Raw genomic sequence first — 109,409 nt, 5'->3', positions numbered from 1 at the left:
ATGTGTGTTCGAGTCTCTCAAATTTTCGCAAACCGGTGATGAATCGAAAGAAACATCTTCGGGTTGTGAGGTTAAGCGACTAAGCGTACACGGTGGATGCCCTGGCAGTCAGAGGCGATGAAGGACGTGCTAATCTGCGAAAAGCGCCGGCGAGGTGATATGAACCTTTGACCCGGCGATGTCCGAATGGGGAAACCCAGTGTGTTCCGACACACTATCGTTAACTGAATACATAGGTTAACGAGGCGAACCGGGGGAACTGAAACATCTAAGTACCCCGAGGAAAAGAAATCAACCGAGATTCCCCCAGTAGCGGCGAGCGAACGGGGAGCAGCCCAGAGTCTGAATCAGCTTGTGTGTTAGTGGAAGCGTCTGGAAAGTCGCACGGTACAGGGTGACAGTCCCGTACACGAAAGCACACAGGCTGTGAACTCGAAGAGTAGGGCGGGACACGTGGTATCCTGTCTGAATATGGGGGGACCATCCTCCAAGGCTAAATACTCCTGACTGACCGATAGTGAACCAGTACCGTGAGGGAAAGGCGAAAAGAACCCCGGCGAGGGGAGTGAAAAAGAACCTGAAACCGTGTACGTACAAGCAGTGGGAGCCTCTTTTATGGGGTGACTGCGTACCTTTTGTATAATGGGTCAGCGACTTATATTCTGTAGCAAGGTTAACCGTATAGGGGAGCCGAAGGGAAACCGAGTCTTAACTGGGCGTTAAGTTGCAGGGTATAGACCCGAAACCCGGTGATCTAGCCATGGGCAGGTTGAAGGTTGGGTAACACTAACTGGAGGACCGAACCGACTAATGTTGAAAAATTAGCGGATGACTTGTGGCTGGGGGTGAAAGGCCAATCAAACCGGGAGATAGCTGGTTCTCCCCGAAAGCTATTTAGGTAGCGCCTCGTGAACTCATCTTCGGGGGTAGAGCACTGTTTCGGCTAGGGGGCCATCCCGGCTTACCAACCCGATGCAAACTACGAATACCGAAGAATGTTATCACGGGAGACACACGGCGGGTGCTAACGTCCGTCGTGAAGAGGGAAACAACCCAGACCGCCAGCTAAGGTCCCAAAGTCATGGTTAAGTGGGAAACGATGTGGGAAGGCACAGACAGCCAGGATGTTGGCTTAGAAGCAGCCATCATTTAAAGAAAGCGTAATAGCTCACTGGTCGAGTCGGCCTGCGCGGAAGATGTAACGGGGCTAAACCATGCACCGAAGCTGCGGCAGCGACACTATGTGTTGTTGGGTAGGGGAGCGTTCTGTAAGCCGTTGAAGGTGTCCTGTGAGGGGTGCTGGAGGTATCAGAAGTGCGAATGCTGACATAAGTAACGATAAAGCGGGTGAAAAGCCCGCTCGCCGGAAGACCAAGGGTTCCTGTCCAACGTTAATCGGGGCAGGGTGAGTCGACCCCTAAGGCGAGGCCGAAAGGCGTAGTCGATGGGAAACAGGTTAATATTCCTGTACTTGGTGTTACTGCGAAGGGGGGACGGAGAAGGCTATGTTAGCCGGGCGACGGTTGTCCCGGTTTAAGCATGTAGGCGGAGGTTCCAGGTAAATCCGGTTCCTTATTAACGCTGAGGTGTGATGACGAGGCACTACGGTGCTGAAGTAACAAATGCCCTGCTTCCAGGAAAAGCCTCTAAGCATCAGGTAACATCAAATCGTACCCCAAACCGACACAGGTGGTCAGGTAGAGAATACCAAGGCGCTTGAGAGAACTCGGGTGAAGGAACTAGGCAAAATGGTGCCGTAACTTCGGGAGAAGGCACGCTGATATGTAGGTGAAGCCCCTGCGGGTGGAGCTGAAATCAGTCGAAGATACCAGCTGGCTGCAACTGTTTATTAAAAACACAGCACTGTGCAAACACGAAAGTGGACGTATACGGTGTGACGCCTGCCCGGTGCCGGAAGGTTAATTGATGGGGTTAGCGGTAACGCGAAGCTCTTGATCGAAGCCCCGGTAAACGGCGGCCGTAACTATAACGGTCCTAAGGTAGCGAAATTCCTTGTCGGGTAAGTTCCGACCTGCACGAATGGCGTAATGATGGCCAGGCTGTCTCCACCCGAGACTCAGTGAAATTGAACTCGCTGTGAAGATGCAGTGTACCCGCGGCAAGACGGAAAGACCCCGTGAACCTTTACTATAGCTTGACACTGAACACTGGTCCTTGATGTGTAGGATAGGTGGGAGGCTTTGAAGCGTGGACGCCAGTCTGCGTGGAGCCAACCTTGAAATACCACCCTTTAATGGCTGGTGTTCTAACGTAGACCCGTAATCCGGGTTGCGGACAGTGTCTGGTGGGTAGTTTGACTGGGGCGGTCTCCTCCCAAAGAGTAACGGAGGAGCACGAAGGTTAGCTAATCCTGGTCGGACATCAGGAGGTTAGTGCAATGGCATAAGCTAGCTTGACTGCGAGAGTGACGGCTCGAGCAGGTGCGAAAGCAGGTCATAGTGATCCGGTGGTTCTGAATGGAAGGGCCATCGCTCAACGGATAAAAGGTACTCCGGGGATAACAGGCTGATACCGCCCAAGAGTTCATATCGACGGCGGTGTTTGGCACCTCGATGTCGGCTCATCACATCCTGGGGCTGAAGTAGGTCCCAAGGGTATGGCTGTTCGCCATTTAAAGTGGTACGCGAGCTGGGTTTAGAACGTCGTGAGACAGTTCGGTCCCTATCTGCCGTGGGCGCTGGAGAATTGAGGGGGGCTGCTCCTAGTACGAGAGGACCGGAGTGGACGCATCACTGGTGTTCGGGTTGTCATGCCAATGGCACTGCCCGGTAGCTAAATGCGGAAGAGATAAGTGCTGAAAGCATCTAAGCACGAAACTTGCCCCGAGATGAGTTCTCCCTGAGACTTTAAGTCTCCTGAAGGAACGTTGAAGACTACGACGTTGATAGGTCGGGTGTGTAAGCGCAGCGATGCGTTGAGCTAACCGATACTAATGAACCGTGAGGCTTAACCTTACAACGCCGAAGGTGTTTTGGCGATGAGAGACGATTTTCAGCTGATACAGATAACAGAATTTGCCTGGCGGCTTTAGCGCGGTGGTCCCACCTGACCCCATGCCGAACTCAGAAGTGAAACGCCGTAGCGCCGATGGTAGTGTGGGGTCTCCCCATGCGAGAGTAGGGAACTGCCAGGCATCAATTAAAAGAACCCCGTACCGTATGGTGCGGGGTTTTTTGCTTTGGGTTTTTCCCGCTGCCGGAGAGAGCATCAGACAGCACACCAATTCAAAATAAACGCGGCGATCTCCTCAACGTTATTCAAATCCAGTACCGGTATCTCCAGATCCAGGGCTACGTCACTGGCGACTGCAATTACATGCTCATCGAGCGTCAGCTCGTGAACATCATGCCCGGCATGGCTTCTGAACAGCAGGAGCTTCGCCACCGCGTCATGCTTAAACCCCTCAACCAGCACCAGATCCAGAGTAGAGTGATCCATCCGGCTAACCAGATACATGAGATCCAGCGGCGCTTCATCCGGTGTTTCAGTCATCAATGCCCAGCGCTGATCACTCGCCACCATCGTTTGGGCTGCTCCCGCCTTACGCAGCTCATAGCTGTCTTTTCCCGGCTTATCGACATCCATATTGTGATGCGTATGCTTAATTAATCCGGGGCGAACACCTTTAGCGCAAAGCGCAGGGATCAGTTTTTTCAGCAGCGTCGTTTTCCCGGTACCACTCCAGGCTGAAATGGCCAAAACAGGTATCATTTTTTCTCCTGCATCATCTGCAAATCTTCTGTGGTATTGACGTTTATAAACGCCGACTTCAAATCGCTAAAATCGACGGGATGGCCGCCTGACTGGCGCATAAAAGTCATCACCCTGCGCTCTCCTGCCGTCAGGTACTCCTGTAACGCCGGAACTAACGAACGGTGGATCAACGCAACAGCAGGGTGGTCACGCTCACCGTCATGGGCCCAGACAACGGGTGCGCTACCACGAAGCCGTACCATGCGTTCGACAAGACAAGACGGAATAAACGGGGTATCACACGGACAGAAGATAAACCACTCCCCGTGCGACTGCTGCATAACCGAAAGCATACCGGCCAGCGGCCCGGGGTAATTCTCCTGCGTATCCTCGTAAACGGGATACCCGCTACGCTGATAAACATCTCTATGCCTGTTAGCGCTGATGGCCATTGTCATGACCTGGCCCGCAAGCGTATCAGCGACATGCTGCCAGAGTGGCTTACCGTTAAGGAGCTGAAGACCTTTATCTTTCCCCCCCATTCGGGTTGCCTTGCCACCCGCCAGAACAACGCCGATTATTTGCTGGCCATGATTCATGAATATCGCCTCTTTTATTGTGGGATTGACCCTGCTAACGTGTCACTCTCAATGAAAGGAGCACCACCATGAAATGTAAACGTCTGAATGAAGTCATTGAACTCCTCCAGCCGGCCTGGCAAAAAGAACCAGAGCTTAATCTGATGCAATTTTTACAGAAACTGGCGAAAGAGTCAGGTTTTGACGGCGAACTGACAGACCTTTCTGACGATATCCTGATCTACCATCTCAAAATGCGCGACTCTGCCAAAGACGCTGTTATTCCTGGTATTCAGAAAGATTATGAGGAAGATTTTAAAACCGCGTTGCTGCGTGCACGTGGCGTAATTAAAGAGTAAAAGCTTGTAAGCGGCGGCACCGAAATCGCCACAAGATGATATCCTGAATCATTCGTATAATTTCCGGATGATCGGATGAACGACCAGGCTTTTACTTTCCAGACATTACACCCGGATACCATTATGGATGCGCTGTTTGAACAGGGTATTCGGGTGGATTCCGGGCTAACTCCCTTAAATAGCTACGAAAACCGCGTCTATCAGTTTCAGGACGAGGATCGTCAGCGCTTCGTCGTAAAGTTCTATCGCCCTCAACGTTGGTCCGCAGAACAAATTCAGGAAGAGCACCAGTTTGCTCACGATCTGCTGGATGATGATGTTCCCGTTGCCGCGCCGCTTAAATTTAATAACCAAACGCTGCTCACCCACGAAGGGTTTTACTATGCCGTATTCCCAAGCCTGGGGGGCCGCCAGTTTGAAGCGGATAATATCGATCAGATGGAGTGGGTTGCCCGATATCTGGGACGCATTCACCAGACGGGACGCAAAGAAGACTTTATTGCCCGTCCGACAATCGGTATTCAGGAATACCTGCTTGAACCTCGTCAGGTATTTGAAACCTCGGCGCTAATCCCCAAAGCGCTTAAGGATAATTTCCTCAACGCGACCGATAAACTTATTGATGCGGTGAAAACCTGCTGGCGCGATGATATTTCCGTTCTGCGTCTGCACGGCGATTGTCACGCTGGTAATATTCTCTGGCGTGATGGCCCGCTGTTCGTCGATCTCGATGATGCACGTATGGGGCCTGCGGTTCAGGACCTGTGGATGCTGCTCAATGGCGATAAAGCTGAGCAACGGATGCAGCTTGAAACGATTATTGAGGCCTATGAAGAGTTTAGCCCTTTTAATTCAGACGAAATTGTCCTGATTGAACCTTTACGCGCGATGCGTTTTGTTTATTATCTCGCATGGTTAATCAGGCGTTGGGACGATCCTGCATTTCCCCGTAATTTCCCGTGGCTTACCGGAGAGGATTACTGGCGCAGCCAGATATCCACATTTACTGAGCAGGTTAAGGTTCTTAAGGAGCCCCCTCTGCAATTAACGCCGATGTATTAATTGGACACACCCAGGAGAGAGTTAATCATGAAAAAAATTTGGCTGGCGCTGGCAGGTATGATTCTGGCATTTAGCGCTTCTGCTGCGCAGTTTACCGACGGCAAACAGTATACGACGCTGGAAAAACCAGTCGCTGGCGAGCCACAGGTTCTGGAGTTCTTCTCATTCTATTGCCCACATTGCTATCAGTTCGAGCAGGTGCTGCATGTTTCCGATAACGTGAAGAAAAAGCTGCCAGAAGGCACCAAAATGACCAAGTATCACGTTGAGTTCCTGGGCCCATTGGGTAAAGACCTGACTCAGGCATGGGCGGTAGCTATCGCGCTGGGCGTGGAAGATAAGATCACTGCACCAATGTTTGAAGCAGTCCAGAAAACCCAGACAGTTCAGACGACTGCAGATATCCGTAAAGTCTTCGTGGATGCCGGTGTGAAAGGTGAAGAATACGACGCGGCATGGAACAGCTTTGTGGTGAAATCTCTGGTAGCCCAGCAGGAAAAAGCCGCCGCAGACCTTCAGCTGCAGGGCGTTCCGGCGATGTATGTTAACGGCAAATATCAGCTGAACACGCAGGGCATGGACACCAGCAGCATGGATATCTTCGTACAGCAGTACGCGGATACCGTGAAATATCTGGTCGAGAAGAAGTAAGAGCAATAAAGAAAAAAACGCCGGTCACTGACCGGCGTTTTTGTATGAAGATTTAATCTTTTCTATCTGTTCATCTTTCTCATTCCAGAGCGTATTCAGCCAACGCTGGAAAAGACGTTTGAAATTCTTATCGTTAACGTAATCCCCGTGCAACCCGTCATCAACCGGCACCAGCTCGATGCGTACAACGATCCGCGTCAGCTTGCCGCTGAGCATATCGAAGAAGGGTGTCCTGTCGTTTTCCGGATAGCAGAGCGTGACGTTGAGTAATTTATCGAACTGCGCGCCCAACACGTTAAGCGCCATCGCAATGCCCGCAGCCTTGGGCGGCAGCAGGTGCTGATAAGGAGAGCGAGTTTGTTGACGCTTCTCTTCCGTAAAGCGCGAGCCTTCCACGAAGTTCACAATGGTTGTCGGATGCGCGCGAAATTTTTCGCAGGAACGGCGCGTGGTTTCCACATCTTTACCACGACGCTCCGGATGACGAAGCAAATAGCTGCGCGAATAGCGTTTCATAAACGGCATATCGAGCGCCCAGCAGGCCAGACCGATAAAAGGCACCCAGGCGAGCTGCTGTTTCAGGAAGTATTTGTTCATCGGGATATGTTTGCGGAAAAGCACGCATAACACCACGATGTCTGCCCAGCTGTGGTGGTTGCAGATAAGCAGGTACCAGTTCTTTTTATTGAGGCCTTCAAGCCCTTCCACATCCCACTTCAGGTGTGGGTTCAGGTACAACAGGAACGCCAGTCCTTCACACCAGCAGTACATCATGAAATTACAAAATGCGGATACGGCTCGCCATACCACGGGCACGGGCAGCAGCAACTTAATGATGCCGGCAATAATGATCGGCACAGAACAGGCGACAGTCACCAGAATAGTTAAAATGATGCTTAAAGGTAATGTTATTGCTGCGAGCAATCTCGACATGATGAGCTTTTTCAGATGGTTAGCTGTAAGTGAGCGGCCGGCTATCCGGTGCAGGGCGCTGATTTTATCAGAAATCAGACAAAATAAGGGTGCTTTCATGCCAGGCGTTGCGGGATAACGCCCGGGAGCAGAAGATTTCGCTATAACGGCATGCGGCCCAGGGCTTATATCCACATAGACTAAATTGTCATCAATTGGCCATAAAGATCAAATGAAAGATAATAAATCTATGATATATAGCATCTATTTATTATGAGGTATGTACTTTTAGCGTCTGTTATTCCTGTGACGTAAAAGTATGCACAAACTTATCCACAGATTTATTTTTGCGAGCGATCCTCACGATCGCAAAATCTTTTCCTGTATCTGGCGCTAATAACTGATGTTTTCATCCTTCTGTGGCATCCTTTACGCATAAATTGATTAAAGGCACGGACATTATGGTTCAGATCCCAGAAAACCCTCTTATTCTCGTCGACGGCTCTTCTTACCTGTATCGGGCGTACCATGCGTTTCCTCCTCTGACCAATAGCGCAGGGGAACCTACCGGCGCAATGTACGGCGTGCTAAACATGCTGCGCAGCCTGATCCTTCAGTACCAGCCAACCCATGCGGCAGTGGTGTTTGATGCGAAAGGTAAAACCTTCCGCGACGAGCTTTTTGAGCATTACAAATCTCACCGTCCGCCAATGCCTGACGATCTGCGTGCGCAGATTGAACCGCTGCACGCGATGGTAAAAGCGATGGGCTTGCCGCTGCTGGCCGTCTCTGGGGTCGAAGCCGATGACGTAATAGGTACGCTGGCACGTGAAGCAGAAAAAATGGGTCGTCCGGTACTGATCAGTACAGGGGATAAAGATATGGCGCAGCTGGTAACGCCGGGTATCACCCTGATTAACACCATGACCAACACCATCCTTGGGCCTGAAGAGGTGGTCACAAAATATGGCGTGCCGCCAGAGCTGATTATCGACTTCCTCGCGCTGATGGGCGACTCCTCGGATAACATCCCGGGTGTACCTGGCGTGGGTGAAAAGACCGCCCAGGCTCTGCTTCAGGGATTGGGCGGGCTGGATACGCTATACGCGGAGCCGGACAAAATCGCCGGGCTCTCCTTCCGTGGTGCAAAAACCATGGCCGGAAAGCTGGAAGAGAACAAAGAGGTGGCTTATCTCTCCTATAAGCTGGCAACCATTAAAACCGATGTTGAACTGGAACTGGGTTGTGAGCAGCTGGAAGTGCAGCAGCCTTCCGCAGACGAACTGCTAAGCCTGTTTAAGAAATACGAATTCAAGCGCTGGACCACGGACGTGGAAGCCGGTAAATGGCTGCAGGCAAAAGGGGCCAAACCGGCCGCTAAGCCAAAGGAGACGATTGTCATTGATGCCGAAGAGCTGGCAGAAGAAGAGGCCATCGCGCTCTCTTTCGACAATTACGAAACCCTCCTTGAAGAGTCACAGCTGGTGGCGTGGATTGAGAAACTCAAAAAAGCGCCGTTCTTTGCCTTCGACACGGAAACCGACAGCCTCGATAACATCTCGGCCAATATGGTCGGCCTGTCATTTGCGACGGAGCCGGGAATGGCGGCCTATGTGCCCGTTGCACATGATTACCTCGATGCGCCTGATCAGATCCCGCGTGAGCGTGTGCTGGAGCTGCTGAAGCCGATTCTGGAAGATGACAAGGCGCTTAAGGTCGGGCAAAACCTCAAATATGATCGCGGCATTCTGCAAAACTATGGCATTGAGCTGCGCGGCATTGCGTTCGATACCATGCTGGAATCTTACATTCTCGACAGCGTGGCGGGTCGTCACGATATGGACTCCTTATCCGACCGTTGGCTCAAGCATAAGACCATTACCTTTGAAGAGATTGCCGGAAAAGGTAAAAACCAGCTCACCTTCAATCAGATTGCCCTGGAAGAAGCGGGTCGCTACGCGGCCGAAGACGCCGATGTCACGCTGCAACTGCACCTGAAGATGTGGCCAAAACTGCAGAAGCACGAAGGTCCGCTGAACGTGTTCCAGCACATTGAGATGCCGCTGGTACCTGTGCTCTCGCGCATTGAGCGCAACGGCGTAAAAATTGATCCGACGGTGCTGCATAACCACTCTGGAGAACTGGCGCAGCGGTTGACCGAGCTTGAGCAGAAGGCGCATGAGCTTGCCGGCGAACCGTTTAACCTTTCGTCTCCGAAACAGCTTCAGACCATCCTGTTTGAAAAACAGGGAATTAAGCCGCTGAAGAAAACCCCTGGCGGCGCGCCATCAACGTCTGAAGAAGTGCTTGAGGAACTGGCGCTGGATTACCCGCTGCCAAAAGTGATTCTCCAGTACCGTGGTCTGGCGAAGCTGAAGTCTACCTATACCGATAAACTTCCGCTGATGATCAACCCTAAAACGGGCCGCGTGCATACCTCGTATCATCAGGCTGTGGCGGCGACCGGTCGTCTCTCCTCGACCGATCCAAATCTGCAGAACATCCCGGTACGCAATGAAGAAGGCCGTCGTATCCGTCAGGCGTTTATCGCGCCAGACGACTACCTGATCGTCTCGGCCGACTACTCGCAAATTGAGTTGCGTATTATGGCGCACCTGTCACGCGACAAGGGGCTGCTGACGGCCTTTGCGGAAGGAAAAGATATCCACCGTGCAACGGCGGCTGAAGTCTTTGGGCTGCCGCTGGACAGCGTGACTCACGAGCAACGTCGCAGTGCTAAGGCGATCAACTTCGGTCTGATCTACGGCATGAGCGCCTTTGGCCTTTCGCGCCAGCTCAACATTCCGCGTAAAGAGTCGCAGAAGTATATGGATCTCTACTTCGAGCGTTATCCGGGCGTGCTGGAATATATGGAACGCACCCGTGCGCAGGCGAAGGAGAAAGGCTACGTCGAAACCCTGGATGGCCGTCGCCTTTATCTGCCGGACATCAAATCAAGCAACGCCGCGCGTCGTGCCGGTGCAGAACGTGCTGCCATCAACGCCCCGATGCAGGGGACGGCGGCAGACATTATTAAGCGCGCGATGATTGCGGTTGATGCCTGGCTGGAAAAAGAGAAGCCACGCGTGAAGATGATCATGCAGGTACACGATGAACTGGTATTCGAAGTCCACAAAGATGATCTGGACACCGTGTCGAAGAAGATCCACGAACTGATGGAAAGCAGCATGACGCTTGACGTGCCGTTGCTGGTGGAAGTGGGCAGCGGTGAAAACTGGGATCAAGCTCACTAAGGGTTCTGCCAATAACGCGCTTTTTATGTAAGTTAGCAACATAACAAAGTGCGTTTTGTGACGATCATTAGAATTCCCTATGTAAAGAATGAAAAAAAACTACAAAAAGTGCTTTTTCTACAGCAAAAAAAGGGGTAGAGTTATTCGCGTAGGGTACAGAGGTAAGATGTTCTATCTTTCAGACCTTTTACTTCACGTAATCGGATTTGGCTGAATATTTTAGCCGCCCCAGTCAGTAATGACTGGGGCGTTTTTTATTGCGGCAAAGAAAAATCCAGGCAAAAAAAGCGCGGACATCGCCGCGCTCGGTATTACTCTTCTTCCGCTTCCGTCGCGGGTTCCAGCTCGTTGAACCAGCTATCGAGCTTCTGACGCAGCTTGTCGACACCCTGCTTTTTCAGTGAGGAGAACGGCTCTACCTGTACGTCGCCGTTAAAAGCCAGCACCGCTTCGCGAACCATATTCACCTGCGCTTTACGCGCGCCGCTCGCCAGTTTATCCGCTTTAGTCAGCAGTACCAGCACGGCTATCTCACTTGAGACAGCCCAGTCGATCATCTGCTGATCGAGATCTTTCAGGGGATGGCGGATATCCATCAGCACCACCAGACCTTTCAGGCACTGGCGTTTTTCCAGGTATTCACCCAGCGCACGCTGCCATTTGATCTTCATCTCTTCCGGTACTTGCGCGTAACCATATCCCGGTAAGTCGACCAGGCGTTTGCCTTCTGCCACTTCAAACAGGTTAATCAGCTGAGTACGGCCAGGTGTTTTTGAGGTACGCGCCAGGCTCTTTTGATTGGTCAGCGTATTCAGGGCGCTGGATTTCCCCGCGTTAGAGCGGCCAGCAAAAGCCACTTCAATGCCAGTATCAGAAGGAAGGTGGCGGATATCGGGCGCACTGGTGACAAAATGCGTCTGTTGGTAGTTCCAGGTAGTCACGTGGTCGTCTCCAAAATCGTAATCTGAGGGGGATTATACCTGAATGCCGGCAAAAGACTTTTTTGATTGCACAGTGCCTGTAGGTTAAAACCCTGGCGGTTGTGAGAGATCGGCTATGAATACTATGGGAGATTTCAGAGAATTCGCAGGCGTTAAAAAAGCCAAATTGTTTTAAATCATAAGCTTATTCTCGGGTAATTATCTGAAAATCCGTTTTTGTGCCGTTTCGTTGCTTGTCAGTTTAACTGAACAGGGTAAAGTGTGCGTCAGGGCGAGGAAGCCAACAGGAAACAGACTTAAGGATTAGGGTCAGGAGCGCCAGGAGGCGAAGACGCAGGATTGTCAGGATGACCAACGCCTGGAGGCGTTTTAACAGGAAACGGAACCGTATCACGGATGGTATTAGCCAAGGGATAAACAGGGTTTGTTGTTGGCAAACACGGAATGTCTGACCCGTTAAGGGTTGTGAGTCAGGAAAAAAGGCGACAGATTGCTCTGTCGCCTTTTTTCTTTGCTTGCTTTCTGCTAGATTTCGCCGCAATTCTATACTGAAGAAAACGACTTAAAGATAAAACATCATGAAAAAACCGACCTCCGCTGCGGGCGCTAAACGCCCTGCAAAAGCACACCGCAAAACGCGCGAAGAACTGAACCAGGAATCGCGCGATCGCAAACGCGATAAAAAACATCGCGGTCATGCTGCGGGTAGCCGTGCAAACGGTGGTGATGCTTCTGGCGCTTCTGCGAAAAACAAGCAGCAGAAAGACCCACGTATTGGCAGTAAAACACCTGTTCCACTGGGCGTGACAGACACCCCGGTCACTAAGCAGCACAAACCAAAGAGCGAGAAACCTATGCTTTCACCGCAGGCTGAGCTGGATTTGCTGGAGAACGATGAGCGCCTGGACGCGCTGCTGGAACGTCTTGAAGAGGGGGAAACCCTGACCGCCGAAGAGCAGTCATGGGTTGATGCCAAACTGGACCGCATTGATGAGCTGATGCAGAAGCTGGGTCTGTCTTACGACGATGACGAAGACGAAGAAGAAGACGAAAAGCAGGAAGATATGATGCGTCTTCTGAAGGGTGGAAACTAACATTTGCATCCGGCAGGGACGATAGTCCTGCTAATAACCCTTCCGGTTATATGTTATCTGGTGTGGTTATTCGTTAAACTACGGCGGTTGTCGCGGCGACAGAAGTGGCTGCGCACCCGAGTGATGGCCCGAGATGGGACCAGAACGGGCCGCCGTATGCGAACGCGACACCAACGGAAGGAGTGAGCATGTCTGTACCAACTATCGACTGGGATTTGGCCCTAATCCAGAAATATAACTATTCCGGGCCGCGTTATACGTCATACCCCACCGCGCTGGAGTTCTCCGATAGTTTCGGCGAGGCGGCGTTTCAGCAGGCTGTCGCGCGCTACCCCGAGCGACCGCTGTCGCTCTATGTCCATATTCCGTTCTGCCACAAGCTCTGCTACTTCTGCGGCTGCAATAAAATCGTTACCCGTCAGCAACATAAAGCCGATCAGTATCTGGATGCGCTGGAGCAGGAAATTCTGCACCGTGCCCCGCTGTTTGCCGGCCGTCACGTCAGCCAGCTTCACTGGGGTGGGGGGACGCCAACGTATCTGAATAAAGCGCAGATCAGCCGTTTAATGACGCTCCTGCGCAACAACTTCCGTTTTAACGACGATGCTGAAATCTCGATCGAGGTCGATCCGCGCGAAATTGAGCTGGATGTACTGGATCATTTACGCGCTGAAGGTTTCAATCGCCTGAGCATGGGCGTGCAGGACTTCAACAAAGAGGTGCAGCGGCTGGTGAACCGTGAGCAGGATGAAGAGTTTATCTTTGCCTTACTCAACCACGCCCGCGATATCGGCTTTACGTCGACCAATATCGACCTGATTTACGGCCTGCCTAAGCAAACGCCGGAGAGCTTCGCCTTCACGCTGAAACGCGTGGCCGAACTCAACCCGGACCGCCTGAGCGTCTTTAACTATGCGCATCTGCCGACGCTGTTTGCCGCTCAGCGCAAAATCAAAGATGCCGACCTGCCTTCTGCCCAACAGAAGCTGGATATTCTGCAGGAAACCATCGCCTCGCTGACCGAAGCCGGTTATCAGTTCATCGGGATGGATCACTTTGCTCGTCCGGATGACGAGCTGGCTATTGCCCAGCGCGAAGGCGTACTGCACCGAAATTTCCAGGGCTACACCACCCAGGGCGACACCGATTTGCTGGGGATGGGCGTCTCCGCCATCAGCATGATCGGTGACTGCTACGCGCAGAACCAGAAAGAGCTGAAGCTTTACTATCAGCAGGTAGATGACGCGGGCAACGCGCTGTGGCGCGGTATCGCGTTAACGCGCGATGACTGCATCCGTCGTGATGTGATTAAGGCGCTCATCTGTAACTTCCGTCTTGATTTCAGCGAGGTGGAAACGCAGTGGGAACTGCATTTCAGCGATTACTTTGCTGATGACCTGAAGCTGTTAGCGCCTCTGGCAAAAGATGGGCTGGTGGATGTTTCAGAACGTGCAATTGACGTGACACCCAAAGGGCGCCTGTTGATTCGTAATATCTGCATGTGCTTCGACGCCTATCTGCGTCAGAAAGCGCGTCTGCAGCAGTTCTCACGCGTCATTTAAGACGTGCCAACATATTTGGCCGGGTAAGGCGAAGCCGCTACCCGGCTTTTTTGTTAGCGACTCTCTAGCTAAACAGCCCAACCAGCGCCGCGCACAGCACAGCAGCAACGGCTGTTTGTGGCGTGTGGCTTTCAGCTGCTCCACTTGAGAGCATATTCACTAATGTTTCCAGCATGATGATCACCCTCACTTTCCGGGCACGATCATACAAAAATCATTGATACAGTAAAGCGCAAAATAGCAGCAATTTGCGCTCAATTAATAACCTTTACACAAGGGTAAAGATCACTCCATGCCCAGCTCTTTCAGCTTACGCGTCAGGGTATTACGTCCCCATCCCAGCAGGCGTGCCGCTTCCTGCTTATGGCCCTGTGTATGGCGGAGTGCGGTGGTCAACAGCGTGCGCTCCATCTCGGGCTGGGCTTCAGACAGTAAGTTTTGATGACCGGAACGCAGCGCGCGATCGGCCCACTGCGCCAGCAGTGTCGCCCAGCTGTCCGGCAATGCATGTCCGGTGCTGCTTTCTGGCGCAGTCGCTTCAAACAGTTCAGCCGGTAAATCCTGAATCAGGACTTCCTGTCCGGCGGCCATTACGGTCAACCAGCGACAGGTGTTTTCCAGCTGACGCACGTTGCCCGGCCACGCCAGACGGGTGAGGGCGGCATCGGTTTCCGGGTGCAACTGCTTGGCTTCCACGCCCAGCTCACGGGCAGCGACCTGCAGAAAATGACGCGCCAGGCGGGGAATATCTTCACGGCGTTCACGTAGCGGTGGCAAATGAACGCGGATCACGTTCAGGCGATGGAATAAATCCTCACGGAATTTACCTTCCTGGACGCGCTGCTCCAGATTCTGGTGCGTCGCGGCAATAATGCGTACATCGACCTTCACCGGCGCATAGCCACCTACGCGATAAAACTGTCCGTCGGCCAACACGCGCAGCAAACGGGTCTGGACATCCAGCGGCATATCGCCGATTTCATCCAGGAAGAGTGTTCCACCGTCAGCCTGCTCGAAGCGACCCTGGCGAATGGTATTTGCGCCGGTAAAAGCCCCTTTCTCATGGCCAAACAGTTCAGATTCAATTAAATCCTTCGGGATGGCGGCCATATTCAGGGCGATAAACGGTGCTTTTGCCCGCGGGCTGTGGCGATGTAAGGCATGCGCTACCAGCTCTTTACCGGTTCCCGATTCACCGTTAATCAGTACGCTGATGGACGAGCGTGACAGACGGCCAATGATACGAAACACATCCTGCATGGCTGGCGCTTCGCCAATGATGTCCGTCGTGGGCCCGAAGTCAGGCGTGTGACGAGGTTGCTGCTGCTCCTGGTAGTGGCTGATCGCGCGCTCAACCAGGGCGACCGCTTCGTCGATATCAAACGGTTTGGGCAGGTAATCGAACGCCCCTTGCTGATAGGCGCTCACCGCGGCGTCCAGGTCGGAATGCGCCGTCATTATGATGACCGGAAGCATAGGATGGCGTTGTTTGATCTGCTTTAAAAGCGCCAGTCCGTCCATTCCCGGCATGCGAATATCCGAAAGCAGCACATCCGGCGTTTTGGTGGTGAGTGCGTCGAGCACTTCGCTGCCGCTCTCAAACGTCGTGCAGCTTAATCCTGCCCCTGTGAGCGCGCGTTCAAGCACCCAACGGATGGAGCTATCGTCATCGACTACCCAGACTATCCCTCGTTGCATAAACGTCACCTTTATTTTTTAATCGGCAGGAAAACCGAAAACTCGGTATGTCCCGGCCAACTGGTAAATTCAATTTTTCCAGAGTGTTGATCGATCAAACTACGGGCAATGGATAACCCCAGGCCGGTACCGCCTTCGCGACCGCTGACCATCGGGTAGAACAGGGTGTCCTGAAGATGCGACGGAATACCCGGCCCGTTGTCCTCAACGTCGATGCGGGCAGCCAGACGATAGCGCACGCCGTGCAGTGTGAGCTGGAACGCGGTGCGGGTGCGCAAAATAATTTCGCCCCCTTCCGGCCCCAGCGCCTGCAGGGCATTACGCACAATATTCAGCAAGACCTGCTCAATCTGATCCGGGTCGTGCGCCAGTTCCGGCAGGCTTGGGTCGTAGTCACGGACCAGCGTGACGTTCTCCGGCAGCTCCATCGAGACGAGTTTCACAACCCGCTCAGCCACTTTATGAATACTTTCTGAGACATGCATGCCGGGCTGTTGTGGCCCGAGCAGACGGTCAACCAGGTTACGCAGGCGGTCTGCCTGCTCAATGATGACGTTGGTGTACTCCGCCAGCGCAGGGTCGGGCAGCGCTTTGGTCAGGAGTTGTGCCGCACCGCGTAAGCCACCCAGCGGGTTCTTGATTTCATGCGCCAGGCCTCGCACCAGGTCACGGGCGGCAATTTGCTGGGCATGCTGAAGTTGTTCCTGGCTCAGGCGGCGCTGATTATCCATCGGCGCCATTTCAAGCAGGATCAGCCCTTCAGGAAGCCGTTGTGCGGTAAGCGATAAAATATGTGAGCGCCCGTCGATCACCAGCGTGACTTCGTTATCGGTAAAGCCCTGACCGGCCTGCAGACTTTCCTGCATCAGGCCAATATTCAGCGAGAAATAACTCAATAATTCCGGAAGCGGGGTGCCAAACAGTTTGCGTGAACTCTGGGCGAGCAGCTGCTGCGCCGCCGGGTTGGCGTAATGTACGGCCAGCTCGTCGTCGACCAGCAAAATACTGTTAATCAAAGAATTGAGGATCTGCCCAGCATCGGGCAGCGTGCCAGTTGCCATTCAGCAGTCTCCTGGAGTTGGTTGCACTAATTTAGTGCAGTATAGCTTTTTCGTCGTAAAAAGCGCGTGAGATCAGTTTGTTGGTGGAGAAAAAAGCCCATCCGGAGATGGGCTGAAAGTTTCCACGGCAACAAATAAAAGCTTGTGAGATCGCGCGTAAAAGGGCGCGCGAAACTCATTGAAACTTAAACGCTGTAGTACAGTTCGAACTCAACCGGGTGTGGCGTCATACGCACACGGTCGTTCTCTTCAGTACGCAGGGCGATGTAAGCATCGATAGCGTCGTCAGTGAACACGCCACCCGCAGTCAGGAACTCGCGGTCTGCGTCCAGCGCCTGCAGGGCTTCTTCCAGAGAGCCTGCAACCTGTGGGATCTCTTTCGCTTCTTCTGGCGGCAGGTCGTACAGGTTTTTGTCCATAGCTTCGCCTGGGTGGATCTTGTTCTTGATACCGTCCAGACCCGCCATCAGCAGTGCTGCGAAGCACAGGTATGGGTTAGCAGCTGGATCCGGGAAGCGAACTTCGATACGACGCGCTTTAGGAGACGCCACCACCGGGATACGGATAGAAGCAGAACGGTTACGCGCAGAGTACGCCAGCATTACCGGTGCTTCGTAGCCTGGGACCAGACGCTTGTAGGAGTTAGTGGTTGGGTTCGCCAGGGCGTTGATCGCTTTAGCGTGTTTGATTACGCCGCCAATGTAATACAGAGCCTGCTCAGACAGACCGGCATATTTGTCACCAGAGAACAGGTTGGTTCCGTTCTTGGACAGAGACATGTGGCAGTGCATACCGGAACCGTTATCGCCAAACATTGGTTTTGGCATGAAGGTCGCGGTTTTACCGAAACGGTGCGCAACGTTGTGCACAACGTATTTGTAGATCTGAATTTCGTCTGCTTTTTTGGTCATGGTGTTGAAGCGGGTTGCCACTTCGTTCTGACCCGCAGTCGCCACTTCGTGGTGGTGAGCTTCAACCACCAGGCCCATCTCTTCCATCACCAGACACATGGTGGAACGGATGTCCTGAGCGGAGTCGACCGGAGGAACCGGGAAGTAACCGCCTTTAACGCCAGGACGGTGACCTTTGTTACCACCTTCGTATTTGGTGGAGGAGTTCCATGCACCTTCGATATCGTCGATGGCAACGTGGGAGCCAGAAATAGAGGCACCGAAACGGATGTCATCAAACAGGAAGAATTCTGGCTCTGGCCCGAACAGTACGGTGTCTGCGATACCGGTTGAACGCAGGTACTCTTCAGCGCGTTTCGCGATGGAGCGTGGGTCGCGGTCGTAGCCCTGCAGTGTGCCTGGCTCGAGGATGTCGCAACGGATGATCAGGGTTGGTTCTTCGAAGAACGGATCAATGACCGCAGTGGAAGCGTCAGGCATCAGAACCATGTCAGATTCGTTGATACCTTTCCAGCCGCCAATGGAGGAGCCGTCAAACATTTTGCCTTCTTCAAAGAATTCGGCGTTTACCTGATGAGCAGGAATAGTGACGTGCTGTTCTTTACCTTTGGTATCGGTGAAGCGCAGATCAACAAACTTCACTTCATGTTCGTTCAGCATCGTCAAAACGTGTTCAGCGGACATACTTAACTCTCCAGATTGGTCATTGTCGTCGTGGTAACGAGGTCTTCAATTTCTGTCTTGGGCTGGCTGTGTGCCATTTTTTTGCCGTATTTTTATAAAGCGAAATCTGTGCCAACTTTTAAAACACCCCAAAAAGGCGTTATCATGCGCACCATAGTGCAAAAGTGCTGCACCACAATGGTTATGTTGCACCAGTATAGTGCTTCAGTGTGAACACTGAGCACCATATTGGTGCAATTTTCGTTAAAGTGCCCTTTTTACGCTCCGTGAAAGCGATCACAAAGCATCTCTGCAATACTTGTTTGCGGGGGATGTTTGTGATCCTGTTTTGTAGTGCGATTAATCCGTGTACAATAACGCGCTATTTCTAATGCCTGAGGCAAAGTTGTGATCGAAAATTTGCGTAACATCGCCATCATCGCGCACGTCGACCATGGTAAAACCACCCTGGTTGATAAGCTGCTGCAGCAGTCCGGTACGTTTGATGCTCGTGCCGAAACTCAAGAGCGTGTGATGGACTCCAACGATTTGGAGAAAGAGCGTGGGATTACTATCCTCGCGAAAAACACCGCTATCAAATGGAATGACTACCGTATCAACATCGTTGATACCCCAGGGCACGCCGACTTCGGTGGTGAAGTTGAGCGCGTGATGTCCATGGTGGATTCCGTGCTGCTGGTAGTTGACGCATTTGACGGCCCAATGCCGCAAACGCGCTTCGTGACCAAAAAAGCATTTGCCCATGGCCTGAAACCTATTGTTGTTATCAACAAGGTTGACCGTCCGGGCGCGCGTCCTGACTGGGTTGTTGATCAGGTGTTCGACCTGTTCGTTAACCTCGACGCGACCGACGAGCAGCTGGACTTCCCTATCATTTACGCTTCGGCGCTGAATGGTATCGCGGGTCTGGATCACGAAAATATGGCGGAAGACATGACTCCGCTGTATCAGGCGATTGTCGATCACGTACCGGCTCCGGATGTTGATCTTGATGGTCCGCTGCAGATGCAGATCTCCCAGCTGGACTACAACAACTACGTTGGCGTTATCGGTATCGGCCGCATCAAACGCGGTAAAGTGAAGCCGAACCAGCAGGTTACTATCATCGATAGCGAAGGCAAAACCCGTAACGGTAAAGTGGGCAAAGTGCTGACTCACCTGGGTCTGGAGCGTATCGACAGCGAACTGGCTGAAGCGGGCGACATCATCGCGATTACCGGTCTGGGCGAGCTGAACATCTCTGACACCATCTGCGATCCGCAGAATGTGGAAGCGCTGCCAGCCCTGTCTGTTGATGAACCAACGGTAACCATGTTCTTCAACGTCAACACCTCTCCGTTCTGTGGCAAAGAAGGTAAATTCGTTACCTCTCGTCAGATCCTTGACCGCCTGAACAAAGAGCTGGTGCACAACGTTGCGCTGCGCGTTGAAGAAACTCAGGATGCTGACGCATTCCGCGTTTCTGGTCGTGGTGAGCTGCACCTGTCTGTTCTGATCGAAAACATGCGTCGTGAAGGTTTCGAAATGGCGGTTTCCCGTCCGAAAGTTATCTTCCGCGAAATCGATGGCCGTAAACAAGAGCCGTTCGAGAACGTAACGCTGGACGTTGAAGAGCAGCATCAGGGTTCTGTTATGCAGGCTCTGGGTGAGCGTAAAGGCGACCTGAAAAACATGAATCCAGATGGCAAAGGCCGCGTACGTCTCGACTACGTGATCCCAAGCCGTGGTCTGATCGGTTTCCGTTCAGAGTTCATGACCATGACGTCCGGTACCGGTCTGCTGTACTCCACCTTCAGCCACTACGACGACGTGCGTCCGGGTGAAGTTGGTCAGCGTAACAACGGCGTTCTGATCTCCAACGGTCAGGGTAAAGCGGTTGCGTTTGCGCTGTTCGGTCTGCAGGATCGCGGTAAGCTGTTCCTGGGTCACGGTGCTGAAGTTTATGAAGGCCAGATCATCGGTATTCACAGTCGTTCTAACGACCTGACTGTAAACTGCCTGACCGGTAAGAAACTGACCAACATGCGTGCGTCCGGTACTGACGAAGCAACGGTTCTGGTTCCACCGATCAAGATGACCCTGGAGCAAGCTCTGGAGTTCATCGATGACGACGAACTGGTAGAAGTGACCCCACTGTCTATCCGTATCCGTAAACGTCACCTGACCGAGAACGATCGTAAACGTGCAATGCGCGGTGCGAAAGAAGAGTAATACGGTCAATCCGTAGGCCGGGTAAGCGCATGCGCCACCCGGCACGTAAAAAGCCGCTGAGCGATCAGCGGCTTTTTTTATTATCAGAACGAATACCTTAACCCCAGGCGGATACGGTACTGCTCGCGGTTGTAATCATTCCATCTGTCCAGCCACTGAAGCTCGAGATAGGGCAGCCAGTTTTTATCGATTTTATAGCTAAATTTGTGGGTGATTTCCCAGTGATGGTCTTTGCCATTTTTGCTGTGGTAATCGTTCACGCGCTGGAAAAAATGCGGTTCAAAGGTATAGAAAAACGCATCCGTGACCTTGAAATTCCAGTAGTTAGCGAATTCGTGAGTGTCGTTTTTATCCATCTGGCCGTTGTAGTCCGGCGTATCGTAATTGTTGTGGTTATAGCGATAGCGGAAGGTCAGATTAAACCAGTCGAGAAATTTATAATTGGTATCCAGATAGATAGCGCCTCCGGACCCGGCGCTGCTGTCATTCAGTAAACCGCCAGGCTGAAAGGTGAGTTTATCGGTCGGTCTAAAAAGCGGATACCACCCTTCAATTTCGTTATAGCTGTGCTTAAGCTCGTCCCATTTGCCCACGTTATAGGCGTTAGTGAACATCAGCCCCGCGCCCTTATCGAAGTTATAGCCGGCACGCAGGATCACTTCGTGCAGTTCAGAGGCCGTATTATAGGCTTCGCGCGTTTCGACATAGGCGCCGGCAACTGCCGAGCAGGACACAGACGACACAACCAGTGCAGTAACGATTCTTTTCATAATCAGTCCATGTATGAGGTACAGAAAGGCCCCCCTCCTGTTACACAGGAAGGGAATCAGGGCCGGATTTATTGTTATAAAGTGACTGCTGACGCTTTATTGTTGGTGGTTAACTCAGGGGGTTTTGCGGGTTGTTTTTTCCGTTTTCCAATCTCCTCAATAATAAAGGCGAAGCGTGCTTCGTTGAGTTTATAAAAGAGTCCCATGGTTATCGCGGCAACGATCGCCAGGCCGCACGGCCAGAGAAAAATTAGCTGACGGAGCCCCAGTAGCGTGCCCGTACTCTGCACGGCGTGTGGAATGTAGCCAATCTGCGTCAACATAATGCCCGGCAGGAAACCGGCGAGGGCGGCGGAGATTTTGCGTGAGAAGGTATAACCGGTATAAACCGACCCTTCGGCGCGAATGCCTGTTTTCCACTCGCCATAATCAACGGTATCGGGCACCAGCGCCCAGTTGAGGCTGTTTACGAATGCCGTACCGAAAAAGGCCATGCAGGAAAAGAGCACAAAGAGCAGGGAGCTGGTTCCCCAGAGGAAGTTCATCACGTCGCCCACGGCCCACAGCGTCAGCCCGCCAAGGTAGACCGGCTTCTTGCCGAAGCGCTTAACCGCGCCCGGCACCAGAAACACGCCAACCAGAATGCAGCCCATACTGAAAAAACCCATCCACGACAGCAGATGCAGATCGTTTAGCACGTACTGGGTGTAATAGACCTGAATCGCCAGTTTGATATTAAACGCGGCGAGGGTGCAAAGGTTGGCGATACACAACACCAGCAACGGCGGGTTGCGGAAAATGGCACAGAAGGATTTCAGGATGCCAGGCTTATGATGATCGGGCGTGACCTCCACATAGCGCTCTTTCACACCGCTGTAGCACCACCACATGCAGAACAGACCGCCGGTGACGAACACCAGTGCGGCCACCAGATAGCCGAGAGAGGGCTGGCTGACAAACAGCGCCTGGATTGGCATAAACCCCACGGTGCAGAGCAATAACCCAACCGTTGCGCCGCCCTGACGCCAGGCCGCAAGCTGCGCCCGCTCGTTCGGATTTTTAGTGATGGCGGGAACCATCGCGCCGTAAGAGCAGTTCATCAGGCTATAACAGAGGCCAAACATCATGAAGAGCAGGGTGGCGATAGCGGTTTTCACCGTCAGGCTAAAATCGGTGGCCACAAACTGCGCCGTGGCCACCAGGGCAACCGGCACCGAGGCATAAAGAATAAACGGCCTGAATTTGCCTCTGGCACCGATGTTACGCCGCGAATCCAGCAACACACCGGTCAGCATGTCGGTGAACGCGGTAAAGAACTTCGCCACCAGGAAAATAATGCCGCCATAAAAAGCGGGCATGCCCAGTTCATCAGTATAAAACTTCAGCAGATACAGCGTGCCAATACAGAGCATCAGGTTAGAGCCAAAATCGCCCATCCCGTAGGCGCACTTTTCGCGCAGGCTCAGTTTCAGGGTTAACGGATCACTCTTGTGTGTCATGGTCGATCCTCACAGCGCCCCGCAGGGCGCTCTCTCAAGTCAGTTATGCTGTACGTTTGCGCAGTTCAATTTCTTCCACGATGCGCACATACATCTTCTCGTTGAGGTTGTAGAAACAGCCCATCGCCACGATGGTGATGACGGCCAGCAGACTGGGGTAGATAAATATCAGCTGCCGCAGCCCTTCAACCGTTCCGGCGGATTGCACCACGTTTGGCACATAGCCGATTTGCGTGAGCATGATGCCGGGGAAGAAGCCGGCCAGCGCCTGTGAGACCTTGCGGAAGAAGGTAAAGCCGGTATAGACCGTCCCTTCGGATCGCACGCCGGTGCGCCACTCGCCGTACTCCACGGTATCGGACACCAGCGCCCAGTTGAGGCTGTTCACGAAGGCTGAGCCGAAGAAGGCCAGACAGGAGAACGCCACAAAGCTCACCGAACCACCGCCAAAGAAGTAGTTGAGCAGGTCGCCTGCCACCCAAATCAGCAGCCCGCTGATATAGACCTTTTTCTTGCCGAAGCGACGCACCGCGCCGGGCATCATAAAGACGCCGATAAAAATGCAGCCCATGCTGAAAAAGCCCATGTAGGACAACAGAATAGGGTCGTTCAGCACGTACTGCGTGTAGTAAACCTGAATGGCGAGCTTGACGTTAAAGGCCCCCAGCGTGCACAGGTTGGCGATGCAGAGAATAAACAGCGGTCGGTTACCGGCGATGGCGCGAAACGACTGCAGCAGGCCGGGCTTCTGGGCTGGATTGGCGGGCTGCATTTCAACGTAACGCTCGGTCACGCCCTTATAGCACCACCACATAAAGAACAGCCCGAACAGCGAAAAGAGGGTCGCGGCAAAGATATACCCAAGCTGGTCATTGCCTTCAATCAGGTTCATTACCGGCACAAACCCGACGGTACAGAGCAGCAGGCCAAGCGTGGCGCCGCCCTGACGCTAGGCGGCCAGCGAAGCGCGCTCGTCCGGGTTTTTGGTAATGGCCGGCACCATCGCACCGTAGGAGCAGTTCATCATGCTGAAGAACAGGCCGTAAAGCATGAACAGCACGGTCGCCATCACCGTTTTGCCGGTGATTTCAAACGGCGTGCCGACAAAGTTTGCGATGGCCAGTAACGTCACCGGGAACGCCGCATACAGCACGAACGGGCGGAATTTGCCCTTAGGACCGATCTTGCGTCGGGAATCGAGCATGATACCCGTGCCCATATCGGTGAAGGCGGTGAAGAACTTGGCAATCAGGAAGATGATCCCGCCGTAGGTACCAGGCAGGCCAAGAACGTCGGTGTAGAACTTCAGCAGATACAACGTGCCGATATCCAGAAGGATGTTAGAGCCGAGATCGCCCATCCCGTAGGCGAGTTTCTCTTTAAACGGCAGGCGTAGCGTTGCCGGATCGGAAGCGTGTTGACGCATTATTGTTCTCCATCTGCCCGCAGGTTTCCCCGCGGGCGAGCCTTATCAGATATGACGTAAGGTGCTAAACAGGTCTGCCCATTCGCTTTGCTGGCGATAAAACACCGGCGGTTTGCCGAGCGGAGCGTCAACGGTGATGTCACCGCCCTCATGCGTTTCACCCGTCCAGGCATTCACCCAGGTGTCCTCAGGCAAATAGAGCGTCCAGTCACGACGGCCTTCTTCATGGACCGGTGCCACCAGCAGATCGCGGCCAAACAGATACTGGTATTTCAGCGTGTAGCTGCGCGCATCGTTTTCGTAATGCAGGAACAGCGGACGCATCACCGGCAGGCCGCTTTTCGCGTTCTGCGCAACGGCGGCTTTGATGTAGGGCTTCAGGGTAGTGAAGACGGTCGTCATACGCGCAAAGTGGGCGATGGTTTCGCCGTCGCCATCAAACTGCCAGTTATCGCCAGGGCGGTTGCCCTCGTGGGTACGCATCATCGGTGTGAAGGCGCTGAAGTCGCACCAGCGCAGCAGCAGCTCTTTGCTGCGTTTCATCTCAAACAGCGTGGTATAACCGCCGATGTCGCTGTGATGCAGCCCGTGCCCGGTCATTGCCAGTGAGAGTGCCGCAGGAACCACTGACGCCAGACCGTCGTCCAGGCTCCAGTCGACGTTCTGATCGCCGGCCCACATCATCACCGAGTGTTTCTGGCTGCCGGTATAACCCGCGCGCATAAAGAACAGGATCTCGCCGAGCTTGCCGGTCTCTTCCAGCGCCTCGTAGTTACATTTCGCCCATAGCGCAGGCCAGGCGTTATGCATGATTTCCGCGCTCACGCCGTTGTGCAGGAAGGTATCAGTCGGCAAATATTCACCAAAATCAGCCATCCAGCCGCCACAGCCCAGCGCTATCAGGTTCTTTTTGATGACCTCTTTGTACCAGTCGTAGGCTTCCGAATTCGTCAGGTCGATAACGCCCGCGTAGAACTCGCCGAACTCGACGTGATAGTCCTGACCGTCGGCGTTTTTGGTCAGATAACCGCGTTTCGCCGCCTCTTCACAGAGGTCTCTGTCGCTGGCCACGTAAGGGTTGATATAGGAGAGGAACTGCACGCCCTCCTGCTTCCACTGCGGGATACGTGTATCCAACTGCGGATACAGATCGCTGTTCCACTTCCAGTTCCACATCACGCGTTTGCCAAAGGAGGTCATCCGGATGCCGGACCAGTCCTGCGCCCAGATACCGTTCACCTTCACACCGCCGTTGCGCATGGTGTCGAGCTTTTGCTGGCACACGTCGGTGCCGCCCTGAACGCCCAGCGTTACCCCGTCGTAAACCCAGTCCGGCAGTTCGGGCTGACGGCCCAGTAACCCGGTCAGTTTTTCCAGCAGATCGACATACGTTTGCGCACATTCGAAGCGCAGCGTGGCGTTATCTTCCCAGAAGGCCAGCTCGTGGAACGCCGGCGCGCTGAAGTCGAAATTCATATAACAGCTGTTATCCACGTGGCAGTAGTACTTCTGGGTACTCACAAAGGTGGGTTGCGGGAAGAAGGTCCAGTAGTAATCGCCGCCCGCGTTCTCTTTGCAGTCTGCCTGCCAGGTGACGTAGGTCTGCTTATTACGGCCCACGCCCTGCTCACTGGTCCACAACGGGAACGGCTTGCCGCGCAGGTCGAAGTAGGAGAACTGCTCTCCGCAACCATAGATATGATCCTCGGGCTGGGCCGCCAGCCGCAGCCAGATGCGGTTATGGCAGGTGGCATCATTTTTGAGTTTCAGCTCCAGGCGTCCTTCGGCATCCACACCCACCAGTAGCGTGGCGCTGACGGCGTCACCCCGGGTAAAGCGAATCGCCCAACCCGCATTTTGCGGCGCGACGGTGGCCTCGGTCAGGGCAATTTTTTCGTTGAGTTTGTCTTTGATGCTGAAGTTGCCGCGAAACATCTCGATATCGGCTTCACCTGCGCCGATCCACAGGCACGGGGTGTCGGCGGTGTGGGACAGAATCAGACGATCCTGCCAGCTCAGGGTGAAACCATGTTCACTGCTTTTAAGAATAATATTGTGTAGGGTACGCATAAGATCTCCGTTTTTATTATTTGGCCTGGCTATCCAGTAATCCGGCGGCAACGGCCGGGGCTAACCCTGGCGCCAGCGGTAAGCGAGGGATCACCAGGCAATGCAGCAGATGATAAATATCCTGCTTGCCGTCCCAGACTTTGGTGGTCACTTCGTTATGGATATCCAGCTCCTGCCACCATGAACCGTTCTCGTAGTCGATCAGGTATTTGATGCAGTAATCCCACCATTTCTGATACCAGGCTTCGTACTGCGCCTCGCCGGTGACGGTATAGAGCGCATAGGCCGTTCCCATCGCTTCGACAATCGGCCAGCGCACGCGCTCGCGAACGATGGGCTTACCATCCCAGCCAACGGAATAGACAAAACCGTCGGCACCATCGGGTGCCCAGGCGTCGCGGATTGTGGCGTGGAACAAGCCTTTTGCATCTTCCAGCAGCCATGCGGGTGGTGTTTCAAAACGCGCTTCCAGCGCAGCGCGCAGGTGCAGCATCAGGCGGCTCCACTCGATCCAGTGGCCTGGCGTACCGCCGTAGGCGCGAAAACGGTGAGCGGGGTTATCAATGTTGTAATCGCGGATGGGGTTCCATTGCGTATCGAAATGCTCATTAACCCGGTACTCGCCCTTGCGTGCCACGTCGTGAATGATCACCGAAGCAATGCGCAGGGCGCGGTCGAGCCATTTACGGTCATGCGTCACGTCATACACAATCAGGAAGGCTTCGACAGCGTGCATATTGGCGTTGCCGCCACGGTACTCTTCGGTTTTGCTGAAGGCCTCATCCCAGGATTCCAGGCACATCTGTTCCTGTTCGCTCCAGAAATAACGCTCAATCACCTCGATGGCATCGTCCAGTAACTTGCGAGCCTGTGGATGGCCGGTGGTGACGGCGCTGGCCGCGCCCAGCAAAACAAAGAAGTGCTGATAGCCCTGCTTGGAGGCATCCATAACGCCTTCATCGTTAATACAGGCGTACCAGCCGCCATATTGCGGGTCACGCAGCGGACCATTCAGGGCGTTGATGCCATGCTCCACCAGGGCATATGCGCCGGGACGCCCCATGTTTGCCGCCACGGCATAAACGTGCAGCATACGGGCGGTGATCCACAGATGCGTGCCCATATCGCTGCGCACCTGACCGTTATTGCCCAGCCAGCCAAAGCCGGTCGGCACGGCGGCGTTTTTACCGAAATCGAGAATGCGGTCAGTCTCTTGTTCAAGCCAGCGGTTATGGCTCAGGGTGTTAAACCATTTCATGTTCGGGTCCTTTCTTAACGGCGAGCCATCATTTCGTCGACGATCTCACCCAAACGCTGCAGTTTCGGCACAGAAATATCACGGAGCATCAGTTCCGTGTCCGGCAGGCCAATCACTGATGACCAGACGGCGCGGCCGGCTAAAAAGCCGGATGCACCCGCCTGCATCGCAACACTCACCGCCCTTGGGAACAACTTATCGTCCACGCCGGATGAGAGGATCACCCACGGCATGGCGATGTTCTCGTTCAGTTTTTGCGAGGCAGTCAGCAATTCCTGCTGAGAGCCTTTGCCGAACAGAGGCATCTCCACTTTGTAGAGATCAGCTCCGCTGTCTCCCAGCTCTTTTGCCGCGTCGATAATGGCCTGTTCACGATTAAACGTCGCGCCGCGACGCGGCGGGCGGACTACCGGCTCAATAATGCTGAGCAGTCCATTGTTATGGCACAGCTGATTGAACGCCTTCACCATCTCCAGACGCTGCTGCGGATCTTCGTCGCTACGCCACAGCACCAGTAGCTTCAGCGCTTTGCCGCCATCGCGCCTGACCGCCTGGGCATCAACGTTTTTATCGATGACGACGCTGTCAACGGGGATCCCGTTCCCCGGAATAAATTCGTCTGCTGCCACAATCATCGCGCAGTTTTTGGCAACGGCCTGTTGCTCTACGATCTGCTGGTAGCAAAACTGCTGATCGACAAGAATGGCGGAGGCATACGGCGACAGAATTTTGGCCGCGTTGACCTTAAAGTCGGTGAGATGCTGATCGGTGACCGGCACCGGTGCGCCCGCCGCAGCAAACATCAGGCGCATCGCTTCGCGCTGATCAACGGCCAGCATCGCAAAACCGCCGGAAGGTCGGGTGATATCTTTCAGGGTGTACATCGTCATTCCTCAGTCCTTTCGTATCAGTGTGTTTTTTTCAGCCCGGCGGATGCGCGAACTTGTTCAAGAATGGCTGTCCAGTCTTCGCGCCCGCGTCCGGCGGCCCGCGCCTGGTTGTAGACTTCACGGGAGGCCGCGCCCAGCGGCATCGGGACGTGGAGCTGGTTTGCCACGTCCAGCGCGATCCCCAGATCTTTATGCGCGAGGTCGATCATAAAGGCCGGTGTAAGATCGCCTTTGAGCACCTTGTTAGGCCATGAGGTGGTGAAGTGGCCTTTGCCTGCTGGCGTACCGCTCATAACGCTGAGCGCCACATCGAAAGAGAGGCCGAGGGCTTCACACAGCACGGCGGCTTCAGCGGACAGCGCGTTCAGGGCAATGCTCATGTAGTTGTTAATAAGCTTCACGCGGATGCCCATGCCTGGCCCACCTGCGTTTATCAGTTCATTGCCCATCGCCATCAACACCGGCGTGGCACGTTCAACCTGCTGCGCGGTGCCGCCAGCCAGAAGGAGTAATGTTCCGGCGACGGCATGGTCCGATGTGCGTCCGACAGGCACATCCATCATGCTGAAACCACGTTCAGCCATGTCGCGGATCAGGGCATCGGTCTGTAGTGGGTGAATGGTGGACATATCAATGACCAGCGCTTCGCGGGATAAGCCTTCGCAGACGCCCTGCTCACCAAACAATACTGTGCGAACCAGGTCTCCGTTTGGCAGCATGGTGATGACAAATTCGGCCTCCTTTACTGCCTGTGCAGGCGTGGCTGCAGCCAGGGCTCCACGCGCCACCAGGGCCTGTATCGCCTGCGGGTTTACATCAAAAACGTGAAGCTGGTGGCCCTGTTTAAGCAGATTCGTTGCCATGGGCGCACCCATCTGTCCTAACCCGATAAAGGCAATTGCTGACATGCTTCTCTCCTGTCACATCGTGTCAATTATTGAGCGTTTGTGTTGTCTGTTTTTGATCGTATTTGTAATTTATAGTCAAAAAATTGACAGGGGTCACTTTTTAAACATTTCGTGAAATTAAAATGAGAGCATCAGAAAACGCAGAAGGAATCACCATGACTCGCATCGTTTGTGTCGGCATTACCGTGCTGGATCGCATCTGGTATCTCGATGATTTACCGAAAGAAGGTGGCAAATATGTCGCAAAAGACTATACGGAGGTGGGCGGCGGTCCTGCGGCGACTGCGGCGGTGGCGGCAGCGAAACTGGGGGCTGAGGTGGACTTTATTGGCCGGGTGGGTGATGACGATACCGGCAGAAGACTGCTCGCGGAGCTGGAGTCCCTGGGGGTAAACACGCGCTATACGCGGATGGTGAAAGGAGCCCGTTCATCGCAATCGGCCGTGCTGGTGGATGGCCACGGGGAGCGAGTTATTGCTAACTACCCCAGCCCCGATCTCCCGGCTACGGCGGCATGGCTGCAGGATATCGATTTTTCGCAATGGGATATCGTATTAGCCGACGTGCGCTGGCACGAAGGGGCTAAGCAGGCGTTCACCTTTGCCCGCCAGCAGGGCGTCAGTACGCTGCTTGATGCCGATGTCACCCCGCAGGATATTGCTGAGCTGGTCGCCTTAAGCGATCATGCGGCCTTCTCCGCGCCGGGTCTGCGGCGTTTAAGCCAGCTGGACGATACGGAAAACGCACTGAGAAAAGCACAAACGCTCACAAATGGACATGTCTACGTCACGCAAGGGCGTGAAGGGTGTTACTGGCTGGAGCAGGGCGCGCTTCGTCATCAGCCGGGATTTGCGGTCGACGTGGTGGATACCACAGGTGCAGGGGATGTCTTTCACGGCGCGCTGGCGGTGAGTCTGGCGCAGCAGGGGGATGCAACAGACGCGGTACGTTTCGCGAGTGCGGTTGCGGCACTGAAATGTACCCGGCCCGGCGGACGGGCGGGTATACCTGACTGTGATCAAACCCGCTCTTTTTTGTCACTTTTTGTATAAAATGCGGGGCGTGATGGTTTTCAGAGGACAGCCCATGAGCCTTACCGAACTGACCGGCAACCCGCGGCACGATCAACTGCTTACGTTGATTGCTGACCGCGGCTATATGAACATTGATGAACTGGCGCAACTGCTGGACGTCTCAACGCAAACCGTGCGCCGGGATATCCGCAAGCTGAGTGAGCAGGGGCTGATCACGCGTCATCATGGCGGCGCGGGCAGGGCATCCAGCGTGGTGAACACCGCATTTGAGCAACGTGAAGTCTCCTTGACCGAAGAGAAGCGGGCCATTGCCGAAGCGATTGCCGACTACATTCCTGATGGTTCAACCATCTTCATTACTATCGGGACGACGGTGGAGCACGTTGCCCGGGCGCTGCTCAACCATAATCATCTGCGCATCATCACCAACAGCCTGCGGGTGGCGCATATTCTGTATAAGAACCCGCGCTTTGAAGTGATGGTGCCAGGCGGTACGCTGCGTCCGCATAACGGAGGCATTATCGGGCCTGCGGCGACGGCGTTCGTGTCAGGCTTCCGTGCCGATTACCTGGTGACCAGCGTCGGAGCAATTGAACACGACGGCGCGATGATGGAGTTTGACGTTAATGAAGCCAGCGTGGTGAAAACCATGATGGCCCACGCGCGACATATTTTACTGGCGGCCGATCATACGAAATACCACGCCTCTGCTGCCGTTGAAATTGGTAACGTGTCGCAGGCAACCGCGCTCTTCACCGATGAGCTACCGGGATCTGCGCTGCAAAATCATCTCAAATCCAGCAAGGTAGAAGTCGTTGAGGTGAATTCAGGCGACGAACAGCAGGCAGGCTAACCCTTCTTAATGGCCCGATATCCAGGCTCGGGCCTTTCCTTTCTGTAAGCTGAATCTGGCGCATAGCCAAACCTTATCTTTCCCGCTACAGTTACTTTTCCACGGCGAGCAGGAGATAAAAAATGCTTTATATCTTTGACTTAGGAAATGTAATCGTCGATATCGATTTTAATCGGGTGCTGGGCGCATGGAGCGACTTTAGCCGTGTCCCGCTGGCGACGTTAAAGCAGAGTTTCGCAATGGGCGAGACCTTCCATCAGCACGAGCGCGGCGAAATTAGCGATGAAGAATTTGCTGAACGTCTGTGTCATGAAATGGATGTGCCGTTAAGTTACGAGCAGTTTTCCCATGGCTGGCAGGCAGTGTTCGTCGCGATCCGCCCGGACGTGATCGCCATTATGCATAAACTCCGCGAGCAGGGGCATCGGGTTGTGGTGCTGTCGAATACTAACCGTCTGCATACCACGTTCTGGCCTGACGAGTATCCTGAGGTGCAGGCGGCGGCCGATAAAATCTACCTCTCCCAGGAGATGGGGATGCGTAAACCCGAAGCGCGTATCTATCAGGCGGTTCTGCAGGCGGAAGGATTTACCGCGGCCGATGCGGTCTTTTTCGACGACAATGCCGATAATATAGAGGGAGCTAACCAGTTGGGTATCACGTCAATTCTGGTGACCGGAAAGGAGACGATACCAAACTATTTTGCGAAGCAGTTATGCTAAAAACCGTTCATCAAAAAGCCACGCATCATACTCGTCCGCTCAGGGCGTGGCTGAAACTGCTCTGGCATCGCATTGATGAGGACAACATGACCACGCTGGCGGGTAACCTCGCCTACGTGTCACTGCTCTCGCTTGTGCCGCTGGTGGCCGTCATTTTTGCGCTATTTTCCGCTTTTCCGATGTTTGCAGATGTCAGCCTGCAGCTTCGCCACTTTGTCTTTGCGAATTTTATTCCCGCCACCGGGGACGTCATACAGAACTACATTGAACAGTTTGTCGCTAACTCCAGCAAAATGACGGCGGTCGGGGCGTGTGGCCTGATCGTCACGGCGTTGTTATTGATGTACGCCATAGATAACGCGCTGAATGCCATCTGGCGGAGTAAAAAGGCGCGGCCCAAGGTTTATTCCTTTGCGGTGTACTGGATGATCTTAACGCTGGGGCCCTTGCTGGCCGGTGCGAGTCTGGCTATCAGTTCGTATCTGCTTTCGCTGCGCTGGGCCAGCGATCTCAACGGCGTTATCGATAACCTGTTGCGTATCTTCCCGCTGATTTTATCGTGGCTCTCTTTCTGGCTGCTGTACAGCGTGGTACCGACCACGCGCGTGCCTAACCGCGATGCGGTCGTGGGCGCGCTGGTCGCGGCATTGCTCTTTGAACTGGGCAAAAAAGGGTTTGCCCTTTACATCACCATGTTCCCGTCTTATCAGCTGATTTACGGCGTGCTGGCGGTGATCCCCATTTTATTTGTCTGGGTCTACTGGACCTGGTGTATCGTCTTGCTTGGTGCCGAAATAACTGTCACTCTCGGCGTATACCGCGAACTTAAAAAAGCAGCAGAAGCTGAAAAACAACAAGAAGCAGACCAACCATGATTGCATTGATACAGCGCGTAACCCGTGCCAGCGTCACCGTGGAGGGAGAGGTGACGGGTGAAATTGGCCCAGGACTTTTAGTGTTGTTAGGTGTCGAAAAGGATGATGACGAACAGAAAGCCAACCGCTTATGCGAGCGCGTGCTGGGCTACCGCATTTTCAGCGATGCGGATGGTAAGATGAACCTGAACGTTCAGCAGGCGGGTGGCAGCGTGCTGGTGGTCTCCCAGTTTACGCTGGCGGCCGATACCGAGCGCGGCATGCGCCCGGGTTTCTCTAAAGGTGCCGCACCGGATCGTGCAGAAGCCCTTTACGAGTACTTTGTGGCGCGTTGTCGTCAACAGGACATGAATACGCAAACCGGACGATTCGCTGCAGATATGCAGGTATCGCTGGTGAACGATGGCCCCGTCACATTCTGGCTCCAGGTATGAGCCAACTGGCGGCGTGGCCGCGGGTAACAAGAGAGAGTACAGCTATGTATCACCTTCGAGTACCGCAAACGGAAGAAGAGTTAGAAGCCTATTACCAGTTCCGCTGGGAAATGTTACGCAAGCCATTACATCAGCCAAAAGGGTCTGAGCGCGACGCCTGGGATGCGATGGCTCATCACCAGATGGTGATGGACGAAGAGGGTAACCTCGTCGCCGTTGGGCGTTTGTACATCAATGCCGATAACGAAGCTTCAATCCGCTTTATGGCGGTTCATCCTTCCGTGCAGGATAAAGGCCTCGGCACCTTGATGGCGATGACCCTTGAGTCTGTCGCCCGTCAGGAAGGGGTTAAGCGCGTCACCTGTAGCGCCCGCGAAGACGCCGTCGAATTCTTCGCCAAACTCGGTTTTGTTAACCAGGGGGAAATCACCGCCCCGCAAACCACGCCGATTCGTCACTTTTTGATGATCAAACCCATCGCTACGCTGGACGATATTCTCCATCGAGCTGACTGGTGTGGGCAGCTCCAGCAGGCCTGGTATCAGCACATTCCCCTGAGTGAAAAAATGGGCGTGCGTATTCAGCAGTACACCGGGCAAAAATTCATTACCACCATGCCGGAAATCGGCAATCAGAACCCCCATCACACCCTGTTTGCCGGCAGCCTGTTTTCGCTCGCCACGCTGACCGGCTGGGGGCTTATCTGGCTGATGCTCCGCGAACGCCATCTTGGCGGCACCATTATTCTGGCCGATGCCCATATTCGTTACAGCGCGCCGATCAGTGGTAAGCCGAGCGCCGTTGCCGATCTTGGCGCACTTGGTGGCGATCTCGACCGCCTGGCGCGCGGGCGTAAAGCGCGCGTACAGATGCGCGTTGAGCTGTTCGGCGATGAAACGCCGGGTGCCGTCTTTGAAGGTACCTACATCGTTCTTCCTGCGAAGCCGTTTGGCGCGTTTGAAGAGGGTGGAAACGAAGAAGAGTAGGTTCCGTCGTCCCGGCATGATTGCCGGGTTAATTCCCCGCGCCGATCCGTCTGGCAATATCCCTTAGAAGATCGCGCGCAGACGGGCTGACCCCGCCAAGCTGGAAAAATCCATGGATAACCCCCAGCCACCGCTGAGCCGTACACGTGACGCCTTGCTCAGTCAGGCGCTGATATAGCGCCTCACCTTCGTCGCAAAGCGGATCAAACTCGGCAGTAATGATGTGCACGGGAGGCAGGCCGCTAAAATCCTTCCGCCAGAGCGGGCTCGCTTCAGGATGCTGGCGTTCCGTGTGGGCCAGATAGAGCTCATATCCGCTCAGCAGCGTATCGCGGGTGATGACGTAATCCGTGCCGTTACGGGTATAACTTTCAAAATAGGCCGTGGCATCCAGCATCGGGTAGATAAGAATGAGCTGCGCAGGCTGCCAGAGTCCGGAAGACGTGAGCCGCAGGGCCGTCACCAGTGCCAGATGGCCTCCTGCGCTGTCCCCGCACAGGGTGATACGGTTTTTATCCACGCCAAACATATCCGCGTATTGCCAGACCAGATGTGCGCCTCTTTCTGCATCATCATGGGCGGCAGGGTAGGTATGTTCAGGAGCAAGTCTGTACTGGATCGCAATGACGCGGCAGTTGCCATAAAACGCTAACTGGCGCAGTTGATTATCGTGAGTATCGAAGCCGCCGCTTATGAAGCATCCCCCGTGGTAGTAGATAACGGTCGGCAGCTTTTCAGCAGCATCTGGCGGAGAGAAGACGCGATATGTGATGCCTTCGAGGTTCAGCGTCTCTACGTCAACGCGCGTTTCTGTCTCACCGGCAAGCGCCGTGCTGGCAATATAGCCTGCTCTCCGGTCATCAATACTTTGGCTACGCGCAGAAGGGCGTCCTGCTGCGATGAACGCCTGAACCAGCGTATCAATCCCTTTTTCGAGTGCCATGTGGGTCCCTTTAATCTGTATGAATATACAGTGTTATAACTCAGTTTGTTGTCGAGTGAAACAGGGAAAATGAGGCTGAAAACGATTCTGGAAAGCGGCTCGCAAAAATAAACATGGATATTAAATTTGGCTTTAGTCCTGAATCACGCACGTGTAGTTTGCCTGCACAGTGATGCTGGAAGATATGCGAGAGGAAGGCGAGGATGTTTCAGTCAACCAGATACAGGCCGGGCAAACCAACGTTGCCCGGCACTGTGAGTGGGGATTACTCCCCTTCACCCGGGAACAGGAACGGGTTAATAGAGCTGCGGGCAAAGCCCTCTTGCTCCATTTTGGCGTCCAGAATCAGCGAGGCGAGATCGTCGGCGACGGCTTCGACTTTCGGGTCTTTTTCCTGATAAAGGATCTTCAGGTAGGTACCGCAGTCACCGCAGCTTTCAGCTTTGACCGCCGCGTCTTCATTTTCCAGCGACCAGTAGTTGAGATCGCGCGTCTGTTCGCAGTTGCTGCATTTAATGCGCACCACGTGCCACTCGGTTTCACACAGGTTGCAGTGCAGATAACGCAGCCCCTGAGTGGTACCGATCTGCACCATGCTGGACACCGGCATTGAGCCGCATACCGGGCAGAATTGACGCGCTTCGCCGTATTCGGCGCGGGCTTTACCCGGGATCAGGCTGGCCATTTGCGCCCAGTAAAGCGACAACGCCGCCCAGATGAACGGCGCTTTATCGCTGCTGACCAGGGAGAAATCGGACGCAAACAGCGCGCTCGCCATCTCTTCCAGCTCCTGATCGGAGGCTTTTTCCAGATTCTCAATGACCGCCAGCGCGGTACCGCTCATCTCGGGTTTCAGCTCGGCAATCAGGGAGTGCAGCAGCGTATGCCAGTGCTTATCGCGCGGCAGAACGTGGATATCCAGCGGAGGCTTACCCTGCTCGCTGGCCTCTTTGATGCGCGCGGTCAGGTCAATTTGCAGCGGGTGGTCGTATAGCACCACTTCCTGCGCATGGGCAACCAGCGCGGCAAAACGCAGAAAATCGCCCAGTGGGTTGTTCTCTGCCAGCTCGCGCAGACGCTCTGCGCGGCGGTTATAGAGGTTCTTGAGTCTGGGGAATAACAACGGCGGAATATAATCCGCCGTGCGTTTCTCGCTCGAACCCAGCTCATCTTGCGGGATTATGCGAATACTCATTCAGATGACTTTTCCTGTTTCTGGCGGACCTCTCGGTACCAGCGCGGGTGATGTTTCTTCGCCCACGTACTGGTTACCCAGCCTTCCATCATCGCGGTAATGGTGCCTTTCACCCAAAGGGCGGCGTAAATATGCACCATGATAACCACAATTAACGCCACTGCGGCAAATGAATGCAGCATCAGCGCGAATCGGATCACCGGGATTGAGAAAGCAGGCGCAAAATACGGACGCCAGATGATCACGCCGCTCACCAGCAACAGGACCAGGAAGATAATCGCCGCCCAGAATACGCACTTCTGGCCGAAGTTATAACGCCCGGTATCACCCACTTCCTCGTTGACGACGATCTTACGAATATTCTTCGCCCAAAAGATATCATCCCGATTGATTAGGTTATGGTGCCAGTATCGGAAAAACATGATGATGAACGACGCGAACATGATGACGCCAACAAACGGGTGCAGTATACGCGCCAGCTGTGGTGTCCCCATGATCTGCATCAGCCAGTTGAAGGAGGGGAAGAAGAACCCCAGCCCGCTTATCGCCGCCAGCATGAAGCAGAAGGCGGTGACCCAGTGGTTGATGCGTTCCGGCGCGGTATAGCGCACGATGGTGTCACGTTTTTTCATTTGCGCACCTCGTCTTTCTCTTCATGCAGGTTGTCGTCTTCCTCTTCCGCGCGGTTCGGACCGACACCGACATAGTGGAAGATGCTCGCTGCGAAGGTGGCAGCAAAACCCACCGCTGCCAGTGGTTTCCAGATGCCTTTCCAGAACTTCACGGTCGCGCTGATTTCCGGGTTCTCCGGCAGGCCGTGATACAGATTCGGCTTGTCTGCGTGGTGCAGCACATACATCACGTGCGTGCCGCCCACGCCGGCCGGATCGTACAGGCCTGCGTTGTCGTAGCCACGGGTTTTCAGTTCGCCCACGCGTTCAGCCGCCAGCGTTTTCATATCCTCTTTGGAGCCAAAGTGGATAGCGCCCGTCGGACAGGTTTTCACGCACGCAGGCTCCTGGCCGACGTTTACGCGGTCTACGCACAGCGTGCATTTGTAGACGCGGTTGTCTTCCGGGTTCATGCGAGGGACATCGAACGGGCAGCCCGCTATGCAGTAGCCGCAGCCAATGCACTGCTCGGACTGGAAGTCGACGATACCGTTAGCATACTGAATGATAGCCCCTTCTGACGGACATGCCTTCAGGCAGCCCGGATCCGCACAGTGCATACAGCCGTCTTTGCGGATAAGCCATTCCAGTTTGTCGTTCTGTTCCACTTCCGAGAAACGCATCACCGTCCAGGACTTGGCGGTCAGGTCAGCCGGGTTGTCGTACACCCCGACGTTGTGACCCACTTCATCACGGAGGTCGTTCCACTCAGAACAGGCCACCTGGCAGGCTTTACAGCCGATACAGGTGGTCACATCGATAAGCTTCGCCACTTCCTGCTGGTGGTCCCGCGCCTGAGGCGCGGGCGTGAAACCGTTAGTCGCGGAACGACGGATAATGTCTTGAGATTGATAAGCCATAAGTCGTCTCCGTTACACCTTTTCCACGTTCACGAGGAAGGCCTTAAACTCCGGTGTCTGCGTGTTCGCATCACCGACGAACGGCGTCAGGGTGTTCGCAATGAACCCTTTCTTCGCCACGCCCTCATAACCCCAGTGAATCGGAATACCGATGGTATCCACCTGCTGACCGTGAACGTTCAGCGTGCGAATACGCTTGGTCACCACCGCCTTGGCCTTGATGTAGCCACGGTTAGAAGAGACCTTCACGGTATCGCCATGGGCAATACCGAGCTTGTTCGCCAGCTTCTCGCCGATCTCCACAAACTGTTCCGGCTGCGCGATAGCGTTAAGCAGCGCGTGCTTGGTCCAGTAGTGGAAGTGTTCGGTCAGACGGTAAGTGGTGCCCACATACGGGAACTTGTCTTTTTTACCCAGCGCGTCGAAATCGCCCTTAAAGATGCGGGCTGCCGGGTTAGAGACCACGTTCGGGTGCAGCGGGTTGGTGCCCAGCGGCGTCTCAAACGGCTCGTAGTGTTCCGGGAATGGCCCTTCCGCCATCTTATCGATAGCAAACAGGCGTCCCATCCCTTCAGGCTGCATGATAAACGGCCCGACATCGCTGCCTGGAGGGGCAGTACTGTAGTCCGGAATATCCACACCGCCCCATTTCGCGCCGTCCCATTTCAGCAACTGACGCTTCGGATCCCACGGATTACCCTGCGGGTCAGCGGAAGCACGGTTGTATAGAATGCGGCGGTTCAGCGGCCATGCCCAGGCCCAGCCCAGCGTATTGCCGAGACCTGACGGGTCAGCATTATCGCGGTTGGCCATCTGGTTACCTTTCGGCGTCCAGCTACCGGCAAAGATCCAGCAGCCACTGGCGGTCGTGCCGTCATCACGCAGGTGCGCGAAGGTACTGAGCTGATCGCCTTTCTTCGCCAGCACCGTCCCGGTAGCCGGGTCGATAACATCTGCCAGCGCTTTACCGTTGCTCTCCATCGCCACTTCTTCCGGCGCTGGGTTTTCCGGCGTCGAGTAGTTCCAGGTCATGTTCAGCACCGGTTCCGGGTTCGCACCGCCTTCTGCCGCATACATCTTACGCAGGCGTAAGAAGATACCGGCCAGGATCTCGCCGTCGTTCATGGCGATGCCCGGGGCGTCCGCGCCTTTCCAGTGCCACTGCAGCCAGCGGCCAGAGTTCACGATGGAACCGTTCTCTTCCGCGAAGCAGGTAGAAGGCAGACGGAACACTTCAGTCTGAATCTTCGATGGGTCAACGTCATTCGACTCACCGTGGTTCTGCCAGAAGGTCGACGTCTCGGTGTTGAGTGGGTCAATCGTCACCAGGAACTTCAGTTTCGACAGCGATTCAACCACCTTGTTCTTGTTCGGGAATGAGGCGACCGGGTTAAAGCCCTGGCACAGATAGCCATTCACCTTGCCCTGATGCATCATCTCGAAGTACTGCAGAACGTCGTAACCTTTGTCCCACTTCGGCAGCCAGTCAAAGCCCCAGCTGTTTTCTGCTGTCGCTTTGTCACCGAAGAAGGCTTTCATCATCGAGACGAAGAACTTCGGATAGTTGCCCCAGTAGTTCACCTGACCTTCGAGCAGCGGTTTAGGCGTGCTGGCTGTGAGGTAGGTTTGCAGGTCGGTCTGTTTTTCGCTTGGCAGGTTCATGTAACCTGGCAGGCTTTGAGACAGCAGACCAAGGTCGGTCAGACCCTGAATGTTGGAGTGACCACGCAGGGCGTTCACGCCGCCGCCAGCCATCCCCATGTTGCCGAGCAGCAGCTGAACCATCGCCATGGTACGGATGTTCTGCGCGCCGACAGAGTGTTGGGTCCAGCCGAGCGCGTAGAGGAACGACGCCGTTTTGTCTTTCGCGCTGGTTTCGGCGATAAGCTCGCACACCTTCAGGAAGTCTTCCTTCGGCGTACCACAGATGTTTTCGACAACGTCCGGCGTGTAGCGGGAAACGTGCTCTTTCAGCAGGTTCCACACGCAGCGCGGATGCTGCAGCGTCGTATCACGCTTCGCAAAGCCTTTCTCGTCCAGCTCATAGTTCCAGCTGGTCTTGTCGTATTTGCGTTTTTCGGCGTCATAACCGCTGAACAGTCCATCTTTGAAGTGGTAATCCTCACGCACGATCAGGCTGGCGTTGGTATAGGCTTCGGTGTATTCGCGGTTATATTTTTCGTTGGTCATCAGGTACAGCAATACGCCTGACAGGAAAGTGATGTCAGTACCTGAACGAATAGGGGTGTAGAAATCCGCCACTGACGCAGTACGCGTAAAGCGGGGATCGATCACAATCAGTTTCGCACCGTTGTGGATTTTGGCTTCCATCGCCCAGCGGAACCCGACAGGGTGCGCTTCAGCGGCGTTACCGCCCATCACCACAATAAGGTTGGCGTTCTTGATGTCGACCCAGTGGTTGGTCATCGCACCGCGACCAAATGTTGGAGCAAGACTTGCTACCGTTGGTCCGTGTCAGACACGCGCCTGGTTGTCGACCGCGAGCATACCGAGTGCACGCGTAAATTTCTGGGTTAAATAGCCGGTTTCGTTACTGGAAGCAGACGCACACAGCATCCCGGTGGAGAGCCAGCGGTTGACGGTGACGCCTTCAGCGTTCTTCGCAATAAAGTTGGCATCGCGGTCTTCTTTAATCAGTTTAGCGATGCGGTCAAATGCGTCTTCCCAGCTGATTTGCTGCCATTTATCGGAACCTGGCGCACGATATTCAGGGAATTTCAGGCGGCTTTCGGAGTGGATAAAGTCAACCAGGCCGGCACCTTTCGGGCACAGCGCACCGCGGTTGACCGGATGGTCCGGGTCACCTTCGATATGGAAGATAGACGCTTTGGCGTTTTTAGCACCGTCGCCGAGGCTATACATCAACAGCCCGCAACCGACAGAGCAGTACGTACAGGTATTACGGGTTTCACGGGTGCGCAGCAGTTTATATTGCCGCGTCTCCGCCAGCGCTACACCGGGTGCAAAACCCAGTGCCGCCGCCGTGGTGCCTGCCATACCGCCAGCGCAGATCTTAAAGAACTGCCTTCTGCTGACCTGCATGGGTCACTCCTTGTTTCGACATTGCTTACATATGTAGTTTTGACTTCGCGGTTGAACGGTGACCGCAAAGGAGAAAAATTTGCGTTAATCCCTCAGTTCTACGAGGGATATCATCAGAATACCACAATGTCGGTACGCCTGTTCCAATGGCGTTAATACAAAGTGAACGTATTATCACTGTGTTGATTATAAAGTGTGACACGAGTCACATTATTGCCCCGGCATGTTAAAGGGCTGTATCACCGCCTCGGTTGCGCCTCTCCCAAATGAGTAGGTAAACTTGATGAGGATGGGTGCTGAAAAGTTGATCCATACTATGCGTATGGCCTGCGGTTTGTGATGCAATAGCAGGCTCACCTCCGTGGTTGTTCAGGAATACCGCTGTGTCTAAACAAAACCGTGTTACCCACTCGTCGCCACTCCCTGCCGGTATCGTGGAACTGTCGGTACACAGACCGCCCCACATTACCCACACCACGCCTGATTTTCTGGCGGAGGAAGTGCCCGTTGCTCTGGTTTACAACGGTATTTCCCATGTGGTGATGATGGCCTCGCCGAAAGATCTGGAGCTGTTCGCGATTGGCTTTTCCCTCTCGGAAGGCATCATTGAGCACCCGCAAGAAATTTACGGCATGGATGTGGTGAAGGTCTGCAACGGCCTTGAAGTGCAAATCGAACTCTCAAGCCGCCGGTTTATGGGGCTCAAAGAGCGGCGACGCGCGCTGGCCGGGCGTACCGGATGCGGGGTTTGCGGGGTAGAGCAGCTCAATGATATCGGTAAGCCTGTCGCACCTCTGCCGTTTACCCAGACCTTCAATCTGGCCCATCTCGACCATGCCCTTGAACATCTGAATGACGTGCAACCTGTCGGCCAGCTGAGCGGATGCACGCATGCGGCGGCATGGGTTCTGCCATCGGGCGATATTGCCGGGGGGCATGAGGATGTCGGCCGCCATGTGGCGCTGGATAAACTGATGGGCCGCCGGGCGCGTGAAAGCGAACTCTGGCAGCAGGGGGCGGCACTGGTCTCCAGCCGCGCCAGCTACGAGATGGTGCAAAAATCGGCGATGTGCGGCGTTGAAATCCTTTTTGCCGTATCGGCCGCGACCACGCTGGCGGTGGAAGTAGCGGAGCGCTGTAACCTGACGCTGGTGGGGTTCTGTAAGCCGGGAAGGGCGACGATTTATACCCATCCGCAGCGATTAATAGTTAATCAGTAAATTTGAAAAAGAATAGCAAATCCTTCCGCTTTTAGTTGTTCATGATGAGGTCTACTATTTATCTCATCAAGGCACGGTGCCTTAAACAAACAACTAATTGAAAGGGTTTATATCATGAAAAGCATCAAAACTTTTGTCGCAGTAATCGCTCTGGCTACATCTTTCGGTTCTTTCGCTGCACAGACTGTGACCGCAACCGCCACTACCATTGATGGCGCAGAAGCCAAAATTGCTGCACAGGCTCAGGAAGCGGGCGCGTCATCTTACAAAATTACCCAGGCGTTTACGGGTAACCGCGTACACATGACCGCTGAACTGAACAAATAAGCTGCCACACCGTCGAAAGAGCGCCCCAGGGGCGCTTTTTTTATTGGATACCCGCCAGACGCAGCAATGCAGTCACAACCGCAGCCGCCACGATCACCACAATTAACGGCATTTTTCGCCATGCCAGAAACACTGCAAACGCCACGCCCAGTACGCGCGCCATACCGGCAAAATGCTCACCTTCATAGAAGGTGGTCGCCAGCGCGACGGAAAACAGCAAAACCGTTGCCGCATCTGAAAGCAGAGCCTGAGAGCGGTCTGACAGCGCCAGTCGGTTGCCGAGTTTTGCCCCGCCGAGACGCATTAAATAGGTTCCCACAGAAAGAAGGGCGATACCGAGAATAAAGACCGTCATATTCCCCATTATTTTTTCCTCGCAGCAAGACCGAGTAAAGAGAGCAGAACCGGTAAACCCACCGGGGCAAACGGCACGGCGGCCAGTGACAATGCAGCACCGCTGCAGGCGCGGATCAGGGTGGTGCGATTTTTAAAAGCCGGCACCACTAACGCCAGTAAAATCGCCGGGAATACCGCATCCAGCCCGATGGTTTCAAGGTCCGGCAACAGTTTGCCAACCATGGTGCCCAGCAATGTACCCAGCGGCCAGACGATCGCCACGCCTAAACCGCATAGCCAGTATGCCGCCTTACGCTGTTCGGGCGTTTTTTGCGACAACCCGAACACCACGCTTTCGTCGTTCATAATGTGGCAACCCAGAAAACTCAGGCCACGTTTACCCACCAGTTCACGCACCGTCACTCCAAACGGTACATGACGTGCATTAACCAGTAATCCGGCAGCCGCCGCTGCCAGAGGGTTACCGCCGCTTGCCACAATGCCGATAAACATAAATTCAGAGGCACCCGCCAGCACGGTAATAGAGAGTAAAAACGGGACCCAGACCGGGAAACCGTAGGCCATTGCCAGCGAGCCATAGGACATCCCGACGACGCCTACCGCGAGACACACCAGGATGATTGCTTTTATCGTGTCGCCTTTCAGGGTTGAGAGAGGATGCTTCATACAATTTTAGCCATATCGAACGTATTTCCATTATAATGAACGCATCAGAGCCGTTTTTCAAGACGAACGATTCGTTCGATTTATAGAACAAAGGGGCCGTTTTTATGACGCAGCCAATCAGCGTGATCGCTAAAAGTCTGGTGCGCGAACGCCTGCGAACCGGACTTTCACTGGCGGAAATCGCGCGCCGTGCCGGGATCGCTAAATCCACGCTGTCGCAGCTGGAGTCCGGCAACGGGAATCCCAGCCTGGAGACGCTCTGGTCACTCTGTGTGGCGCTGGACATTCCTTTTGCCCGTTTGCTCGAACCGCAGCAGCCGACCACTCAGGTGATCCGCCGTGGAGAAGGAACGAAGGTGGTTGCCGGACAGGCTAACTATGAAGCCATTTTGCTGGCGGCGTGCCCGCCGGGCGCGCGTCGTGACATCTACCTGTTACTCACCCAGCCGGGTGCCGACCGCATTTCTCAGCCACATCCGGCAGGCTCAGTGGAGCATATTATTGTGACGCAGGGTAGAGCGCTGGTTGGTCTGATCGATGCGGCGGAAGAGCTTGGCCCGGGGGATTACATTTGCTATCCCGCTGACCAGCCGCATATCTTTAAGGCCCTGGAGCCGGATACGCACGCGCTTCTGGTGGCTGAACAAAATTAACGCAGATACGGAAAATCATGTCGCTTAAAGCCATTGCCAAAGAACTGGGGCTGTCTGTTACCACCGTCAGCCGCGCCCTTAACGGGTATGACGATGTCTCCCGCGAGACGCGCGCCCGCGTCGAAGCGGAGGCTCAGCGCCGTGGCTACCGGCCAAACACCTTCGCGCGTCGCCTGAAGATGGGCAAAATCGACGCCGTGGGTCTGGTTTTTCCGGTGCATCCTGTTCCGCTCAATAACAGCGTCTTTATGGACATGGTCGGCGAAATTAGCCACGAACTGGCGCGACATGAAATCGATCTCCTGCTGATTGCCGATGACGATCTGGCGGACAAGCACAGCTATATGCGTATGGTGCAAAGTCGTCGCGTGGATGCGCTGATTGTGGCGCACACGCTGGATCATGACCCGCGCCTGGAACAGCTTCAGGCCGCCGGTTTTCCCTTTCTCGCGCTCGGGCGCAGCCAGCTGCCGCAGCCCTATGCGTGGTTTGATTTCGACAACTATGCCGGCACGTACAATGCCACCCGCTGGCTGATTGAAAAGGGGCATCGCCGCATCGCCTTGCTGGGTGAAAGCAACAATCAGGCCTTCATCACCCAGCGCCGCCAGGGTTATCTGGATGCGCTACGCGAAGCCGGGTTATCCAGCGAATGGCTGCGCGCCATGCCGCCTTCGCGCCGCGTGGGTTACGCCACGACGAATGAACTTCTCTCCCTGCCGCAGCCCCCCACGGCCATCATTACCGACTGCAACACTCACGGCGACGGCGCGGCCATGGCGCTGGCGCAGCGGGGTCTTCTCTGCGGTGAAAACGCCGTTTCGCTGGTGGTTTACGACGGCTTACCGCAGGACAGCATTGTCGATGTTGATGTGGCGGCGGTTATTCAGTCCACCCGCCAGGGTGTCGGGAAACAGATCGCTGACATGGTGCGTCAGTTGATTAACGGCGACGATATCGCTCAGCTTCAGGTGCTCTGGCAGCCAGAGTTCTTCCCGGGCCAGACGGCCTAAACACAGCAAAATTCCAAAGCCGATCACAGATCCGAAACGTTTTGGTTTGTATCCGAAACGTTTCGGATCAACACTCAGATCATCCCGATGACAGGAGAGGTCTGATGCACGATTCCATTTTTCGACTCGAAAGTAAGGCGGTTGACCTGGTGATAACCACGCACCCGTTCGCCGAAATTCTCTACTGGGGGCCGCACCTTCACCACTTTTCACCGCAAGATGTGGTAAGTCTGGCTCGTCCTGTGGCGAACGGCAGGCTCGACGTTGACGCCCCGGTGACGCTGATGGCGGAGCTGGGACACGGTCTGTTTGGTTCGCCCGGTATTGAAGGGCACCGCCAGGGACTGGACGGGTCGCCTGTCTTTAAAACCACCCATGTGCAGCACGAGGGGCAAACCCTGACCTTAACGGCGGAAGATGAACATGCCGGGTTGCGTCTGACCAGCGAGCTGGCACTGGATGCAAGCGGGGTACTGGTGGTGCGTCACGGTTTAACTAACCTACGGGCGCAGGCGTGGCAGGTTGATCGTTTCGCCGTGACGCTACCGGTCGCTGAACGCGCGCAGGACGTGATGGCGTTCCACGGACGCTGGATCCGTGAGTTCCAGCCGCATCGCGTGAAGCTTGAACACGGCAGCGTTGTGATTGAAAACCGCCGCGGCAGGACCTCTCACGAACACTTCCCGGCGCTGATCGCCGGTACGTCCTCATTTAACGAAATGCACGGCGACGTCTGGGGCGTGCATCTGGGCTGGAGCGGCAACCACCGCCTGCGTGCGGAAGTCAAAACCGACGGACGCCGCTATCTGCAGGCCGAAGCCCTCTACCTGCCGGGAGAAATGGCGATTGAAGAGGGGGAAACGCTCTGGACACCACGTCTGTATGCGAGCTACTCCGCACGGGGTCTGAACGGCATGAGCCAGTCGTTCCACCGGTATCTGCGCGACAACGTTATCCGCTTCCCTGAAAACAAACCGCGCCCGGTACATCTCAATACCTGGGAGGGGATCTACTTCAGCCATGACCCGGCGTACATCATGCGCATGGCCGATGAGGCTGCGGCGCTGGGCGTAGAGCGTTTTATCATCGACGACGGCTGGTTCAAAGGCCGTAACGATGACCACGCGGCGCTGGGTGACTGGTACCTGGACGAGAAAAAATACCCGGACGGGCTGACGCCGGTGATTAACCATGTGAAAAAGCGCGGCATGGAATTTGGTATCTGGATTGAGCCGGAGATGATTAACCCGGACTCAGATCTGTATCGTGCCCATCCCGACTGGGTGCTGGCGCTGCCGGGCTACACCCAGGCTACGGGCCGTCATCAACTGGTGCTCAACCTGAATATTCCGCAGGCTTTTGATTATCTGGTCGAGCGGATGAGCTGGCTGCTGGGCGAACATGCCATCGACTACGTTAAGTGGGATATGAACCGCGAACTGGTACAGCCCGGGCACCACGGCAAAGCCGCCGCGGATGCGCAGACGCGGCAGTTTTATCGTCTGTTAGACGTGCTGGGCGAGCGTTTCCCGCACATTGAATTTGAGTCCTGCTCCTCGGGCGGCGGGCGAATCGACTATGAAGTCCTGACCCGCAGCCACCGCTTCTGGGCCTCTGATAATAACGACGCGCTGGAGCGCAATACCATCCAGCGTGGCATGAGCTACTTCTTCCCGCCGGAAGTGATGGGCGCGCATATCGGTCATCATAAATGTCACGCCACCTTCCGCCAGCACAGCATTGCTTTCCGCGGCCTGACGGCACTGTTTGGCCACATGGGACTGGAGCTTGATCCGCTCACCGTCGATGCTCAGGAGCGTGAAGGCTATCGCCATTACGCTGCGCTGCACAAGCAGTGGCGGGAAGTCATCCATCACGGTACCCAGTGGCGCGTGGATATGCCGGATGCCAGCACGCTGGCGCAGGGTATAGTGAGTGAAGACAAAACGCAGGGGTTGTTTATGGTCAGCCAACTGGCCATGCCGGATTACACGCTCATGATGCCGCTGCGCATGCCGGGGCTCGACGCGCAGGCGCAGTACCGCATCACGCTGCTCGACCACCCCAACATTCGACTCACCGGTGAGGGCGGGCACACCATGCGCAAGCTACCGGCGTGGATGGAAACGTCCCAGACGGCCAGCGGTGAGTGGCTGATGCAGGCGGGGATCGCACTGCCGATTCTGGACCCGGAAACCGCCATTCTGATTGGCGTTGAACGCGTGTAAGGGTGATGGGCCGGGAGACTGGCCCTCCGTTGAGGATAAAAATAATGAACACAACAACCTGTACCCACAAAGACAACCCTAACTTCTGGATCTTCGGGCTGTTCTTCTTTCTCTACTTCTTCATTATGGCCACCTGCTTTCCGTTTCTGCCGATCTGGCTGTCGGATGTCATCGGCCTGAACAAAACCCATACCGGGATCGTATTCTCCTGTATCTCGCTTTCGGCCATCGCCTTCCAGCCCGTGCTTGGGGTCATTTCGGATAAGCTGGGGCTGAAAAAACACCTGCTGTGGATTATCACGGTGCTGCTGTTTCTGTTCGCGCCGTTCTTCCTGTATGTCTTTGCGCCACTGCTGAAAACCAGTATCTGGCTGGGGGCATTGAGCGGCGGTCTGTACATCGGTTTTGTCTTCTCCGCAGGTTCAGGCGCGATTGAGGCCTACATCGAACGCGTGAGCCGTAACAGCGTGTTTGAATACGGCAAGGCGCGCATGTTCGGCTGTCTCGGCTGGGGGCTGTGCGCTTCAACGGGCGGTATTCTGTTTGGCATCGACCCGTCGTATGTCTTCTGGATGGGATCAGCGGCTGCGCTGCTGCTGATGCTGTTGCTGGTGGTTGCGAAACCGAAGCCAAACCAGACTGCGCAGGTGATGAATGCGCTGGGGGCCAACCAGCCGCAGATCACCGCCAGGACGGTCTTTAACCTGTTCCGTCAGCGCAGAATGTGGATGTTCATTCTGTACGTCATCGGTGTGGCCTGCGTGTATGACGTTTTTGACCAGCAGTTTGCCACCTTCTTTAAAACCTTCTTCGCAACGCCGCAGGAGGGAACGCGAGCCTTTGGTTTTGCCACCACGGCGGGGGAAATTTGCAACGCGATCATCATGTTCTGCTCGCCGTGGATCATCAACCGTATCGGCGCGAAGAATACGCTGCTGATTGCCGGGCTGATTATGGCGACGCGCATTATCGGCTCGTCGTTCGCCACCACCGCGGTGGAGGTCATTGCCCTGAAGATGCTGCACGCGCTGGAGGTTCCGTTCCTGCTGGTGGGGGCGTTCAAATACATCACCGGCGTGTTCGATACCCGTCTGTCGGCCACTATCTATCTGATTGGCTTCCAGTTTTCCAAACAGTCGGCGGCGATTTTCCTCTCTGCTTTCGCCGGGAATATGTATGACCGGATCGGTTTCCAGGAGACCTACCTGATGCTGGGCTGTTTTGTACTGGCAATTACGGTGATCTCGGCCTTTACGCTGAGCAGTAAGCAGGAGATTGCGGCGCGGCGCGCTGCGGTGGAGGCAAACTAACGCAGGACGCTGCCGCGGATGCGGCAGCGTTAACGCTTAGGGCAGGTAAAACACCGCTTTTAGTTCGGCACTCACCGGGCTGTTGTCGGGGTTCGAGGGCATTACCTCACCCATGTATTTCCACCAGCGCTGACAAACGTCGGTCTTTGCCACCGCGTTCCAGCGCGCTTCCGATTCAATTTCAACGCTCGCAAACAGCAGGTTACGCGCCTCATCGAGATAGATAGCGTAGTGGTGCGCACCGTGGTCTTTTAGTACCGCCTCCAGCTCTGGCCAGATGGGGTTATGGCGACGCGCGTACTCGTCGTGCGCGTCAGGGTTCACCTGCATCACAAATGCTTTGCGGATCATCATGCCTCCAGCCGCTTTCGCGGGCCGCTATGGGTACAAATCCAGTGCCGACTGCATCGGCGTGACGCCAAAGCGTTTACCGAGTGCTATCAGCTCTTCCCGGGTGATGGTCTGCTTCATGCCGCCCATCGACAGGACCTTCACCAGCACCTCGGCGGACTTCTCGGCGGTATCAATCAGACCAAACGTTTCGTCGAGCGTCGGCCCGCTGCCGAATACCCCGTGGAACGGCCACAGCACCAGGGAGTGTGACTGCATTTCGATGGCGGTGGCCTGGCCGATTTCGTCGGTACCCGGCACCATCCACGGCAGAATGCCGACCCCGTCGGGGAAGACCACCAGACATTCGGTGCTGCCTTCCCACAGCTTCCGCGTGAGGTAATCACTACTGTTTTCCAGCACGTAGGTCAGGGCTATCAGGTTAGTGGCGTGACAGTGCATGATCACCCGGTCTTTGCCGTGGGTTGCCTTGATACGCTCACAGTGAGAGAGGAAGTGCGCCGGGAGTTCAGACGTGGGCACTGCATCGTCCGTCAGCCCCCAGAGGATGTGATAGCCTGCGCCGTCGCTGTCCACTCTCACCACCCCGAGGTTGGCCTGCGGGTCGAGCTGCACGTTACGGAAGAATTTGCCGGAACCGGTGACGATAAACGGCGTACTGGCGAGCTGCGGCATTGGCTGGCTCAGGGCGATATAGCGCGGCTTCTGATGGAACTCGGCGGCGAACGGTTCAATGTCGGCATCATCCAGGCGCAGCGTCAGGTTACCGCCATTGCGCTCGTCCCAACCTTTCAGCCAGGCGTCGGAGGTGGCTTTAATCATGCCCTGGACGAACCAGGCGTTAGTGATGGTCTGCATAGTGTTTCATTCCCGTGATCGCGGTGAGCGTTTCCCTCACCCCGGCCCTCTCACACAGGGAGAGGGGGTAAAAGTGGCCTCTTCCACAGGAAGAGGGTGAGGGCATATTTATCCGCGCTGACTCAGCACGTCTTTCTCATACATCCGCACGTTATCCAGCCACTGACTGCCCGCTGGGGTGTCGTTACGCTGGCAGTACATCTCCCACACCGCCTGCCATGGCAGGGTTTTCTGCTCTTCCAGCAGCACCAGGCGCGCGGTGTAATCGCCGTTCTCTTCCAGCTGCTTCAGGGCGCTGGTGGGCTCCAGCAGCGCACGCAGCAGGGCTTTTTTCATGTTGCGGGTGCCAATCACCCAGGCCGCGATGCGGTTGATGGAGGCATCAAAGAAGTCGAGGCCAATGTGCACGCGGTCAAACAAATCGTGGCGAATGATTTCGCTGGCAATGGCCTGGGTTTCGTCATCCAGCAGTACCACGTGGTCGCTGTCCCAGCGTACGGGACGGCTCACGTGCAGCAGCAGGCGGGGTACGTAGAGCATAGCGGCGGAGATTTTGTCGGAGATCACCTCCGTCGGGTGGAAGTGGCCGGCATCCAGGCACAGCGCGGTCTGGCGGCTGGTGGCGTACCCCATGTAAAACTCGTTCGAGCCCACGGTGTAGCTTTCCGCACCAATACCGAACAGCTTGCTCTCTACGGCGTCGATGTGGTGCGCCGGGTTCAGTTTTTCGCTGATGGCTTCATCCAGCGCCGCCAGCAGGCGTTGACGCGGGGCCAGACGGTCAACGGTGATGTCTTTCATGCCGTCCGGGATCCAGATGTTCATCACCGACGGCGTGCCGAGCTGCTCGCCAAAGTACGCGGAGACGCGGCGGCTGGCTTTTACGTGGTCAATCCAGAACTGGCGGATGTCGTCGTTCGCGTGGGCAAGGGTAAAACCGTCGGCGCTCAGCGGGTGCGAGAAGCAGGATGGGTTGAAATCCAGGCCCAGCTGGTTGGCTTTCGCCCACGCTACCCAGTTTTTAAAATGCGCAGGTTTGATCTCGTTACGCGCGACCGGCGTGTCAGATTCCAGATAGATAGCATGCAGGTTCAGCCGCTTAGGCCCCGGGATCAGGCTCAGCGCCAGCTCCAGGTCGGCGCGCAGCTCGGTGGCGTTACGCGCTTTGCCCGGATAGTTGCCGGTGGCCTGAATGCCCCCTGTCAGCGAGCCGCCCGGGTTTTCAAAACCGGCAACGTCGTCGCCCTGCCAGCAGTGCATGGAGACCGGCAGACGATCGAGCTGGCGCAGCGCCTCATCGACATCCACGCCGACGGCGGCGTAACGCTGTTTAGCCAGGTCCCAGGCTTGTTCAAGTTGAGTGGTCATGCGCAAAGCTCCTTAGTCAGTCGGTTTTGCTGAAACTGCGCCCGATAGCGGGCAATTTCATGGCAGGGATTGGGGATGAACGTGGTCAGCGTGGCGTTCGCCGAGACCACCGTGCGGAAATCGTCCACGCTGGCGAGTTCGTCCAGGGTCATGAGCTGAATGCCAATATTGCCGAGCGTCGACGCTTCAATCGGGCCCGCCACCACGGTGATCCCGCAGGCATCGGCGCAGAGCTGGTTCAGAAGCTGGTTCTGGCAGCCGCCGCCGACAATATGCAGCTGAGTGAACGGCCGGCCACGAAGGTCGGCCAGCTCGCTCAGGATCTCGGCATACAGCAGGGCGAGGCTGTCGAAAATACAGCGTGCCAGCTCTGCCGGTTTCGATGGCACGGGCTGCCCGGCGTCGACGCAGGCGGCCTGGATTTCGGCGCTCATGTCCGCCGGGTTGATAAAGCGGTCATCATTGGGATTGATCAGGAAACTGCAGGCTTTCAGTCTTTCCGTGTCGGCAATAAGCGCGGGCAGGTCGGTAATGTTTTGCTCTTTTAGTACTCGCTGGAGCAGCCACAGACCCATGATGTTCTTCAGCACGCGGTAGCGCCCTTCGGCACCGCCTTCGTTGGTGATGTTCGCGGCCAGCGCGGCATCGCTGGTGTAGGGAGTTTTGCTCTCAAAGCCCATCAGCGACCAGGTCCCGGAAGAGAGGTAGGCGGCGTCGTTACCGGCAAGCGGTGACGCAATGACGGCGCTGGCGGTATCGTGACTCGCAACCGCCACCACCGGGATCGCATTACCCTGCGGGCACATCCATTGCCCGATCACATTGCCAGGATGCGTCGGCGTACCGAACCAGGAGGGGGAAGCCCCGGTCCAGGCCAGCAGGTGTTCATCCCAGTTATCGGAGTTGATGTTCACCAGTTGCGTGGTGGTGGCGTTGGTGTATTCCCAGTTCATGTTGCCGGTCAGGCGGTAGCTGAAGTAGTCCGGGATCAGCAGTGCATGCGCCACGCGGGAAACCAGCGCCGGCTGCTGTTCGATCAGCGCGCGCAGTTGATAGAGCGTATTGAATGGCAGGAACTGAATGCCGCTGCGGCCATAAATATTCTCTTTGCCAAGCCCGGCAATCGCACGCGCCATCAGGCCGTCGGTGCGGCTGTCGCGATAGGCTATCGGCAAACCGACGCGTTCACCGTTGCTGTCCAGCAGGACGTAATCGACGCCCCAGGTATCGATGCCGATACTGTCGATACGGATCCCCGCATCGCAGACCTTCTGCAGTCCGGTGCGGATCGCTGCCTCAAGGCTGTCGATATCCCACACCTCACAGCCGTCCTGCTTTTGCAGGCAGTTAACAAAGCGGTGCATCTCGCGAAGCGAAAGCGTCTGCCGCTTGCCGTCATAAGTGGCCAGCATTACACGGCCGCTGGATGCACCGAGATCGACAGCCACGCAATGGCGAAAAGTCATGGTTGTGTCCTTCTTAAAGTCATTAGCGGTGAGTGTAAAAAAAGGAACCCATCACCACCTTCTCGCCAGTGACAGCGGTTTTCCGGGGCTGGCAAGAAAGCAAAGATGAACGTGAGGGAGTTCACAGTTTCCAGGCGTGACGGGGTTTGCAGGCAGTGTGACGCTTACCGCATTTCCTGATCTTTCAGCCTGTTTCTTGAAAAACGGACAGTTTTTGCGAGGTTTACGGTCGAAAATTTAAGGTGAGGGGGCGGGGCCTTAATTACTATTTTGAGAACATTTCTCATTGGTGGGGGCCGTTATGACCGTACTGCACAGCGTGGATTTTTTTCCTTCGGGTGGGTCGTCTGTCGCGATTGAACCGCGACTCCCTCAGATGGCGTTTCCTGAGCATCATCATGATTTTCACGAAATTGTGATTGTTGAACACGGAACGGGGATCCATGTGTTTAACGGCCAGCCGTATACCATCAGTGGTGGGACGGTCTGCTTTGTGCGCGATCATGACCGGCACTTATATGAACATACCGACAACCTGTGCCTGACTAACGTGCTCTACCGTTCGCCCGATGCGTTCCAGTTCCTGTCCGGGCTGAACCATCTCCTGCCGCAGGAGAAGGACGGCATCTATCCTTCGCACTGGCGGGTGAATCAGTCCACGCTGCAGCAGGTGCGTCAGCTGGTGAGCCAGATGGAACAGCGCGACGAGGGACAGGAGACCCACGTCATCGCGACGCGTGAGCTGCTGTTTATGCAGCTGCTGGTGCTGCTGCGCCGCAGTAGCATGGTGGCCGGGCTGGGGAATAACGATGCGCGTTTGACTCAACTGATGGCCTGGCTGGAGGACCATTTCGCCGAGGATGTCTGCTGGGAAACGCTGGCGGATGATTTTTCGCTGTCGCTCCGGACCTTGCATCGTCAGCTGAAGCAGCAAACCGGGCTGACGCCCCAGCGCTATCTGAACCGTCTGCGCCTGATTAAAGCGCGCCATCTGCTGCGTCATACCGATGAGAGCGTCACGGATATCGCCTATCGTTGCGGTTTCGGCGACAGTAACCACTTTTCGACCCTGTTTCGCCGGGAATTTAGCTGGTCACCGCGCGATATTCGCCAGGGAAAGGACGCGTCACTGCAGTAACGCGAGGGTTGTCACCGTTTCCCGTGGGCAAAAACGCTAATAATGTCAGGTTATTTGCTGTCGAGGTGGTGTCGTGGTTGCTCAGTTAATGCTTCGCAAAGTGGATTTTTTTGCCTCCGCCGGCCAGGCCGTCGCGGTGGCGGATCGCTATCCGCAAAACGTCTTTGCCGAGCACACTCATGAGTTCTGCGAGCTGGTGCTGGTGTGGCGGGGCAATGGCTTGCATATCCTCAACGACCGGCCCTACCGCATTACGCGTGGGGATCTGTTTTACATCCGTGCTGAAGACAAACACGCCTACGCTTCGGTCAACGACCTGGTCCTGCAGAACGTGATTTACTGCCCCGACAGGCTGAAACTCAACGTCGACTGGGCGGCTTACATTCCGGGTTTTAATGATACGAAGTGCGCGGCGCACTGGCGACTGAGCAGTAACGGCATGACGCAGGTGCGACAGGTGATTTCTCAGCTGGAGCAAGAGAGCCAGAAAAGCGATCCTGAGGCTCACCAGATGGCAGAACTGCTTTTCGCCCAGCTGGTCATGACGTTGACGCGCCATCGCTACGCCATTGATAACCCGTCGGCTACCGCGCAGGAAGCCCTGCTCGATAAGCTCATTACCACCCTGGCGGGCAGCCTTAACAAAAGCTTTGTGCTGGAGAAATTCTGCGAGCAGGCGCAGTGCAGCGAGCGCGCGTTGCGCCAGCAATTCCGTACCCAGACCGGGATGACGGTGAACCACTATCTGCGCCAGCTGCGCATCTGCCATGCCCAGTACCTGCTTCAGCATACGGAACTGATGGTCAGCGATGTGGCGATGCGCTGTGGCTTTGAGGACAGTAACTATTTTTCGGTGGTCTTTAACCGCGAGGTGGGGATGACGCCGGTTCAGTGGCGTCATCGCAGTCGTAACGCGGCGTAATCAGTTCGCCATGCCGAGACCCACAATGTTGGCCGCAATAATGATCACCACGCACCCCAGACTCAGCACGCCCACCGGGCGACGCCCGGCGTTGTTCCACTCTTTCAGAAGCAGACCCACCAGCCCACCGCACAGCACGTAGAAGCTCATGTGCAGCATCCAGCTCATATAGTCATACTGCGCCGGAATACTGGCGTGACCCCACGCGTAGAAGAAGAACTGGAGATACCACATCAGCCCGCCGAGCGCCGAGAGCAGCACGTTCCCGATAATCATCTGTTTAGCCAGCGAGAAGTCGGCTTTCAGCGACAAGGTCTTCACGTTTGCCAGACGGAAAAAACAGAAACCGAGGTTAACCACCGCTCCGCCACCCATGATCACCACGTAGCTTGGCAGTGCCACGTACAGCGGGTCGACGCCCAGTGCGGCAGCGGCTTCATGCATCGGTTTGGCGGCGTTCATCGCGAATGACATGCCTGCGGAGAAGATCCCGCACATCACCGCCAGCAGCAGGCCTTTCTTCAGGTTGAACTCTTCGGCTCTGATGCCCATTTTGCGCTCTTTCAGCTGCCCTGCGCGGGTGACAATGCCCACGCCAATGACGGCCACCAGCACGCCCAGCAGCGTCATCTGGCCGCCTTTGGTGTTGATCAGCACGTCGACGTTACCGTTGAGGATCGGCGTCATCAGAGTGCCAACAATCAGCGTAATACCAATCGCGATGCCAATGCCCATCGACATGCCGAGGTAGCGCATGGTGAGGCCATAGTTAATGTTACCGACGCCCCACATGGCGCCAAAGAGAAAGACCGGCAGCAGGGTGGAGGCGTTAAAGGAGGAGAAGTAGCCCCAGAAATCCGGGAGCAGCATGGCGCTGATGGTCCAGGGAAGAATTATCCACGAGACCACACCGCCGACGGACCACATGGTTTCCCATGACCACTGTTTGACCTGTTTAAACGGGGCATAGAAACAGGCTGCACTGGCCGCGCCTATCAGATGCCAGAAAATACCCATCGTAATCGCATGATTCATGTTTACATCCTCATCGTTTTTATATGCCGGTGGCTTCCCACCGACTCGATGAGTGTAAAAATTAAGCAGTCGGGTAACCTTCGGAAGGTTGCCGCACTTTGGTTTTGAATGGCAATCAACGCGTTAACCGGGTGAGCAGACTCACAATTTCAGCAATAATCGAAAACCGAATAACCTTATAAAAACTACGGCATTGATAATCATTTTCAATATCATTTAATTAACTATAATGAACCAACTGCTTACGCGGCATTAACAGCTGTGCCGCCCGACAATAATGGAGAGGATTATGAGTTATACACTGCCATCCCTGCCGTATGCCTACGACGCACTGGAACCGCATTTCGACAAGCAGACGATGGAAATCCATCACACTAAACACCACCAGACCTATGTGAACAACGCGAACGCCGCGCTGGAAAGCCTGCCAGAGTTCGCTAGCCTGCCTGTTGAAGAGCTGATCACCAAACTGGACCAGCTGCCAGCTGACAAGAAAACCGTTCTGCGTAACAACGCAGGTGGTCACGCTAACCACAGCCTGTTCTGGAAAGGCCTGAAAACCGGTACCACCCTGCAGGGCGACCTGAAAGCGGCTATCGAGCGCGATTTCGGTTCTGTAGACAACTTCAAAGCGGAATTCGAAAAAGCCGCTGCGACCCGTTTCGGCTCTGGCTGGGCGTGGCTGGTTCTGAAAGGTGACAAACTGGCGGTTGTTTCAACGGCTAACCAGGACTCCCCGCTGATGGGTGAAGCAATCTCTGGCGCATCCGGTTTCCCTATTCTGGGTCTGGACGTGTGGGAACACGCTTACTACCTGAAATTCCAGAACCGTCGCCCGGACTACATCAAAGCCTTCTGGGACGTGGTGAACTGGGACGAAGCAGCAGCGCGTTTCGCCGCGAAAAAATAAGGTTGCATTGACGCCTGTGAGAAGCGAGTCTGATGACTCGCTTTTTTTGGATCTGCAGAAAGGAGCAGCGATGCATTTTCCGGTGAATGTCTTTACAGGCAAGGTAAGGGAGTACGACGGCAGCCGCCCGAGCGCCATCGCCAAAATTCAGGTCGACGGCGAGTTGACGTTAACCGACCTCGGGCTGGTGGGCGATGAGCAGGCCGAAAAGAAAATCCATGGCGGGCCTGACCGCGCGCTGTGCCACTATCCGCGGGAACACTATCAGCACTGGATAACCGAGTTTCCCGAACAGGCGGATATGTTTGTCGCGCCCGCGTTTGGTGAGAATCTCTCAACGGAAGGGCTGACCGAGAAAAACGTCTTTATCGGCGATATCTACCGCTGGGGCGATGCCCTGATTCAGGTGACGCAGCCGCGCTCGCCGTGCTTCAAACTAAACTATCATTTCGGCATCAGTGACATGTCTTCCCGGCTGCAGAGCGCGGGTAAAACGGGCTGGTTATATCGGGTGGTGCTGGCAGGTCAGGTATCGGCAGATGCGCCGCTGGTGCTGGCATCGCGCCTGAGTGATGTCTCGGTATATGACGCCTGCGCGATTGCCTGGCATATGCCGTTTGATGACGACCAGTACCATCGGCTTTTGTCCGCTGCGGGGCTGTCCACGAGCTGGACCCGAACGATGCAGAAACGCCGTTTAAGTAGCAAGATCGAAGATAATTCGCGGAGATTGTGGGGGAAATAGTTTCCCTGCAGGAGAGGCAAGCCGGGTCAGCGATACCGCTGCCCGGCTAAACGACTACGAACGTTTATACAACGGCAGCCACAGCGTTAACCGTAACCCACCCAGCGGGCTGTCATCGGCCTTCACCCAGCCGCGATGCTGCTGCATGGCGGTTTCAACAATCGCCAGACCCAGCCCCGTGCCGCCAGATTCACGGTCACGCGCCTCGTCGGTACGGTAGAACGGACGGAAAATCTGTTCGCGGTCTTCCGGGCTTACCCCAGGACCATCGTCATCAACGATAATGGTAATCCCGTCTTTATCCACCGAGAAGGCTACCTCAATCTTCGTGTGCGAATAGCGCAGGGCGTTACGCACGATGTTCTCCAGCGCGCTTTCCAGCGTGTTGGGGTTACCGTACAGCGGCCATGGCCCCGGCGGGAAGTTGACGGTAAAAGATTTCCCCATCTGCTCCGCTTCGAACGCCGCGTTATCCAGCACTTCATGCCACAGGTGGTTGGCTTTCACCGTTTCGCTCACCAGCGCGTTTTTCTGCTGATTGCGCGACATGACCAGCAGGTCGTTAATCATGCTGTCCAGACGATGCGCTTCCGTTTCAATACGTTCCAGCTCTTTGCTCTCACCGCTGCGGCGACGCAGCAGCGCGGTGCCGAGCTGTAAGCGCGTGAGCGGCGTGCGCAGCTCGTGCGAGATATCCGACAGCAGGCGTTGCTGTGCCGTCATCATGCGGTCGAGGGCGCTCACCATCTGGTTAAAACTGGTCCCCGCGGCAAGGAACTCCTGTGGACCGGCTTCCAGTTCAGGGTGTTGTCGCAGGTTACCCTGCGCCACTTCGTCCGCCGCGTTTTTCAGCTTACGCGCCGGTTTCGCCAGACTCCACGCCAGCCACAGCAGCAGCGGTGAGCTGACCAGCATGGTGACAATCAGCAGCAGAAGCGGACGGTCAAACAGCAGGTTGATGAAATCGGACTGGGAGTTGCTCGCCGGGCGGATCAGGTAAAGCTGGTAATTATCCTCGCCATCTCTGACGGAGAAGGGGCCTACCATCTCAACCCGACCGTATTTTTTCTTCTGAGGATGGTCGGCGTTATCCGCCTGACCAATGAAGTTACGGATGATCTGCATTTCATTGCGATCGGCGCCAATCACGCGCCCTTCGCTGGTCACCAGCAACAGGCGCTGGCCTGGCGGTGCCCATTTGTCGATAGCGCGAAACAGCCTGCGCCACCACATTAAATCGTTCGGCGGGTCGTTTGCCAGCTCGGCTTCCACGTGCTGCTCGATCATCACGCCCTGACGTTGCTCGCTGTCGAGAAGCTCCGTCATCTGGCGTGAGTCGAGTTTTGGCAACATCAAAACGAGCATTAAAACCAGTGCCAGCGTCAGCCAGAAAATGGCGAAGATGCGGGCTGTTAAGCTTCCTATCATGAAGCGGAAACCATCAGATAACCGCGACCACGCAGGGTTTTAAACCACGGGTGCCCGTCCTTGCGTTCCGGCAGCTTGCGGCGCAGGTTCGAGATATGCATATCGATGGCGCGATCAAACGGGGTGAGGCGTTTGCCGAGCACTTCCTGGCTCAAATGTTCACGCGATACCACCTGGCCGAGGTGCTGGGCCAGCAGATACAGCAGGGTGAACTCGGTGCCAGTCAGTTCCAGCGTTTCACCGTCAAAACTCGCTTCCTGACGGCCCGGATTCAGGCTCAGGGAGTCGACTTCCAGCGTCGGTGAACTGTTGTCGCTGTTCTGCTGCTGTTCGCTCCAGTGAGAGCGACGCAGGATAGCGCGAATACGGGCAACCAGTTCACGGTCGTTAAACGGCTTTGGTAAATAGTCATCCGCGCCCAGCTCAAGGCCAAGTACACGGTCAAGTTCGCTGCCGCGAGCGGTCAGCATAATTACGGGCGTCTGGTGTGTCTGGCGAAGCTCTTTCAACGTATCAATGCCGTTTTTCTTCGGCATCATCACGTCGAGCAAAAGTAAATCGATGCTGTCGTCAAGGAGACTCAGCGCCTGCTCGCCATCATGGGCAACCAGAACGTTGAAACCTTCCATGTCGAGCAACTCCTTTAAAAGGGATGTGAGCTCTCGGTCATCATCAACTAACAGGATTTTATTCATTGTTTAAATACCTCCGAGGCAGAAATTACGACATCAAGGCTATCTAATCCATGACTTTACGTTGTTTTACACCCCCTGACGCATGTTTGCAGCCTGAATCGTAGACTGTCTCTCGTTGAATCGCGACACGAAAGATTTTGGGAGCAAGTGATGCGCAAAGTTACCGCTGCCGTCATGGCCTCAACGCTGGCGTTCAGTACATTAAGCCAGGCCGCTGTAGCTATCCCCGGCGATAACGGGCCCTCAACGGAGGGGGCAACGCAGCACAGCAGCCAAAGCCATATGTTTGATGGCATAAGTTTAACCGAACATCAGCGTCAACAGATGCGAGATCTGATGCAGAGGGCACGACACGACCAGCCCCCTGTTAATGTTAGCGAAATGGAGACAATGCACCGCCTTGTCACCGCAGAAAAATTTGACGAAAGCGCTGTACGCGCTCAGGCCGAAAAAATGGCACAGGAGCAGGTTGCCCGCCAGGTAGAGATGGCGAAGGTCCGCAACCAGATGTTCCACCTGCTAACGCCCGAGCAGCAAGCGGTTTTGAACACAAGACATCAGCAGCGAATGGACCAGTTGCGTGAGGTTGCACGGATGCAGCGAAGCTCAGAAACAACGTTTTTCAGTAGCAATAGCAGTACCCGTAGTAACCAGTAAACCCTGTTTTCCTTGCCATAGACACCATCCCTGTCTTCCCCCACATGATGTGGGGGTTTTTTTTGCCCTTCATTCTGCTTTGTTAACCGTTTATTCATCCTTTGACTCCCCATGCTTCCGTTATACTAGCGGCATGACATGACAGGAGCGTTTATGAATCAATCCTATGGAAGACTGGTAAGTCGGGCAGCGATTGCAGCGACCATCGTGGCTTCAAGCCTGTTAGTGATTAAAATTTTTGCGTGGTGGTATACCGGCTCAGTCAGTATTCTCGCGGCACTGGTGGACTCGTTGATGGATATTGCCGCCTCGCTGACGAACCTGCTGGTTGTACGTTACTCGCTGCAACCGGCGGATGAAGAGCATACGTTTGGGCACGGGAAAGCCGAGTCGCTGGCCGCGCTGGCGCAAAGCATGTTTATTTCCGGCTCAGCGCTGTTTCTGTTTTTAACCGGTATTCAGCATCTCGTCTCGCCGTCACCGATGAACGATCCCGGCGTGGGTGTGGTCGTAACGATTGTGGCACTTATATGCACACTTGTTCTGGTAACGTTCCAGCGCTGGGTTGTTCGCAAAACGCAAAGCCAGGCTGTACGGGCGGATATGCTTCATTATCAATCTGATGTTATGATGAATGGCGCTATTCTTATTGCGCTCGGTCTGGCCTGGTATGGCTGGCATCGGGCCGATGCGTTGTTTGCGTTAGGGATTGGCATCTATATTTTATATAGCGCCTTACGGATGGGGTATGAAGCGGTGCAATCGCTTCTGGACCGCGCCCTCCCGGACTCAGAACGTAATGAAATTTTTTCTATCGTGACCTCCTGGCCTGGTGTCAGAGGTGCACACGATCTTCGAACGCGGCAGTCAGGGCCGACCCGCTTTATTCAGATTCATATTGAAATGGAAGACAACCTGCCACTGGTTCAGGCTCACGTTATTGCTGAGCAGGTCGAGCAGGCGATTTTGCAGCGTTTTCCTGGTTCAGACGTCATTATTCACCAGGATCCCTGCTCGGTTGTACCCGGACATGTTGAGCTTTCGTAATTGGTTGTAAAAAAGTGAGCCAGGCCAGCATTTTGTGTATAAATTACCGCCATTTGGTCTGACCTGAATCAATTCAGCTGGAAGTGATTGATATACTATTTGCAGTATTCGTTGGTCGATAAATTCTTCCGGCAACAGATTTCAATTTTGCATTCCTAAGTTCAGAGGTAGTCATGATTAAGAAAATCGGTGTGTTGACAAGCGGCGGTGATGCGCCGGGCATGAACGCGGCAATTCGTGGGGTTGTCCGTTCAGCGCTGACGGAAGGCCTGGAAGTTTTTGGTATCTATGATGGTTATCTGGGCCTGTATGAAGATCGCATGGTTCAGCTCGACCGTTACAGCGTGTCCGACATGATCAACCGTGGCGGTACCTTCCTCGGTTCTGCGCGCTTCCCGGAATTCCGTGATGAACACGTCCGTGAAGTGGCTATTGAGAACATGAAAAAACGTGGCCTCGACGCACTGGTTGTTATTGGTGGTGACGGCTCGTACATGGGTGCAAAACGTCTGACTGAAATGGGCTTCCCGTGCATCGGGCTGCCGGGTACGATCGACAACGACATCAAAGGCACTGACTACACCATCGGTTATTTCACCGCACTGGGCACCGTTGTTGAAGCGATTGACCGCCTGCGCGACACCTCTTCTTCCCACCAGCGTATCTCCATCGTGGAAGTGATGGGCCGTTACTGTGGTGACCTGACGCTGGCTGCGGCCATCGCCGGCGGTTGTGAGTTCGTGGTGGTTCCGGAAGTGGAATTCAGCCGTGAAGATCTGGTGGCTGAAATCAAAGCGGGTATCGCAAAAGGCAAGAAACACGCCATCGTAGCCATCACCGAGCATATCTGTGACGTTGACGAGCTGGCGAAGTACATCGAAACCGAAACCAAACGTGAAACGCGCGCTACCGTTCTGGGCCACATCCAGCGCGGGGGTTCCCCGGGTCCATACGACCGCATCCTGGCATCACGTATGGGTGCATACGCCATTGAACTGCTGCTGCAGGGTCATGGCGGTCGTTGCGTGGGTATTCAGAACGAAAAACTGGTTCACCATGACATCATCGACGCCATTGAAAACATGAAGCGTCCGTTCAAGGGTGACTGGCTGGACTGCGCAAAAAAACTGTACTGAGCGGTGACTTTCCCCCGGTCGCGCTGAGTTAACCGGGTCTGCAGTCCACGCTCATAAAGACCGGGTAAGGCGATATCGCCGCCCGGTTTTTTTATGCCTGCTCGTTTTTTATTCCTCTACGTTATAGCCAATCTTTTTTTATTCTTTAATCATTGGTTAGCTTTCTGGCACGCTGCAAGCATCAAAACACTACACAAGAGATCCGGGCGATGAATAAATGGGGCGTGGGGTTAACATTATTGCTGGCATCGACCAGCGTTTTGGCTAAGGACATCCAGTTACTGAACGTGTCATACGACCCGACGCGTGAGCTGTACGAGCAGTACAACAAAGCCTTCGCGGCACACTGGAAACAGGAAACCGGCGACAACGTGGTGGTGCGTCAGTCTCATGGTGGCTCCGGTAAGCAGGCGACCTCAGTCATCAACGGGATTGAAGCCGACGTGGTTACCCTGGCGCTGGCCTATGACGTCGACGCCATCGCCGAGCGTGGGCGTATCGATAAAAACTGGATCAAACGCCTGCCAGACAACTCAGCGCCTTACACCTCGACCATTGTTTTCCTGGTGCGTAAGGGCAACCCAAAACAAATTCATGACTGGAACGATCTGGTTAAGCCGGGCGTTTCCATTATCACCCCGAACCCGAAAAGCTCGGGTGGCGCACGCTGGAACTACCTGGCGGCCTGGGGCTACGCGCTGCATCACAACAACGGTGACCAGGCGAAAGCCCAGGCGTTCGTGAAAGCGCTGTATAAAAACGTTGAGGTGCTGGACTCGGGCGCACGCGGTGCCACGAATACCTTCGTTGAGCGTGGGATTGGCGACGTGCTGATCGCATGGGAAAACGAAGCCCTGCTCGCCACCCACGAACTGGGTAAAGACAAGTTCGAGATCGTTACGCCAGGCGAATCTATCCTCGCCGAACCTACCGTTTCTGTGGTTGATAAAGTGGTTGAGAAGAAAGAGACCAAAGCGGTGGCGGAAGCGTACCTGAAGTATCTCTACTCGCCAGAAGGCCAGGAAATTGCGGCGAAAAACTACTATCGTCCACGCGATCCGGCGGTGGCGAAGAAATATGAAAGCGTCTTCCCGAAACTGAAGCTTTTCACCATTGATGAAGAGTTCGGCGGCTGGGCGAAAGCGCAGAAAGAGCACTTCTCTAACGGCGGAACTTTCGACCAGATCAGCAAGCGCTAAACGTTAGCAGGACAGACACGGTGACCCGGCGCGAGAAATCCGCCGGGTTTTTTATTTGGTCATCATTTTGCGTTACTCTTTCGCCACTATCGAAAACAGGGAACGCATTGTGAAAAAAATACTATTACTGATTCTGGTTGTCATCATTCTTGCCGCGGGTGGCTGGTACTGGATGAAAGCGGGTAATCCGAATGCGTTGCGTCATATCGTTCTCGACCAGTGTCTGCCGAATCAACTCCAGCACCGTAACCCGGCCCCGTGCGCGCAGGTGAAGCCTGATGCGGGTTATGTGGTGTTTAAAGACCGCAACGGGCCGCTGCAGTATCTCCTGATGCCGACTTACCGTATCAAAGGAACCGAAAGCCCGCTGTTGACCGAGCCGAATACGCCCAACTTCTTTTGGCTGGCCTGGCAGTCACGCAACTTTATGAGCATGAAGCGCGGGGCCGAGGTGCCGGACAGCGCAATTTCGCTCACCATTAACTCCCCGACAGGCCGTACGCAGAACCATTTTCATATCCATATCTCCTGCCTGCGCCCGGACGTGCGCGAGAAGCTTAATGCTGCGCAGGGGCAAATCAGTACCCAGTGGTTACCGTTCCCGGGCGGGCTGGAAGGGCATGAGTACCTCGCTCGTCGCGTGACGGAAAATGAGCTGGTACAGCGCAGTCCGTTTATGATGCTGGCTGAAGAGCTGCCGGAAGCGCGTGACCATATGGGGCGCTTCGCGCTGGCCATGGCGCAGCAGTCGGATGGATCGTTTGTCTTACTGGCGACCGAACGTAACTGGCTGACCCTGAATCGCGCGTCGGCTGAGGAATTGCAGGATCATCAATGCGATATCCTGAAGTGACATCACCATAAATAGCGTTTACTCGTCCTGCCTGTCGCCGTAGACTTGCTGAAAAAAACGACAGGAGACAGGAATGTCGCTCTGGTTAACGCATCCTCTGTTTGTGCCCTCATTGATAGTCGGCGTCACCATCGTGCTGTGGGCGACGTCGCTATTGCCGGAATTTATCACCGCGCTGCTGTTTTTCACGGCAGCGATGACCGCCAGAATCGCCCCGGCGGAGGTGATTTTTGGTGGTTTTGCCTCGTCTGCATTCTGGTTAGTGTTTAGCGGCTTCGTGCTGGGGGTGGCAATCCGTAAAACCGGTCTGGCGGACAGGGCCGCACGGGCGTTGTCGGCAAAACTCACGGATTCGTGGGTATTGATGGTGGCAAGCGTGGTGGGGCTAAGCTACGCGCTGGCGTTTGTGATGCCGTCGAATATGGGCCGTATCGCGCTGCTGATGCCGATTGTCGCCGCCATGGCCAAAAGGGCCGCCATCCCCGACGGTTCCCGCGCGTGGTATGGCCTGGCGCTGGCCGTCGGGTTCGGAACCTTCCAGCTCTCGGCGACCATCCTGCCTGCCAACGTGCCGAATCTGGTGATGAGTGGCGCCGCGGAGGGCTCGTACGGGATCCATCTGAACTATGTCCCGTATCTGCTGCTGCATACACCCGTCCTCGGGATCCTGAAAGGGGGCATTCTGATCGGCCTGATCTGCTGGTTGTTCCCCGGCAGCCCGAAACCGGCCACCGATCTTACGCCGTCTGAACCGATGGGCCGGGATGAAAAGCGTCTCGCCTGGCTGCTGGCGGTGGTGCTGGGGATGTGGGTGACAGAGAGCTGGCACGGCGTTGGACCGGCGTGGACGGGCCTTGCGGCATCGGTTATCGTCATGCTGCCACGCATTGGGTTTATCACCGGTGAAGAGTTTTCTGCGGGAGTGAACATGCGCACCTGCATTTACGTGGCGGGGATTCTCGGGCTGGCGATTGTAGTGACCCAAACGGGTATCGGTTCCGCGGTGGGGGAGGCGTTATTGCGGATTATGCCGCTTGATGCCAGCAGACCGTTCACCAGCTTCCTGGCGCTTACCGGTATTACCACGGCGCTAAACTTCATTATGACCGCGAACGGTGTACCTGCGTTGTACACCACGCTGGCACAGAGTTTTTCGGACGCCACCGGTTTCCCGCTGTTGTCGGTGATCATGATTCAGGTACTGGGGTATTCCACGCCGCTGCTGCCGTATCAGGCGTCGCCGATTGTGGTGGCAATGGGTTTAGGGAAGGTGCCTGCAAAGGCGGGGATGTTGCTCTGTCTGGCGCTGGCGATTGCAACGTATCTGGTGCTGCTGCCGCTGGATTATCTGTGGTTTAGCGTGCTGGGGAAAGTGTAATTTCCCTCCCCGGTGGGGGAGGGAAGTCGGTTTTTACGCCTGTTTAGCCGCTTCTGCTGCTTTAACGATCACCGCGAAAGCGTCAGCTTTCAGGGATGCACCGCCAACCAGCGCGCCATCGATGTCTGGCTGGGTGAACAGCTCAGCAGCGTTGGATGCGTTAACGGAACCGCCGTACTGAATAATTACCTGCTCAGCCACTTTCGCGTCCGCTTTAGCAATGTGGTCACGGATAAATTTGTGAACCGCCTGTGCCTGCGCAGGGGTCGCTGATTTGCCGGTACCGATCGCCCAGACGGGTTCGTACGCGATAACCGCGCCTTCGAATGCTGCAGCACCCTGCGTTTTCAGCACGGCGTCGATCTGACGAGCACACACTTCTTCCGTTTTGCCTGCTTCGTTTTCGGCTTCGGTTTCACCAATGCACAGAACCGGGATCAGACCCTGCTCTTTCAGCACCGCGAATTTCTTCGCGATAAATTCGTCGGATTCTTTGTGGTAAGTGCGACGCTCAGAGTGGCCGATGATGATGTATTTCGCGCCGATATCTTTCAGCATTTCAGCAGAGGTTTCACCGGTGAATGCGCCTGACAGGTTAACGTCAACGTTCTGTGCGCCCAGAATGATGTGGCTGCCGTCAGCGGCATGTTTAGCCAGATCCAGGTACATATCCGGCGGAGCGATAGCAACCGCGCAGCCCGTCACGCCCGCCAGCTCTTTACGCAGGTTCGCAACCAGTTCGTTTACCATGTGGCGGCTGCCGTTCAGTTTCCAGTTACCCATCACTAAAGGATGTCGCATTTCAATTCTCCACGCTAAATTAGCGAATTAAGGAATATGGCCGCCCTGTCGGGCAGCATGGTCTGTGAATCAGTATAGAGATTTTCCCTCGAAAGGCTTTGCTTTTTGTCATTAATTCGCCCCGCCGAGTGTGTCTGATAGTGCCAGCTTAATCGGTTCAACAGCGAAGGTCAGTCCTTTTTCGCCGTTATCTGCCACCACATAGCGTATGGCCCCTTCGGTATCGGCGTAGTAACGCTTGTTTTTACCGGCGGTGAGGAGTTTTTGCAGCTTTTGCTGGCTTTGCTTTTTGGTCAGCGCGGGCGTAAAAGCCTGCAGTATCGCGCTCATGTACTCGAGCGCTTTTGCCTTAGCGGCTTTCTGCTCTGGCCCCTGAATCGGCAGCCAGGTTATCTGCATGCTTTTGATTTTTAGCGTGCCGCGCTCCAGCGCAGTGGAGGCATATAAATTCTCGTTAATCTTGCTCGCAGCTCGGGTCAGGGTTGGCGTATCCCGGGAGCTGTCAATGGCGCGGAATTCATCCAGCGGTAGCGTGGGGTTGGTTTTATTGAAGGTTTCACGAAACTGGCTGATTGACTGATCGAACGAGGGTGCACCTGCCAGCAGATAGGGGGCTGTCGTCGGGGCAGTGGTTTCGGCGGCGTGCAGGGGGACACCCGCGATGAGCATCGCTAAACACAGGAAAAGAGAACGTGCCGAACTTTTCATCAACATTGCCCCTGGCCGTAAGTGTTCATGATTAAATCGATATCTGGTCGGCTTGTCAAAAGGTCACAACTCCAGGGTAAAATGCGCGCTATATGATAATAAGGAACCTTACATGACCATACAGCAGTGGTTGTTTTCATTCAAAGGGCGTATTGGACGCCGTGACTTCTGGATCTGGATGGCGACGTGGATCGTTGCCATGCTGCTTCTGTTTTTCGTGGCCTTCAACGCATGGCTCAGCACACAAACGGCGGCGTTTGCGCTGGTCTGTTTGCTGTGGCCAACCGCGGCCGTGGTGGTGAAACGTCTGCACGATCGCGGCCGTTCCGGCGCGTGGGCTTTTCTGATTATTCTGGCGTGGATGCTGGTGGCCGGGAACTGGTCGATACTTCCGTCCATCCTTCCCTGGGTGGTGGGCAGACTGCTACCAACCATTATTTTTGTCATGATGGTGGTCGATCTGGGCGCGTTTATCGGCACCCAGAGCGAAAACAAATACGGCAAAGACACCCTTGAGGTGAAATACCGCTGATCACCAGTAGTGTTCGGCAGTCATATGGCCCGGCCGGCGGCGAAGATGTTTCGTCATCTGCCGGGTATCCTTCAGAAGCTGCTGCGTGTCGCGAACCATCTGCGGGTTGCCACACAGCATGACGTGGCTGGTCTCAGCGCTCATCGGCAAGCCAATTGCGTCTTCCAGTGCACCACTCTCAATCAATGCCGGCACGCGGCCCGTCAGTGAACCTGCTGCGGTTTCGCGGCTGACCACGGTCTGAATTTTCAGTTTCCCGCCGTACTGCTTTTCCAGCGCCTGCATCTGCGGAAGATAGCTCAAGTCTGCGGCATAGCGCGCGGCGTGAACCAGCACGATGTTTTTAAAGCGCTCAAGGTCTTTGCCGTACTGCAAAATAGAGAGATAGGGGCCAATGGCCGTGCCGGTTGCCAGCATCCAGAGGGTGTCGCAGTCCGGGATTTCGTCCAGCACGAAGAAACCGGCCGCTTCACTCACAATTTGCACATCGTCACCGGGCTTAAGCGCGGCAAGGCGTGGGCTGAGTTTGCCGTCCGGGACGGTAACCAGATAGAACTCGAGATCCGGGTTATCGGGGGCATTAACGTAGGAATAGGCGCGCTGCACGCGCTCGCCGTCAACATCCAGTCCCAGCTTCGCAAATTGCCCGGCCGTAAACGGGTGGACGGGAGCATGCAGGGTGAGACTAAATAGCGCATCGGTCCAGAACTGTATCTTTGTGACTTTACCTGTTACCCAGTCCGCCATGATCTTCTCCTGTGCTTTTTCTCTGTTCTATCTTCCGGACTTGTGGTGAAGATTTCCAGCCCATTTGGGCCGGAAAGCTCTATCGATCAAACGGTTTTACAGAATGTGCGCCTGCACGTCAGGGTCTTTACGATCCAGATAGTGAACAGACCGAATGCGGCGAATGGTGCGCGATTTACCGCGGATCAGCAGGGTTTCGGTGGTGGCCATATTGCCCTTACGGGTGATGCCATCCAGCAGGTCACCTTTGGTGATGCCGGTTGCGGAGAAGACAACGTTGTCGCTGCGCGCCATGTCATCCAGCGCAAGCACCTTGTTGGCTTCAATACCCATCGCTTCGCAGCGTGCCAGCTCTTCTTCCCCAATACGGCGATTCTCTTCGCTGTCGCCTTTGACTTCATGACGGGGCAACAGACGGGCCTGCATGTCGCCATCCAGAGCGCGGATCACCGCGGCGGAGACCACACCTTCCGGCGCGCCGCCGATGCCGTAAAGCACATCCACTTCGCTGTCTGGCATGCAGGTCAGGATAGACGCTGCTACGTCGCCATCCGGGATGGCAAAGACGCGAACGCCGAGCTGTTGCATCTGGGCAATGGTGGCATCGTGGCGCGGTTTCGCCAGAATGGTCACGGTGAGCGCGCTAAGCGGTTTTTCCAGCGCCCTGGCAACGTTACGCAGATTCTCTTCCAGCGGCAGGCTCAGGTCGATAGCCCCTTTGGCACCGGGGCCGACAATCAGCTTTTCCATGTACATATCCGGCGCGTTGAGGAAACAGCCTTTGTCCCCTACCGCCAGCACGGCTAGCGCGTTGGCCTGGCCCATTGCCGTCATGCGGGTACCCTCAATCGGGTCGACGGCGATATCCACGGCATCACCTTTGCCGGTGCCCACTTTCTCACCGATATAGAGCATTGGCGCTTCGTCGATCTCGCCTTCGCCAATGACGATGGTGCCATCGATATTGACCTGGTTAAGCACAATGCGCATGGCATGGACAGCCGCACCGTCTGCGGTATTTTTGTCGCCACGGCCGAGCCATTTATAGCCCGCCAGTGCGGCAGCTTCGGTAACGCGGGAAAACTCGATAGCCAGTTCACGTTTCATGAGGTACTCGTGCAATCAAAAGGAATTGCACGAAGTTTATCACAGAGTGGGGGTGGGTGCGGTCGGTCCCCTCTCCCCGGCGGGGAGAGGGGAAGGGTGAGGGGAGAAATTACTGCTCGTGCTCTTCCCACGCCAGGGCGCGTTTCACCGCTTTCTTCCAGCCGCTGTAGCGGTAGTTACGCTCAGTGGTTTCGATGCCAGGGCGGAATTCGCGTTCGATAACCGCTTTTTCCTGCAGTTCATCCAGATTCTGCCAGAAGCCGACAGCCAGACCTGCAAGATACGCCGCACCCAGCGCGGTGACTTCACGTACTTCCGGGCGCTCTACGCGGGTGCCCAGAATGTCGGACTGGAACTGCATCAGGAAGTTGTTGGCAACGGCGCCGCCGTCCACGCGCAGGGCATGCAGACGAATGCCGGAGTCAGCCTGCATCGCTTCCAGTACGTCGCGCGTCTGATAAGCAATGGATTCCAGCGTCGCGCGGATAATGTGGTTCGAGTTTACCCCACGGGTCAGGCCGAAAATCGCGCCGCGTGCATACGGGTCCCAGTAGGGGGCGCCCAGACCGGTAAAGGCCGGAACCACATACACGCCGTTGGTGTCCTTCACTTTGGTTGCGAAATACTCGGAGTCAAACGCATCGCTGATGAGTTTCATCTCGTCACGCAGCCACTGAATAGACGCACCTGCCATGAACACCGCACCTTCCAGCGCATAGTTCACTTCACCGCGTGGGCCGCAGGCGATGGTGGTCAGCAAGCCGTTTTCTGATTTCACCGCTTTCTCACCGGTGTTCATCAGCATAAAGCAGCCGGTACCGTAGGTGTTTTTCGCCATCCCTTCCTTAACGCACAGCTGGCCAAACAGCGCCGCCTGCTGGTCACCGGCAATACCGGCAATCGGAATACGCGTGCCGCCTTTACCGCCGATATTGGTCTGACCGTAAACTTCAGAAGACTTGCGGACTTCTGGCAACATCGCGCGCGGGATATCCAGCGCGTCCAGCATCTTGTCATCCCACTCCAGGGTATTGATGTTGAACAGCATGGTGCGCGAGGCGTTGGTGTAATCAGTGACGTGGACACGCCCCTGGGTCATCTTCCAGATAAGCCAGGTGTCGACGGTACCGAACAGCAACTCACCGCGTTTTGCACGTTCACGTGAACCCTCAACGTGGTCGAGGATCCATTTCACTTTGGTACCGGAGAAATACGGGTCAACGACCAGACCGGTTGCGCTACGCACATAGTCTTCCATACCGTCGCGCTTCAGCTGTTCGCAGATTTCTGACGTACGGCGGCACTGCCAGACGATGGCATTGTAAATGGGCTTACCGGTTTCGCGCTCCCAGACGATAGTGGTTTCACGCTGGTTGGTAATACCGATAGCGGCAATCTCGTCGGAACTGATATCGGCTTTCGCCAGCACTTCTACCAGCGTGGAGCTTTGTGAAGCCCAGATCTCCATAGGATCGTGTTCAACCCAGCCTGGACGAGGATAGATTTGCTCAAATTCGCGCTGTGACACGCTGACGATATTCGCGTCATGATCCATTACGACAGCGCGGGAGCTGGTAGTGCCCTGGTCGAGCGCAACGATATATTTTTTTTCGGTCATGGTATGTGTCCCGTAGTCAGATTACAGCGAAGCTTTTTGTTGTGCGGTAGAAGTCGTTTCCTTCTCCTCTTCCACACAGGTGTCGCACGGTAAATGGCGACCAATTAATTTGCGGTAGCTAAATGCACCCAGAGCAGCCCCGACAACCGGTGCAAACAGCGGTACCAGGAAGTAAGGGATATCTTTACCGCCGGTGAAGGCCACGTCGCCCCATCCTGCGATAAAGGCAAAAGCTTTAGGTCCGATATCACGCGCCGGGTTCATCGCAAACCCGGTCAGCGGGCCCATGGATGCGCCGATCACCGCAATCAGCAGGCCAATCAGTAGCGGTGCCAGCGGGCCGCGCGGAATGCCGTTTCCGTCGTCGGTCAGCGCCAGGATAACGCCCATCAGAATAGCGGTAATCACCATTTCAACTGCGAACGCCTGCACAAAATTGATATGCGGGTTGGGATAGGTTGAGAAGATGCCTGCCAGATCCAGACTTTCGACACTGCCACGCACCATATGATGAGTCTGTTCGAAGTCGATGAAAAGATTGTAATAAAGCCCGTAAACTAACGCCGCTGCGCAAAACGCGCCGGCAAACTGAGAAAGGATGAAGGGAACAACTTTGCGTCCGTCGAAGCACGCGAACAGCCACAGCGCGATGGTCACCGCCGGGTTAAGATGTGCGCCGGAAACCCCTGCGGTCAGGTAGATGGCCATCGCCACGCCCAGACCCCAGATAATACTGATTTCCCACTGACCGAAACTGGCACCCGCCACTTTCAGTGCAGCAACACAGCCCACTCCGAAGAATATCAACAACCCGGTACCAAGGAACTCGGCAATGCACTGGCCTTTTAAGGTTGATGTCTGACTCATAATCGGAATCCTGAAGAAATTGATGTTTATTGTTAGCATGACCGCCCGTGACAGCCACGATGCCCTGTAGACATAGTGTTAATTTATCGTTAACGAGCAAAAACGAGAAATATCGAAATCAAAATGTGTGGTCTGCGTCAATAAAATGAGCGTTTTCGCGCCATAAAGCGCATTTTTACACCAATGGCAAAATGTGAGCTGAATCATTTCATTAACGAATCAGTTAACAATTTAGGGGTATATGCCGCGAACGCACCAGGACGAGGCCGAAAAGTGTTGCAAACCACGATCTGCGCGGTCTGCCGCTGGACAGGGGCGACGGGGCTTCATACAATCGGCATATCTGTTGTGCGCGTTTACGTTAAAGCGTCGCCTTGCAATTCAGGAGAGGTAGGATCATGTCTTTAGAAGTGTTTGAGAAACTGGAATCGAAAGTACAGCAGGCGATTGACACCATCACGCTGCTGCAGATGGAAATTGAAGAGCTGAAAGAGAAGAACAACAGCCTGGCGCAGGAAGTTCAGAACGCCCAGCACAGCCGTGAAGAACTGGAGCGCGAAAACAACCAGCTGCGTGAACAGCAGAATGGCTGGCAGGATCGTCTGCAGGCGCTGCTGGGACGTATGGAAGAAGTGTAATTTCTCTCGGGAAATGCAGAACAGGCCGGGTAAGGCGTCGCCGCCACCCGGCTTTTTTTATTACTCGATATCCAGCGGATCTTCGGAAAGGATAATCCCGGTGTTATCGGCATAGAGATGGTCACCGGAGAAGAAGGTCACGCCGCCGAAATTGACGCGCACGTCGCTTTCGCCGATACCTTCACCCGCAGCACCCACCGGAATGGCCGCGATAGCCTGAATGCCAATGTCCAGGTCTTCGAGATCGTCCACCTGGCGCACTGAGCCATACACCACAATGCCTTCCCACTCGTTCTGTACGGCAAGACGGGCGAGCTCAGCATCAATGAGGGCACGACGTACGGAGCCCCCGCCATCAACCAGCAGAACGCGGCCACGGCCGTTCTGTTCGAGCAGATCATAGAGCAACCCGTTATCCTCGAAACATTTCACCGTGACGATTTGTCCGCCAAACGACGACCGCCCACCAAAGTTGGAGAACAGCGGTTCAACGACGTTGACATCTTCCTGGTAGATGTCACAAAGCTCGGAGGTATCGTATTTCATAGGTTTAACGCTCAGTTGCTGCGAATGTGTTCAGTATATCGTGCTAAATGCGTTGTTGGCAAAATCATCAATTGTTAATTGATATTTGTCAGTTAACCCAGCGTCTGACTTAAGACAATCCCGATGACGAACAACAGGTTAGTCAGCAGTGCCCCTTTTACCGTACGCTCCAGCATTGGCGGCATGGCCGCAGGGCTGAGTTCACGCATGACGAATCGCGCCTGCTTAATCAGCAGCGGTGCGGCGAGTACAAACAGCCAGCCCCATATGCTGTGCAGCGAGATAACGTTAAACAGCGCCAGGCACAGCAGAGCGCCCAGCAGCAGACACGCATGATAACGGCGTGCATTAACGGGCCCCAGACGCACGGCCAGCGTGTTTTTGCCGTTCTCACGGTCGCTGTCGATATCGCGCAGGTTGTTGATGTTAAGCACCGCCGTCGCCAGCATGCCGCAGGCGGTTGCCGGCAGGAACAGGGCCGGGATCAGGGTATGTGCCTGTAAGTACCCGCTCCCCATCACGCTCAACCAGCCGAAGAACACCAGCACGGAGATATCACCCAGCCCAATATACCCGTAAGGGCGGGTACCGACGGTATAGGTAATGGCGGCAATAATGGCGAGCAGACCCAGTACCAGGAAACCAATGAAATCGCTGGGGGTTTTAGACGCGACCGTTACCAGCGCCAGGCCGGAAAGACAGATCAGCGCCACGGTGATGATCAGCGCGCGCTTCATCTGCGCCTGGGTAATGACCCCTTTCTGCATACCGCGCAGTGGCCCGATACGGTCGGGTTTGTCGCTGCCTTTAACCGCATCGCCATAGTCGTTGGCGAGATTGGAGAGAATTTGCAGCAGACCGGCGGTAATCAGTGCCAGCCCGGCAACCAGCGGATCGAAATAGCCTTGCCACCAGGCAAGCGCCGTACCGACGATAATGGCGGCAAAGGCCAGAGGAAGAGTTTTAGGGCGCAGACTTTCGAGCCACGCCTGAGTACGGCTGATGTCAGTCATAGTAATTTAGCCAATAAAAATGGGGGCATTAGCCCCCATTAAACGTGATGAGAATGCAGTAACCGCGATTATAGGATAAAACGGCTCAGATCTTCATCTGCCACTAACGCATCCAGGTGTTTACCCACATATTCTGCGTCAATGGTAATGCTTTGACCGTTCAGGTCGCTCGCATCATAAGAGATATCTTCCATCAGGCGCTCCAGCACGGTGTGCAGACGACGGGCACCGATGTTCTCGGTGGTTTCGTTGACCTGCCAGGCGGCCTGGGCGATGCGTTTGATACCGTCTTCAGTGAACTCGATGTTCACACCTTCGGTTGCCATCAGCGCTTTGTACTGTACGGTCACAGAGGCATTTGGCTCGGTCAGGATGCGTTCGAAATCTTCAGTGGTCAGCGCCTGCAGCTCCACGCGAATCGGCAGACGACCCTGCAGTTCCGGGATCAGGTCAGACGGTTTCGCCACCTGGAATGCGCCAGAGGCAATAAACAGGATGTGGTCCGTTTTGACCATACCGTGTTTGGTGGAGACGGTGCAGCCTTCAACCAGCGGCAGCAGGTCGCGCTGAACGCCTTCACGGGAGACATCCGGGCCTGAGGATTCGCCACGCTTACAGATTTTGTCGATTTCGTCGATAAACACGATACCGTGCTGCTCAACCGCGTCGATAGCATCCTGCTTCAGCTCTTCCGGGTTCACCAGTTTCGCCGCTTCTTCTTCGATCAGCAGCTTCATGGCGTCTTTGATTTTCAGCTTACGCGCTTTCTGCTTCTGGCCGCCCAGGTTCTGGAACATGGACTGCAGCTGGCTGGTCATCTCTTCCATGCCAGGCGGTGCCATGATTTCCACACCCATAGGGGCAGCAGCAAGATCGATCTCAATCTCTTTGTCGTCCAGCTCGCCTTCACGCAGTTTTTTGCGGAACGCCTGACGTGCCGCTGACGGCTCAGCCTGCTGTTCAGCCTGGCCCCAGTTGTTCTTCGCCGGTGGGATCAGGACGTCAAGAATGCGCTCTTCCGCCATCTCTTCGGCGCGGTAGCGGTTTTTCTCAATCGCCTGGACGCGCACCATTTTGATCGCCGAGTCGGTCAGATCGCGAATGATAGAGTCCACTTCTTTACCCACATAGCCCACTTCGGTGAACTTGGTGGCTTCGACTTTGATGAACGGGGCGTTAGCCAGTTTCGCCAGACGACGGGCAATTTCGGTTTTACCGACACCGGTCGGGCCGATCATCAGAATGTTTTTTGGCGTCACTTCATGGCGCAGCTCTTCTTCGAGCTGCATGCGGCGCCAGCGGTTACGCAGGGCAATAGCCACGGAACGCTTGGCGTTGTCCTGGCCGATAATATGTTTGTCCAGTTCGCTGACAATTTCGCGTGGGGTCATTTCAGACATGGGAGATCCTTACGCTTTAGACGGTAATTCTTCGATGGTGTGGTTGTGGTTGGTATAGATGCAGATATCACCTGCAATATCCAACGCCTTCACCGCGATATCGCGCGCGTTCATGTCGGTATTTTCCAACAGCGCACGGGCTGCAGCCTGGGCGTACGGGCCACCAGAGCCAATAGCAATCAGGTCGTTTTCAGGCTGAATGACGTCACCGTTACCGGTGATGATAAGCGAAGCGGTTTCATCGGCCACCGCCAGCAGCGCTTCAAGTTTGCGCAGCATGCGATCGGTACGCCAGTCTTTCGCCAGCTCAACGGCGGCTTTCACCAGGTGACCCTGGTGCATTTCCAGTTTGCGTTCAAACAGTTCGAACAGCGTGAAGGCGTCAGCCGTGCCGCCTGCAAAACCGGCGATCACTTTGTCGTTGTATAAACGACGAACTTTCTTCACGTTGCCTTTCATTACGGTATTACCCAGCGTGGCCTGGCCATCACCGGCGATTACCACGTGGCCGTTACGGCGTACACTTACGATTGTTGTCACGAGCAGACCCCCTGGTTACAGAATCGGGAAACAGAAGCCCTGAGCCTGTGCTCAGGGCTGAATAGAATGATAGATGGGGGGGAATTTGGGGGTTTCAACCCCCGGTAGCGAGTCGAATGCAGTTTGTGTGTCCCGCCACTTTCAAACGGGAAATGGTTCCGTCGGCATTTTCTTTGCCTTTGACCGGGCCAATCACCACGCGATTCCAGCCGTTATTGGTGGTAATGCGTGAATCAAACCCTTCAAAAGCCAGCTGTGCGCGCACCGTTTCCGCCTGCTCAGCACCTTTGAATGAACCACATTGCACCATCCAGCGGCGTTCGTCTTTTTTCTCAGCAGTCTGTTTCGGCGCATCGGTCTCTTTGGTTACCGGTGCGGCCTGCTGCGTTTTCGGCTGCTGCGCAGTGGTATGCGCCGGCGTCTGCAGCAGATCCTGATACGGCTGAGCCGCCTGTTTCTGCGGCTGGGCTTTCGGAGGTTGTTGCACTGGCTGGGACTGCGCCGTTCGCGTTTGCTGCTGATACGGCTGTTCCGTCACCCGCGGCTGCGTTTTAGGCTGCTGCACTGGCTGGGTTTGCGCCCACTGCTGTTGTTGCTGCTGTTGCTGTTGGAGCTGCTGCTGCGCCTGACGACGCTGCAGCGTTTGCTGACGCTGTTCCGGCGTCTGCTCGTTCCACGGCACTTCGTTCAGCTGCGTGGGCTGCTGGCGCATATCGGCCTGCATTTGTGCCAGCAACTGACGCTGTTCATCCGTCAACTGGCTGGCATTTTGCACTTCACCACCCGCTGAAGGTTCGGTCGGCGCACGTACGCCAGGCTGACGGCTTTCCAGCTCTTTGATATAGCGCCAGCGCTCTTCAGGCTTCGGCGGAAGGCCGTTTCCGGCAACCTTGCTGGCCTGAAGCGCCTCGGACTCTTCTTTTTTATGGTGCGTGATAAAGTACAGACCACCAATAAAGGCCACGACTACAGCCGCAGCAATAGCGACCATCGCTGGCGAGACAGCAGGCAGGTTACGTTGCTTTTTCCTTGAGCTACTCTTTTTGCGTCGCGAAGGTGCCGGCTGGCCGCGACGTACATAATCTCGTTGTGCCACTATCGTTTCGCTGTATTTATTCGTTCGTCAGCCCGCCATGTTACTTAAGCGGCGGGGCTTTGACCAGATAAGGGTGTCTGAAAGACATTTACTTTAAGTCAATGCCTGGGTAGAACCGCGCACAATCAATTCACAGTCCAGCAACCGCGAGCCGCTGTTAACTGTTTGACCATGCAGCTGATCCAGCAGAAGAAGCATCGCTTCACGCCCAATATCATAGCGCGGCTGCGCCACGGTCGAGAGTGGAGGATCGCAAAATTCTGACAGCGAAATATTATCGAATCCGATGATCGACAAATCTTTCGGTATGCGCAGGCCGCGGCGCTTCGCATACGATAATGCCCCCAGTGCCATCACATCGCTGTGACAGAACACCGCGGTCGGCGGCTCGGGCAGATCCAGCAGCTTCTCCAGCGCCTGTCCACCGGCTTCAAAGGTGAAATCCCCGCGAGCAATGTAGTGCGGATCGACGGTGACGCCGGTACGGCGCAGCGCCTGAACGTAGCCCTGCAGGCGGTAGTGACACAATGGCATCTCTTCCGGCCCGGCAATGCAGCCAATACGCTTGTGCCCCAGCTCCTGAAGATAGTTGACGGCGTTGAACGCGGCGGTCAGGTTATCAATATGTACCGTCGGCAGCTCCAGCTCGGGTGCAAACTCGTTGGCCATCACCATCGGCGGTAAATTGCGCTGCTCTTCAATGCTGGCATCAAACGGCAGGCGAGACCCAAGCAGCAACATGCCGTCGATCTGCTTGGTGATAATGAGGTCGATAAAGGTTTTTTCCTGCTGGTTCTGGTGAGCACAGTCGCCAATCAGCACCAGATAACCTTGTTCTGCCGCCGTCACTTCGATACCGCGAATAATCTCGCTGAAGAAGGGATCGCAGATGTCCGGCACAATCACCAGGATGGTGCGCGACTCATTGCGTTTAACGTTTCGTCCCATCGCCTGCGGGAAATAGCCCACTTCCAGCGCAGCCTGCTCTACCCGGTTACGGGTCGCCTGGGAGACTTTATCCGGGTTCATTAATGCGCGGGACACGGTTGCCGTAGAGACTTGTGCTTTCTGGGCAACGTCTTTCATGGTCGCCGTGGCAACCTCTTTCCTGGACTTCAACGTCTTCTCCTCGCCTGAACACCGAACTTCTGACGCCACCATTTTTACAGATAGTTAATGGAATCGGTTACAGAATTTTCATAAAAAGTGTGAGGAGCGTTAAATTTTTCGATCCGTCTTCAGCCTTCGATAGGATCAACGTCCAGCACCCACTTCACTTTGCGCGCTTCTGGTAGGGTATTGATCAGTACCAGCGCGCCGCTGACGATATGTTGCAGGCGGATGCGCGAAGGGTGCTGGAGCAAAATCTGCCAGCGAAAACGTCCACCACGCTTTGGTGCCAGCGCCGGCACCGGCCCCAGTATCCACAGCGGGTTATCCACCAGCGGACTGGCCTGCAGGAGGTTTCTCAGCTGCTGCAGGAAAAGCGGTGCCTGCTGGTTGTTGTGATCTTCTGCGCGGATGATGACGTGGCTGGTCCACGGCGGAAGCTGCATCGTCTGGCGTTCTGCCAGCGCCTGCTCCGCAAACGCGTCATAGCCTTTATGCAGCAGGGTTTGCAGTAACGGATGTTCAGGATGGTGGGTCTGTAAAACCACCTCACCCTGTTTGCCTGCGCGACCGGCACGTCCGGCAACCTGGGTATAAAGCTGGGCAAAACGTTCTGCAGAGCGGAAATCGGCCGAAAACAGCGCGCCGTCTACGTCCAGCAGGGCGACCAGCGTTACGTCCGGGAAGTGGTGCCCTTTGGCCAGCATCTGCGTGCCAATCAGAATGCGTGCGCCACCGCGATGCACTTCCGCCAGCTGCTGTTCCAGCGCCCCTTTGCGGCTGGTAGTGTCACGGTCGATGCGGGAAAGAGGAACGTCAGGGAAGAAAGGCTTAAGGGCCTCTTCCAGTTGCTCCGTCCCCAGGCCGACCGGCACGATATGCGTTGAGCCACATGACGGACACTGGCGTGGTACCGGCCGCTGGCTGTCGCAGTGGTGGCAGCGCAAATGGCGCTGGGCCTGATGGAACGTGTAGTAGTGGTCGCAGCGCGGGCATTCGGCAATCCAGCCGCAGTCGTGACACAGTAGCGCCGGGGCAAACCCGCGGCGGTTAAGGAACAAAATGACCTGATTACCGGCCTGCAAATGCTGGCGCATCCGGGTGATAAGCGCAGGCGCTAACCCCGCCTGCACCTGCTGGCCTTTTAGATCCAACACATGCTGAATAGCAGGGCGCGCGTTCCCTGCGCGCCGCGTCAGGCGCAACATGTGGTATTTACGCTGGCGAACGTTATGCAGCGTTTCGAGGGCGGGCGTCGCGGAGCCAAGAATAATCGGGATTTGCTCGCTGTGGGCGCGATAAACGGCCAGATCGCGGGCGTGATAGCGCCAGCCTTCCTGTTGCTTATAGGAGCTGTCATGCTCTTCATCGATGACGATAACGCCGAGGTTTTTAAACGGCGTAAACAGCGAGGAACGGGTGCCAATCACAATCGCCGCTTCGCCGTTTTTGGCTTTCAGCCAGGCGCTGAGGCGCTCGCTGTCGTTCAGGCCCGAATGTAACACTTCAACCGGCGCATTAAACCGCTCGCGAAAACGGGCGATGGTTTGTGGTGTAAGGCCGATTTCCGGAACCATCACCAGCGCCTGTTTACCCTGCGCAAGCACGTTTTCCAGTACGCTGAGATACACTTCTGTTTTGCCGGAGCCGGTGACCCCTGCCAGTAGCCAGGCGGAGAAATGATCGGAGGCGCTGTGAATGGCTCCTACGGCGGTGGCCTGCTCAGTGTTGAGTCGCAGACGATCCCCTGAAACGGAGAAACTGTCCCGCCAGTCATAAAGGGCAGGCGCCTCGCTTGCCAGTTCGCTCAGCCCTTTTTTGCGCAGGGCCTGTAGCGCCGTTTCACTCACCTCAAGCTCGTCAACCTGATGTCGCCAGATTTTCCCCTGACGCAGGGCCGCCAGCGCCTGCTGCTGTTTCTGCGAGCGTTTCAGGCTATTGATATCGACCGCCTGACCCTCTTCAGTGGCAAACCAGTACCACAGGGGAGCGTGGCTGGCACTTTTACCCTGACGAAGCATAACAGGCAGGGCGTGGAACAGGACATCGCCGATGGGGTGATGGTAGTAATCTGCCGCCCACAGCAGGAGCCGCCAGATGCTGGTGGAGAACACGGGCTCGCTGTCCAGTACCTCCGCGACGGCTTTCAGCTCATTGAGCGGCAATTCGCTCTTATCGCTTACCGACACCACAATCCCAATACGCTGCTGTTTGCCAAATGGCACGGTCACGCGACAGCCCGCTTTGGCGCTCATGCTGTCAGGCAGCAGATAATCAAAGGTGCGGGGAAGCGGAACGGGCAGGGCAACGTGAGCGACGGGCATCGAATCTTCCTGACTTGAAAAGTGGCGCGTTAGTATACACATTAGTGAAAGCGGCGTGCGGATCAGTTTGCATACGTTGGTCAAATTCTGTATGATTCGCCGCCTTTGGTGTACTTTACGCCAAAGAACTTACATTCAACATCGCGTGGTGTCTGGCGTTAGGGCTGGAAGAGCGACGCGGCCTTAACTGAGGTTCTCCCATGAAAAAAGATATTCACCCGAAATACGAAATGATTACTGCAAACTGTTCTTGCGGTAACTCTATCCAGATCCGCTCTACCGTGGGTCACGATCTGAACCTGGACGTGTGCGGCAAATGCCACCCGTTCTACACTGGTAAGCAGCGTGATGTTGCAACCGGTGGCCGTGTTGACCGCTTCAACAAGCGTTTCAGCATCCCGGGCGCTAAGTAAGTTTCCCGAAAAAAAGGCACCGCAAGGTGCCTTTTTTGTATCCGCTTCTCAGTATTCCCACGTATCCGGGTCGATACCCAGTTCACGCATGATCACCTTCGCCTCTTCCGGAATTTCATCACTACGCTCTTTGCGCAGATCTTCATCGTTTGGCAACGGTTGACCGGTAAACGCATGCAGAAACGCTTCGCACAGCAGTTCGCTGTTGGTCGCGTGGCGCAGGTTGTTCACCTGACGACGCGTACGTTCATCGGTGAGGATCTTCAACACCTTCAGAGGAATGGAAACCGTAATTTTCTTTACTTGCTCACTCTTCTTACCGTGCTCAGCGTATGGGCTGATATATTCGCCGCTCCATTCAGCCATGAGATACCTTTAATCCTCTCAGTCATTAATCTAAAGGTGCAAAACCCGTCATCGCCAGTTTTGACCGTAATCCAGCGTAGTTTACCGTAGAGACGATACCGTGGCACGGATATTGCCGCTGCAGCGTGCACTAAAGCATATAATTTTAACGGCTATTTGCGCATTGCTCAATCTATACGCAAAGAAGTTTAGATGTCCAGATGTATTGACGTCCATACTTTCAGTGTTTACTCTGGTGCCTGACTTTTCACCTCTTTTAGCCAGGAAGCCTTCACCATGACGCGTAAACAGGCCACCATCGCAGTGCGTAGCGGATTAAATGATGACGAGCAGTACGGCTGTGTTGTCCCGCCAATTCATCTTTCCAGTACTTACAATTTTACCGGTTTTAATGAACCCCGTGCGCATGACTACTCCCGTCGCGGCAACCCGACGCGTGACGTAACCCAGCGCACGCTGGCGGAGCTGGAAGGCGGTGCAGGCGCCGTGTTAACCAACACCGGGATGTCTGCGATTCACCTGGTGACGACGGTATTTCTGAAGCCGGGCGACCTGCTGGTGGCACCGCACGACTGTTACGGTGGTAGCTATCGTCTGTTTGACAGCCTCGCAAAACGCGGGTGCTACCGCGTGCTGTTTGTCGATCAAAACGACGAACAGGCGCTGAAACAGGCGCTGGCAGAGAAACCGAAGCTGGTGCTGGTGGAAAGTCCAAGCAATCCATTGTTGCGCGTCGTCGATATTGCGAAAATTTGTCAGCGCGCAAGGGATGCGGGAGCGATAAGTGTAGTGGATAATACCTTCCTCAGTCCGGCCCTTCAGAACCCGCTTGCGCTGGGTGCCGATCTGGTATTGCATTCATGCACAAAATATCTGAACGGTCATTCTGATGTGGTAGCGGGCGTGGTGATTGCAAAAGATCCCGACGTTGTCACCGAACTGGCATGGTGGGCCAATAACATTGGCGTCACTGCGAGCGCTTTCGACAGCTACCTGTTGTTGCGCGGTATCCGCACGCTGTCGCCGCGCATGGAAGTGGCGCAGCGCAATGCTCAGGCGATTGTCGATTTCCTGAAGACCCAGCCGCTGGTGAAAAAGCTCTATCACCCGTCGCTGCCGGAAAACCAGGGGCACGAGATTGCCGCGCGTCAACAAAAGGGATTTGGCGCGATGTTAAGTTTTGAACTGGACGGTGACGAGCAAACGCTGCGTCGCTTCCTGAGCGGGCTGTCATTGTTTACGCTGGCGGAATCATTAGGTGGGGTTGAAAGCTTGATCTCCCACGCCGCGACCATGACGCACGCAGGTATGGCACCAGAAGCACGTGCCGCCGCCGGTATTTCTGAGACGCTGCTGCGTATCTCGACCGGTATTGAAGATTCTGAAGATTTAATTGCCGATCTGGAAAATGGCTTCCGGGTCGCAGCCAAGGGGTAATCATGAGTGTGATAGCGCAGGCAGGGGCGAAGGGTCGTCAACTGCACAAGTTTGGTGGTAGTAGTCTTGCTGATGTGAAGTGTTACCTGCGTGTCGCAGGGATCATGACAGAGTATTCGCAGCCGGGGGACATGATGGTTGTCTCCGCGGCTGGCAGCACCACCAACCAGTTGATTAGCTGGCTCAAACTGAGTCAGACCGATCGCCTCTCTGCGCATCAGGTGCAACAGTCCTTACGTCGTTACCAGAGTGAGCTGATTGCCGGCTTACTGCCAGCGGACGTCGCGGACGGGTTGATTAGCGCCTTCACGCATGACCTTGAGCGTCTGGCTGCCCTGCTGGACAGTGGTATTACCGACGCGGTGTATGCCGAGGTGGTCGGCCACGGTGAAGTGTGGTCTGCACGCCTGATGGCGGCCGTGCTGCAACACCTGGGCGTGGATGCGGCCTGGCTTGACGCGCGTGACTTCCTGCGCGCCGAACGCGCCGCTCAGCCGCAGGTGGATGAAGGCTTGTCATATCCGCTGCTGCAACAGCTGCTGGTTCAGCATCCGGGCAAACGTATTGTGGTGACCGGCTTTATCAGCCGCAGCAGTGCCGGTGAAACCGTGCTGCTGGGACGTAACGGCTCTGACTACTCAGCGACGCAAATTGGTGCGCTGGCAGGCGTTTCCCGCGTCACTATCTGGAGCGACGTGGCCGGTGTCTACAGTGCTGACCCGCGTAAAGTGAAAGATGCCTGCCTGCTGCCGCTGCTGCGTCTGGACGAGGCCAGCGAGCTGGCACGCCTGGCGGCACCGGTTCTGCATGCGCGTACGCTACAGCCGGTTTCCGGGAGCGACATCGACCTGCAGCTGCGCTGTAGTTACACCCCGGATCAAGGCTCTACCCGCATCGAACGCGTCCTGGCGTCCGGTACGGGGGCGCGAATTGTGACCAGCCATGACGACATCTGCCTGATTGAGTTCCAGGTCCCGGCGGGCCAGGATTTCAAACTGGCACACAAAGACATCGACCTGATCCTCAAACGCGCCCAGGTGCGTCCGCTCGCCGTTGGCGTGCATAACGATCGCCAGCTGCTGCAGTTCTGCTACACCGCTGAAGTGGCGGACAGCGCCCTGAAAATTCTTGATGAAGCGGGCCTGCCGGGCGAGCTTCGCCTGCGTCAGGGTCTGGCGCTGGTGGCGATGGTGGGGGCGGGCGTTACCCGCAACCCGCTGCACTGCCATCGTTTCTGGCAGCAGCTGAAAGGCCAGCCGGTTGAATTCACCTGGCAGTCGGAAGAGGGCATTAGCCTTGTGGCCGTACTGCGTAAAGGACCTACCGAGAGTCTGATTCAGGGGCTGCATACCTCTCTGTTCCGTGCGGAGAAACGCATTGGACTGGTGCTGTTTGGCAAAGGAAACATCGGCTCACGCTGGCTGGAGCTGTTCGCTCGCGAGCAGGTGACCCTCTCAGCGCGTACCGGGTTTGAATTTATTCTCGCGGGCGTGGTGGACAGCCGCCGCAGCCTGCTGAACTACGAAGGGCTGGATGCCAGCCGGGCGCTGGCCTTCTTTAACGATGAAGCGGTTGAACAGGACGAAGAGTCGCTGTTCCTCTGGATGCGCGCGCACCCGTATGACGATCTGGTTGTGCTGGACGTGACCGCCAGTGAACAGCTTGCCGATCAGTATCTTGATTTCGCCAGCCACGGTTTCCATGTTATTAGCGCCAATAAGCTGGCGGGGGCGAGCAGCACGGACAAGTACCGTCAAATCCACGACGCGTTTGAAAAGACAGGCCGTCACTGGCTGTATAACGCCACGGTGGGCGCTGGCTTGCCGGTTAACCATACCGTGCGTGATTTGATTGAAAGCGGCGACAGCATTCTGGCGCTGAGTGGCATCTTCTCCGGCACGCTCTCCTGGCTGTTCCTGCAGTTTGATGGCACCGTACCGTTCACTGACCTGGTGGATCAGGCATGGCAGCAGGGCTTAACGGAGCCTGACCCACGCGTTGACCTCTCCGGTAAAGACGTTATGCGTAAGCTGGTGATCCTGGCGCGCGAAGCCGGTTATGACATCGAACCTGATGCCGTCCGCGTTGAGTCGCTGGTGCCTGCTGGCTGTGAGGACGACTCTGTCGACCACTTCTTCGAGAACGGCGAAGAGCTGAACGAGCAGATGGTGCAACGTCTGGAAGCGGCAAACGAGATGGGCCTGGTGCTGCGCTACGTGGCGCGTTTCGAAGCGAACGGAAAAGCACGTGTGGGTGTCGAGGCGGTTCGTCCTGAACATCCGTTGGCGGCACTGCTGCCGTGCGATAATGTTTTCGCCATTGAAAGCCGCTGGTACCGCGATAACCCACTGGTGATCCGTGGCCCGGGTGCGGGGCGCGATGTGACCGCCGGGGCTATCCAGTCCGACATCAACCGTCTGGCTAAACTGCTGTAATCCTTCTTGTTCCCTCTCCCTATGGGAGAGGGACAGGGTGAGTGCGGTCTGATGCCCTCACCCGCCATCATGAACTCCCTTCATCTTCCCTGAGCATTCCTCACCATTCCTGGCGATTATTTCTGTTGACGTCCCTCCGCTTTTCCGTCATTTTTACATCTGGACGTCTAAACGTATAGAAGTTCGAAACACAACACACAATGACACGCGATTGATGAGGTAAGGTATGAGCTTTTTTCACGCCAACCAGCGGGAAGCCCTGAATCAGAGCCTGGCCGAAGTAAATGGTCAGATTAACGTCTCTTTTGAATTTTTCCCGCCGCGCACCAGTGAAATGGAGCAAACCCTCTGGAGCTCTATCGATCGCCTGAGCAGCCTGAAACCGAAGTTTGTCTCCGTCACCTACGGTGCCAACTCCGGTGAGCGTGACCGTACGCACAGCATCATTAAAGGCATTAAGGACCGTACGGGTCTGGAAGCGGCTCCGCACCTGACCTGTATCGACGCGACGCGCGATGAGCTGCGTGCCATTGCCCAGGACTACTGGAACAACGGTATTCGCCATATCGTCGCCCTGCGCGGTGACCTGCCGCCGGGGAGCGGTAAACCGGACATGTACGCCACCGATCTGGTCGCGCTGCTGAAAGAGGTCGCAGACTTCGACATTTCCGTTGCCGCTTACCCTGAAGTTCACCCGGAAGCGAAAAGCGCCCAGGCGGATCTGCTTAACCTGAAGCGTAAAGTGGACGCCGGTGCGAACCGCGCCATTACCCAGTTCTTCTTTGATGTGGAAAGCTACCTGCGCTTTCGTGACCGCTGTGTGTCCGCGGGCATCGACGTCGAAATTATCCCGGGAATTTTGCCGGTCTCTAACTTCAAACAGGCGAAGAAATTTGCCGATATGACCAATGTGCGCATTCCGCACTGGATGTCTAAAATGTACGAAGGGCTGGACGATGACCCGGAAACACGCAAGCTGGTGGGCGCAAACATCGCGATGGACATGGTGAAGATCTTGAGTCGTGAAGGGGTGAAGGATTTCCACTTCTATACGCTCAACCGCGCGGAAATGAGTTACGCCATTTGCCATACGCTGGGTGTACGGCCTGGCGCATAACAAATAGAAGCCCTCTTCGGAGGGTTTTTTGATTTATAAGGGTTTTATTTCCCCGCCATATCAGCAATGCTGCCTTTGACGTACAGAACGCACATACTTTCAATGGGAAATTAAACGGAATTAACTATCGAATCTGTGGGTTATCTCAACTATACCTTATCAACAAGGGCGTATATCGTAACGGTAACACTGTAAAAGGGAGCATAGCGATGAGCACGTCAGACGACAGCAATAATGCGGCATCAATCGGCAAGTGCCCGTTCCATCAGGGCAGCGTCGATCACAGCGCGGGGGGAGGCACAGGCAGCCGCGACTGGTGGCCAAAACAACTCCGCGTCGATCTTCTTAATCAACATTCCAACCGTTCTAACCCTCTGGGTGAAGACTTTGACTACCGCAAAGAATTCAGCAAACTTGATTACTCAGCGCTCAAGGGCGATCTCAAAGCACTTCTGACCGACTCTCAGCCGTGGTGGCCAGCCGACTGGGGCAGCTATGCGGGCTTGTTTATCCGTATGGCCTGGCACGGCGCAGGTACCTATCGCTCCGTTGACGGTCGCGGTGGCGCAGGGCGCGGTCAACAGCGCTTTGCCCCCCTGAACTCCTGGCCAGATAACGTAAGTCTGGATAAAGCGCGCCGTCTCCTGTGGCCTATCAAGCAAAAATACGGTCAAAAAATTTCCTGGGCTGACCTCTTCATCCTTGCCGGTAACGTGGCGCTGGAGAACTCTGGTTTCCGTACCTTTGGTTTTGGGGCCGGGCGTGAAGATGTCTGGGAACCGGATATGGACGTGAACTGGGGTGATGAAAAAGCCTGGCTCACCCACCGTGATCCGGAAGCACTGGCGAAGCGCCCACTGGCAGCCACCGAAATGGGGCTGATTTACGTTAACCCGGAAGGGCCAAACGCCAGCGGTGAACCACTGTCAGCGGCCGCGGCGATCCGTGCCACCTTTGGCAACATGGGGATGAACGACGAAGAGACCGTTGCGTTGATTGCAGGCGGTCATACCCTCGGTAAAACCCACGGTGCAGGTGAAGCGACCCATGTCGGTGCCGACCCGGAAGCCGCGCCAATTGAAGCGCAGGGTCTGGGCTGGACCAGTACGCACGGTACCGGCGTTGGCGCAGATGCGATCACCTCCGGGCTGGAAGTCATCTGGTCACAAACGCCGACCCAGTGGAGTAACTACTTCTTCGAGAACCTGTTCAAATACGAGTGGGTGCAGACCCGCAGCCCGGCGGGTGCGATTCAGTTCGAAGCCGTGGATGCACCAGACATTATGCCTGATCCGTTCGACCCGTCGAAAAAGCGCAAACCGACGATGCTGGTCACCGATCTGACGCTGCGTTTTGACCCCGAGTTCGAGAAAATCTCCCGCCGCTTCCTGAACGATCCGCAGGCCTTTAACGAAGCCTTTGCGCGCGCGTGGTTCAAGCTGACCCACCGTGATATGGGGCCAAAAGCGCGTTACATTGGTCCGGAAGTGCCGAAAGAAGATCTCATCTGGCAGGATCCACTGCCGCAGGCGGTGTTCAACCCGACCAAAGAGGACATTGAGAGTCTGAAAGCGGAAATCATTGCCTCGGGTCTGTCCGTGAGCGACCTGGTTTCCGTTGCCTGGGCGTCTGCATCGACCTTCCGCGGTGGCGATAAGCGTGGCGGCGCCAACGGTGCGCGTCTGGCACTGGCACCCCAGCGCGACTGGGAAGTTAACGCCGCAGCGGTTCGCGCGTTACCCGCCCTGGAAGCTATTCAGCGTACCACCAACAAAGCGTCACTGGCCGATATCATCGTGCTGGCAGGTGTGGTGGGTGTTGAACAGGCGGCGAAAGAGGCCGGCGTTTACGTCAATGTACCGTTCACGCCGGGCCGCGTTGATGCGCGTCAGGATCAGACGGATATCGAGATGTTTAACCTGCTCGAACCGATTGCCGATGGCTTCCGTAACTACCGTGCACAGGTTGATGCCTCCACTACCGAGTCTCTGTTGATTGATAAGGCCCAGCAGCTGACGCTCACTGCACCAGAACTGACGGTGCTGATTGGTGGTCTGCGCGTACTGGGGGCGAACTTCGATGGCAGTCAGAACGGCGTGTTCACCCATCGTGAAGGCGTGCTGAGCAACGATTTCTTCGTGAACCTGCTGGACATGAATACCCAGTGGAAAGCGACCGATGAATCAAACGAGCTGTTTGCCGGCAGCGATCGCGCCAGCGGTGAAGTGAAATACACCGCCACGCGTGCCGATCTGGTATTCGGTTCGAACGCCGTGCTGCGCGCACTGGCCGAGGTTTACGCCAGCAGCGACGCCCATGAGAAATTCGTCCGTGACTTTGTTGCCGCTTGGGCGAAGGTGATGGATTTGGATCGGTTTGATCTGCAGTAAATACAATCCCCGCTTCGGCGGGGATTTTTTTATTATCCGGCCATACCGGTTACGCCCACTCCCGCAGGAACCGTTGCCCGTACTGATCGGCCACCAGCAGCGCCGCGTAAACCTGATCCGGTGACACCCCGCCTGGCATGTTGTGAATGGTTTCACCCTCTGCGCAGGCTGCCTCGGCAATCAGCCGCATTTTAAGCGGAATATCCTCTTTAATGTTCAGTTGTGCCAGCGTGATGGGCAAACCTACGCTGTGACACAGCGCTGCGACGGTTTCAATTTCCTCTACCGGGGCATTTTCCAGCACCAGTTGCGTCAGCGTCCCAAACGCCACTTTTTCACCGTGATAGAACGAATGTGCCTCCGGCACGGCGGTCATTCCGTTGTGAATGGCGTGCGCGGCCGCCAGTCCACCGCTTTCAAATCCAACGCCGCTCAGATAGGTATTGGCTTCAATGATGCGCTCCAGCGCCGGTGTGACCACGTGCTGCCCGGCCGCGAGCATCGCTTTCTCACCCTCTTCAATTAACGTGTTGTAGCACAGCTCGGCGAGGGCTAGCGCAGCCTGGGTACATTTTCCGCCCGCCATGGTGATCGCGCCACTACGGGAACAGGCGCGCGCTTCAAACCAGGTGGCAAGGGCATCGCCTATCCCGGCGGCCAGCAGACGCGGCGGAGCGCCAGCTACCACCCGGGTGTCGACAATCACCATGTTCGGGTTATGCGGCAGCATCAGGTAGCGATCGAATTCACCGCTGTCGGTATAAATGACGGAAAGGGCGCTGCACGGGGCGTCGGTGGAGGCGATAGTCGGGGCGATGGCAACGGGCACGTCCATAAAATGCGCCAGCGCTTTGGCGGTATCCAGCGTTTTCCCGCCGCCGATACCGAGCACCGCCATACAGTCGGCGCCGTCGGCCCGTTTTTTCAGGCGATCGATTTCATTTTGCGAACATTCGCCACCGAAGGGCGCGATTTCAGCATAAATTTCCGCTTTTTTGAAACTCTCAAGCAAGGTCTCTTGTGCAAAACCCAGCACAAACTTATCACCCACAACCAGCCAGCGTGTTGCCAGTGGTTTCAGATAGTCGCCGAGACGGGTGAGAACATCAGCGCCCTGGATATATTTCCCCGGCGATTGAATGATACGGTCCATAACAGATCTCCCTTAGAGGTTGAGGTTACCAAACGCGTTTTTCCAGTCGTGCTCAAACTTCTCTATGGCTGACTCTACCGCCGGGGTGCCGAGCATTTGTTGCGCTACATCTAAAGGAAGCGTGATTGCTTCACATCCGGCGAGCAGGCAGTCCAGCGCCTGACGTGGTGTTTTGAAGCTGGCGGCCAGCACGCTGCTTTCTGGGGCGTGGCGTTCGAGCAGGGATTGCAGCTCCTGTACCATACGAATGCCGTCCCCGCCCTGAGCGTCGACGCGGTTAACATACGGTGCGACATATTTCGCTCCCGCCAGCGCGGCCAGTAAACCCTGGGCGGCGCTGTAAACGGCCGTGCCTAACGTGGTAATGCCCTCTTTTTTCAGCATTTTTATCGCCATAAGGCCCTGTGCGGTCACCGGGATTTTCACCACGATGCCAGGAATAGCGTTACTCAGGCGTTTGGCTTCTGCCACCATCCCTTCGGCTTCACGGCTCATGGTCTGGGCAAACAGCGTACCCTGTGGCCCGATGGCGTTTTGCAGACGCGGCAGTACGTTCCAGAGGGTTTCGCCGCTGGCGGCTACAATGCTCGGGTTGGTGGTGACGCCGGCAATCGGAAAAATGCGCGCCAGGTGCTCAACCTCTGCCACGTTGGCAGTATCCAGATACAGTTCCATTATTTTTCCTTAAGTCAGAAAGGTTAACTCAAGGATAAGGTGGGGCTGCTGGCCGGGGATACAGGTCAATTTTGCCAAATACTGGACAAATGTAATGTGCTTAGTGAAGTGAGAGGGCGATCACAATGCTAGTTTTTGGCAGTCAGCTGGCTGTGATACTGGCGGCGGTATTCAGAAGGGGAGCGTTCGGTATGTTTACGAAAGAGGCGACAGAAGTAGTTGCTGTCTGTAAAGCCGCAGCGGGCGGCAATGTCTTTGATTTTTAGGTCATAACCCTTGAGCAACTGGCGCGCGTGTTCCAGACGCGTTTGGGTCAGGTATTCATTGAACCCCACGTTCCCGGTCTTCTGAAACAGATGTGAAAGGTAGTTGGGTGAAATATAAAACGCCCGCGCCACGGAATCGCGGGTCAGCGGTGAGGCGTGATGTTCATCGAGATAGCGCCGGATGGCTTCAAACAAAGCGCGACTGCGGCTGTCAGTGTGAATGTCGCTGCCAAGAAGATCGCGACAGTGGCTGAGCATACTCAGTACCACCAGTCTGGCCGTTTCCTGTTCATCAGGCTGCATCTGCAGCTCGGCCAGCGTTTGCAGGAGAAACGCTCCGGTTCGGGGGCCGCGCCGGGCAACCTGCTGGTGCTGTATAAGCACGTTATCCCGATAAAGACGAAGCGACAGCTGCTGTTTACCGAAGCTGATGCTGAGCGCGTGACCGGTATGAAGTAACCCCTCCGCAGAGGAAGAAAACCACGCTTCGCAGGCATTATCGAGGTTAATGACCAGGCAAGGCGTTGTGCGGGAGTGTGGGTCGGGCGGGGTGAAAAACCGTACGTCACGTAGCGCGACGGTGCCATTAATGAGGTCGGTCAGAAGGGTGCTGATGTCGTGGTGCATGGCGTGAATACCGGATATCGCCCGGCAGCGTTAGCGCTGCCGGGCCTGTATGAAGCCAATGGATTAGCCTGTGTTACGCATACCTGCCGCAACGCCTGCAATCGTCACCATCAACGCCTGTTCGACGCGTGGATCCGGCTCTTTACCTTCCTCTTCCGCCAGACGTGAACGGTGCAGCAGCTCCGCCTGCAGGACGTTCAGGGGGTCGGTGTAGATATTACGCAGCTGGATGGACTCGGCAATCCACGGCAGATCCGCCATCAGGTGCGAGTCGTTAGCAATGTCCAGCACCACTTTGATGTCGTCTTCCAGCAGTTCGCGCAGCTCTTTACCCAGCGTCCACAGCTCAGGCTTCACCAGACGCTGATCGTAGTATTCCGCCAGCCACAGGTCTGCTTTCGAGAAGACCATCTCCAGCATACCCAGACGGGTGGAGAAGAATGGCCAGTCGCGGCACATGGTTTCCAGTTCGTTCTGTTTGCCATCTTCCACCACTTTCTGCAGCGCCGCGCCTGCGCCCAGCCAGGCGGGCAGCATCAGACGGTTCTGGGTCCATGCGAAGATCCACGGGATGGCACGCAGAGACTCTACGCCACCGGTCGGGCGGCGTTTAGCCGGGCGTGAACCCAGCGGCAGTTTACCCAGCTCCTGCTCAGGGGTAGCTGAACGGAAGTAAGGCACAAAATCTTTGTTTTCACGCACGTAGCCGCGGTACAGATCGCAGGAGATATCTGACAGCTCGTCCATGATATGGCACCAGGACTCTTTCGGCTCTGGCGGTGGCAGCAGGTTCGCTTCCAGAATCGCACTGGTGTAGAGCGACAGGCTGCTGATGGTCACTTCCGGCAGGCCGTACTTGAAGCGGATCATCTCGCCCTGTTCGGTCACGCGCAGGCCGCCTTTCAGGCTTCCCGGCGGTTGTGACAGCAGTGCCGCATGCGCTGGCGCGCCACCACGGCCAATCGAGCCGCCGCGTCCGTGGAACAGCGTCAGTTCGATGCCTGCTTTTTCACAGGTCTTGATCAACGCGTCCTGTGCCTGATACTGCGCCCAGGATGCCGCCATGACGCCCGCGTCTTTTGCGGAGTCGGAATAGCCAATCATCACCATCTGTTTGCCCTGAATAAAGCCGCGGTACCAGTCGATGTTCAGCAGCTGCGTCATGACGTCGTTGGCGTTGTTCAGGTCATCAAGGGTTTCAAACAGCGGTGCAACCGGAAGGGCATAGTCGATACCGGCTTCTTTGAGCAGAAGGTGAACGCCCAGCACGTCAGACGGTGTTTTCGCCATGGAGATCACATAGGCAGCCACCGATCCTTTCGGCGCATCAACGATCGCTTTACAGGTGTTGAGCACCTCGCGGGTTTCGTTGCTTGGTTCCCAGTTACGTGGCAGCAGGGGACGCTTGGAGTTCAGTTCGCGGATCAGGAAGGCTTGTTTGTCCGCTTCGGACCAGCTTTCATAGTCGCCGATGCCGAGATAGCGGGTCAGTTCGCCCAGCGCTTCAGTATGACGGGTGCTTTCCTGACGGACGTCAATACGCACCAGCGGCACGCCGAAACACTTCACGCGACGCAGGGTGTCGAGCAGTTCGCCATTCGCGATGATGCCCATTCCGCAGGCCTGCAGTGATTTATAGCAGGCATACAGCGGCTCCCAGAGCTGCTCGTTCTGGCTCAGCAGGCCTTCCGGCTTTGGCAGGCGCTGGCCTTTCAGACGCGCTTCCAGCCAGGCCTGCGTCGCCATCAGTTGGCCACGCAGTTTTTTCATCAGGAAACGATACGGCTCGCTGGCACCTTCTTCGCCGGCCAGCGCGCGCAGTTCCGGCGTGGCCTCTACCATCGACAGCTCGGAGATCAATACCTGAATATCTTTCAGGAACAGGTCGGTTGCTTTCCAGCGGCTCAACAGGAGCACGTGGCGGGTAATTTCCGCGGTGACGTTCGGGTTGCCGTCACGGTCGCCGCCCATCCAGGAGGTGAAGCGCACCGGCACAAAATCGACCGGCAGGCGGTAATCCAGATTCGCTTCCAGCTGCTCGTTCAGCTCACGCAGGTAGTTCGGCACCCCTTCCCACAGGCTATTTTCCACCACTGCAAAGCCCCATTTGGCTTCGTCGACCGGGCTTGGACGATGCTTACGAATTTCATCGGTGTGCCAGGACTGGGCAATCAGCTGGCGCAGACGGCGCATCAGCTGGTTGCGTTCGTAGTCAGCAATGTCTTTGTTATCCAGCTGCTTGAGGCAGTTGTTCACTTCCACCATTTTGTGGATCAGGGTGCGGCGAGTGATTTCGGTTGGGTGAGCGGTCAGAACCAGCTCCAGCGAAAGGGACTCCACCGCTTTTTTGATGATGTCTTCGTTGAGGTCTGGCTGGTCTTTCAGTTTACGAAGCGTACGGGCAATGACTTCCGGGTTGCTGGCAGCTTCGCCATTCGGCGAAATGCTGTGGTATTGCTCAGCGGTGTTTGCCAGGTTCAGAAACTGGCTGAAGGCGCGGGCAACGGGCAGCAGCTCATCGTTAGAAAGGTTCTGCAAGGTGGTGAGCAGCTCCTGACGACTGGCCTCGTTACCTGCACGGGAAGATTTTGACAGCTTGCGGATGGTTTCAACGCGGTCGAGAATGTTTTCCCCCAACGCATCTTTGATGGTATCTCCAAGCACTTTGCCGAGCATACTGACATTACTACGCAACGCGGAATATTGTTCGTTCATAAAAACCCAGTCACCCCATCATTTTTGTTTATGCCCAATCGAAAATCTTTTGGACAATATTTTGTCATCTCCCTTTATAAAGCCACGTAAAACCCCCGTCGTCAATTGCTGCGAAAACGGTTCAGCAAACGAATAAATGTGGGTAATTTACGAAATTTAATTCGCTTTGCGTCAGATAAGAGATGCTTATGGGAATGTGACGAAGATCGCGGGATTTGTTGCCCTTACCCTGACCCTCTCCCACCGGGAGAGGGAACCCTCAGGGGCATTTTAATGCCAGCAGAAGTGATGCACGACCTGGGTAATCAGTTCACGGGTCGGTTTGATAAAGCGCGTTTCCAGATATTCATCCGGCTGGTGGGCCTGGTTGATGGAACCCGGGCCAAGCACCAGCGTAGGACACAGGGTCTGAATAAACGGTGCTTCGGTGCAATAGTTCACCACGTCGGTTTTCTCGCCGAGCAGCTTTTCCACGACTTCAACCAGTTGATGATCCGGTGGACATTCGTAGCCAGGGATCGGCGGATGAAGCTCGGAGACCGTCAGGCGGCCCGGCCAGCGCTCGCTGACCGGCGCCAGCGCTTCGGTCAACAGGCCGTCGAGATCGCTCAGCGTCATGCCCGGCAGCGGACGGATATCCATATGCAGTTCGCAGCAGGCGCAGATACGGTTGGATGCATCACCACCGTGCAGGCTGCCGAGGTTCAGCGTCGGATAAGGCACGGTGAATGCGTCGTAGTGATAACGCTCTTTCAGCGAGTCGCGCAACTGCATGATGCGGCCGATGGCGTCGTGCATCAGTTCGATGGCGTTGACGCCGCGCGCCGGATCGCTGGAGTGGCCTGACTGGCCCAGCACGCGCACCGCCGTGGAGATATGGCCTTTGTGGGCGCGGATTGGCTGCAGTGACGTTGGTTCACCAATAATGGCGCAATCCGGGCGAATCGAGGTGTTTTCAGAGAAGTAGCGCGCCCCGGCCATGCTGGTCTCTTCATCGGCAGTGGCCAGAATGTAGAGCGGTTTCTTCAGCGTTGTCACGTCCACGTCACGCAGCGCATCGAGGATAAAAGCAAAAAAGCCTTTCATGTCGGCGGTGCCCAGACCGTAAAGCTTGTTGTCATGCTCGGTCAGGGTGAACGGATCGCGCGTCCAGCGGCCATCGTCAAAGGGAACGGTATCGGTATGACCGGCCAGCAGCAGGCCGCCGGCACCCTGTCCGGTACTGGCGAGCAGGTTAAATTTATGGCGTGTTCCGGGAACGGGCTGAACCTCAACGTTAAACCCAATATCGCTAAACCAACCTGCCAGCAGATTGATTAAAGACTCATTGCTCTGATCCAGCGCTTCTTCGGTCGCACTGATGGAGGGTGTGGCAATCAGGGCGCGGTAAATCTCGATAAATGGCGGTAAGTTCATTTTCATTGTTGACACACCTTAGGTCGTGATAGTATCAATATTCATGCAATAAATGTGAATAAAAATACATTAACGTTGAGCATAAAGGAACCCGATGTTGAATACGCTGATTGTAGGCGCTAGCGGTTATGCGGGCGCAGAGCTTGTAAGCTACGTGAATCGCCATCCTCATATGACCATAACCGCTTTGACCGTGTCAGCGCAAAGCAATGATGCAGGAAAGTTAATTTCCGATTTGCATCCGCAACTTAAAGGCATTGTTGATCTGCCGCTGCAGCCAATGTCTGACATCCGCGCGTTCACCGACGGCGTCGACGTGGTGTTTTTAGCTACCGCGCACGAAGTCAGCCACGACCTGGTTCCGCAATGTCTGGCGGCCGGCTGCGTGGTGTTCGACCTCTCCGGCGCCTTCCGTGTGAATGACGGCGCGTTCTACGAAAAATATTACGGTTTCACCCATCAACACCCTGAACTGCTGGAAAAAGCGGTATACGGCCTGGCGGAGTGGAGCACAGATAAACTGAAGGAAGCGGATCTGGTTGCCGTGCCGGGCTGTTATCCGACGGCGGCACAGCTTTCTCTGAAGCCGCTGATCGACGCAGACCTGCTGGATCTGAACCAGTGGCCGGTGATCAACGCCACCAGTGGTGTCAGCGGCGCGGGGCGTAAAGCCGCTATTGCCAACAGCTTCTGCGAAGTGAGCCTTCAGCCGTATGGCGTGTTCAATCACCGCCATCACCCTGAAATCACGACGCATCTGGGTGCGGATGTCATCTTCACGCCGCATCTGGGCAGCTTCCCGCGTGGGATCCTCGAAACTATCACCTGCCGCCTGAAACCCGGCGTGACCCACGAACAGGTGAGCGCAGCCTTTACGCAGGCCTATGCGGACAAACCGCTGGTGCGTCTGTACGACAAAGGCGTGCCGGCGCTGAAAAATGTGGTTGGCCTGCCATTCTGCGACATCGGTTTTGCCGTGCAGGGTGAGCACCTGATTGTGGTGGCTGCGGAAGATAACTTACTTAAAGGCGCTGCCGCACAGGCAATGCAGTGTGCAAATATTCGTTTCGGTTTCCCGGAAACCCAGGCTCTTATTTAAGGTGTGATGATGAACCCATTAATTATCAAACTCGGTGGTGTACTGCTGGACAGCGAAGAAGCGCTGGAGCGTCTTTTTACCGCGCTGGTGAACTATCGCGAATCACACCAACGTCCGCTGGTGATTGTGCACGGCGGCGGCTGCGTGGTTGATGAGCTGATGAAAGGGCTCAACCTGCCGGTGAAAAAGAAAAATGGCCTGCGCGTCACGCCTGCTGACCAGATTGATATTATTACCGGTGCCCTGGCGGGGACGGCGAACAAAACGCTGCTGGCGTGGGCGAAGAAACACCATATCGCCTCTGTCGGTCTGTGTCTGGGCGATGGTGACAGCGTAAAAGTGACCCAGCTCGACGAAGAGCTCGGACACGTTGGACTGGCACAGCCTGGTTCGCCTAAGCTGATTAACATGCTGCTGGAAGGAGGATTCCTGCCGGTGGTGAGCTCTATCGGGGTGACCGAAGAGGGCGAACTGATGAACGTCAATGCAGACCAGGCGGCAACGGCTCTGGCGGCTACGCTGGGCGCGGACCTGATTCTGCTCTCTGACGTAAGCGGTATTCTCGACGGCAAAGGCCAGCGTATTGCGGAAATGACCGCGGCGAAAGCCGAACAGCTTATCGAGCAGGGCATTATTACCGACGGCATGATCGTCAAAGTCAATGCGGCGCTGGATGCCGCGCGTACGCTTGGACGTCCGGTGGACATCGCCTCCTGGCGCCACGCGGAGCAACTCCCGGCGTTGTTTAACGGCACGCCGATTGGCACGCGTATTCTGGCGTAAGCAATTTACCGATTCTGCAGGCCCGGTCAGCGCAGCGCAGCCGGGCAATGAAATTCAAAGATATTAAGGAAGCATGTTATGGCACTTTGGGGTGGGCGTTTTACACAGGCAGCGGATCAACGGTTCAAACAGTTCAACGACTCTTTGCGCTTCGACTACCGCCTGGCCGAGCAGGATATCGTCGGCTCTGTGGCCTGGTCCAAAGCGCTGGTCACCGTGGGCGTCCTGACCGCAGACGAACAGCTGCAGCTGGAAGAGGCGCTGAATAACCTGCTGGAAGAGGTGCGTCTGGACCCGCAGCAGATCCTCGCCAGCGATGCGGAAGATATTCACAGCTGGGTGGAAGGGAAACTCATTGATAAAGTCGGCCAGCTGGGTAAAAAACTGCATACCGGGCGTAGCCGTAACGACCAGGTCGCGACTGACCTGAAATTGTGGTGTAAAGATACCGTTGGTGAACTGCTGGCAGCCAACCGTCAGCTGCAAGGCGCGCTGGTGGAAACCGCGCAGAACAACCAGGACGCGGTGATGCCGGGTTATACCCACCTGCAGCGTGCGCAGCCGGTAACCTTTGCGCACTGGTGTCTGGCCTACGTTGAGATGCTGGCACGTGATGAAAGCCGTCTGCAGGATACCCTGAAGCGTCTGGACGTGAGCCCGCTGGGCAGCGGTGCGCTGGCAGGGACGGCCTATGAAATCGACCGTGATCAGTTGGCTGGCTGGCTGGGCTTTGCTTCAGCCACCCGTAACAGCCTGGACAGCGTCTCTGACCGTGATCACGTGCTGGAGCTGCTTTCCAATGCGTCTATCGGCATGGTGCATCTGTCGCGCTTTGCCGAAGACCTGATTTTCTTCAACTCCGGTGAAGCCGGGTTTGTTGAGCTGTCTGACCGCGTGACGTCAGGCTCCTCCCTGATGCCACAGAAGAAAAACCCGGATGCGCTGGAGCTTATCCGCGGTAAGTGTGGCCGTGTGCAGGGCGCGCTGACCGGCATGATGATGACCCTGAAAGGGCTGCCGCTGGCGTATAACAAAGATATGCAGGAAGACAAAGAAGGGCTGTTCGACGCGCTCGATACCTGGCTGGACTGCCTGCATATGGGCGCGCTGGTGCTGGATGGCATTCAGGTGAAACGCCCGCGTTGTCAGGAAGCGGCGCAGCAGGGCTATGCAAACTCGACCGAGCTTGCCGATTACCTGGTGGCGAAAGGCGTACCGTTCCGTGAAGCGCACCATATTGTCGGTGAAGCGGTGGTTGAAGCCATTCGTCAGGGTAAGGCACTGGAAGCGTTGCCGCTGACCGACCTGCAGAAATTCAGTGCGGTTATCGGTGATGATGTGTATCCGATTCTGGCGTTACAGTCTTGTCTGGATAAGCGTGCAGCGAAAGGCGGCGTGTCACCGAAGCAGGTCGCGCAGGCGATTGCGGATGCGAAAAACCGGCTGGTTTGATGAGTGCGGGCTGGTGCCCTCACCCGCCCTCTCCCACGGGGAGAGGGCGTAAACACTAAAAATGGCAACTTCGGTTGCCATTTTACTTTTATCCCTGGGCTTTTTTACGCAAAAAAAAGCGGACCACGGGGTCCGCAAAAGTTCACGTTGGCTTTAGTTGTTCGAGTTTTGAGAGAAACTCGCTGACGGTGCGGGGACGTCAAGGGTCAAACACGTGCCGCCTCGTCTATGTGGTGTATTATTCAACAGAATGCTTGATAGGGATAATCGTTCGTTGCTATGCTATCTATCGCCATGAACTATCGTGGCGACGGAGGATGAATAATGAATATTCGTGATCTTGAATACCTGGTAGCGTTAGCCGAGCACCGCCATTTTCGCCGCGCGGCAGATTCCTGCCACGTCAGCCAGCCTACCCTGAGCGGCCAGATCCGCAAGCTGGAAGACGAGCTGGGCGTGATGCTGCTGGAGCGCACCAGTCGTAAGGTACTGTTCACCCAGGCAGGTCTGCTGCTGGTGGATCAGGCGCGCACCGTGCTGCGCGAGGTCAAAGTGCTCAAGGAAATGGCAAGCCAGCAGGGGGAGGCGATGTCCGGCCCGTTGCATATTGGCCTGATCCCAACCGTTGGCCCGTACCTGTTGCCGCACATCATTCCAATGCTGCATCAGACGTTCCCGAAACTCGAAATGTATCTGCATGAAGCGCAAACCCATCAGCTGCTGGCGCAGTTAGACAGCGGCAAGCTCGACTGTGCCATTTTGGCGCTGGTCAAAGAGAGCGAAGCTTTTATTGAGGTGCCACTGTTTGATGAGCCCATGATGCTGGCGATCTATGAAGATCACCCGTGGGCGAACCGCGATCGCGTGCCGATGGCCGATCTGGCCGGTGAAAAACTGCTGATGCTGGAAGATGGTCACTGCCTGCGCGATCAGGCGATGGGCTTCTGCTTCGAAGCGGGTGCTGACGAGGATACCCATTTCCGCGCAACCAGCCTTGAAACGCTGCGTAATATGGTGGCGGCGGGCAGTGGGATCACATTGCTGCCGGCACTGGCCGTGCCGCGCGAACGTAAACGTGACGGCGTGGTTTATCTGCCATGCATTAAACCAGAGCCACGTCGTACCATTGGTCTGGTTTATCGTCCGGGTTCACCGCTGCGCAGCCGCTATGAGCAGCTGGCAGAGGCCATCCGTGGTTCGATGGATGGCCATTTTGACAATGCGTTAAAACAGGCGGTTTAAGCCGTTCAGTGCCGCGACCCGATAGGCTTCCGCCATGGTCGGGTAGTTGAAGGTGGTGTTAACGAAGTACTCGATGGTGTTACCACCACCTTTTTGCTCCATGATCGCCTGGCCGATATGAATAATCTCCGCCGCGCGTTCACCAAAGCAGTGAATACCGAGGATCTCTTTCGTCTCGCGATGGAACAGGATCTTCAGTGTACCCACGCTCATTCCCACGATTTGCGCCCTCGCCAGATGTTTAAACTGTGCGCGACCCACCTCGTAAGGCACCTTCATTGACGTCAGCTGCTGCTCGGTTTTCCCGACGGAGCTGATTTCCGGGATGGTATAAATACCTGTCGGAATATCTTCGATCAGATGTGCCGTCGCTTCGCCTTTCACCAGCGCCTGCGCCGCGATACGTCCCTGATCGTATGCTGCAGAAGCCAGGCTTGGATAACCGATAACATCACCGACAGCATACACATGCGGCAGGGCTGTCTGGTACATGCTGTTCACCTTCAGCTGACCGCGGCTGTCGGTTTCGAGCCCGATATTTTCCAGAGTCAGAGAATCGGTGTTACCGGTACGGCCGTTGGCATACAGCAGGCAGTCTGCTTTCAGCTTCTTGCCCGATTTCAGATGCATGATCACACCGTCGTCGCAGCCTTCAATTTTCTCGTACTCTTCGTTGTGGCGAATCACCACGCCGCTGTTCCAGAAGTGGTAAGAGAGCGAGTCTGACATTTCCTGATCGAGGAAGGCCAGCAGGCGGTCGCGGGTGTTGATCAGGTCAACTTTCACGTCCATGCCCCGGAAGATCGACGCATATTCGCAGCCAATCACCCCTGCGCCATAGATAATCACATGACGGGGTTCGTGGTGCAGGCTCAGGATGGAGTCGCTGTCGTAAATGCGCGGGTGGGAGAAGTCCACGTCTGCCGGATGGTACGGGCGTGAACCACAGGCGATGACAAATTTTTCCGCCGTGATGGTTTCGACCGACCCGTCGTGGCATTCGAGTGCCAGGGTGTGTTCATCAACAAAGTGCGCATTGCCCTGCAAAATTTCACAGTGGTTACGCTCATAAAACCCCTGGCGCATCCGCGTCTGCTGGTTAATAACGGTATCCGCATGATTCAGGATGTCAGCAAAGGAGGAACGAAGAAGTCGGGAGTGGTCGCTGTAAAGAGGGTTCTGGTTAAATTCAATAATGCGGCTAACGGCATGGCGGAGGGCTTTGGAAGGGATGGTGCCCCAATGGGTGCAACCACCGCCAACGTTATGGTAGCGCTCTATCACCGCTACTCTGGCTCCCTGTTTCACCAGTCCCATAGCAGCGCCTTCGCCGCCGGGGCCGGAACCTATCACAATTGCGTCGTAATCGTAGGAATGTGGCATGGTAAGGCTTACCTGTTCTTATACATAAAAGCAACAGAATCATAACATCATTGCCCGAGTAACCCAATTATCGTTGTGCTTTTTTCCGGCAGTGGAGCACAAACCGTACGTAAACAATCATTCACAAAGCCAGGCAAACAGATTAATTTTATTCTCTGGTATAGTGCCATCAGGCCTTTGGAAGGATTCAACTATCGTGATGGGCGTAAGAGCACAACAAAAAGAGAAAACCCGGCGTTCGCTGGTGGAAGCCGCATTCAGTCAACTGAGTGCCGAGCGTAGTTTTGCCAGTTTAAGCCTGCGTGAAGTTGCGCGCGAGGCCGGGATTGCGCCAACGTCCTTCTATCGTCATTTCCGTGATGTGGATGAACTGGGTCTGACCATGGTCGACGAGAGCGGGCTGATGCTGCGTCAGCTTATGCGCCAGGCGCGGCAGCGTATCGCTAAAGGGGGGAGCGTGATCCGCACCTCTGTGTCGACCTTTATGGAATTTATTGGCAATAACCCCAACGCATTTCGCCTGCTGTTGCGGGAACGTTCCGGAACATCAGCCGCGTTCCGTGCCGCTGTGGCGCGTGAAATTCAGCATTTTATCGCGGAACTTGCCGACTATCTTGAACTCGAAAACCATATGCCGCGTGCGTTCACTGAAGCACAGGCTGAGGCGATGGTGACGATTGTTTTCAGCGCGGGTGCCGAAGCGCTGGATGTCAGCATCGAACAACGCAAGCAGCTCGAAGAGCGACTGGTATTACAGCTCAGGATGATCTCCAAAGGCGCGTACTACTGGTATCGCCGTGAACAAGAGAAACTGGCACATCAAACCGAAGAGTGAAGGTGAGTAATGAAACAGTCAGGTCAGGATAAGGGTACGCTGTTGCTGGCATTGATCGCTGGCTTATCAATTAATGGCACGTTTGCGGCTGTGTTCAGCTCGATCGTTCCATTTTCTATTTTCCCGCTCATTGCGCTGGTGCTGACGGTGTACTGTCTGCATCAGCGTTACCTGAACCGCACCATGCCGGTCGGGTTGCCTGGGCTGGCCGCGGCCTGCTTTATTCTTGGCGTGTTGCTGTATAGCACCGTGGTGCGTGCAGAGTATCCGGATATCGGTTCTAACTTCCTGCCGGCGGTACTTTCCGTGGCACTGGTGTTCTGGATTGGCTCGCGCATGCGTAGCCGCAAGCACGAGCTGCCGGAGTAAGAGAGTGGGGTTGCAGGCAGGTTGACCTGCCTGCCATCACGTTACTTCGCGGTAAGAAGTACGCCGCACTCCATATGGTGCGTATACGGGAACTGATCGAAGAGAGCCAGACGTTCAACATTATGCGTCTGGCTTAATGTTTCGAGATTCTTGCACAGCGTTTCCGGGTTACAGGAAATGTACAAAATACGCGGGTAAGCCTGCACCATCTTCTCGGTTTCGCTGTCCAGGCCACTGCGCGGCGGATCGACAAAAATCGTCTCACACTGGTAGCTCTTCAGATCGATCCCCTCCAGGCGATTAAACTGACGTACACCATTCATGGCCTGCGTGAACTCTTCTGCAGACATACGAATGATCTGCACATTGTCGATGTGATTGGCGGCAATGTTGTACTGTGCAGCGGCAACGGACGGCTTGGCAATCTCCGTCGCCAGGACGCGCTCAAAGTTACGCGCCAGCGCCAGGGAGAAGTTGCCGTTCCCGCAGTACAGCTCTAGCAGATCGCCCTTTGACCCTTCGGTCGCCTTCAGCGCCCAGTCCAGCATCTGTACGTTCATTGCTGCGTTTGGCTGGGTAAAGCTGTTCTCAACCTGGCGGTACACCATCTCTTTTCCCGCCACCGACAGACGTTCGTCGATGAAATCCTGATCCAGCATGATTTTGGTTTTTGTCGCACGACCAATCAGGTGAACGTTGATGTTCTGCGCGCGCAGGGCATCGCGCAGCGCTTCTGCCTGCTCGCGCCATTCGTCATTCAGCGCTTTGTGATACAGCAGAGAGACAATCGCCTGGTTGCTTTGTGTGGTCAGATAATCAATCTGGAACAGCTTGTGACGCAGCACAGGGTTGTTGCGTACGCCGTCGATCATCAGCGTCATGAGCTGGTTGATGAGTTCACTCGCCGCCGGGAAGCTGTCGACCCGAATGCGGGACTTCGTCTGCTGATCAAAAATGATGTGGTACAGGTCGTCACCGTCGTGCCAGATGCGGAATTCCGCACGCATGCGGTAGTGGCTAACGGGCGAGCGGAACACCTCAGGAACGGGCGCGTTGAAAGGCGTCATCATACTTTGCAGGCGGACAACTTTCTCTGCCAGCTGTGCGTCGTACTGTTCTGTTGGGAGGTGTTCGGGGGTCATGATGCGTCCTGAGTGATAAAGAATTACGCGGGGATTGTAGGGATTGTGCAGTGGATGTCCAGATTTAATGGCCAATAGCTATCTGGACATCTATACGTGTCTAATTGTAGCATTCTGTTTCCGGTCTCCTGAGAGTGAAAAGGGAATCCAGTGAAAATCTGGAGCTGACGCGCAGCGGTAAAGACTGGCGGGATGAGAATTGTAGACACTGTGAAAATGGGAAGTCTTCATCCGCAAAACGCCACCTAGCCCGAAGACCTGCCGGGATCACGTCGCATTTGGTTTCGTCATCGCGTGCTATAGATGAAGCCTGCGGCATCCTTCTTATATTGTGGATGCTTTAACAATGATTAAAAAAGTATCGCTGTTGACGGCGTTGTCCGTCACGGCATTTTCGGGCTGGGCGCAGGATAGCGACGACTCGTTGGTGGTGACAGCAAACCGTTTTGAGCAACCTGTTAATACCGTTCTTGCACCAACGTCTGTGGTGACGCGCGAGGATATTGATCGCTGGCAGGCAAACACCGTCATTGATGTTATGCGTCGCTTGCCTGGCGTGGATACCGCCCAAAACGGCGGAATGGGGCAACTTTCCTCTCTTTTTATTCGGGGGACTAATTCCAGCCATGTTCTTATTCTTGTCGACGGGATCCGTCTTAACCAGGCTGGGGTAACGGGGTCGTCCGATCTCAGTCAGTTCCCGATCGCCCTGGTGCAGCGCATTGAATATATTCGCGGGCCACGCTCTGCAGTCTATGGTTCTGATGCGATTGGTGGCGTAGTGAACATTATTACTACCCGCGCAAAGGACGGCACGACGTTGAATGCGGGCGTAGGCTCGCATGGCTACCAAAATTACGGCGGCGGCACCCAGCAAACCCTGGGTGACAGCACGCGCGTGACGCTGGCGGGTGATTATACCTATACCAAAGGCTTTGACGTGGTTGCGGATGGCAACAACGGTGGTCTGGCTCAGACCGATCGTGACGGCTTTATGAATAAAACCCTCTACGGTGCGCTGGAGCATGCTTTCTCTGATCAGTGGAGCGGGTTCGTTCGCGGCTATGGCTACAGCAACCGTACCGCCTATGACGGCTATTACAGTTCATTTACGCCTGATGTTTTGGTTGATACCCGTCAGCTCTATAGCCAGACCTGGGACGCTGGACTGCGCTTTAATAATGACATCGTCCATTCACAACTTCTCACCAGCTACAGCCACAGCAAAGATTATAACTACGACCCGCATCTGGGACGTTATGATTCCAATGCCACGCTGGATGAGATCAAACAGTACAACGTGCAGTGGACTAACTCCGTTGAGGTGGGCCATGGCAATATTGGCGCAGGTGTCGACTGGCAGAAGCAGAGCACCGAACCAGGAACAAGCTATGTCACAAACGGCTATGACCTGCGTAACACCGGCGTCTACCTGACTGCGCTGCAGCAGTTTGGCGACTTTACCCTGGAAGGGGCAGCGCGTAGCGACGATAACTCTCAGTTTGGTCGCCATGGCACCTGGCAGAGCAGTGCGGGCTGGGAGTTCATTGAAGGTTATCGATTCATTGCCTCGTATGGCACTGCCTATAAAGCACCCAACCTCGGGCAGCTGTATGGTTTCTATGGCAACGACCATCTTGATCCTGAGGAGAGTAAACAGTGGGAAGGCGCGTTCGAAGGCCTGACGGCTGGCGTAAACTGGCGCGTATCGGCCTATCGCAATGACGTTGATAACCTGATCGACTTTAATAACAACCTTCAGGAATACTACAACGTAGGCAAGGCGCGTATTAAAGGGGTTGAAGCCACAGCGTCCTTTGATACAGGTCCACTGACTCATACGGTCGGTTACGATTACGTGGATGCACGCAATGCGGCAACAAACCAGCTATTGGATCGCCGGGCTAAGCAGCAGGTGAAGTATCAGCTTGATACGCAGGTCTATGAATTCGACTGGAGCCTGACTTACCACTACCTGGGAACACGTTACGACACTGACTTTGGTACCTACCCGTCTGAAAAGGTGAAAATGGGCGGCGTAAGCCTGTGGGATGTCGCAGTTTCATATCCTGTCACCTCTCACCTTACAGTTCGTGGTAAAATAGCCAACCTGTTCGACAAAGATTACGAGACAGTTTATGGCTACCAAACTGCAGGACGGGAATACACCTTGTCTGGCAGCTACACCTTCTAATCCGCGTCCCACCGTGCTGGTATTTGATTCCGGCGTCGGTGGGCTTTCGGTCTATGATGAGATCCGACATCTTCTGCCGGATCTCCATTACATTTACGCCTTTGATAACGTCGCGTTCCCGTATGGGGAAAAGAGTGAAGACTTTATTGTTGAGCGTGTGGTTGAAATCGTCACCGCGGTACAAAAGCGTTATCCCCTCTCGCTGGCGGTCATCGCCTGTAACACGGCCAGTACAGTATCGCTTCCTGCATTGCGCGAAAAATTCCAGTTCCCGGTTGTGGGCGTTGTTCCTGCAATAAAGCCTGCCGCGCGTCTGACGGCAAATGGCATTGTTGGTTTACTGGCAACGCGAGGCACGGTGAAGCGACCTTATACGCGCGAGTTAATCGACCGCTTTGCCAACGAATGCCAGATTGCGATGCTCGGTTCGGCGGAACTGGTCGAGATCGCCGAAGCGAAGCTACACGGAAAGGCAGTGCCGCTCGAAGAGTTGCGCCGTATTCTCCGCCCGTGGCTGCGGATGCCGGAGCCACCGGACACCGTTGTGCTGGGGTGCACCCATTTCCCTCTATTACAGGAAGAGTTATTAGAAGTTCTGCCTGAGGGCACACGGCTGGTGGATTCGGGGGCGGCTATAGCCCGACGTACGGCCTGGTTGCTGGAACATGAAGCCCCGGATGCAAAATCTGCCGATGCAAACATCGCTTTTTGTATGGCCATCACCAACGAGACCGAGCAACTTTTGCCCGTTTTACGCCGTTATGGCTTTGAAACGCTCGAAAAACTGGCGCTGTAGCACGATTTTGAGCAAAAAAGAGACGGTTGAACGTTTTTTTTAAAAGAGGGGTTGTCAACGTCTGAGAACTCCCTATAATGCGCCTCCACTGACACGGAACAACGGCTTACAAGCCGCCGGGTTAGCGGGGTTCAGAGATGAACACCAACAGAGAAAAGCAAAAATAAATGCTTGACTCTGAATGAGGAAAACGTAATATACGTGACCTCGCGACGGTGAGCTGTAAGCCGCGTCGCAACTGCTCTTTAACAATTTATCAGACAATCTGTGTGGGCACTCAAAGTGACATGGATTCTTAATGTCTTCGGACACTAAATGAATACCAAGTCTCTGAGTGAACATACGTAATTCATTACGAAGTTTAATTCACGAGCATCAAACTTAAATTGAAGAGTTTGATCATGGCTCAGATTGAACGCTGGCGGCAGGCCTAACACATGCAAGTCGAACGGTAGCACAGAGAGCTTGCTCTCGGGTGACGAGTGGCGGACGGGTGAGTAATGTCTGGGAAACTGCCTGATGGAGGGGGATAACTACTGGAAACGGTAGCTAATACCGCATAACGTCGCAAGACCAAAGAGGGGGACCTTCGGGCCTCTTGCCATCAGATGTGCCCAGATGGGATTAGCTAGTAGGTGGGGTAACGGCTCACCTAGGCGACGATCCCTAGCTGGTCTGAGAGGATGACCAGCCACACTGGAACTGAGACACGGTCCAGACTCCTACGGGAGGCAGCAGTGGGGAATATTGCACAATGGGCGCAAGCCTGATGCAGCCATGCCGCGTGTATGAAGAAGGCCTTCGGGTTGTAAAGTACTTTCAGCGGGGAGGAAGGTGTTGTGGTTAATAACCACAGCAATTGACGTTACCCGCAGAAGAAGCACCGGCTAACTCCGTGCCAGCAGCCGCGGTAATACGGAGGGTGCAAGCGTTAATCGGAATTACTGGGCGTAAAGCGCACGCAGGCGGTCTGTCAAGTCGGATGTGAAATCCCCGGGCTCAACCTGGGAACTGCATTCGAAACTGGCAGGCTAGAGTCTTGTAGAGGGGGGTAGAATTCCAGGTGTAGCGGTGAAATGCGTAGAGATCTGGAGGAATACCGGTGGCGAAGGCGGCCCCCTGGACAAAGACTGACGCTCAGGTGCGAAAGCGTGGGGAGCAAACAGGATTAGATACCCTGGTAGTCCACGCCGTAAACGATGTCGACTTGGAGGTTGTGCCCTTGAGGCGTGGCTTCCGGAGCTAACGCGTTAAGTCGACCGCCTGGGGAGTACGGCCGCAAGGTTAAAACTCAAATGAATTGACGGGGGCCCGCACAAGCGGTGGAGCATGTGGTTTAATTCGATGCAACGCGAAGAACCTTACCTACTCTTGACATCCAGAGAACTTAGCAGAGATGCTTTGGTGCCTTCGGGAACTCTGAGACAGGTGCTGCATGGCTGTCGTCAGCTCGTGTTGTGAAATGTTGGGTTAAGTCCCGCAACGAGCGCAACCCTTATCCTTTGTTGCCAGCGGTCCGGCCGGGAACTCAAAGGAGACTGCCAGTGATAAACTGGAGGAAGGTGGGGATGACGTCAAGTCATCATGGCCCTTACGAGTAGGGCTACACACGTGCTACAATGGCGCATACAAAGAGAAGCGAACTCGCGAGAGCAAGCGGACCTCATAAAGTGCGTCGTAGTCCGGATTGGAGTCTGCAACTCGACTCCATGAAGTCGGAATCGCTAGTAATCGTAGATCAGAATGCTACGGTGAATACGTTCCCGGGCCTTGTACACACCGCCCGTCACACCATGGGAGTGGGTTGCAAAAGAAGTAGGTAGCTTAACCTTCGGGAGGGCGCTTACCACTTTGTGATTCATGACTGGGGTGAAGTCGTAACAAGGTAACCGTAGGGGAACCTGCGGTTGGATCACCTCCTTACCTTAAAGAACCTGCCTTTGTAGTG

General features: G+C 55.4%; 94 protein-coding genes, 3 rRNA genes, 1 pseudogene and 1 riboswitch. Of the genes and pseudogenes, 48 read left to right on the top strand and 50 right to left on the bottom strand.

Translation table 11 applies throughout. The features are described 5' to 3' along the window. The first annotated feature begins 69 nt into the window (after positions 1–69). Together F8561_RS02435 and rrf are read left to right on the top strand one after the other, a co-directional pair. Positions 70–2,975 (top strand): 23S ribosomal RNA (locus F8561_RS02435). 63 nt (positions 2,976–3,038) lie between these two features. Further along, positions 3,039–3,154 (top strand): 5S ribosomal RNA (gene rrf, locus F8561_RS02430). A 74-nt stretch (positions 3,155–3,228) separates the two neighbouring features. On the opposite strand, the gene mobB is transcribed toward rrf, so the two are convergent. Continuing rightward, positions 3,229–3,732, bottom strand: coding sequence for a molybdopterin-guanine dinucleotide biosynthesis protein MobB (gene mobB, locus F8561_RS02425; RefSeq protein ID WP_063157195.1), 504 nt, complete (start codon positions 3,730–3,732; stop codon positions 3,229–3,231). Next, positions 3,729–4,313 carry a molybdenum cofactor guanylyltransferase MobA gene (gene mobA / locus F8561_RS02420; protein ID WP_151887107.1) on the bottom strand — a complete coding sequence of 195 codons (585 nt, stop codon included), beginning with the start codon at positions 4,311–4,313 and terminating at the stop codon, positions 3,729–3,731. Before mobA ends, mobB begins: the two co-directional genes overlap by 4 nt. A 68-nt stretch (positions 4,314–4,381) precedes the next feature. Here mobA and F8561_RS02415 point away from each other — a divergent pair, with 68 nt between their 5' ends. The 3 genes from F8561_RS02415 to dsbA all read left to right on the top strand — a co-directional run bounded on the left by F8561_RS02415 (position 4,382) and on the right by dsbA (position 6,364). Then, positions 4,382–4,651, top strand: a complete 270-nt coding sequence (locus F8561_RS02415; protein WP_010436801.1) for a YihD family protein — start codon at positions 4,382–4,384, stop codon at positions 4,649–4,651. Between the two features lie 75 nt (positions 4,652–4,726). Beyond that, the gene (locus tag F8561_RS02410; protein WP_020883991.1) at positions 4,727–5,713 is read left to right on the top strand and encodes a serine/threonine protein kinase; all 987 of its coding nucleotides are present in this window, start codon (positions 4,727–4,729) and stop codon (positions 5,711–5,713) included. A 27-nt stretch (positions 5,714–5,740) separates the two neighbouring features. Next, positions 5,741–6,364: a thiol:disulfide interchange protein DsbA gene (gene dsbA, locus F8561_RS02405; RefSeq protein ID WP_020883990.1), complete on the top strand. Its 624-nt coding sequence runs from the start codon at positions 5,741–5,743 to the stop codon at positions 6,362–6,364. Between the two features lie 24 nt (positions 6,365–6,388). Here the strand turns inward: dsbA and F8561_RS02400 are convergent, their stop codons facing one another. Next, positions 6,389–7,240 carry an acyltransferase gene (locus F8561_RS02400; protein ID WP_232937915.1) on the bottom strand — a complete coding sequence of 284 codons (852 nt, stop codon included), beginning with the start codon at positions 7,238–7,240 and terminating at the stop codon, positions 6,389–6,391. On the opposite strand from F8561_RS02400, the gene F8561_RS24300 reads away from it, so the two are divergent. Both F8561_RS24300 and polA read left to right on the top strand, forming a co-directional pair. Beyond that, positions 7,137–7,415 (top strand): hypothetical protein, encoded by a 279-nt coding sequence (locus F8561_RS24300; protein ID WP_223399272.1) that lies wholly within the window; start codon positions 7,137–7,139, stop codon positions 7,413–7,415. The two genes, F8561_RS02400 and F8561_RS24300, sit on opposite strands and share 104 nt — an antisense overlap. 322 nt (positions 7,416–7,737) lie before the next feature. Continuing rightward, positions 7,738–10,530: a DNA polymerase I gene (gene polA, locus F8561_RS02395; protein WP_151887106.1), complete on the top strand. Its 2,793-nt coding sequence runs from the start codon at positions 7,738–7,740 to the stop codon at positions 10,528–10,530. Between the two features lie 311 nt (positions 10,531–10,841). Here polA and yihA read toward each other — a convergent pair whose 3' ends face one another. Continuing rightward, a complete protein-coding gene (yihA, locus tag F8561_RS02390) occupies positions 10,842–11,471 on the bottom strand; it encodes a ribosome biogenesis GTP-binding protein YihA/YsxC (RefSeq protein ID WP_014172255.1) in 630 nt (209 codons plus the stop codon). A 578-nt stretch (positions 11,472–12,049) separates the two neighbouring features. Between yihA and yihI the strand changes: the two genes are divergently transcribed. Further along, complete coding sequence (gene yihI, locus F8561_RS02385) at positions 12,050–12,565, top strand: Der GTPase-activating protein YihI (protein ID WP_014172254.1); 516 nt, start codon at positions 12,050–12,052, stop codon at positions 12,563–12,565. A gap of 188 nt (positions 12,566–12,753) precedes the next feature. After that, positions 12,754–14,127 (top strand): oxygen-independent coproporphyrinogen III oxidase, encoded by a 1,374-nt coding sequence (hemN, locus tag F8561_RS02375; RefSeq protein ID WP_032680057.1) that lies wholly within the window; start codon positions 12,754–12,756, stop codon positions 14,125–14,127. Between the two features lie 64 nt (positions 14,128–14,191). On the opposite strand, the gene F8561_RS02370 is transcribed toward hemN, so the two are convergent. The 4 genes from F8561_RS02370 to glnA all read right to left on the bottom strand — a co-directional run bounded on the left by F8561_RS02370 (position 14,192) and on the right by glnA (position 18,481). After that, a complete protein-coding gene (locus F8561_RS02370; protein WP_032670298.1) occupies positions 14,192–14,302 on the bottom strand; it encodes a YshB family small membrane protein in 111 nt (36 codons plus the stop codon). A gap of 110 nt (positions 14,303–14,412) precedes the next feature. Further along, a complete protein-coding gene (glnG, locus tag F8561_RS02365) occupies positions 14,413–15,825 on the bottom strand; it encodes a nitrogen regulation protein NR(I) (RefSeq protein ID WP_020883985.1) in 1,413 nt (470 codons plus the stop codon). 11 nt (positions 15,826–15,836) lie between these two features. Further along, positions 15,837–16,886, bottom strand: coding sequence for a nitrogen regulation protein NR(II) (glnL, locus tag F8561_RS02360; protein WP_014172250.1), 1,050 nt, complete (start codon positions 16,884–16,886; stop codon positions 15,837–15,839). 185 nt (positions 16,887–17,071) lie between these two features. Continuing rightward, entirely contained in the window at positions 17,072–18,481 is a 1,410-nt protein-coding gene (glnA, locus tag F8561_RS02355; RefSeq protein WP_014172249.1) for a glutamate--ammonia ligase, read from the bottom strand. Between the two features lie 387 nt (positions 18,482–18,868). Here glnA and typA point away from each other — a divergent pair, with 387 nt between their 5' ends. Then, complete coding sequence (gene typA / locus F8561_RS02350; protein WP_014172248.1) at positions 18,869–20,692, top strand: ribosome-dependent GTPase TypA; 1,824 nt, start codon at positions 18,869–18,871, stop codon at positions 20,690–20,692. 83 nt (positions 20,693–20,775) lie between these two features. Here typA and ompL read toward each other — a convergent pair whose 3' ends face one another. The 7 genes and pseudogenes from ompL to yihU form a co-directional block, all read right to left on the bottom strand. Then, on the bottom strand, positions 20,776–21,462 hold the full coding sequence (gene ompL / locus F8561_RS02345; RefSeq protein ID WP_025202732.1) for a porin OmpL: 687 nt from the start codon (positions 21,460–21,462) through the stop codon (positions 20,776–20,778). A gap of 74 nt (positions 21,463–21,536) precedes the next feature. Continuing rightward, a complete protein-coding gene (locus F8561_RS02340; protein ID WP_151887105.1) occupies positions 21,537–22,961 on the bottom strand; it encodes an MFS transporter in 1,425 nt (474 codons plus the stop codon). A gap of 43 nt (positions 22,962–23,004) precedes the next feature. Then, positions 23,005–24,387 (bottom strand): annotated as a pseudogene (locus tag F8561_RS02335) (MFS transporter). Positions 24,388–24,432: 45 nt separating this feature from the next. Continuing rightward, complete coding sequence (locus F8561_RS02330; RefSeq protein WP_151887104.1) at positions 24,433–26,457, bottom strand: alpha-glucosidase; 2,025 nt, start codon at positions 26,455–26,457, stop codon at positions 24,433–24,435. A gap of 16 nt (positions 26,458–26,473) precedes the next feature. Next, complete coding sequence (gene yihS / locus F8561_RS02325) at positions 26,474–27,715, bottom strand: sulfoquinovose isomerase (protein ID WP_151887103.1); 1,242 nt, start codon at positions 27,713–27,715, stop codon at positions 26,474–26,476. A 14-nt stretch (positions 27,716–27,729) separates the two neighbouring features. Further along, the gene (yihT, locus tag F8561_RS02320; protein WP_151887102.1) at positions 27,730–28,605 is read right to left on the bottom strand and encodes a sulfofructosephosphate aldolase; all 876 of its coding nucleotides are present in this window, start codon (positions 28,603–28,605) and stop codon (positions 27,730–27,732) included. 17 nt (positions 28,606–28,622) lie between these two features. Continuing rightward, positions 28,623–29,513 carry a sulfolactaldehyde 3-reductase gene (gene yihU / locus F8561_RS02315; protein WP_032680060.1) on the bottom strand — a complete coding sequence of 297 codons (891 nt, stop codon included), beginning with the start codon at positions 29,511–29,513 and terminating at the stop codon, positions 28,623–28,625. Positions 29,514–29,668: 155 nt separating this feature from the next. Here yihU and F8561_RS02310 point away from each other — a divergent pair, with 155 nt between their 5' ends. From F8561_RS02310 to fabY, 6 genes are all read left to right on the top strand, one after another. Next, positions 29,669–30,565 (top strand): sugar kinase, encoded by an 897-nt coding sequence (locus tag F8561_RS02310; protein ID WP_151887101.1) that lies wholly within the window; start codon positions 29,669–29,671, stop codon positions 30,563–30,565. A gap of 34 nt (positions 30,566–30,599) precedes the next feature. Beyond that, positions 30,600–31,400 carry a DeoR/GlpR family DNA-binding transcription regulator gene (locus tag F8561_RS02305; RefSeq protein ID WP_020883978.1) on the top strand — a complete coding sequence of 267 codons (801 nt, stop codon included), beginning with the start codon at positions 30,600–30,602 and terminating at the stop codon, positions 31,398–31,400. 122 nt (positions 31,401–31,522) lie between these two features. Further along, positions 31,523–32,122, top strand: a complete 600-nt coding sequence (yihX, locus tag F8561_RS02300; RefSeq protein ID WP_014172238.1) for a glucose-1-phosphatase — start codon at positions 31,523–31,525, stop codon at positions 32,120–32,122. Beyond that, positions 32,116–32,997 (top strand): virulence factor BrkB family protein, encoded by an 882-nt coding sequence (locus F8561_RS02295; protein WP_014172237.1) that lies wholly within the window; start codon positions 32,116–32,118, stop codon positions 32,995–32,997. The genes yihX and F8561_RS02295 overlap by 7 nt, the downstream gene beginning before the upstream one ends. After that, positions 32,994–33,431 (top strand): D-aminoacyl-tRNA deacylase, encoded by a 438-nt coding sequence (gene dtd / locus F8561_RS02290; RefSeq protein WP_014172236.1) that lies wholly within the window; start codon positions 32,994–32,996, stop codon positions 33,429–33,431. The genes F8561_RS02295 and dtd overlap by 4 nt, the downstream gene beginning before the upstream one ends. Before the next feature lie 44 nt (positions 33,432–33,475). Beyond that, positions 33,476–34,417, top strand: a complete 942-nt coding sequence (gene fabY / locus F8561_RS02285) for a fatty acid biosynthesis protein FabY (RefSeq protein WP_020883976.1) — start codon at positions 33,476–33,478, stop codon at positions 34,415–34,417. Positions 34,418–34,445: 28 nt separating this feature from the next. On the opposite strand, the gene F8561_RS02280 is transcribed toward fabY, so the two are convergent. The 5 genes from F8561_RS02280 to fdnG all read right to left on the bottom strand — a co-directional run bounded on the left by F8561_RS02280 (position 34,446) and on the right by fdnG (position 41,149). Then, a complete protein-coding gene (locus tag F8561_RS02280; protein ID WP_151887100.1) occupies positions 34,446–35,360 on the bottom strand; it encodes an alpha/beta hydrolase in 915 nt (304 codons plus the stop codon). A 265-nt stretch (positions 35,361–35,625) separates the two neighbouring features. Continuing rightward, positions 35,626–36,555: a formate dehydrogenase accessory protein FdhE gene (fdhE, locus tag F8561_RS02275; protein WP_014172233.1), complete on the bottom strand. Its 930-nt coding sequence runs from the start codon at positions 36,553–36,555 to the stop codon at positions 35,626–35,628. Then, positions 36,552–37,187 (bottom strand): formate dehydrogenase cytochrome b556 subunit, encoded by a 636-nt coding sequence (fdoI, locus tag F8561_RS02270; protein ID WP_151887099.1) that lies wholly within the window; start codon positions 37,185–37,187, stop codon positions 36,552–36,554. The genes fdhE and fdoI overlap by 4 nt, the downstream gene beginning before the upstream one ends. Further along, entirely contained in the window at positions 37,184–38,086 is a 903-nt protein-coding gene (gene fdxH, locus F8561_RS02265; RefSeq protein WP_014172231.1) for a formate dehydrogenase subunit beta, read from the bottom strand. Before fdxH ends, fdoI begins: the two co-directional genes overlap by 4 nt. A 12-nt stretch (positions 38,087–38,098) precedes the next feature. Continuing rightward, complete coding sequence (fdnG, locus tag F8561_RS02260; protein WP_151887098.1) at positions 38,099–41,149, bottom strand: formate dehydrogenase-N subunit alpha; 3,051 nt, start codon at positions 41,147–41,149, stop codon at positions 38,099–38,101. Between the two features lie 383 nt (positions 41,150–41,532). Here fdnG and fdhD point away from each other — a divergent pair, with 383 nt between their 5' ends. Next, positions 41,533–42,369 carry a formate dehydrogenase accessory sulfurtransferase FdhD gene (gene fdhD / locus F8561_RS02255; RefSeq protein ID WP_151712636.1) on the top strand — a complete coding sequence of 279 codons (837 nt, stop codon included), beginning with the start codon at positions 41,533–41,535 and terminating at the stop codon, positions 42,367–42,369. Between the two features lie 114 nt (positions 42,370–42,483). Beyond that, positions 42,484–42,696 carry a DUF1471 domain-containing protein gene (locus tag F8561_RS02250; protein WP_020883972.1) on the top strand — a complete coding sequence of 71 codons (213 nt, stop codon included), beginning with the start codon at positions 42,484–42,486 and terminating at the stop codon, positions 42,694–42,696. A 40-nt stretch (positions 42,697–42,736) separates the two neighbouring features. On the opposite strand, the gene F8561_RS02245 is transcribed toward F8561_RS02250, so the two are convergent. Then, positions 42,737–43,060: an AzlD domain-containing protein gene (locus tag F8561_RS02245; RefSeq protein WP_020883971.1), complete on the bottom strand. Its 324-nt coding sequence runs from the start codon at positions 43,058–43,060 to the stop codon at positions 42,737–42,739. Beyond that, on the bottom strand, positions 43,060–43,719 hold the full coding sequence (locus tag F8561_RS02240) for an AzlC family ABC transporter permease (RefSeq protein ID WP_149377057.1): 660 nt from the start codon (positions 43,717–43,719) through the stop codon (positions 43,060–43,062). Before F8561_RS02240 ends, F8561_RS02245 begins: the two co-directional genes overlap by 1 nt. A 104-nt stretch (positions 43,720–43,823) precedes the next feature. Between F8561_RS02240 and F8561_RS02235 the strand changes: the two genes are divergently transcribed. The 4 genes from F8561_RS02235 to F8561_RS02220 all read left to right on the top strand — a co-directional run bounded on the left by F8561_RS02235 (position 43,824) and on the right by F8561_RS02220 (position 48,923). Then, complete coding sequence (locus tag F8561_RS02235) at positions 43,824–44,372, top strand: helix-turn-helix domain-containing protein (protein WP_014172225.1); 549 nt, start codon at positions 43,824–43,826, stop codon at positions 44,370–44,372. A 17-nt stretch (positions 44,373–44,389) separates the two neighbouring features. Further along, the gene (locus tag F8561_RS02230; protein ID WP_014172224.1) at positions 44,390–45,385 is read left to right on the top strand and encodes a substrate-binding domain-containing protein; all 996 of its coding nucleotides are present in this window, start codon (positions 44,390–44,392) and stop codon (positions 45,383–45,385) included. A 104-nt stretch (positions 45,386–45,489) separates the two neighbouring features. Then, the gene (locus F8561_RS02225; RefSeq protein ID WP_151887097.1) at positions 45,490–47,613 is read left to right on the top strand and encodes an alpha-galactosidase; all 2,124 of its coding nucleotides are present in this window, start codon (positions 45,490–45,492) and stop codon (positions 47,611–47,613) included. A gap of 44 nt (positions 47,614–47,657) precedes the next feature. Further along, on the top strand, positions 47,658–48,923 hold the full coding sequence (locus tag F8561_RS02220; RefSeq protein WP_151887096.1) for an MFS transporter: 1,266 nt from the start codon (positions 47,658–47,660) through the stop codon (positions 48,921–48,923). Between the two features lie 36 nt (positions 48,924–48,959). Here F8561_RS02220 and rhaM read toward each other — a convergent pair whose 3' ends face one another. The 4 genes from rhaM to rhaB form a co-directional block, all read right to left on the bottom strand. Then, a complete protein-coding gene (rhaM, locus tag F8561_RS02215; protein ID WP_032679248.1) occupies positions 48,960–49,274 on the bottom strand; it encodes an L-rhamnose mutarotase in 315 nt (104 codons plus the stop codon). Between the two features lie 27 nt (positions 49,275–49,301). Continuing rightward, the gene (gene rhaD, locus F8561_RS02210) at positions 49,302–50,132 is read right to left on the bottom strand and encodes a rhamnulose-1-phosphate aldolase (protein ID WP_014172220.1); all 831 of its coding nucleotides are present in this window, start codon (positions 50,130–50,132) and stop codon (positions 49,302–49,304) included. Positions 50,133–50,240: 108 nt separating this feature from the next. Further along, positions 50,241–51,500 carry an L-rhamnose isomerase gene (gene rhaA, locus F8561_RS02205; RefSeq protein ID WP_020883965.1) on the bottom strand — a complete coding sequence of 420 codons (1,260 nt, stop codon included), beginning with the start codon at positions 51,498–51,500 and terminating at the stop codon, positions 50,241–50,243. Then, entirely contained in the window at positions 51,497–52,966 is a 1,470-nt protein-coding gene (rhaB, locus tag F8561_RS02200; RefSeq protein ID WP_151887095.1) for a rhamnulokinase, read from the bottom strand. Before rhaB ends, rhaA begins: the two co-directional genes overlap by 4 nt. A 301-nt stretch (positions 52,967–53,267) precedes the next feature. Between rhaB and rhaS the strand changes: the two genes are divergently transcribed. Further along, entirely contained in the window at positions 53,268–54,104 is an 837-nt protein-coding gene (gene rhaS, locus F8561_RS02190) for an HTH-type transcriptional activator RhaS (RefSeq protein ID WP_151887094.1), read from the top strand. Between the two features lie 73 nt (positions 54,105–54,177). Continuing rightward, positions 54,178–55,026: an HTH-type transcriptional activator RhaR gene (gene rhaR / locus F8561_RS02185; protein ID WP_014172216.1), complete on the top strand. Its 849-nt coding sequence runs from the start codon at positions 54,178–54,180 to the stop codon at positions 55,024–55,026. Here rhaR and rhaT read toward each other — a convergent pair whose 3' ends face one another. Continuing rightward, positions 55,027–56,061 (bottom strand): L-rhamnose/proton symporter RhaT, encoded by a 1,035-nt coding sequence (gene rhaT / locus F8561_RS02180; RefSeq protein ID WP_020883962.1) that lies wholly within the window; start codon positions 56,059–56,061, stop codon positions 55,027–55,029. It abuts the gene before it with no gap. Between the two features lie 289 nt (positions 56,062–56,350). Between rhaT and sodA the strand changes: the two genes are divergently transcribed. After that, positions 56,351–56,971 (top strand): superoxide dismutase [Mn], encoded by a 621-nt coding sequence (gene sodA / locus F8561_RS02175; RefSeq protein ID WP_014833772.1) that lies wholly within the window; start codon positions 56,351–56,353, stop codon positions 56,969–56,971. Between the two features lie 70 nt (positions 56,972–57,041). Beyond that, positions 57,042–57,716: a 6-hydroxyaminopurine reductase gene (gene yiiM / locus F8561_RS02170; RefSeq protein ID WP_413464227.1), complete on the top strand. Its 675-nt coding sequence runs from the start codon at positions 57,042–57,044 to the stop codon at positions 57,714–57,716. A gap of 54 nt (positions 57,717–57,770) precedes the next feature. Here yiiM and cpxA read toward each other — a convergent pair whose 3' ends face one another. Both cpxA and cpxR read right to left on the bottom strand, forming a co-directional pair. Next, positions 57,771–59,144 (bottom strand): envelope stress sensor histidine kinase CpxA, encoded by a 1,374-nt coding sequence (cpxA, locus tag F8561_RS02165; RefSeq protein WP_010436910.1) that lies wholly within the window; start codon positions 59,142–59,144, stop codon positions 57,771–57,773. Beyond that, the gene (cpxR, locus tag F8561_RS02160) at positions 59,141–59,839 is read right to left on the bottom strand and encodes an envelope stress response regulator transcription factor CpxR (RefSeq protein ID WP_014172213.1); all 699 of its coding nucleotides are present in this window, start codon (positions 59,837–59,839) and stop codon (positions 59,141–59,143) included. The genes cpxA and cpxR overlap by 4 nt, the downstream gene beginning before the upstream one ends. Positions 59,840–59,989: 150 nt before the next feature. On the opposite strand from cpxR, the gene cpxP reads away from it, so the two are divergent. The 6 genes from cpxP (at position 59,990) to F8561_RS02130 (ending at position 66,109) form a co-directional block, all read left to right on the top strand. Then, complete coding sequence (cpxP, locus tag F8561_RS02155) at positions 59,990–60,496, top strand: cell-envelope stress modulator CpxP (protein WP_020883960.1); 507 nt, start codon at positions 59,990–59,992, stop codon at positions 60,494–60,496. Between the two features lie 153 nt (positions 60,497–60,649). Continuing rightward, complete coding sequence (gene fieF, locus F8561_RS02150) at positions 60,650–61,543, top strand: CDF family cation-efflux transporter FieF (RefSeq protein ID WP_020883958.1); 894 nt, start codon at positions 60,650–60,652, stop codon at positions 61,541–61,543. Positions 61,544–61,716: 173 nt separating this feature from the next. Continuing rightward, complete coding sequence (pfkA, locus tag F8561_RS02145; RefSeq protein ID WP_014172210.1) at positions 61,717–62,679, top strand: 6-phosphofructokinase; 963 nt, start codon at positions 61,717–61,719, stop codon at positions 62,677–62,679. Between the two features lie 209 nt (positions 62,680–62,888). Continuing rightward, positions 62,889–63,878 carry a sulfate ABC transporter substrate-binding protein gene (locus F8561_RS02140; protein WP_032680073.1) on the top strand — a complete coding sequence of 330 codons (990 nt, stop codon included), beginning with the start codon at positions 62,889–62,891 and terminating at the stop codon, positions 63,876–63,878. Positions 63,879–63,987: 109 nt separating this feature from the next. Continuing rightward, positions 63,988–64,731, top strand: a complete 744-nt coding sequence (locus tag F8561_RS02135; RefSeq protein ID WP_151887092.1) for a CDP-diacylglycerol diphosphatase — start codon at positions 63,988–63,990, stop codon at positions 64,729–64,731. 73 nt (positions 64,732–64,804) lie between these two features. Continuing rightward, on the top strand, positions 64,805–66,109 hold the full coding sequence (locus F8561_RS02130) for an SLC13 family permease (protein ID WP_068795442.1): 1,305 nt from the start codon (positions 64,805–64,807) through the stop codon (positions 66,107–66,109). 33 nt (positions 66,110–66,142) lie between these two features. Here the strand turns inward: F8561_RS02130 and tpiA are convergent, their stop codons facing one another. Continuing rightward, a complete protein-coding gene (tpiA, locus tag F8561_RS02125; RefSeq protein WP_014172206.1) occupies positions 66,143–66,910 on the bottom strand; it encodes a triose-phosphate isomerase in 768 nt (255 codons plus the stop codon). A gap of 111 nt (positions 66,911–67,021) precedes the next feature. Further along, positions 67,022–67,618 carry a DUF1454 family protein gene (locus tag F8561_RS02120; protein WP_020883954.1) on the bottom strand — a complete coding sequence of 199 codons (597 nt, stop codon included), beginning with the start codon at positions 67,616–67,618 and terminating at the stop codon, positions 67,022–67,024. Between the two features lie 112 nt (positions 67,619–67,730). On the opposite strand from F8561_RS02120, the gene F8561_RS02115 reads away from it, so the two are divergent. Beyond that, on the top strand, positions 67,731–68,150 hold the full coding sequence (locus F8561_RS02115) for a DUF805 domain-containing protein (RefSeq protein WP_025202755.1): 420 nt from the start codon (positions 67,731–67,733) through the stop codon (positions 68,148–68,150). On the opposite strand, the gene fpr is transcribed toward F8561_RS02115, so the two are convergent. The 4 genes from fpr to F8561_RS02095 form a co-directional block, all read right to left on the bottom strand. Beyond that, positions 68,151–68,897, bottom strand: coding sequence for a ferredoxin--NADP(+) reductase (gene fpr, locus F8561_RS02110; protein ID WP_014172203.1), 747 nt, complete (start codon positions 68,895–68,897; stop codon positions 68,151–68,153). A 96-nt stretch (positions 68,898–68,993) separates the two neighbouring features. Beyond that, positions 68,994–70,004 carry a class II fructose-bisphosphatase gene (glpX, locus tag F8561_RS02105; RefSeq protein WP_151887091.1) on the bottom strand — a complete coding sequence of 337 codons (1,011 nt, stop codon included), beginning with the start codon at positions 70,002–70,004 and terminating at the stop codon, positions 68,994–68,996. 109 nt (positions 70,005–70,113) lie between these two features. Next, the gene (gene glpK / locus F8561_RS02100) at positions 70,114–71,622 is read right to left on the bottom strand and encodes a glycerol kinase GlpK (RefSeq protein WP_014172201.1); all 1,509 of its coding nucleotides are present in this window, start codon (positions 71,620–71,622) and stop codon (positions 70,114–70,116) included. Positions 71,623–71,643: 21 nt separating this feature from the next. Continuing rightward, on the bottom strand, positions 71,644–72,489 hold the full coding sequence (locus F8561_RS02095) for an MIP/aquaporin family protein (RefSeq protein WP_014885705.1): 846 nt from the start codon (positions 72,487–72,489) through the stop codon (positions 71,644–71,646). A 398-nt stretch (positions 72,490–72,887) separates the two neighbouring features. Here F8561_RS02095 and zapB point away from each other — a divergent pair, with 398 nt between their 5' ends. After that, complete coding sequence (zapB, locus tag F8561_RS02090; protein ID WP_008501806.1) at positions 72,888–73,127, top strand: septal ring assembly protein ZapB; 240 nt, start codon at positions 72,888–72,890, stop codon at positions 73,125–73,127. Between the two features lie 60 nt (positions 73,128–73,187). Here the strand turns inward: zapB and rraA are convergent, their stop codons facing one another. The 7 genes from rraA to priA form a co-directional block, all read right to left on the bottom strand. Next, the gene (rraA, locus tag F8561_RS02085) at positions 73,188–73,673 is read right to left on the bottom strand and encodes a ribonuclease E activity regulator RraA (protein ID WP_014172197.1); all 486 of its coding nucleotides are present in this window, start codon (positions 73,671–73,673) and stop codon (positions 73,188–73,190) included. A 92-nt stretch (positions 73,674–73,765) separates the two neighbouring features. Next, positions 73,766–74,686 carry a 1,4-dihydroxy-2-naphthoate polyprenyltransferase gene (gene menA / locus F8561_RS02080; protein ID WP_014172196.1) on the bottom strand — a complete coding sequence of 307 codons (921 nt, stop codon included), beginning with the start codon at positions 74,684–74,686 and terminating at the stop codon, positions 73,766–73,768. 68 nt (positions 74,687–74,754) lie between these two features. Beyond that, the gene (hslU, locus tag F8561_RS02075; protein WP_014172195.1) at positions 74,755–76,086 is read right to left on the bottom strand and encodes an HslU--HslV peptidase ATPase subunit; all 1,332 of its coding nucleotides are present in this window, start codon (positions 76,084–76,086) and stop codon (positions 74,755–74,757) included. Positions 76,087–76,095: 9 nt separating this feature from the next. Then, on the bottom strand, positions 76,096–76,626 hold the full coding sequence (hslV, locus tag F8561_RS02070) for an ATP-dependent protease subunit HslV (protein WP_014172194.1): 531 nt from the start codon (positions 76,624–76,626) through the stop codon (positions 76,096–76,098). Between the two features lie 94 nt (positions 76,627–76,720). Beyond that, complete coding sequence (gene ftsN / locus F8561_RS02065; RefSeq protein WP_014172193.1) at positions 76,721–77,722, bottom strand: cell division protein FtsN; 1,002 nt, start codon at positions 77,720–77,722, stop codon at positions 76,721–76,723. A gap of 93 nt (positions 77,723–77,815) precedes the next feature. Continuing rightward, entirely contained in the window at positions 77,816–78,841 is a 1,026-nt protein-coding gene (gene cytR / locus F8561_RS02060; protein ID WP_020883949.1) for a DNA-binding transcriptional regulator CytR, read from the bottom strand. 119 nt (positions 78,842–78,960) lie between these two features. Then, a complete protein-coding gene (priA, locus tag F8561_RS02055) occupies positions 78,961–81,156 on the bottom strand; it encodes a primosomal protein N' (RefSeq protein ID WP_047356278.1) in 2,196 nt (731 codons plus the stop codon). A gap of 200 nt (positions 81,157–81,356) precedes the next feature. Between priA and rpmE the strand changes: the two genes are divergently transcribed. Next, positions 81,357–81,569, top strand: a complete 213-nt coding sequence (gene rpmE, locus F8561_RS02050) for a 50S ribosomal protein L31 (RefSeq protein WP_003862040.1) — start codon at positions 81,357–81,359, stop codon at positions 81,567–81,569. Between the two features lie 48 nt (positions 81,570–81,617). Here rpmE and metJ read toward each other — a convergent pair whose 3' ends face one another. Further along, positions 81,618–81,935 (bottom strand): met regulon transcriptional regulator MetJ, encoded by a 318-nt coding sequence (gene metJ, locus F8561_RS02045; RefSeq protein WP_007369220.1) that lies wholly within the window; start codon positions 81,933–81,935, stop codon positions 81,618–81,620. 276 nt (positions 81,936–82,211) lie between these two features. Between metJ and metB the strand changes: the two genes are divergently transcribed. The 4 genes from metB to katG all read left to right on the top strand — a co-directional run bounded on the left by metB (position 82,212) and on the right by katG (position 89,314). Further along, a complete protein-coding gene (gene metB / locus F8561_RS02035; protein ID WP_014172189.1) occupies positions 82,212–83,372 on the top strand; it encodes a cystathionine gamma-synthase in 1,161 nt (386 codons plus the stop codon). Between the two features lie 2 nt (positions 83,373–83,374). Further along, positions 83,375–85,807, top strand: coding sequence for a bifunctional aspartate kinase/homoserine dehydrogenase II (locus F8561_RS02030; protein WP_020883947.1), 2,433 nt, complete (start codon positions 83,375–83,377; stop codon positions 85,805–85,807). Between the two features lie 226 nt (positions 85,808–86,033). Next, a complete protein-coding gene (metF, locus tag F8561_RS02025) occupies positions 86,034–86,924 on the top strand; it encodes a methylenetetrahydrofolate reductase (protein WP_014172187.1) in 891 nt (296 codons plus the stop codon). 209 nt (positions 86,925–87,133) lie between these two features. Further along, the gene (katG, locus tag F8561_RS02020; protein ID WP_149377049.1) at positions 87,134–89,314 is read left to right on the top strand and encodes a catalase/peroxidase HPI; all 2,181 of its coding nucleotides are present in this window, start codon (positions 87,134–87,136) and stop codon (positions 89,312–89,314) included. Positions 89,315–89,363: 49 nt separating this feature from the next. On the opposite strand, the gene gldA is transcribed toward katG, so the two are convergent. From gldA to argE, 5 genes are all read right to left on the bottom strand, one after another. Continuing rightward, positions 89,364–90,467 (bottom strand): bifunctional L-1,2-propanediol dehydrogenase/glycerol dehydrogenase, encoded by a 1,104-nt coding sequence (gene gldA, locus F8561_RS02015; protein ID WP_151887090.1) that lies wholly within the window; start codon positions 90,465–90,467, stop codon positions 89,364–89,366. A gap of 12 nt (positions 90,468–90,479) precedes the next feature. Then, complete coding sequence (fsa, locus tag F8561_RS02010) at positions 90,480–91,142, bottom strand: fructose-6-phosphate aldolase (RefSeq protein ID WP_151887089.1); 663 nt, start codon at positions 91,140–91,142, stop codon at positions 90,480–90,482. Between the two features lie 128 nt (positions 91,143–91,270). Next, complete coding sequence (locus F8561_RS02005; RefSeq protein ID WP_050737737.1) at positions 91,271–92,035, bottom strand: helix-turn-helix transcriptional regulator; 765 nt, start codon at positions 92,033–92,035, stop codon at positions 91,271–91,273. A 63-nt stretch (positions 92,036–92,098) separates the two neighbouring features. Further along, positions 92,099–94,750: a phosphoenolpyruvate carboxylase gene (ppc, locus tag F8561_RS02000; protein ID WP_014172182.1), complete on the bottom strand. Its 2,652-nt coding sequence runs from the start codon at positions 94,748–94,750 to the stop codon at positions 92,099–92,101. A gap of 270 nt (positions 94,751–95,020) precedes the next feature. Beyond that, complete coding sequence (argE, locus tag F8561_RS01995) at positions 95,021–96,172, bottom strand: acetylornithine deacetylase (protein WP_020883942.1); 1,152 nt, start codon at positions 96,170–96,172, stop codon at positions 95,021–95,023. Positions 96,173–96,260: 88 nt separating this feature from the next. Between argE and argC the strand changes: the two genes are divergently transcribed. From argC to oxyR, 4 genes are all read left to right on the top strand, one after another. Next, positions 96,261–97,265 carry an N-acetyl-gamma-glutamyl-phosphate reductase gene (argC, locus tag F8561_RS01990; protein ID WP_047356146.1) on the top strand — a complete coding sequence of 335 codons (1,005 nt, stop codon included), beginning with the start codon at positions 96,261–96,263 and terminating at the stop codon, positions 97,263–97,265. A 6-nt stretch (positions 97,266–97,271) separates the two neighbouring features. Further along, entirely contained in the window at positions 97,272–98,048 is a 777-nt protein-coding gene (argB, locus tag F8561_RS01985; RefSeq protein WP_086462987.1) for an acetylglutamate kinase, read from the top strand. A 78-nt stretch (positions 98,049–98,126) separates the two neighbouring features. Continuing rightward, on the top strand, positions 98,127–99,500 hold the full coding sequence (gene argH, locus F8561_RS01980; RefSeq protein WP_014172177.1) for an argininosuccinate lyase: 1,374 nt from the start codon (positions 98,127–98,129) through the stop codon (positions 99,498–99,500). Between the two features lie 324 nt (positions 99,501–99,824). After that, on the top strand, positions 99,825–100,742 hold the full coding sequence (oxyR, locus tag F8561_RS01975) for a DNA-binding transcriptional regulator OxyR (protein WP_014172176.1): 918 nt from the start codon (positions 99,825–99,827) through the stop codon (positions 100,740–100,742). Here the strand turns inward: oxyR and sthA are convergent. Further along, complete coding sequence (sthA, locus tag F8561_RS01970; RefSeq protein WP_151887088.1) at positions 100,725–102,125, bottom strand: Si-specific NAD(P)(+) transhydrogenase; 1,401 nt, start codon at positions 102,123–102,125, stop codon at positions 100,725–100,727. The genes oxyR and sthA overlap by 18 nt on opposite strands. A 196-nt stretch (positions 102,126–102,321) precedes the next feature. Between sthA and fabR the strand changes: the two genes are divergently transcribed. Then, entirely contained in the window at positions 102,322–102,960 is a 639-nt protein-coding gene (gene fabR / locus F8561_RS01965; RefSeq protein WP_008501784.1) for an HTH-type transcriptional repressor FabR, read from the top strand. A gap of 9 nt (positions 102,961–102,969) precedes the next feature. After that, positions 102,970–103,329, top strand: a complete 360-nt coding sequence (locus F8561_RS01960) for a YijD family membrane protein (RefSeq protein ID WP_020883939.1) — start codon at positions 102,970–102,972, stop codon at positions 103,327–103,329. Positions 103,330–103,370: 41 nt separating this feature from the next. Here F8561_RS01960 and trmA read toward each other — a convergent pair whose 3' ends face one another. After that, positions 103,371–104,471 (bottom strand): tRNA (uridine(54)-C5)-methyltransferase TrmA, encoded by a 1,101-nt coding sequence (gene trmA / locus F8561_RS01955; protein WP_032679233.1) that lies wholly within the window; start codon positions 104,469–104,471, stop codon positions 103,371–103,373. Between the two features lie 104 nt (positions 104,472–104,575). Further along, a riboswitch (cobalamin riboswitch) is annotated at positions 104,576–104,752 on the top strand. 65 nt (positions 104,753–104,817) lie between these two features. Between trmA and btuB the strand changes: the two genes are divergently transcribed. From btuB to F8561_RS01940, 3 genes are all read left to right on the top strand, one after another. Then, positions 104,818–106,665, top strand: a complete 1,848-nt coding sequence (gene btuB, locus F8561_RS01950) for a TonB-dependent vitamin B12 receptor BtuB (protein ID WP_151887087.1) — start codon at positions 104,818–104,820, stop codon at positions 106,663–106,665. Beyond that, a complete protein-coding gene (gene murI, locus F8561_RS01945; RefSeq protein WP_020883936.1) occupies positions 106,610–107,461 on the top strand; it encodes a glutamate racemase in 852 nt (283 codons plus the stop codon). Before btuB ends, murI begins: the two co-directional genes overlap by 56 nt. Before the next feature lie 383 nt (positions 107,462–107,844). After that, positions 107,845–109,384, top strand: a 16S ribosomal RNA gene (locus F8561_RS01940). Positions 109,385–109,409: the final 25 nt, after the last annotated feature.

It is taken from the genome of Enterobacter sp. 198, assembly GCF_009025585.1.
GTDB classification, from domain to species: domain Bacteria; phylum Pseudomonadota; class Gammaproteobacteria; order Enterobacterales; family Enterobacteriaceae; genus Enterobacter; species Enterobacter ludwigii.
Note: the sequence above shows the minus strand (reverse complement) of the source record. Positions and strands in the feature narration are given on the sequence as shown.

Coding starts and splice junctions, on each gene's coding strand:
- mobB (WP_063157195.1), bottom strand. CDS start 3,732: ATGATACCTGTTTTGGCCATTTCAGCCTGGAGTGGTACCGGGAAAACG.
- mobA (WP_151887107.1), bottom strand. CDS start 4,313: ATGAATCATGGCCAGCAAATAATCGGCGTTGTTCTGGCGGGTGGCAAG.
- F8561_RS02415 (WP_010436801.1), top strand. CDS start 4,382: ATGAAATGTAAACGTCTGAATGAAGTCATTGAACTCCTCCAGCCGGCC.
- F8561_RS02410 (WP_020883991.1), top strand. CDS start 4,727: ATGAACGACCAGGCTTTTACTTTCCAGACATTACACCCGGATACCATT.
- dsbA (WP_020883990.1), top strand. CDS start 5,741: ATGAAAAAAATTTGGCTGGCGCTGGCAGGTATGATTCTGGCATTTAGC.
- F8561_RS24300 (WP_223399272.1), top strand. CDS start 7,137: ATGAAATTACAAAATGCGGATACGGCTCGCCATACCACGGGCACGGGC.
- polA (WP_151887106.1), top strand. CDS start 7,738: ATGGTTCAGATCCCAGAAAACCCTCTTATTCTCGTCGACGGCTCTTCT.
- yihI (WP_014172254.1), top strand. CDS start 12,050: ATGAAAAAACCGACCTCCGCTGCGGGCGCTAAACGCCCTGCAAAAGCA.
- hemN (WP_032680057.1), top strand. CDS start 12,754: ATGTCTGTACCAACTATCGACTGGGATTTGGCCCTAATCCAGAAATAT.
- F8561_RS02370 (WP_032670298.1), bottom strand. CDS start 14,302: ATGCTGGAAACATTAGTGAATATGCTCTCAAGTGGAGCAGCTGAAAGC.
- glnG (WP_020883985.1), bottom strand. CDS start 15,825: ATGCAACGAGGGATAGTCTGGGTAGTCGATGACGATAGCTCCATCCGT.
- glnL (WP_014172250.1), bottom strand. CDS start 16,886: ATGGCAACTGGCACGCTGCCCGATGCTGGGCAGATCCTCAATTCTTTG.
- glnA (WP_014172249.1), bottom strand. CDS start 18,481: ATGTCCGCTGAACACGTTTTGACGATGCTGAACGAACATGAAGTGAAG.
- ompL (WP_025202732.1), bottom strand. CDS start 21,462: ATGAAAAGAATCGTTACTGCACTGGTTGTGTCGTCTGTGTCCTGCTCG.
- F8561_RS02340 (WP_151887105.1), bottom strand. CDS start 22,961: ATGACACACAAGAGTGATCCGTTAACCCTGAAACTGAGCCTGCGCGAA.
- F8561_RS02330 (WP_151887104.1), bottom strand. CDS start 26,457: ATGCGTACCCTACACAATATTATTCTTAAAAGCAGTGAACATGGTTTC.
- yihS (WP_151887103.1), bottom strand. CDS start 27,715: ATGAAATGGTTTAACACCCTGAGCCATAACCGCTGGCTTGAACAAGAG.
- yihT (WP_151887102.1), bottom strand. CDS start 28,605: ATGACGATGTACACCCTGAAAGATATCACCCGACCTTCCGGCGGTTTT.
- yihU (WP_032680060.1), bottom strand. CDS start 29,513: ATGTCAGCAATTGCCTTTATCGGGTTAGGACAGATGGGTGCGCCCATG.
- F8561_RS02310 (WP_151887101.1), top strand. CDS start 29,669: ATGACTCGCATCGTTTGTGTCGGCATTACCGTGCTGGATCGCATCTGG.
- F8561_RS02305 (WP_020883978.1), top strand. CDS start 30,600: ATGAGCCTTACCGAACTGACCGGCAACCCGCGGCACGATCAACTGCTT.
- yihX (WP_014172238.1), top strand. CDS start 31,523: ATGCTTTATATCTTTGACTTAGGAAATGTAATCGTCGATATCGATTTT.
- F8561_RS02295 (WP_014172237.1), top strand. CDS start 32,116: ATGCTAAAAACCGTTCATCAAAAAGCCACGCATCATACTCGTCCGCTC.
- dtd (WP_014172236.1), top strand. CDS start 32,994: ATGATTGCATTGATACAGCGCGTAACCCGTGCCAGCGTCACCGTGGAG.
- fabY (WP_020883976.1), top strand. CDS start 33,476: ATGTATCACCTTCGAGTACCGCAAACGGAAGAAGAGTTAGAAGCCTAT.
- F8561_RS02280 (WP_151887100.1), bottom strand. CDS start 35,360: ATGGCACTCGAAAAAGGGATTGATACGCTGGTTCAGGCGTTCATCGCA.
- fdhE (WP_014172233.1), bottom strand. CDS start 36,555: ATGAGTATTCGCATAATCCCGCAAGATGAGCTGGGTTCGAGCGAGAAA.
- fdoI (WP_151887099.1), bottom strand. CDS start 37,187: ATGAAAAAACGTGACACCATCGTGCGCTATACCGCGCCGGAACGCATC.
- fdxH (WP_014172231.1), bottom strand. CDS start 38,086: ATGGCTTATCAATCTCAAGACATTATCCGTCGTTCCGCGACTAACGGT.
- F8561_RS02250 (WP_020883972.1), top strand. CDS start 42,484: ATGAAAAGCATCAAAACTTTTGTCGCAGTAATCGCTCTGGCTACATCT.
- F8561_RS02245 (WP_020883971.1), bottom strand. CDS start 43,060: ATGGGGAATATGACGGTCTTTATTCTCGGTATCGCCCTTCTTTCTGTG.
- F8561_RS02240 (WP_149377057.1), bottom strand. CDS start 43,719: ATGAAGCATCCTCTCTCAACCCTGAAAGGCGACACGATAAAAGCAATC.
- F8561_RS02235 (WP_014172225.1), top strand. CDS start 43,824: ATGACGCAGCCAATCAGCGTGATCGCTAAAAGTCTGGTGCGCGAACGC.
- F8561_RS02230 (WP_014172224.1), top strand. CDS start 44,390: ATGTCGCTTAAAGCCATTGCCAAAGAACTGGGGCTGTCTGTTACCACC.
- F8561_RS02225 (WP_151887097.1), top strand. CDS start 45,490: ATGCACGATTCCATTTTTCGACTCGAAAGTAAGGCGGTTGACCTGGTG.
- F8561_RS02220 (WP_151887096.1), top strand. CDS start 47,658: ATGAACACAACAACCTGTACCCACAAAGACAACCCTAACTTCTGGATC.
- rhaM (WP_032679248.1), bottom strand. CDS start 49,274: ATGATCCGCAAAGCATTTGTGATGCAGGTGAACCCTGACGCGCACGAC.
- rhaD (WP_014172220.1), bottom strand. CDS start 50,132: ATGCAGACCATCACTAACGCCTGGTTCGTCCAGGGCATGATTAAAGCC.
- rhaA (WP_020883965.1), bottom strand. CDS start 51,500: ATGACCACTCAACTTGAACAAGCCTGGGACCTGGCTAAACAGCGTTAC.
- rhaB (WP_151887095.1), bottom strand. CDS start 52,966: ATGACTTTTCGCCATTGCGTGGCTGTCGATCTCGGTGCATCCAGCGGC.
- rhaS (WP_151887094.1), top strand. CDS start 53,268: ATGACCGTACTGCACAGCGTGGATTTTTTTCCTTCGGGTGGGTCGTCT.
- rhaT (WP_020883962.1), bottom strand. CDS start 56,061: ATGAATCATGCGATTACGATGGGTATTTTCTGGCATCTGATAGGCGCG.
- sodA (WP_014833772.1), top strand. CDS start 56,351: ATGAGTTATACACTGCCATCCCTGCCGTATGCCTACGACGCACTGGAA.
- yiiM (WP_413464227.1), top strand. CDS start 57,042: ATGCATTTTCCGGTGAATGTCTTTACAGGCAAGGTAAGGGAGTACGAC.
- cpxA (WP_010436910.1), bottom strand. CDS start 59,144: ATGATAGGAAGCTTAACAGCCCGCATCTTCGCCATTTTCTGGCTGACG.
- cpxR (WP_014172213.1), bottom strand. CDS start 59,839: ATGAATAAAATCCTGTTAGTTGATGATGACCGAGAGCTCACATCCCTT.
- cpxP (WP_020883960.1), top strand. CDS start 59,990: ATGCGCAAAGTTACCGCTGCCGTCATGGCCTCAACGCTGGCGTTCAGT.
- fieF (WP_020883958.1), top strand. CDS start 60,650: ATGAATCAATCCTATGGAAGACTGGTAAGTCGGGCAGCGATTGCAGCG.
- pfkA (WP_014172210.1), top strand. CDS start 61,717: ATGATTAAGAAAATCGGTGTGTTGACAAGCGGCGGTGATGCGCCGGGC.
- F8561_RS02140 (WP_032680073.1), top strand. CDS start 62,889: ATGAATAAATGGGGCGTGGGGTTAACATTATTGCTGGCATCGACCAGC.
- F8561_RS02130 (WP_068795442.1), top strand. CDS start 64,805: ATGTCGCTCTGGTTAACGCATCCTCTGTTTGTGCCCTCATTGATAGTC.
- tpiA (WP_014172206.1), bottom strand. CDS start 66,910: ATGCGACATCCTTTAGTGATGGGTAACTGGAAACTGAACGGCAGCCGC.
- F8561_RS02120 (WP_020883954.1), bottom strand. CDS start 67,618: ATGAAAAGTTCGGCACGTTCTCTTTTCCTGTGTTTAGCGATGCTCATC.
- F8561_RS02115 (WP_025202755.1), top strand. CDS start 67,731: ATGACCATACAGCAGTGGTTGTTTTCATTCAAAGGGCGTATTGGACGC.
- fpr (WP_014172203.1), bottom strand. CDS start 68,897: ATGGCGGACTGGGTAACAGGTAAAGTCACAAAGATACAGTTCTGGACC.
- glpX (WP_151887091.1), bottom strand. CDS start 70,004: ATGAAACGTGAACTGGCTATCGAGTTTTCCCGCGTTACCGAAGCTGCC.
- glpK (WP_014172201.1), bottom strand. CDS start 71,622: ATGACCGAAAAAAAATATATCGTTGCGCTCGACCAGGGCACTACCAGC.
- F8561_RS02095 (WP_014885705.1), bottom strand. CDS start 72,489: ATGAGTCAGACATCAACCTTAAAAGGCCAGTGCATTGCCGAGTTCCTT.
- zapB (WP_008501806.1), top strand. CDS start 72,888: ATGTCTTTAGAAGTGTTTGAGAAACTGGAATCGAAAGTACAGCAGGCG.
- rraA (WP_014172197.1), bottom strand. CDS start 73,673: ATGAAATACGATACCTCCGAGCTTTGTGACATCTACCAGGAAGATGTC.
- menA (WP_014172196.1), bottom strand. CDS start 74,686: ATGACTGACATCAGCCGTACTCAGGCGTGGCTCGAAAGTCTGCGCCCT.
- hslU (WP_014172195.1), bottom strand. CDS start 76,086: ATGTCTGAAATGACCCCACGCGAAATTGTCAGCGAACTGGACAAACAT.
- priA (WP_047356278.1), bottom strand. CDS start 81,156: ATGCCCGTCGCTCACGTTGCCCTGCCCGTTCCGCTTCCCCGCACCTTT.
- rpmE (WP_003862040.1), top strand. CDS start 81,357: ATGAAAAAAGATATTCACCCGAAATACGAAATGATTACTGCAAACTGT.
- metJ (WP_007369220.1), bottom strand. CDS start 81,935: ATGGCTGAATGGAGCGGCGAATATATCAGCCCATACGCTGAGCACGGT.
- metB (WP_014172189.1), top strand. CDS start 82,212: ATGACGCGTAAACAGGCCACCATCGCAGTGCGTAGCGGATTAAATGAT.
- F8561_RS02030 (WP_020883947.1), top strand. CDS start 83,375: ATGAGTGTGATAGCGCAGGCAGGGGCGAAGGGTCGTCAACTGCACAAG.
- metF (WP_014172187.1), top strand. CDS start 86,034: ATGAGCTTTTTTCACGCCAACCAGCGGGAAGCCCTGAATCAGAGCCTG.
- katG (WP_149377049.1), top strand. CDS start 87,134: ATGAGCACGTCAGACGACAGCAATAATGCGGCATCAATCGGCAAGTGC.
- gldA (WP_151887090.1), bottom strand. CDS start 90,467: ATGGACCGTATCATTCAATCGCCGGGGAAATATATCCAGGGCGCTGAT.
- fsa (WP_151887089.1), bottom strand. CDS start 91,142: ATGGAACTGTATCTGGATACTGCCAACGTGGCAGAGGTTGAGCACCTG.
- F8561_RS02005 (WP_050737737.1), bottom strand. CDS start 92,035: ATGCACCACGACATCAGCACCCTTCTGACCGACCTCATTAATGGCACC.
- ppc (WP_014172182.1), bottom strand. CDS start 94,750: ATGAACGAACAATATTCCGCGTTGCGTAGTAATGTCAGTATGCTCGGC.
- argE (WP_020883942.1), bottom strand. CDS start 96,172: ATGAAAATGAACTTACCGCCATTTATCGAGATTTACCGCGCCCTGATT.
- argC (WP_047356146.1), top strand. CDS start 96,261: ATGTTGAATACGCTGATTGTAGGCGCTAGCGGTTATGCGGGCGCAGAG.
- argB (WP_086462987.1), top strand. CDS start 97,272: ATGATGAACCCATTAATTATCAAACTCGGTGGTGTACTGCTGGACAGC.
- argH (WP_014172177.1), top strand. CDS start 98,127: ATGGCACTTTGGGGTGGGCGTTTTACACAGGCAGCGGATCAACGGTTC.
- oxyR (WP_014172176.1), top strand. CDS start 99,825: ATGAATATTCGTGATCTTGAATACCTGGTAGCGTTAGCCGAGCACCGC.
- sthA (WP_151887088.1), bottom strand. CDS start 102,125: ATGCCACATTCCTACGATTACGACGCAATTGTGATAGGTTCCGGCCCC.
- F8561_RS01960 (WP_020883939.1), top strand. CDS start 102,970: ATGAAACAGTCAGGTCAGGATAAGGGTACGCTGTTGCTGGCATTGATC.
- trmA (WP_032679233.1), bottom strand. CDS start 104,471: ATGACCCCCGAACACCTCCCAACAGAACAGTACGACGCACAGCTGGCA.
- btuB (WP_151887087.1), top strand. CDS start 104,818: ATGATTAAAAAAGTATCGCTGTTGACGGCGTTGTCCGTCACGGCATTT.
- murI (WP_020883936.1), top strand. CDS start 106,610: ATGGCTACCAAACTGCAGGACGGGAATACACCTTGTCTGGCAGCTACA.